Annotated in this window: 106 protein-coding genes and 1 tRNA gene (2 of these 107 cut by a window edge); 71 read left to right on the forward strand and 36 right to left on the reverse strand. The window is 41.4% G+C overall.

Annotated elements, in window-relative coordinates:
- Positions 1-917, reverse strand: partial view of a primosomal protein N' gene (priA, locus tag QUE86_RS09960; RefSeq protein WP_130049803.1) — the 5' end (the start) only. The gene continues 1,264 nt to the left of window position 1, outside the view; the window shows 917 of its 2,181 coding nt (coding positions 1-917); it begins with the start codon at positions 915-917; its stop codon lies off the left edge, out of view.
- A gap of 233 nt (positions 918-1,150) precedes the next feature.
- Between priA and rpmE the strand changes: the two genes are divergently transcribed.
- Both rpmE and QUE86_RS09970 read left to right on the forward strand, forming a co-directional pair.
- Positions 1,151-1,366: a 50S ribosomal protein L31 gene (gene rpmE, locus QUE86_RS09965; RefSeq protein WP_036973208.1), complete on the forward strand. Its 216-nt coding sequence runs from the start codon at positions 1,151-1,153 to the stop codon at positions 1,364-1,366.
- Between the two features lie 572 nt (positions 1,367-1,938).
- Positions 1,939-3,180 carry a malic enzyme-like NAD(P)-binding protein gene (locus tag QUE86_RS09970; protein ID WP_130049802.1) on the forward strand — a complete coding sequence of 414 codons (1,242 nt, stop codon included), beginning with the start codon at positions 1,939-1,941 and terminating at the stop codon, positions 3,178-3,180.
- Positions 3,181-3,279: 99 nt separating this feature from the next.
- On the opposite strand, the gene metJ is transcribed toward QUE86_RS09970, so the two are convergent.
- Positions 3,280-3,600 carry a met regulon transcriptional regulator MetJ gene (gene metJ / locus QUE86_RS09975; RefSeq protein WP_036973203.1) on the reverse strand — a complete coding sequence of 107 codons (321 nt, stop codon included), beginning with the start codon at positions 3,598-3,600 and terminating at the stop codon, positions 3,280-3,282.
- A gap of 224 nt (positions 3,601-3,824) precedes the next feature.
- Here metJ and metB point away from each other — a divergent pair, with 224 nt between their 5' ends.
- Together metB and metL are read left to right on the forward strand one after the other, a co-directional pair.
- Entirely contained in the window at positions 3,825-5,084 is a 1,260-nt protein-coding gene (metB, locus tag QUE86_RS09980) for a cystathionine gamma-synthase (RefSeq protein ID WP_130049801.1), read from the forward strand.
- 5 nt (positions 5,085-5,089) lie between these two features.
- The gene (gene metL, locus QUE86_RS09985) at positions 5,090-7,435 is read left to right on the forward strand and encodes a bifunctional aspartate kinase/homoserine dehydrogenase II (RefSeq protein WP_130049800.1); all 2,346 of its coding nucleotides are present in this window, start codon (positions 5,090-5,092) and stop codon (positions 7,433-7,435) included.
- 83 nt (positions 7,436-7,518) lie between these two features.
- On the opposite strand, the gene QUE86_RS09990 is transcribed toward metL, so the two are convergent.
- Positions 7,519-10,029 (reverse strand): penicillin-binding protein 1A, encoded by a 2,511-nt coding sequence (locus QUE86_RS09990; RefSeq protein ID WP_130049799.1) that lies wholly within the window; start codon positions 10,027-10,029, stop codon positions 7,519-7,521.
- A gap of 132 nt (positions 10,030-10,161) precedes the next feature.
- Between QUE86_RS09990 and QUE86_RS09995 the strand changes: the two genes are divergently transcribed.
- The 9 genes from QUE86_RS09995 (at position 10,162) to QUE86_RS10035 (ending at position 19,119) form a co-directional block, all read left to right on the forward strand.
- The gene (locus tag QUE86_RS09995) at positions 10,162-11,241 is read left to right on the forward strand and encodes a pilus assembly protein PilM (RefSeq protein ID WP_286256949.1); all 1,080 of its coding nucleotides are present in this window, start codon (positions 10,162-10,164) and stop codon (positions 11,239-11,241) included.
- Positions 11,229-11,801, forward strand: coding sequence for a PilN domain-containing protein (locus QUE86_RS10000; protein ID WP_130049797.1), 573 nt, complete (start codon positions 11,229-11,231; stop codon positions 11,799-11,801). The genes QUE86_RS09995 and QUE86_RS10000 overlap by 13 nt, the downstream gene beginning before the upstream one ends.
- Positions 11,791-12,396, forward strand: coding sequence for a type IV pilus inner membrane component PilO (locus QUE86_RS10005; RefSeq protein ID WP_130049796.1), 606 nt, complete (start codon positions 11,791-11,793; stop codon positions 12,394-12,396). The genes QUE86_RS10000 and QUE86_RS10005 overlap by 11 nt, the downstream gene beginning before the upstream one ends.
- On the forward strand, positions 12,393-12,929 hold the full coding sequence (locus tag QUE86_RS10010) for a pilus assembly protein PilP (RefSeq protein WP_130049795.1): 537 nt from the start codon (positions 12,393-12,395) through the stop codon (positions 12,927-12,929). The genes QUE86_RS10005 and QUE86_RS10010 overlap by 4 nt, the downstream gene beginning before the upstream one ends.
- On the forward strand, positions 12,916-15,009 hold the full coding sequence (locus QUE86_RS10015) for a type IV pilus secretin PilQ (protein ID WP_286256953.1): 2,094 nt from the start codon (positions 12,916-12,918) through the stop codon (positions 15,007-15,009). The genes QUE86_RS10010 and QUE86_RS10015 overlap by 14 nt, the downstream gene beginning before the upstream one ends.
- Before the next feature lie 179 nt (positions 15,010-15,188).
- Positions 15,189-15,707 (forward strand): shikimate kinase AroK, encoded by a 519-nt coding sequence (gene aroK / locus QUE86_RS10020; RefSeq protein WP_036973192.1) that lies wholly within the window; start codon positions 15,189-15,191, stop codon positions 15,705-15,707.
- A 27-nt stretch (positions 15,708-15,734) separates the two neighbouring features.
- Positions 15,735-16,805, forward strand: a complete 1,071-nt coding sequence (aroB, locus tag QUE86_RS10025; protein WP_130049793.1) for a 3-dehydroquinate synthase — start codon at positions 15,735-15,737, stop codon at positions 16,803-16,805.
- Entirely contained in the window at positions 16,805-18,223 is a 1,419-nt protein-coding gene (locus tag QUE86_RS10030; protein ID WP_130049792.1) for an AAA family ATPase, read from the forward strand. The genes aroB and QUE86_RS10030 overlap by 1 nt, the downstream gene beginning before the upstream one ends.
- Before the next feature lie 53 nt (positions 18,224-18,276).
- Positions 18,277-19,119 carry a Dam family site-specific DNA-(adenine-N6)-methyltransferase gene (locus QUE86_RS10035; protein ID WP_130049791.1) on the forward strand — a complete coding sequence of 281 codons (843 nt, stop codon included), beginning with the start codon at positions 18,277-18,279 and terminating at the stop codon, positions 19,117-19,119.
- Here QUE86_RS10035 and QUE86_RS10040 read toward each other — a convergent pair.
- Positions 19,091-19,276, reverse strand: a complete 186-nt coding sequence (locus tag QUE86_RS10040; protein WP_239978056.1) for a DUF2970 domain-containing protein — start codon at positions 19,274-19,276, stop codon at positions 19,091-19,093. The genes QUE86_RS10035 and QUE86_RS10040 overlap by 29 nt on opposite strands.
- Positions 19,277-19,281: 5 nt before the next feature.
- Complete coding sequence (locus tag QUE86_RS10045) at positions 19,282-19,578, reverse strand: hypothetical protein (RefSeq protein ID WP_239978055.1); 297 nt, start codon at positions 19,576-19,578, stop codon at positions 19,282-19,284.
- Positions 19,579-19,911: 333 nt separating this feature from the next.
- Here QUE86_RS10045 and rpe point away from each other — a divergent pair, with 333 nt between their 5' ends.
- From rpe to trpS, 3 genes are read left to right on the forward strand one after another with little or no spacing between them, the layout of a single operon-like run.
- On the forward strand, positions 19,912-20,598 hold the full coding sequence (gene rpe, locus QUE86_RS10050) for a ribulose-phosphate 3-epimerase (RefSeq protein ID WP_167658718.1): 687 nt from the start codon (positions 19,912-19,914) through the stop codon (positions 20,596-20,598).
- Complete coding sequence (locus QUE86_RS10055; RefSeq protein ID WP_130049787.1) at positions 20,595-21,260, forward strand: phosphoglycolate phosphatase; 666 nt, start codon at positions 20,595-20,597, stop codon at positions 21,258-21,260. The genes rpe and QUE86_RS10055 overlap by 4 nt, the downstream gene beginning before the upstream one ends.
- A gap of 50 nt (positions 21,261-21,310) precedes the next feature.
- On the forward strand, positions 21,311-22,315 hold the full coding sequence (gene trpS, locus QUE86_RS10060; protein ID WP_130049786.1) for a tryptophan--tRNA ligase: 1,005 nt from the start codon (positions 21,311-21,313) through the stop codon (positions 22,313-22,315).
- 127 nt (positions 22,316-22,442) lie between these two features.
- On the opposite strand, the gene QUE86_RS10065 is transcribed toward trpS, so the two are convergent.
- Both QUE86_RS10065 and QUE86_RS10070 read right to left on the reverse strand, forming a co-directional pair.
- Complete coding sequence (locus QUE86_RS10065) at positions 22,443-23,336, reverse strand: TraB/GumN family protein (protein ID WP_286256962.1); 894 nt, start codon at positions 23,334-23,336, stop codon at positions 22,443-22,445.
- A gap of 55 nt (positions 23,337-23,391) precedes the next feature.
- Complete coding sequence (locus QUE86_RS10070) at positions 23,392-23,583, reverse strand: hypothetical protein (RefSeq protein ID WP_130049784.1); 192 nt, start codon at positions 23,581-23,583, stop codon at positions 23,392-23,394.
- 278 nt (positions 23,584-23,861) lie between these two features.
- Here QUE86_RS10070 and QUE86_RS10075 point away from each other — a divergent pair, with 278 nt between their 5' ends.
- Complete coding sequence (locus QUE86_RS10075) at positions 23,862-24,107, forward strand: hypothetical protein (RefSeq protein WP_286256964.1); 246 nt, start codon at positions 23,862-23,864, stop codon at positions 24,105-24,107.
- Between the two features lie 14 nt (positions 24,108-24,121).
- Here the strand turns inward: QUE86_RS10075 and QUE86_RS10080 are convergent, their stop codons facing one another.
- Entirely contained in the window at positions 24,122-25,180 is a 1,059-nt protein-coding gene (locus QUE86_RS10080; protein WP_167658716.1) for a hypothetical protein, read from the reverse strand.
- A 12-nt stretch (positions 25,181-25,192) separates the two neighbouring features.
- Positions 25,193-28,012, reverse strand: a complete 2,820-nt coding sequence (uvrA, locus tag QUE86_RS10085) for an excinuclease ABC subunit UvrA (RefSeq protein ID WP_130049781.1) — start codon at positions 28,010-28,012, stop codon at positions 25,193-25,195.
- Positions 28,013-28,175: 163 nt separating this feature from the next.
- Here uvrA and QUE86_RS10090 point away from each other — a divergent pair, with 163 nt between their 5' ends.
- From QUE86_RS10090 to QUE86_RS10100, 3 genes are all read left to right on the forward strand, one after another.
- Positions 28,176-29,543, forward strand: coding sequence for an MFS transporter (locus QUE86_RS10090; RefSeq protein WP_130049780.1), 1,368 nt, complete (start codon positions 28,176-28,178; stop codon positions 29,541-29,543).
- A 20-nt stretch (positions 29,544-29,563) separates the two neighbouring features.
- On the forward strand, positions 29,564-30,271 hold the full coding sequence (gene ssb, locus QUE86_RS10095; protein ID WP_167658714.1) for a single-stranded DNA-binding protein: 708 nt from the start codon (positions 29,564-29,566) through the stop codon (positions 30,269-30,271).
- 253 nt (positions 30,272-30,524) lie between these two features.
- Positions 30,525-32,252 (forward strand): EAL domain-containing protein, encoded by a 1,728-nt coding sequence (locus QUE86_RS10100; protein WP_178926556.1) that lies wholly within the window; start codon positions 30,525-30,527, stop codon positions 32,250-32,252.
- Here QUE86_RS10100 and QUE86_RS10105 read toward each other — a convergent pair.
- Positions 32,249-33,148, reverse strand: a complete 900-nt coding sequence (locus tag QUE86_RS10105) for a 1-aminocyclopropane-1-carboxylate deaminase/D-cysteine desulfhydrase (RefSeq protein ID WP_233786783.1) — start codon at positions 33,146-33,148, stop codon at positions 32,249-32,251. The two genes, QUE86_RS10100 and QUE86_RS10105, sit on opposite strands and share 4 nt — an antisense overlap.
- A 236-nt stretch (positions 33,149-33,384) precedes the next feature.
- Here QUE86_RS10105 and QUE86_RS10110 point away from each other — a divergent pair, with 236 nt between their 5' ends.
- The 9 genes from QUE86_RS10110 to tldD all read left to right on the forward strand — a co-directional run bounded on the left by QUE86_RS10110 (position 33,385) and on the right by tldD (position 46,059).
- On the forward strand, positions 33,385-35,412 hold the full coding sequence (locus QUE86_RS10110; protein WP_130049776.1) for an SUMF1/EgtB/PvdO family nonheme iron enzyme: 2,028 nt from the start codon (positions 33,385-33,387) through the stop codon (positions 35,410-35,412).
- A 133-nt stretch (positions 35,413-35,545) separates the two neighbouring features.
- Entirely contained in the window at positions 35,546-36,589 is a 1,044-nt protein-coding gene (locus tag QUE86_RS10115) for a rod shape-determining protein (protein ID WP_054552787.1), read from the forward strand.
- Positions 36,589-37,431, forward strand: a complete 843-nt coding sequence (gene mreC / locus QUE86_RS10120) for a rod shape-determining protein MreC (protein ID WP_130049775.1) — start codon at positions 36,589-36,591, stop codon at positions 37,429-37,431. The genes QUE86_RS10115 and mreC overlap by 1 nt, the downstream gene beginning before the upstream one ends.
- Positions 37,424-37,903, forward strand: coding sequence for a rod shape-determining protein MreD (gene mreD, locus QUE86_RS10125; protein ID WP_054552785.1), 480 nt, complete (start codon positions 37,424-37,426; stop codon positions 37,901-37,903). The genes mreC and mreD overlap by 8 nt, the downstream gene beginning before the upstream one ends.
- The gene (locus tag QUE86_RS10130) at positions 37,903-38,472 is read left to right on the forward strand and encodes a Maf family protein (protein ID WP_286256980.1); all 570 of its coding nucleotides are present in this window, start codon (positions 37,903-37,905) and stop codon (positions 38,470-38,472) included. Before mreD ends, QUE86_RS10130 begins: the two co-directional genes overlap by 1 nt.
- Before the next feature lies 1 nt (position 38,473).
- The gene (gene rng, locus QUE86_RS10135) at positions 38,474-39,946 is read left to right on the forward strand and encodes a ribonuclease G (protein ID WP_130049773.1); all 1,473 of its coding nucleotides are present in this window, start codon (positions 38,474-38,476) and stop codon (positions 39,944-39,946) included.
- A complete protein-coding gene (locus QUE86_RS10140) occupies positions 39,946-43,803 on the forward strand; it encodes a YhdP family protein (RefSeq protein ID WP_286256982.1) in 3,858 nt (1,285 codons plus the stop codon). The genes rng and QUE86_RS10140 overlap by 1 nt, the downstream gene beginning before the upstream one ends.
- On the forward strand, positions 43,793-44,623 hold the full coding sequence (locus QUE86_RS10145) for a carbon-nitrogen hydrolase family protein (protein ID WP_286256985.1): 831 nt from the start codon (positions 43,793-43,795) through the stop codon (positions 44,621-44,623). The genes QUE86_RS10140 and QUE86_RS10145 overlap by 11 nt, the downstream gene beginning before the upstream one ends.
- A complete protein-coding gene (gene tldD, locus QUE86_RS10150; RefSeq protein ID WP_130049770.1) occupies positions 44,620-46,059 on the forward strand; it encodes a metalloprotease TldD in 1,440 nt (479 codons plus the stop codon). The genes QUE86_RS10145 and tldD overlap by 4 nt, the downstream gene beginning before the upstream one ends.
- 54 nt (positions 46,060-46,113) lie before the next feature.
- On the opposite strand, the gene QUE86_RS10155 is transcribed toward tldD, so the two are convergent.
- The 4 genes from QUE86_RS10155 to gorA form a co-directional block, all read right to left on the reverse strand.
- Complete coding sequence (locus QUE86_RS10155; RefSeq protein ID WP_286256987.1) at positions 46,114-46,845, reverse strand: glutaredoxin family protein; 732 nt, start codon at positions 46,843-46,845, stop codon at positions 46,114-46,116.
- A 125-nt stretch (positions 46,846-46,970) separates the two neighbouring features.
- On the reverse strand, positions 46,971-48,752 hold the full coding sequence (locus QUE86_RS10160) for a hypothetical protein (protein ID WP_286256989.1): 1,782 nt from the start codon (positions 48,750-48,752) through the stop codon (positions 46,971-46,973).
- A 90-nt stretch (positions 48,753-48,842) separates the two neighbouring features.
- Positions 48,843-49,889: a helix-turn-helix domain-containing protein gene (locus QUE86_RS10165; protein WP_286256991.1), complete on the reverse strand. Its 1,047-nt coding sequence runs from the start codon at positions 49,887-49,889 to the stop codon at positions 48,843-48,845.
- 119 nt (positions 49,890-50,008) lie between these two features.
- A complete protein-coding gene (gene gorA / locus QUE86_RS10170) occupies positions 50,009-51,370 on the reverse strand; it encodes a glutathione-disulfide reductase (RefSeq protein ID WP_286256993.1) in 1,362 nt (453 codons plus the stop codon).
- A gap of 151 nt (positions 51,371-51,521) precedes the next feature.
- Here gorA and prlC point away from each other — a divergent pair, with 151 nt between their 5' ends.
- The 5 genes from prlC (at position 51,522) to QUE86_RS10195 (ending at position 58,449) form a co-directional block, all read left to right on the forward strand.
- Positions 51,522-53,573 carry an oligopeptidase A gene (gene prlC / locus QUE86_RS10175; protein WP_167658705.1) on the forward strand — a complete coding sequence of 684 codons (2,052 nt, stop codon included), beginning with the start codon at positions 51,522-51,524 and terminating at the stop codon, positions 53,571-53,573.
- Between the two features lie 109 nt (positions 53,574-53,682).
- Positions 53,683-54,861, forward strand: a complete 1,179-nt coding sequence (locus QUE86_RS10180) for a response regulator (RefSeq protein WP_286256996.1) — start codon at positions 53,683-53,685, stop codon at positions 54,859-54,861.
- Between the two features lie 43 nt (positions 54,862-54,904).
- Entirely contained in the window at positions 54,905-55,660 is a 756-nt protein-coding gene (locus QUE86_RS10185; protein WP_167658703.1) for a class I SAM-dependent methyltransferase, read from the forward strand.
- Between the two features lie 283 nt (positions 55,661-55,943).
- Positions 55,944-57,869, forward strand: a complete 1,926-nt coding sequence (locus QUE86_RS10190; protein WP_167658702.1) for a methyl-accepting chemotaxis protein — start codon at positions 55,944-55,946, stop codon at positions 57,867-57,869.
- Positions 57,870-57,975: 106 nt separating this feature from the next.
- A complete protein-coding gene (locus tag QUE86_RS10195) occupies positions 57,976-58,449 on the forward strand; it encodes a peroxiredoxin (protein ID WP_178926565.1) in 474 nt (157 codons plus the stop codon).
- An 88-nt stretch (positions 58,450-58,537) separates the two neighbouring features.
- On the opposite strand, the gene QUE86_RS10200 is transcribed toward QUE86_RS10195, so the two are convergent.
- Positions 58,538-60,673 carry a S8 family peptidase gene (locus tag QUE86_RS10200; RefSeq protein ID WP_178926566.1) on the reverse strand — a complete coding sequence of 712 codons (2,136 nt, stop codon included), beginning with the start codon at positions 60,671-60,673 and terminating at the stop codon, positions 58,538-58,540.
- A 323-nt stretch (positions 60,674-60,996) separates the two neighbouring features.
- Here QUE86_RS10200 and QUE86_RS10205 point away from each other — a divergent pair, with 323 nt between their 5' ends.
- The 6 genes from QUE86_RS10205 to QUE86_RS10230 all read left to right on the forward strand — a co-directional run bounded on the left by QUE86_RS10205 (position 60,997) and on the right by QUE86_RS10230 (position 67,385).
- A complete protein-coding gene (locus tag QUE86_RS10205; RefSeq protein WP_286257003.1) occupies positions 60,997-62,181 on the forward strand; it encodes a BaiN/RdsA family NAD(P)/FAD-dependent oxidoreductase in 1,185 nt (394 codons plus the stop codon).
- A gap of 226 nt (positions 62,182-62,407) precedes the next feature.
- Positions 62,408-63,094 carry a hypothetical protein gene (locus QUE86_RS10210; protein WP_167658698.1) on the forward strand — a complete coding sequence of 229 codons (687 nt, stop codon included), beginning with the start codon at positions 62,408-62,410 and terminating at the stop codon, positions 63,092-63,094.
- A 256-nt stretch (positions 63,095-63,350) separates the two neighbouring features.
- The gene (locus QUE86_RS10215) at positions 63,351-63,998 is read left to right on the forward strand and encodes a hypothetical protein (RefSeq protein ID WP_167658697.1); all 648 of its coding nucleotides are present in this window, start codon (positions 63,351-63,353) and stop codon (positions 63,996-63,998) included.
- Between the two features lie 198 nt (positions 63,999-64,196).
- Complete coding sequence (locus tag QUE86_RS10220) at positions 64,197-64,544, forward strand: immunity protein Imm33 domain-containing protein (protein WP_055021399.1); 348 nt, start codon at positions 64,197-64,199, stop codon at positions 64,542-64,544.
- A gap of 351 nt (positions 64,545-64,895) precedes the next feature.
- Positions 64,896-65,717: a hypothetical protein gene (locus QUE86_RS10225; RefSeq protein ID WP_286257007.1), complete on the forward strand. Its 822-nt coding sequence runs from the start codon at positions 64,896-64,898 to the stop codon at positions 65,715-65,717.
- Between the two features lie 402 nt (positions 65,718-66,119).
- A complete protein-coding gene (locus QUE86_RS10230; protein ID WP_286257010.1) occupies positions 66,120-67,385 on the forward strand; it encodes a sensor domain-containing protein in 1,266 nt (421 codons plus the stop codon).
- 95 nt (positions 67,386-67,480) lie between these two features.
- On the opposite strand, the gene QUE86_RS10235 is transcribed toward QUE86_RS10230, so the two are convergent.
- The 5 genes from QUE86_RS10235 to coaBC all read right to left on the reverse strand — a co-directional run bounded on the left by QUE86_RS10235 (position 67,481) and on the right by coaBC (position 76,612).
- Positions 67,481-69,178: a sensor domain-containing diguanylate cyclase gene (locus QUE86_RS10235; RefSeq protein WP_130049757.1), complete on the reverse strand. Its 1,698-nt coding sequence runs from the start codon at positions 69,176-69,178 to the stop codon at positions 67,481-67,483.
- Positions 69,179-69,312: 134 nt separating this feature from the next.
- A complete protein-coding gene (katG, locus tag QUE86_RS10240) occupies positions 69,313-71,526 on the reverse strand; it encodes a catalase/peroxidase HPI (RefSeq protein WP_286257012.1) in 2,214 nt (737 codons plus the stop codon).
- A gap of 189 nt (positions 71,527-71,715) precedes the next feature.
- Positions 71,716-74,478: a S9 family peptidase gene (locus QUE86_RS10245; RefSeq protein ID WP_286257015.1), complete on the reverse strand. Its 2,763-nt coding sequence runs from the start codon at positions 74,476-74,478 to the stop codon at positions 71,716-71,718.
- 240 nt (positions 74,479-74,718) lie between these two features.
- A complete protein-coding gene (gene slmA / locus QUE86_RS10250) occupies positions 74,719-75,306 on the reverse strand; it encodes a nucleoid occlusion factor SlmA (protein WP_054554189.1) in 588 nt (195 codons plus the stop codon).
- 112 nt (positions 75,307-75,418) lie between these two features.
- A complete protein-coding gene (gene coaBC, locus QUE86_RS10255; protein ID WP_130049754.1) occupies positions 75,419-76,612 on the reverse strand; it encodes a bifunctional phosphopantothenoylcysteine decarboxylase/phosphopantothenate--cysteine ligase CoaBC in 1,194 nt (397 codons plus the stop codon).
- 143 nt (positions 76,613-76,755) lie between these two features.
- Here coaBC and radC point away from each other — a divergent pair, with 143 nt between their 5' ends.
- The 17 genes from radC to alr all read left to right on the forward strand — a co-directional run bounded on the left by radC (position 76,756) and on the right by alr (position 88,518).
- Positions 76,756-77,430 carry a RadC family protein gene (radC, locus tag QUE86_RS10260; RefSeq protein WP_286257018.1) on the forward strand — a complete coding sequence of 225 codons (675 nt, stop codon included), beginning with the start codon at positions 76,756-76,758 and terminating at the stop codon, positions 77,428-77,430.
- Between the two features lie 272 nt (positions 77,431-77,702).
- Entirely contained in the window at positions 77,703-77,939 is a 237-nt protein-coding gene (gene rpmB, locus QUE86_RS10265; RefSeq protein WP_036973115.1) for a 50S ribosomal protein L28, read from the forward strand.
- A gap of 11 nt (positions 77,940-77,950) precedes the next feature.
- Positions 77,951-78,106, forward strand: a complete 156-nt coding sequence (gene rpmG, locus QUE86_RS10270) for a 50S ribosomal protein L33 (RefSeq protein ID WP_022946036.1) — start codon at positions 77,951-77,953, stop codon at positions 78,104-78,106.
- Between the two features lie 239 nt (positions 78,107-78,345).
- Positions 78,346-78,687, forward strand: coding sequence for a 30S ribosomal protein S6 (rpsF, locus tag QUE86_RS10275; protein WP_036973113.1), 342 nt, complete (start codon positions 78,346-78,348; stop codon positions 78,685-78,687).
- 67 nt (positions 78,688-78,754) lie between these two features.
- The gene (priB, locus tag QUE86_RS10280; protein ID WP_036973732.1) at positions 78,755-79,057 is read left to right on the forward strand and encodes a primosomal replication protein N; all 303 of its coding nucleotides are present in this window, start codon (positions 78,755-78,757) and stop codon (positions 79,055-79,057) included.
- Between the two features lie 12 nt (positions 79,058-79,069).
- Complete coding sequence (gene rpsR, locus QUE86_RS10285; RefSeq protein ID WP_002962753.1) at positions 79,070-79,297, forward strand: 30S ribosomal protein S18; 228 nt, start codon at positions 79,070-79,072, stop codon at positions 79,295-79,297.
- A gap of 35 nt (positions 79,298-79,332) precedes the next feature.
- Positions 79,333-79,785 carry a 50S ribosomal protein L9 gene (gene rplI / locus QUE86_RS10290; protein ID WP_054554192.1) on the forward strand — a complete coding sequence of 151 codons (453 nt, stop codon included), beginning with the start codon at positions 79,333-79,335 and terminating at the stop codon, positions 79,783-79,785.
- Positions 79,786-80,125: 340 nt separating this feature from the next.
- Positions 80,126-80,557, forward strand: a complete 432-nt coding sequence (locus QUE86_RS10295; RefSeq protein ID WP_286257026.1) for a type IV pilin protein — start codon at positions 80,126-80,128, stop codon at positions 80,555-80,557.
- A gap of 5 nt (positions 80,558-80,562) precedes the next feature.
- Complete coding sequence (locus QUE86_RS10300; protein ID WP_286257029.1) at positions 80,563-81,015, forward strand: GspH/FimT family pseudopilin; 453 nt, start codon at positions 80,563-80,565, stop codon at positions 81,013-81,015.
- Complete coding sequence (locus QUE86_RS10305; protein ID WP_130049750.1) at positions 81,012-81,413, forward strand: type IV pilus modification PilV family protein; 402 nt, start codon at positions 81,012-81,014, stop codon at positions 81,411-81,413. The genes QUE86_RS10300 and QUE86_RS10305 overlap by 4 nt, the downstream gene beginning before the upstream one ends.
- Entirely contained in the window at positions 81,410-81,934 is a 525-nt protein-coding gene (locus QUE86_RS10310; RefSeq protein WP_250661636.1) for a prepilin-type N-terminal cleavage/methylation domain-containing protein, read from the forward strand. The genes QUE86_RS10305 and QUE86_RS10310 overlap by 4 nt, the downstream gene beginning before the upstream one ends.
- On the forward strand, positions 81,927-83,675 hold the full coding sequence (locus QUE86_RS10315) for a DUF7305 domain-containing protein (RefSeq protein WP_286257034.1): 1,749 nt from the start codon (positions 81,927-81,929) through the stop codon (positions 83,673-83,675). The genes QUE86_RS10310 and QUE86_RS10315 overlap by 8 nt, the downstream gene beginning before the upstream one ends.
- Before the next feature lie 142 nt (positions 83,676-83,817).
- A complete protein-coding gene (locus tag QUE86_RS10320; RefSeq protein ID WP_054554197.1) occupies positions 83,818-84,369 on the forward strand; it encodes an RNA polymerase sigma factor in 552 nt (183 codons plus the stop codon).
- Positions 84,356-84,841 carry a hypothetical protein gene (locus QUE86_RS10325; protein WP_175580504.1) on the forward strand — a complete coding sequence of 162 codons (486 nt, stop codon included), beginning with the start codon at positions 84,356-84,358 and terminating at the stop codon, positions 84,839-84,841. Before QUE86_RS10320 ends, QUE86_RS10325 begins: the two co-directional genes overlap by 14 nt.
- An 11-nt stretch (positions 84,842-84,852) precedes the next feature.
- The gene (locus tag QUE86_RS10330) at positions 84,853-85,794 is read left to right on the forward strand and encodes a DUF4097 family beta strand repeat-containing protein (RefSeq protein ID WP_286257039.1); all 942 of its coding nucleotides are present in this window, start codon (positions 84,853-84,855) and stop codon (positions 85,792-85,794) included.
- Positions 85,795-86,059: 265 nt separating this feature from the next.
- Positions 86,060-87,439 carry a replicative DNA helicase gene (gene dnaB, locus QUE86_RS10335; RefSeq protein WP_130049746.1) on the forward strand — a complete coding sequence of 460 codons (1,380 nt, stop codon included), beginning with the start codon at positions 86,060-86,062 and terminating at the stop codon, positions 87,437-87,439.
- Entirely contained in the window at positions 87,439-88,518 is a 1,080-nt protein-coding gene (gene alr, locus QUE86_RS10340; protein WP_130049745.1) for an alanine racemase, read from the forward strand. The genes dnaB and alr overlap by 1 nt, the downstream gene beginning before the upstream one ends.
- A gap of 5 nt (positions 88,519-88,523) precedes the next feature.
- On the opposite strand, the gene QUE86_RS10345 is transcribed toward alr, so the two are convergent.
- The gene (locus QUE86_RS10345) at positions 88,524-88,763 is read right to left on the reverse strand and encodes a DUF2960 domain-containing protein (protein WP_062567354.1); all 240 of its coding nucleotides are present in this window, start codon (positions 88,761-88,763) and stop codon (positions 88,524-88,526) included.
- Between the two features lie 115 nt (positions 88,764-88,878).
- On the opposite strand from QUE86_RS10345, the gene QUE86_RS10350 reads away from it, so the two are divergent.
- Genes QUE86_RS10350 through QUE86_RS10360 form a run of 3 tightly spaced genes read left to right on the forward strand, consistent with a single transcriptional unit; the run spans position 88,879 to position 90,587 of the window.
- Positions 88,879-89,136, forward strand: a complete 258-nt coding sequence (locus QUE86_RS10350) for a YkoF family thiamine/hydroxymethylpyrimidine-binding protein (RefSeq protein ID WP_054563401.1) — start codon at positions 88,879-88,881, stop codon at positions 89,134-89,136.
- A 20-nt stretch (positions 89,137-89,156) separates the two neighbouring features.
- Positions 89,157-89,780: a nicotinamide riboside transporter PnuC gene (pnuC, locus tag QUE86_RS10355; RefSeq protein ID WP_130049744.1), complete on the forward strand. Its 624-nt coding sequence runs from the start codon at positions 89,157-89,159 to the stop codon at positions 89,778-89,780.
- Positions 89,781-90,587, forward strand: coding sequence for a phosphotransferase family protein (locus tag QUE86_RS10360; protein WP_130049743.1), 807 nt, complete (start codon positions 89,781-89,783; stop codon positions 90,585-90,587). It begins immediately after the preceding gene.
- Here QUE86_RS10360 and QUE86_RS10365 read toward each other — a convergent pair.
- Positions 90,584-90,766, reverse strand: coding sequence for a helix-turn-helix domain-containing protein (locus tag QUE86_RS10365; protein WP_054563404.1), 183 nt, complete (start codon positions 90,764-90,766; stop codon positions 90,584-90,586). The two genes, QUE86_RS10360 and QUE86_RS10365, sit on opposite strands and share 4 nt — an antisense overlap.
- A gap of 219 nt (positions 90,767-90,985) precedes the next feature.
- Between QUE86_RS10365 and QUE86_RS10370 the strand changes: the two genes are divergently transcribed.
- Positions 90,986-91,060: transfer RNA gene (locus tag QUE86_RS10370), tRNA-Arg, on the forward strand.
- 117 nt (positions 91,061-91,177) lie between these two features.
- Positions 91,178-91,345, forward strand: a complete 168-nt coding sequence (locus QUE86_RS20035; protein WP_353506593.1) for a hypothetical protein — start codon at positions 91,178-91,180, stop codon at positions 91,343-91,345.
- Here the strand turns inward: QUE86_RS20035 and zntB are convergent.
- Complete coding sequence (gene zntB, locus QUE86_RS10375; RefSeq protein WP_130049741.1) at positions 91,340-92,311, reverse strand: zinc transporter ZntB; 972 nt, start codon at positions 92,309-92,311, stop codon at positions 91,340-91,342. The two genes, QUE86_RS20035 and zntB, sit on opposite strands and share 6 nt — an antisense overlap.
- Positions 92,312-92,459: 148 nt before the next feature.
- Here zntB and QUE86_RS10380 point away from each other — a divergent pair, with 148 nt between their 5' ends.
- From QUE86_RS10380 to QUE86_RS10400, 5 genes are all read left to right on the forward strand, one after another.
- Positions 92,460-92,882, forward strand: a complete 423-nt coding sequence (locus tag QUE86_RS10380) for an ATP-dependent zinc protease family protein (protein WP_130049740.1) — start codon at positions 92,460-92,462, stop codon at positions 92,880-92,882.
- Positions 92,883-92,940: 58 nt separating this feature from the next.
- Positions 92,941-93,846 carry a 30S ribosomal protein S6--L-glutamate ligase gene (gene rimK / locus QUE86_RS10385; RefSeq protein ID WP_062567363.1) on the forward strand — a complete coding sequence of 302 codons (906 nt, stop codon included), beginning with the start codon at positions 92,941-92,943 and terminating at the stop codon, positions 93,844-93,846.
- Between the two features lie 46 nt (positions 93,847-93,892).
- Positions 93,893-94,951, forward strand: coding sequence for a succinylglutamate desuccinylase/aspartoacylase family protein (locus QUE86_RS10390; protein ID WP_062565957.1), 1,059 nt, complete (start codon positions 93,893-93,895; stop codon positions 94,949-94,951).
- A gap of 152 nt (positions 94,952-95,103) precedes the next feature.
- A complete protein-coding gene (locus QUE86_RS10395) occupies positions 95,104-96,057 on the forward strand; it encodes a hypothetical protein (RefSeq protein ID WP_286257060.1) in 954 nt (317 codons plus the stop codon).
- A complete protein-coding gene (locus tag QUE86_RS10400; protein WP_286257062.1) occupies positions 96,045-96,635 on the forward strand; it encodes a DUF1240 domain-containing protein in 591 nt (196 codons plus the stop codon). The genes QUE86_RS10395 and QUE86_RS10400 overlap by 13 nt, the downstream gene beginning before the upstream one ends.
- 60 nt (positions 96,636-96,695) lie before the next feature.
- Here the strand turns inward: QUE86_RS10400 and QUE86_RS10405 are convergent, their stop codons facing one another.
- From QUE86_RS10405 to recQ, 4 genes are all read right to left on the reverse strand, one after another.
- Positions 96,696-97,256: a mechanosensitive ion channel domain-containing protein gene (locus tag QUE86_RS10405; RefSeq protein WP_105174932.1), complete on the reverse strand. Its 561-nt coding sequence runs from the start codon at positions 97,254-97,256 to the stop codon at positions 96,696-96,698.
- A 65-nt stretch (positions 97,257-97,321) separates the two neighbouring features.
- The gene (locus QUE86_RS10410) at positions 97,322-99,037 is read right to left on the reverse strand and encodes a BamA/TamA family outer membrane protein (protein ID WP_167659155.1); all 1,716 of its coding nucleotides are present in this window, start codon (positions 99,035-99,037) and stop codon (positions 97,322-97,324) included.
- Between the two features lie 67 nt (positions 99,038-99,104).
- Positions 99,105-99,401: a DUF3630 family protein gene (locus QUE86_RS10415; protein ID WP_130049737.1), complete on the reverse strand. Its 297-nt coding sequence runs from the start codon at positions 99,399-99,401 to the stop codon at positions 99,105-99,107.
- Between the two features lie 7 nt (positions 99,402-99,408).
- Positions 99,409-101,232 carry a DNA helicase RecQ gene (gene recQ, locus QUE86_RS10420; RefSeq protein WP_286257070.1) on the reverse strand — a complete coding sequence of 608 codons (1,824 nt, stop codon included), beginning with the start codon at positions 101,230-101,232 and terminating at the stop codon, positions 99,409-99,411.
- A gap of 225 nt (positions 101,233-101,457) precedes the next feature.
- Between recQ and rarD the strand changes: the two genes are divergently transcribed.
- Positions 101,458-102,381, forward strand: coding sequence for an EamA family transporter RarD (rarD, locus tag QUE86_RS10425; protein ID WP_130052203.1), 924 nt, complete (start codon positions 101,458-101,460; stop codon positions 102,379-102,381).
- Between the two features lie 2 nt (positions 102,382-102,383).
- Here rarD and QUE86_RS10430 read toward each other — a convergent pair whose 3' ends face one another.
- Both QUE86_RS10430 and QUE86_RS10435 read right to left on the reverse strand, forming a co-directional pair.
- Complete coding sequence (locus tag QUE86_RS10430) at positions 102,384-103,619, reverse strand: GGDEF domain-containing response regulator (protein ID WP_286257076.1); 1,236 nt, start codon at positions 103,617-103,619, stop codon at positions 102,384-102,386.
- A gap of 78 nt (positions 103,620-103,697) precedes the next feature.
- On the reverse strand, positions 103,698-104,072 hold the full coding sequence (locus QUE86_RS10435; RefSeq protein ID WP_130049734.1) for a MaoP family protein: 375 nt from the start codon (positions 104,070-104,072) through the stop codon (positions 103,698-103,700).
- 90 nt (positions 104,073-104,162) lie between these two features.
- Here QUE86_RS10435 and QUE86_RS10440 point away from each other — a divergent pair, with 90 nt between their 5' ends.
- Together QUE86_RS10440 and QUE86_RS10445 are read left to right on the forward strand one after the other, a co-directional pair.
- Positions 104,163-105,017, forward strand: a complete 855-nt coding sequence (locus QUE86_RS10440; RefSeq protein WP_054554216.1) for a LysR family transcriptional regulator — start codon at positions 104,163-104,165, stop codon at positions 105,015-105,017.
- A gap of 196 nt (positions 105,018-105,213) precedes the next feature.
- Entirely contained in the window at positions 105,214-106,146 is a 933-nt protein-coding gene (locus tag QUE86_RS10445; protein ID WP_167659152.1) for a porin, read from the forward strand.
- Between the two features lie 104 nt (positions 106,147-106,250).
- Here the strand turns inward: QUE86_RS10445 and recG are convergent, their stop codons facing one another.
- From recG to asnC, 3 genes are read right to left on the reverse strand one after another with little or no spacing between them, the layout of a single operon-like run.
- Complete coding sequence (recG, locus tag QUE86_RS10450) at positions 106,251-108,332, reverse strand: ATP-dependent DNA helicase RecG (protein ID WP_286257077.1); 2,082 nt, start codon at positions 108,330-108,332, stop codon at positions 106,251-106,253.
- A gap of 39 nt (positions 108,333-108,371) precedes the next feature.
- Positions 108,372-109,088: a tRNA (guanosine(18)-2'-O)-methyltransferase TrmH gene (gene trmH / locus QUE86_RS10455; RefSeq protein ID WP_239977912.1), complete on the reverse strand. Its 717-nt coding sequence runs from the start codon at positions 109,086-109,088 to the stop codon at positions 108,372-108,374.
- A 44-nt stretch (positions 109,089-109,132) separates the two neighbouring features.
- Positions 109,133-109,591, reverse strand: coding sequence for a transcriptional regulator AsnC (gene asnC, locus QUE86_RS10460; RefSeq protein ID WP_054554220.1), 459 nt, complete (start codon positions 109,589-109,591; stop codon positions 109,133-109,135).
- A gap of 197 nt (positions 109,592-109,788) precedes the next feature.
- On the opposite strand from asnC, the gene asnA reads away from it, so the two are divergent.
- Entirely contained in the window at positions 109,789-110,784 is a 996-nt protein-coding gene (asnA, locus tag QUE86_RS10465) for an aspartate--ammonia ligase (protein ID WP_130049730.1), read from the forward strand.
- Between the two features lie 55 nt (positions 110,785-110,839).
- Here asnA and QUE86_RS10470 read toward each other — a convergent pair whose 3' ends face one another.
- The 4 genes from QUE86_RS10470 to rpoZ all read right to left on the reverse strand — a co-directional run.
- On the reverse strand, positions 110,840-112,444 hold the full coding sequence (locus QUE86_RS10470) for a flagellar assembly protein A (protein ID WP_130049729.1): 1,605 nt from the start codon (positions 112,442-112,444) through the stop codon (positions 110,840-110,842).
- 153 nt (positions 112,445-112,597) lie between these two features.
- Positions 112,598-112,990, reverse strand: a complete 393-nt coding sequence (locus tag QUE86_RS10475; protein WP_054554223.1) for a RidA family protein — start codon at positions 112,988-112,990, stop codon at positions 112,598-112,600.
- An 11-nt stretch (positions 112,991-113,001) separates the two neighbouring features.
- Complete coding sequence (gene spoT, locus QUE86_RS10480; protein ID WP_130049728.1) at positions 113,002-115,107, reverse strand: bifunctional GTP diphosphokinase/guanosine-3',5'-bis pyrophosphate 3'-pyrophosphohydrolase; 2,106 nt, start codon at positions 115,105-115,107, stop codon at positions 113,002-113,004.
- Positions 115,108-115,237: 130 nt separating this feature from the next.
- Positions 115,238-115,343 carry the end of a DNA-directed RNA polymerase subunit omega gene (gene rpoZ / locus QUE86_RS10485; RefSeq protein WP_054554225.1) on the reverse strand. The gene runs 170 nt beyond the window's last position, so only the last 106 of its 276 coding nucleotides appear in the window; its start codon lies off the right edge, out of view; it ends in the stop codon at positions 115,238-115,240.

A 115,343-nucleotide genomic window follows, 5' to 3' on the forward strand; every position in this document is an offset into this window, starting at 1 on the left:
AAAATACTCGAACGTGTACCGATCACTATGGCACAACTGCCTTTTTCACAGAAACGCCAGGTTTGTAAGCGTTCATTGTCTGTTAGTGCTGAATGCCATAGCATAATTGGTGTATCAGGAAATCGGCGACGAAAACGGTTAACGGTTTGAGGTGTTAAGCCAATTTCGGGCACTAATACTAAGGCTTGTTGACCTTTTTTAAGTACTTCTTCTAGGCATTGCAAATATACTTCAGTTTTACCACTTCCGGTAACCCCTTCAAGTAAAAAGCTAGTAAAGCCGCAAGCTTGATTAATGCTGGTACAGGCAACGGCTTGCTCTTTATTAAGAATTGGTTTGTTTCCAACGGTCGGCACGCGTTGCTGCCATTGGTTATCATGTTCGATAAATTGAGTGATCAATTCTTTATCGAGTAGGCCGTCGATGGTTTTTTTTGTAAATCCGAGTGCTTTTAATTCAGTAACAGATGATTTGCCCGATTCGGCTAGCTGCTTTAATAAACTCAACTGGGTTTTTGCTTTTAGTGATGGAAGCTTTGCGCCTTTATCGGTCAGCTCAACCATATTAATACTGGTTTTATCTGGACATTCGCCTTGTCTTAAAGCAGCCGGAAGTGCCGTATGAATGGTTTCACCCAATGGGTAACAGTAGTAGCGGGCAGTAAATTTTAGCAAGGCTAGATGCTGCTCTGATAAAACTGGTGTGTCGTCTATTACATCAATAATAGCTTTAATTTTGTCTGCAGGAACTTCTGTTGATGTTTTTAGAGCGAGTACCACAGCGACCTTTTTTTGACTGCCAAATGGCACACGAACTCGCATACCTGGCTTTAAGTCAGGGCTATGCAGCAGCTGTTCAACTTTATAATCGAAGGTACGCTGTAAAGGGACTTTTATGGCAACTTCTACAAAGTGCATAACAACTCAACTGAAACAAAGATAGAAGGATAATGTACTAAAATTACTGTTAAAAACCTACCAACAAATACTGAACAACAGGCCACTTGATTATTTTTTTAGCGAAAGATGCATTTAAAGCTTGTCGCAAGGTCACTTGAGCTATAAAATACGCGGCCTATTAATTGTATTAACTGCGTATGGTGCCAGACTTCGGGTTTGGAGAGCGATACGGCCTTAACTAGAGGTTCCCTATGAAAGAAGGTATTCACCCTAAGTACGAAGCTATCACTGCAACTTGTTCATGTGGTAACAAATTCGAAACTAGCTCAACTCTTTGTAAAGACATCCACTTAGACGTATGTTCTGAGTGTCACCCGTTTTACACTGGTAAGCAAAAGATTCTAGACACTGGCGGCCGTGTTGATCGTTTCAACAAGCGCTTCGGTGCACTTAGCAGCAAGAAGTAATTTCTGCTGTTTAGTTAAAAGAAGCACCTTAGGGTGCTTTTTTTATACCTAAAATTCATTAAGTATACTTTGAACTCATCACTAACTTACCATCTTCACTTATTTCTTTTGCATAACTATTTCTGAGTGTTATGCCCACTATGTCGCTAATTGTGCAGACAAAGTGTAAACCCTTGGCTATATTCTTTTTTGTATAAATGCATACCAATCCGCAATAATACTTAATTAAGCGTATTGGTATCTAAAAGTTATTAAAAATAATAATTTTAAATAATTTCGTAATTAAATGCTGTGAACTTCGTTGAAATGGCGGTTTTAGGCTAATTTCGGCTATTTGCAGTGTTCGTGCATACAAAATACAAAAACACGTGCTTAAAAGGCCATAAATAGGTGAATTTTTATGTCTAATTAATCGCAACTATGCACAGAAATTGTGGGGAAATCCTTTAAAATTAAGCGATATAGCTTATAACAGGATAGACCTGATAATACTTGGAATTTTTATACATTACAGGTATCGTACTGATGCAAGCTCTCTCACTTTTTAACTTTTTGCAGGATACTATCGCGTTATGTCAGATTTTCGTGAACAAGCATTACATTACCACGCTCACCCCGTTCCAGGTAAAATTAGTGTTGAACTAACCAAGCCAGCCGAAACGGTTAACGATCTCGCTTTAGCTTATAGCCCAGGTGTGGCTGAACCGGTCCGCGAAATTGCTGCTGATCCAGCAAATGCCTATAAGTACACAGGTAAAGGTAACATGGTTGCGGTTATTTCAAACGGTACCGCAATTTTAGGTTTAGGTAACTTAGGTCCGCTTGCATCAAAACCTGTAATGGAAGGTAAAGCCTTATTATTCAAACGTTTTGCTGGCCTTGATTCAATTGATATTGAAGTAAAACACCGCACAACAGAAGATTTCATCAATACGGTTGCTAATATTGCTGATACCTTTGGTGGTATCAACTTAGAAGATATTAAAGCACCAGAATGTTTTGAAATCGAAAAAGCGCTTATTGAACGCTGTGATATTCCCGTTTTCCATGATGACCAGCATGGTACAGCTATTGTTACTGCTGCCGGTATGCTTAATGCCCTTGAAGTACAAGGTAAAGATATCGAAGATGCCATTATTGTATGTTTAGGTGCCGGTGCTGCCGCAGTTGCTTGTATGGAGCTTTTAATTAAATGTGGCGCACTACGTGAGCACATCTATATGCTTGACCGTAAAGGTGTGATCCATACTCGTCGTGATGACTTAAACGAGTATAAGCAACTATTCGCTAATAATACTGATAAGCGTACATTACAAGATGTTATTGCTGATGCTGATGTATTCGTTGGTGTATCAGGTCCTAACCTATTAACTGCAGATGATCTTAAGCTAATGGCTGATAAACCAGTCGTGTTTGCGTGTTCAAACCCAGATCCTGAGATTGCACCAGAAGTTGCGCACAGTGCACGTAACGATTTAATTATGGCTACGGGTCGTTCAGACTTCCCTAATCAAGTAAATAACGTGCTTTGCTTCCCGTTTATTTTCCGCGGTGCGCTTGATGTGCGTGCAACGGCAATTAATGATGAAATGAAAATTGCGGCAGTACACGCTATTCGTGGTATCGCTAAAGAGTCTGTACCAAATGAAGTACTGAAAGCGGCTGGTGTTGAGTCACTAGAGTTTGGTGCTGAGTACATCATTCCTAAGCCAATGGACCCGCGTTTATTACCTCGTATTGCACGTGCTGTTGCTGAAGCTGCAGTGGAGTCAGGTGTAGCGCAAATCGAGATGCCAGAAGATTACATGCGTTAAACTTAATTACTCAAATTGTATAACGCTAATAAAAAACTCAGCCTTGGCTGAGTTTTTTTATATCTGCGATTATCGGCGGTGATCCGATGGCCGAAATACTTATTCTGAATCAAGCACTGGGATATCTAACCCCATTTCTTGCATAATTCTTTTAACTTCTTCAGGTACCTTTTCAGGGTTGTCTTTACGAAGGTCGTCATCATTTGGTAATGGTTGACCTGTAAAAGCATGTAAGAAAGCTTCACACAATAACTCGCTGTTCGTCGCATGACGCAGGTTATTGATCTGGCGGCGTGTACGCTCGTCAGTTAATACTTTTAATACGTTAAGTGGGATTGATACGGTAATCTTTTTTACTTGTTCTGATTTTTTACCGTGTTCTGCATATGGGTGAATGTATTCACCGTTCCATTTAGCCATAAGTTGTTTCGTTGCCTCGGTTGTCAGTGATTTACGCCTTATTCACAGCGCAAGATGCGGAAATTCTATCTCTTTAAAAAAGATAGTCAAATACTAGTTATTTAGCCATCTAGTGGTGTAAATGTATAAACTTCTATGTGTGAGCGATAAATGCTTTGACTTCTCATATTTGATCATCTAACCTTTTAGACGTCTAAACATCCAGTTCAGGAGTAGGTGATGAAATGAGCGATAAAAATAAAGCGACGATTACTGTTCGTCACGGCATCGAAGCCGATAAACATCATGGCGCGGTTGTACCGCCAATTTACTTATCAACCACCTATTCATTTGCTGATTTTGATACTAAGCGCCAGTATGACTATGGCCGCAGCGGTAACCCGAATCGCGATATCTTAGCTGAAACCTTAGCTGAACTTGAAGGTGGCGCTAGAGGTATTATTACTGCAACAGGTATGTCAGCAGTGCATTTAGCGACTCAGCTATTAAACAGTGACGACACCTTAGTGATCCCACATGACTGCTATGGTGGTAGTTATCGTTTATTCACTTCGCTTGAAAAGCGTGGCCTGTTAAAACTAAAAGTTTTGGATTTAACGAAATCTGAAAATCTCCAAGAAATTTTATCGATTAAACCTAAGTTGATTTGGATAGAAACGCCAAGTAATCCAATCTTGCGTTTAACAGATATTAAAGCAATCACTAGTATTGCTAAGCAGTGTGATGCTTTAGTTGCGGCTGATAACACCTTCTTATCACCTGCGCTGCAAAACCCAATTGAGTTTGGTGTTGATATTGTTGTTCACTCAACTACTAAATATATTAATGGTCACTCTGATGTGGTTGGCGGTGCGGTGATTGCTGCTACGCAAGAGCTAGGTGATGAGCTTGCTTGGTGGGCAAATAATATCGGCATTACTGGTGCACCATTTGACAGTTACTTAACGCTTCGTGGTTTACGTACTTTAAATGTGCGTTTAAAGCAGCATCAAGAAAATGCTTTTGCGATTGCGGAGTATTTAGAAAACTCTCCTTTTGTAAGCCAAGTTTATTATCCAGGCCTTGCTTCTCACCCACAACATGAGCTTGCTAAAGCACAGCAACGTGGTTTTGGTGGCATGGTGAGCTTTGATATTAAAGGCGACATTAACGATGCAGCAGCGTTTTTAACCAGTCTTAAAGACTTTAGCCTTGCAGAGTCGTTAGGTGGGGTAGAAAGCTTGATTTGTCACCCTGCGACTATGACACACGCAGGCATGGAGCCTAAAGCACGCCTTGAAGCCGGTGTGGGCGATACTTTGATCCGTATTTCTGTAGGCATTGAAGATGTAAAAGATCTTATCGCAGATTTAGACCGTGTTTTCAATTTAGTAAAACCAGGTCAAGGCCAGCAAGTTGCTAAAGCTGAAGTAAAACAAACACAGCAAGATACACAACAAAACGCGTCATTTAAGTTAACGCCTGCGCATACGGCATTGTGGTAGAAGAGATGGTAAATATTGTTCATAAATTTGGTGGCTCAAGCTTAAGCTCTGCAGATCGTTATCATGCGGTAGCTAACATCGTTCTAGCGAATACAGAGCAGGGTGACTGTGTGGTTGTGTCGGCATCAGGTAAAACAACCGATACTCTAGTAAAACTTTGGCAAAGTTACCAGCAGCAAGATAGACAAGCAGTTAGCGATATTTTATTGCTTATTGATAACAATCAACGAGCCTTAATTGAGCAATTACTTACAGGCCAGAATAAACAACAGGCGTTGGCGCAGCTAAATGATGAGCTTGCGGTTTTAAATGAATTAATTAGTCAACAGCAGTTACTTGAGGCACCTTTACTTGCCCATGGTGAAGTATGGTCGGCGCGCTTGTTGGCCGCTTACCTAAATCAGCTCGGTGTCGCTGCGCAAGATGTTGATGCAAGGCAGTTATTTACTTTAAATGACGGGCAACTATTACATCAAAAAAATCAGCAGCAATGCACAAGTATAATTAGTAAGTCACACATAAACGTAGTAACGGGCTTTATAGCTGTGGATTGCCAAGGCAATACGGTTACATTAGGGCGCAACGGCAGTGATTACAGTGCGACGTTACTGGCCAGTTATACTTTTGCGAAACAAGTGTCTATATGGACCGATACACAAGGCGTGTTTAGTACAGATCCTCGTAAAGTTAAAAATGCGCTTAAATATGCCAAGGTTTGTCGCGAGCAAGCTAACTTATTAGCGCGTTTAGGTAATCCTGTACTGCATGCTAAGACGTTATCGCCGTTAAAAGGCACCGAGATCAAGCTAGTTGTTAGAAGTAGCTTTGATTGCGATGCAACGCCAACCGAAGTAGTAAAAGAAGGCTATAGCAAAGCAAAACGTTTTATTACTACCTTAGATAACATCGATTTATTACGGGTTGATAAACTTAGTAGTGGTGAAGTAGGTGAACTAAGCCAGTTAATCCAGCACAGCCTGCACCACTTTACTAAAGATGGCGATACTTACTTATTAGTGCCAGGCCAAAGCACTCATCAGGTTGTAGGCCACTTAGCGGGTCGCGCCAATATTGTTGAGTCTAATTTAAGTGGTTGTGCAGTGGTTGCACCAACAACTGATGTAATTACGCTTACAGATCAAGCGACAGCGCTTTTAAAAGAGCAAAGCATTCATCCTCGTTTTGTACAACAAGATGATAACTATGTGTTGATCTTAAATGACCAGGCAATTGATAGTGATGTTTTAACTCTTCTACATGACAAGTTAGTCAACAAAGGCCAAGAGCTGGCCATTATCGTTGCTGGTCTTGGTAATGTGGGTGAGGTGTTCTTATCGCAACTACAAGCTCAGTTTGCTCGTTTATCTGCTCAGTATAAAGTAAAAGTTGTTGCTCTTTTACGCTCAAAGCAAATGCTTTTTAGTGCCAGTGGTTTAAATACTGAAACATGGCAAGAGCAATGGCACAACGAAGCGCAAAGCTACAACAAAGCTGAGTTATTAGCACGTATCAATGAGCTTGATTATGAACACAAAGTAGTGATTGATATTACAGCCAGTGAGGCCTTTAGTCAGTTTTATCCTGATTTTATAGAACTTAACTGCCATTTGATCAGTGCAAACAAATATGCTGGCACCGCCGCCAGTAGTTGGTATCAAACATTACGTAATAATTTAGCCGAGCGAAATTTATTGTGGCGCTATAACACCAGTGTGGGGGCAGGTTTACCAATTAATTTTGCTTTAGCTGATTTACAAAATAGTGGTGACAGAATTAACCGTATTGAAGGGGTATTTTCAGGTACCTTGTCATGGTTATGCAGCAGCTATGATGGCAGTGTGCCGTTTTCAGATTTAGTGCTTCAAGCTCAGCAAATGGGCTATACAGAGCCAGATCCTCGTGAAGATTTATCTGGCCGCGATATGCAGCGTAAACTGCTAATTTTAGCGCGAGATCTCGGTCTTGATTTAGAGCTTGATGACATTGCTTTAACTCCACTCATGCCTGAAGCGTTAGCAATAGGTAGCTGGCAAGATTTTCTTGCAAATAAGCAGCTACTCGATGATTTTATGACTGAAAAAGCAAACTTGGCTGCAGCTGAAGATAAAGTTGTGCGCTATACCGGTGCTATTACATTAGTAGATGGTAAGGTCAAAGCACAAGTTGGCTTAGTCAATGTTGGCAAAGATGATGTACTAGCAGGTCTTAAACCGGGCGATAATATCTTTGTAATTAATTCACAGTGGTATTTAGATAATGCATTGGTGATCCAAGGCCCTGGAGCGGGCAAAGAGGTCACCGCAGCGGGGATTCACTCAGATCTTTATTGGTTAGTGAATAACCTAAAATAATTTTGCTGATCTTAGTTTAAATGGCTAAGCAAAAAGCGCCCTTTAGGCGCTTTTTTATTATCACAACTACTTATACAAATTGCTTAAAACAGCTCTTCTTCTGTGCTGAGCTTTTCTTCAAACACATCAGTAGGTTGATCAAGTACATACTTGGTTGGCGCAGTGCCTTTAATAAAGTACTCAAAGCGACTAGTGTAATCGTTTTTATGGCTTAAAAGGCCCGTCGCTAAGTCGATACGAACCGATACGAGCCCCTCAGGAAGTTCAATAGGTGCTTCTGGCATACCATCAAGGGCTGCACGCATAAAGTCGACCCATGCCGGTTGCGCTGTTTTAGCGCCTGATTCTGCACCAGATATTTGCGATTTATCGAGGTTATTATTATAGGTCGAACGGCCAAGGGCCTTACCTGGGTTATCAAAACCAACCCATACCGAAGTCATCACATTGCGGTTAAAGCCGCTGAACCAAGTATCAACAGAGTCATTGGTGGTACCTGTTTTACCGGCTAGGTCACGACGACCAAGGGCTTGTGCACGCCAGCCTGTACCACTCCAACCCGTTTTATGAGTCCAGCTACCGCCACCCCAAATAGCACTGTGCATAGCTTGTGAAATTAAGAAAGCATTTTGCTTTGAAATGATTCGTGGTGCACAACGTGGGGCGCTAGTAACCTGAGTATTTGGAATATTTATCTGAGTATCATCCAGAGATGCAAATTCAGGGGTAATGGCTTGTTGTGGTTCATCACAGGCAAGTTCAGGCTCTGTTTTAAATAACACATTTCCGGCAGAGTCTTGAATTTCTGAAATAAAGTATGGAGTAATTAAGTGCCCACCATTAGCAAAAGTACTCATCCCCCTCGCAAGTTCAAGAGGAGTGATGGAGGCGCTGCCAAGTGCCAGCGATTCACTACGGTTAATATCACTGTTTAAAAAACCAAACTTAAGCAAATGATCGGCTGTGCGCTCAAGACCAACACCACGTAATAAGCGTACCGAAATTACGTTTTTCGACTGGGCAAGTGCTCTACGAATACGGATAGGTCCATTATAAACCGCAGGACTGTTTTTCGGGCGCCATGCGACACCTTGACTTTTATCCCACTGATTAATTGGTGCATCATTCAGAATAGAAGCGAGTGTATATCCATTTTCAAGTGCCGCTGAATAAATAAACGGCTTAATGTTTGAACCTACTTGGCGTTTTGCTTGGACTGCACGATTGTATTGGCTTTGCTCAAAACTATAACCACCAACAATCGCTTTAATACGACCATCTTGTGGATCTAGTGAAACCAATGCGCTCGAAGCTTCGGGCACTTGGCTTAATATATAGCTGTCATCTGCATTTTTACGCAGCCAAATTTGCGCTCCAGCCGTTAGGATTTCACCAGCGGTTTTTGGTGCGAAGCTTTGACGGTATCGCGTAATATATTTACGTGCCCATTTTAAGCCATCCCACTCAATAGTAACTTGTTCGCCGCTTTTTAAAAGCACATCGATTGACTGCTCTGCGACATTTGTTACAACACCAGCCAATAACGGGCCAAATTCTTTAACATCTTTTAGTTTATTTAAGATTTCTTCTTGGCTAAGTGGGCTCTCGTTTTCACTGTCCCATAACTGTGCCGTAGCACCACGGTAGCCATGACGCATGTCGTAAGCATGTAGGTTATCAACAATGGCATCTTGTGCTGCTTGCTGAATATTTGAGTCAACGCTAGCGTAGACCTTAAAACCAGAATTATAAGCGCGCTCATGGCCATAACGTTCAACCATATCAGCACGCACCATCTCAGAGATATATGGTGCATACACTTCAATTTCTGCGCCGTGGAATTTTGCAGTAATAGGCGCCTTAGTGGCTTCTGCGTATTCACTCTGCGTAATGTACTTTTCGGTTAACATACGTCCTAAAACAACATTACGACGGCTTTTAGCACGGGTAGGGTTACGTATAGGGTTTAGTGCTGAAGGTGCTTTAGGTAAACCTGCAATCATTGCCATTTGCGCCAAGGTAAGTTCATTTAATTCCTTACCGTAATAAACTTGTGCTGCAGCACCAATACCAAAAGCACGGTTACCAAGTTCAATTTTATTTAAATATAATTCGAGGATTTCGTCTTTAGTTAATATACTTTCGATATGTAAAGCGATGAAGATCTCTTTGACTTTACGGATGTATGCTTTTTCTCGGGTTAAGAAGAAGTTACGGGCAAGCTGCATAGTTATCGTACTTGCGCCTTGTTTCTTTTCACCTGTAGATATGAGTACAATGGCAGAACGAACAATACCAATAGGATCGATACCGATATGCTCGTAAAAACGGTTATCTTCTGTTGCTAAAATAGCGTCGATTAATGGTTGAGGGATTTGATCTATCGTAACGGGAATGCGGCGTTTTTCACCGAATTGGTTAATCAATAAACCATCGCGTGAAAATACTTGCATAGGTGTCTGTAATTGAACGTCTTTTAGAACCTGAACGCTAGGAATGTCAGGTTTAACGTAATAGTATAGACCAACTAAAGTGATTAGCCCTAAGAATGAGCAAATGATAATAAATTGTAAAGTTCGCTTTAATAAAATCACTTATATTTTCCCTAAATGGACTCCCAATTAGAATCGGAGACTGCTAGTATATATTGATTAAAAAATGAATAATATTTTTTCAGATAAAAATTATAACTTGTTTATTATTAAAACAAAGGCAAAGTTGCAAACATGCTAAGTCAGCTATTTAAAAAGCCTTCATCTATGATGGTAGGAATTGACATCGGATCGCACTGTATAAAAGCAGTGTTGCTGCAAGAAACAGACGCAGGTATGCGGCTTGAAGCGTTAGCTATTGAACCTATGCCAAAAGGCGCTATGTCTGAGCGTTCTATTCAAGACATAGAAGCGATAGGCAATGTTATCGCTAAATTAAAAAGAAAAATTCCTAAATCAGTTCAAACTGCAGCAGTCGCTGTTTCTGGTCAAACTGTAATAACGAAAGTGATTTTTATGGATGTATCATTAACAGATGCTGAATTAGAGTCACAAATTGCCATTGAAGCTGATAGCTTAATTCCATATCCACTTGATGAAGTAAATATCGATTTCGAAAAGCTGGCAATCAACGAAGCAGATCCAAGTAAAGTAAATGTTCTTCTTTCTGCAGCTCGTACTGAAAGTGTGCAAGCGCGAGTTGGTGCACTTGAAGCTGCAAACTTAAAGGCTGCGGTTGTTGATGTTGAAAGTTATGCGCTAAGTAGAGCAATGGATATCTACTATCAACAACTACCTAGTGATGCTTTCAACAAGTGTGTTGCCGTGGTTGATATTGGTGCTGTATTGATGCTTGTCAGCGTAGTACAGGAAGGTGAAACAATTTACACTCGTGACCAAGTTTTCGGCGGCGACCAATATACCAATAGTATTGTTGCTTATTACAACAAGAGCTTTGATGAAGCTGAAATAGGTAAAACAACAGGTGACTTACCACCAAATTACACGTTTGAAGTTCTTGCGCCATTCCAGACATCGTTATTGCAACAAGTAAGGCGTGCGGTACAAATGTTCTTAACTACCAGTGGTAAAGATCAAGTCGATTACATTGTGCTGACTGGCGGAACCGCCATGATTGAAGGCTTAGATAGGTTGCTAATTGAAGAGTTAGGAATCCACACCATTGTTGCTGAACCATTTGCAAATCTTGAAATTTCGCCGAAGGTTGACCGTAATATGTTACAGCGTCATCGCACTCAGTTTGCGATAGCTACAGGATTGGCTTTAAGGAGCTTTTCATCATGCCACATATAAATCTATTGCCATGGCGCGAACAACAAAGAAAAGATTCCCAGAACAAGTTCATTACAATTTTGTTCGGCGTTGTTGTTGTTAGCTTCTTGAGTATGTATTTATTAAGCTCTTTTTACAGCGGCTTACGTGAAGGGCAGAATGTAAAGAACAACTTCTTAAATACTGAAATAGCATTATTAAACCAACGTATTCGTGAAATTAATGAGCTAGATAAGAAAAAAGAGAACTTACAACAACGTATGCGCTTAATTGAAGAGTTACAAAGTAACCGTAATTTGGGAACACAAATTATGGATGAAGTGGCCAATATAGTCCCTGCCGGTGTTTATTTAACTAAACTAGAGCGACATGATAATCGCATTCATGTTATCGGTCGCAGTGAATCCAATAATCGCTTATCGACTATGTTGCGCCAAGTGCAAGGTTCTTACTTATTAGAACGACCGATTATGCAAGGCATTGTAGCTGGTGAGCAAACGTCGCGATTGTTGAGTGACTTTAATATGGATTTTTATGTTAAGCCTTTTGATCAGATAGGTGAGGCACGTAATGAACCTTGATATCAAAGCGTTAACAGAAATAGATTGGAATGAAATAGAACTCGAAAATATGGGCGATTGGCCCATAGCAGTGAAAGCGCTATGTTGTGCGTTTGTGGCTGCAATTGTTTTGTATTTTAGCTATAGCTTATTAGTTTCAGATGAAATTGCTAGCTACCACAGTGCAGTAGCTAAAGAAACTGAACTGCGCCAAACATACAAAGCAAAATATGCGATTGCGAGTAACTTGGAAATATATCGTCAACAAATGGTTGAAATGGAAGATAAGTTTTCGCAGCTCTTAAAACGCTTACCAACCTCCAATGAGACTCCTGGTTTACTAGATGATTTATCTTATGTTGGTACAACTAGTGGCTTAACTTTTTTGAAAATTGGCTGGTTACCAGAAATTGAAAAAGAGTTTTATACAGAACTACCAATTAAAATAGAAGTGGTAGGAACGTATCATGAATTTGGTGAGTTTGTTGGTAAAGTTGCTCAGTTACCGCGTATTGTTAGTTTACATGACTTTACGATTCAAACACTCGGTAATGGCGAACTAACTTTTAGTGTTGTTGCAAAGACTTATCGTTATGAAGGGGGGACTAAAAAATGAAGAAGCTTCCCTTAGTTATTGCAATGGCTATTGTGCTTACTGCTTGTAATGATGATACTTCTGAACAAAAAGAGTTTATTGATCAAGTAAAAGCGAGTACGACGCCTAAAGTTGAACCGATACCTGAAATCACAAAATTTGAGCATTTTGAATATAGTGCTGGTAAGTTACGCAGCCCGTTTGTGGCACCTAAGCCAGAAATAATCCAAAACAATTTAGTACAAGTTAAAAATTGCTTACATCCAGACCCTAATAGGGTTCGTCAACCACTTGAGAAATACCCATTGGATAATTTAGTTATGCAAGGGACTATCGGTCGTGCTGACAATACTTGGGCACTGATCAAAGCGACTGATGACACGCTTTATCGAGTGACAGTGGGTAATTATATTGGCTTGTATCACGGTGAAATAAAACAAGTGCACGACAATTATATTGAATTATTAGAATTAATCCCAGATGGGGCTGGTTGCTGGAAAGAGCGCCTGACCAAGCTAGAAATGTCAGAGGCAAGTACAAATGGTGCAGGTTAATCATATGAAAGGTGAAAAGAAAATGCATAAAGGAATGGCTTGGTTAAAGCACATAAATAAATGCGTGTTAGCTGCGTTAGCCTTAATTGTGGCTCAGGCGGCAATCGCTGCCCCTTTATTGTACGACGTTCGTTATAATCCATTAATGCAAGGCGAAACACAATTACAACTTGTGTTTGATGAAGCTCTTACGTTTGAACCTAAAATCCAGGTATATAACTCGCCAGCTCGTATCGAAATGCTTTTTAGTAATGTAGGTGTAGATAATGAAGTACGTGATGTACCAGTTAATCAAGCAGGTATTCAGCATGTAACCAGCACTATGACTGAAGATGGTTTAAAAGTAGTTGTTAGCTTAGATAAACTAAAAATTTATAAAACAACAGCGAAAGACAACATTGTTACTTTGCATGTTTCAGACAATCCGATTACAACAGATGACTCAAAGGATGGATTAACCGCTTCTAAGAACTATATTAACACAGTACAGTCGATTGATTTTCGTCGTGGTGAAAAAGGTGAAGCGCGTCTCTTAGTCTTTTTACAAAATACGCAAGCGGCAATTAATGTGTATGAAAGCGGTGGCAAAATCATTGCGGAGTTTCACCACACAGATATTTTAGACGATTTATTATATCAATTAGATGTGATTGATTTTGGGACGGTTGTAAGCAACATTGAAACCTTCAAAGAAGGCAACATAACACGCATTGAGGTTGAACCAAATGCGGCATTTAAGTTTACACACCAACAAATTGAAAACATCTTTACCCTTACAGTTGAAAAAGACGATACTCAGCGCGCATACCTTGATGGTGGAATTGAATATCAAGGCCGCCCTATGAGTCTTAATTTTCAAGATATTCCTATTCGTTCTGTATTACAGATTATTGCTGGTTATAACGAATTTAACCTTGTCACAAGTGACTCTGTAACAGGCAATATCACTTTACGTTTAAGCGGGGTTCCTTGGGATCAGGCACTTGATGTGGTGCTGAAGATTAAAGGCTTAGATAAGCGTATGGATGGCACTATCTTGATGGTGGCTCCTGCAGAGGAGTTAGCCGCTCGTGAAGCAAAGGAGCTTCAAGCTAAGCAGCAAGTTGAAGACTTGGAGCCGCTTTACAGTGAATATATTCGCCTTAACTATGCAAAAGCTGAAGAATTTGCTGATCTTTTAAAAACAGACACCAATAGCATAATCTCTTCACGAGGCAGTGTTTCTGTTGATAAACGTACCAATACTTTACTCATCAAAGATACAGCCAAAAGCATCGAAAGCGTGCGCCGTATGGTGGAAACCTTAGATATTCCTGTTAAACAAGTGGTAATTGAATCACGTATGGTGACAGTGAATGATAATGTCCAAGAAGACTTAGGTGTTCGTTGGGGGATCAGCGATGTAGGTAGTGATGGCGCTATTTCTGGCACATTAGATGGTGCCGGTGGTATGTTTGGTGCTGGCTCTTACGATAATATTCCAAGTATTTCTGACCGCTTAAATGTTAACTTACCTGTTTCAAGTCCTGCCGGTAGCATTGGTGTACAAATAGCTAAGTTAGCCAACGGTACAATATTAGATTTAGAGCTAAGTGCTCTTGAAGAAGAAAACCGTGGTGAGATTATCGCAAGTCCACGTATTACTACGGCGAACCAACAAAAAGCTCGCATTGAGCAAGGTACAGAGATCCCGTACGTTGAAGCAGCATCAAGTGGTGCAACTACGGTAACTTTCAAAAAAGCGGTGTTGAGCTTAGAAGTAACGCCACATATCACGCCTGACAATAAGGTCATTTTGGACCTAGTTATTACACAAGATACCCGCGGTGATACAGTGCAAACACCAACAGGTTCTGCTGTGGCAATTAATACCCAAGAGATCCAAACGCAGGTATTAGTAGAAAATGGCCAAACTGTGGTGCTTGGTGGTATCTTCCAACAGCAAATCGTTAACTCAACTAAGAAAGTACCTCTGTTAGGTGATATTCCATACCTTGGTGCGTTGTTTAAAAGTACGAGTGAATTTAACGAGAAAAAAGAGCTGTTAATCTTTGTAACACCAAAAATCCAAATTGAATAAGTGATTTTTTCTTAAGCAACGAGCAATTAGCATGTTTAATTGCTCGTTATCTGGCTTTTTATGCTAATTGACTTGAAATACCCAAGCAATTACTGAGATAATCCCCTCCTTAATTTTGGGGCCAGGTCGTTAGGCGGGGTTTTATTTCAAATTTTAGAGTTCGTTTGTACTAAAAAGATATGGCTGAGAAACGTAATATATTTCTAGTGGGCCCTATGGGGGCTGGCAAAAGCACAATTGGTCGTCACATTGCTGATCAATTACACCTTGAATTTTTCGATTCAGATCAAGAGATCGAGCGTCGCACTGGAGCAGATATTGCTTGGGTGTTCGATCTTGAGGGTGAAGAGGGCTTTCGACTTCGTGAAGAAACTGTAATTTCAGACCTAACAGAGATGCAAGGTATTGTGCTTGCTACTGGTGGTGGTTCTGTGATCAGTAAAGAAGTGCGTAACAAGCTATCTGCTCGCGGTATCGTTGTATACCTAGAGACACCAATCGAAAAGCAAGTTGCACGCACGCAGCGCGACAAGCGTCGCCCATTATTGCAAACAGAAGAAGCACCGCGTGATGTATTAGAACGCTTAGCTGAAGAACGCGAACCGTTATACAAAGAAGTTGCTGATTTTGTTGTCCGCACTGATGAGCAAAGCGCGAAAGTTGTTGCTAATCAAATCATCGAGAAATTAGATTTTTAAAAACCAATAATAAAAAGGGAACTAGCTATGCTTGAATTAACAGTTAATTTGGACGAGCGAAGTTATCCTATTTATATTGGTCAATCTGCTCTTAAAGAGACTGGTCGGCTACGCGAGCACATCGGCGATTGTCGACCTATCATTATCACCAACGACACCATTGCACCTTTATATCTTGATGATGTAATGACGTCGTTGGCTGATCTTAACCCGTTATCTTTTACCATCCCAGATGGCGAACAATACAAATCACTTGAGTGGTTTGAAAAGATTTCGGCGTTCTTACTTGAACATAACTGTGGTCGCGATACTTGTCTTATTGCCTTAGGTGGTGGTGTTGTTGGCGACTTAACCGGCTTTGTTGCTGCATGTTATCAACGTGGTGTGCCTTTTATTCAGGTGCCAACTACTTTGCTTTCGCAAGTTGATTCGTCTGTAGGTGGTAAAACGGCAGTAAATCATCCTCTTGGTAAAAACATGATTGGCGCGTTTTACCAACCACAAGCTGTATTCATCGATACTCAATCGCTGCATACTTTGCCTGAGCGTGAATTTGCTGCAGGTATGGCTGAGGTTATTAAGTACGGCCTCATTTACGACACTGAATTATTTGCTTACCTAGAGCAAAATATTAACAACCTTAAATCACTTGACGAGCAAACTTTGCAGCATGTGATTTACCGTTGTTGTGAAATTAAAGCTTTGATTGTTGCACAAGATGAAAAAGAAGCTGGCTTACGTGCACTGCTAAACTTAGGACACACCTTTGGGCACGCGATTGAAGCACAAATGGGTTATGGCAATTGGTTACACGGCGAAGCCGTTGCGGCAGGTATGGTGCTCGCAGCTCGTTTAGCGCAAACCCGTGGTGATTTAACTGCTATTGAAGTTGAACGTATTGTTAAATTGATTGCTGAGTATGATTTACCTGTTGATATTCCAAGAGATATGACTGGTGAGCAATTTTTAACACATATGCGTAAAGATAAGAAAAATAAGAAAGGTACTATTCGCTTTATTCTTCCAACCCAATTTGGTCAATGTGCGCTGGTAAGTGATGTTACTGATCAGCAGGTTTGTGATTTAATAGCGCGCTAATGCAATCACAAATATTGCCTAGCCGTGCTGCGCTAGTTGATCGAATCGCTCTGCAGTTTGAATATGGGCAAAACCTAATTTGCTTACTTGGTCCATCGGGGCTAGGCAAAAGTTATTTACTAGAAACCTTTATTACAGATAAATACCTCGACTTTAACAAGGCGTTTGTTCAATTGTCGGGAAAAATGACCGACCAGCAGTTTATGACCGAACTGCTTGAACAAAGCTTTAGTAACCCACTGATAGACCACTCTTTGAGTTTGTCTGAAAACTTCTATCAACTTTATAAACAACAGCCTTGTGGTGATTGCTTATGGGTGATTGATGGAGGGCGTCATTTATCTGAAGAGTTAATCCAGCAACTAGAAATTTTAGCAAAGCAAAGCCCGAGCACACTATACATTTTAATAGCATCCCAGTCGGTAGGGCAATTTAGTCAAGCTGTTGAAATTCATCTAGAAGCGCTAAATTTGAGCGAAAGCAAACAGCTTATGCGTTGGTTTTTCGATAACCTGCCGGTTGAAGAAGATCCTGTTTTTCGCACCTTTTTACAAGAGGCTCATGGTAATCCAGCTTTATTACTTGCATGGCAGCCTGAGCAACAAAGCGCAGACATTCGAGTACCAGAAAAAAGCTACAAATTGCTTTATATAATTTTGTTGTTACTCACAACAATGTTGTTAATTATTGGCTTTTTGTATAAAGCGGATATGACCGAGTGGTGGAAAGCGCATTATCAGCAAGATACAGTGAGCGCTGTGGCAACAGCGCTGCCCGCAGAGACGATAGTCAATAGGCAAGTAGAAAGTGACGAGCGAGTATCAGAACAAGCGTTAGATAAGCTAACAAAACCAGAGCAAGCCATTACTGAACATGCTGTAAATACCACCCCAGTTGCTCAACCGCCAGTAGAAACTTCAGAAAAAGAAAGTCATGAGAACGAAATCCATGACAATAATGTTGCTGCGATTGTCGATAGCCTTTTTCCTGCTGAGCAACAACATGCAGCACAAGATAGCGAGCAGCAAAGCACAGAGGAAATAGCGACAGCGATAAATACTAATACTAAGCCGGTAGTAGCTGCGCTCGAGCAAACTACTGAATCTGAGCTAACGCTTGAAGGTAATGCTTGGTATTTAACTCAGCCAGACGATCATTATGTCATCCAATTACTTGCGGTTACTAAACCAGAAATTAGCGATAAATTTATTAGTGAAAATGATTTGCTAGGGCAGGTTAATACATACCGAAGTCTACGCAGTGGTAAGCCTTGGTGGATTGTAACTTATGGCAGTTATGCCACACTGAATGAAGCTAAGAAAGGTGTAACAACACTTTCTGATAATGTGCGTAAAAATCAGCCATTTTATAAAAAAATAAGTAAAATTAAACAAGAAATCGCTTCACTTAATCAGTAAATTAAAACTGATTAGTGTAAAATCGCGCAACACAGAATTGAAGTTAAGAGCAGATGCAGCAAAAGACCAGAGCCTTCCTTAAATGGGCAGGTGGAAAATACAGCCTAGTTGAAGATATTCGTACCCGCTTGAAGCAAGCGAGTATGGATGCTGACACCTTAGTTGAACCTTTCGTTGGTGCTGGCTCTGTATTCCTTAATACGGACTTTAAGCATTATATTTTAAACGATATCAATGCGGATCTGATCAACCTTTACACTGAGCTAAAGCGAACACCTGATGAATTTATTAGCGATGCAAAGAAGTTGTTTGTAGAGCTTAATAACCACCCTGAAGCCTATTATGAGTATCGTGTTCAGTTTAATCAAAGCAGTGATGTGTATGAGCGTGCAATTTTATTTTTATACATGAATCGCCATGGCTATAACGGTTTGTGTCGCTACAACCTTAAAGGTATTTTTAATGTCCCTTTTGGTAAATATAAGCGCCCTTATTTTCCTGAAAAAGAAATGCACTTTTTTGCTGAAAAAGCGCAGCAAGCAACCTTTACTTGTTTAGGTTATGACGAGGTATTTAAGCTTATTCCTAATAATGCAGTTGTGTATTGCGATCCACCATATGTGCCTTTGAGTAAAACTGCATCATTTACTTCTTACGCTAAAGGTGGCTTCAATTTAGATGATCAGGCTAACTTGGCTAATTTGGCTGAGCAAACTGCATTCGAAAATAACACACCAGTGCTCATATCTAATCACGATACAGTATGGACTCGTAAAATCTATAGCCAAGCTTCACTTGATGAAATTCAGGTGAAGCGAACTATTAGTCCGAAGGGCGGTTCACGTAATAAAGTGAATGAGTTAATGGCTATGTATTTAGCACCAAAGAAACGGTGAAATAAATCGCTGCTACAAACAGGCTAAATAAGATGAGCGCGATGATGATGATAGTACTGAGTGAATGCTCATTGAAGTCAGCTTGACGTTTGTCTTCTGATTGCACACCAAAAAATGCCGCGAAGACACTTTGCAATGCACTAATGAATTTGTTCATGCGATTTAGAACTTAGAACCTAAACTGCTAACTTTCTTTGACTCTTCACTACTTGTTAATAATTCAAGTAAATCAAGATAATGGAATTGAGCGCTGCGGCTATCACCAGTTAACCAAGAAAACCATCCTGTTTCTTGTTCAGCTTTCATACATTGAGCAGAAGATGACGATGCGCTTAGTGTATTGCATGAGCAATTAGACGCCGCTGCTAAAAAGTCGTCTTCATCGGCAGATGAAAAAGATACAAACGTAGCAACCGTAAGTGCGGACGCGATTAAGATCCCTATTTTAAAAGCACGCATGAGAATAACCCTTGTTTGTGTTATTTAGACAAGCATACATAATAATTGCTCAAATAACAAACTTAATTAAGGCTGAATTAAATAAAAATATAATAAAATTAGTTCTTTAAAGTAAATTTTATGTTTATTTTTTGTTTTATTTGGGGTTGTCAATGCAAGTAGCTGAATAGAGTTATTGTTCAATTTTTGATTAAATTCACTTTAATTCAATAAGCTAAAAGGACTAGCCTTAAGTAATAGCCTCTTAACAGTCAGCTGTGGTGTTTTAATCAGCTGTCGATTGGGTTACATTATGCGCTCTTCTTGCAGTCGCAAATTATGATGGAATCTTTTATGTTGGAAACATTACAAAAGTATTTAATTGCCCCTTCTATTTTATCAGCTGACTTCGCCCGTTTAGGTGAAGATGTTGATCGTGTAATTGCAAGCGGGGCTGACGTTGTACATTTCGATGTAATGGATAACCACTATGTGCCAAACTTAACCTTTGGCCCAATGATTTGTAAAGCACTGCGCGATTACGGCATCACAGCTCCTATTGATGTGCACCTTATGGTGAAGCCTGTCGATCGCTTAATTCCCGACTTTGCTGATGCAGGCGCATCTATTATTAGCTTCCACCCAGAGGCGAGTGAGCATATTGACCGTACTTTACAACTAATAAAGGATAGTGGCTGCCAAGCAGGACTCGTGTTTAATCCAGCTACGAGTCTTAGTTATCTTGAACATGTGCTTGATAAAGTAGATGTGGTGTTATTAATGTCGGTTAACCCAGGTTTTGGCGGGCAAAGTTTTATTCCACATACTCTCGAAAAGCTTCGCCAAGCGCGTAAAATTATTGATGATTCAGGTCGCAATATTCGTTTAGAAGTTGATGGTGGTGTGGGTGTTGATAACATTGCTAAAATAGCAGAAGCGGGAGCTGATATGTTTGTATCTGGTTCTGCGATTTTCAATCAACCAGATTACAAAGCGGTCATTGATGCAATGCGTAGTGAACTTGCAAAGGTTGAGTCATGAAATACGATGCGGCTTTTTTCGATTTAGATGGCACCTTAGTTGATAGTGTTTATGATTTATACATTGCGATGAACCTGACTCTAACTGACCTAGCATTTCCGGTTGTTACACAGAAGCTAGTTGAAAGCTGGGTAGGTAATGGTATAGAAACGCTCGTTAAACGCGGTTTGAGTGGCGATATGCAAGTCAGTGAGCATTTAGATGAAGCTCTTACTGAGCGAGCTATTAATTTGTTTTATCAGCACTATGACCAAGTTGTGGGTGACTATAGTGCGCTTTATCAACATGTAGAAACAGGGCTTGCTGCACTTGCTGGTATTCCTAAAGTGGTGATCACCAATAAAGCACGTCGTTTTACCGAGAAGCTACTTGATAAACTCTCACTGACCAGTCATTTTCAATTGATTGTGTGTGGTGATGATATGGCAAAGAAACCATCACCTGAGGCTTTACAATTTGCTTGTCAGCAACTCGATGTCAGCCCTGCCAAAGCGGTTATGATAGGCGACTCAAAAAGTGATATTTTGGCAGCAAAAGCTGCTAATGTTGACGTTGTCGCGCTCGGTTATGGCTATAACCAAGGTGAAAACCTTGCTGATTTCAATCCAGAGTACCTCTGCGAGAATTTCTTAGATATAATACCCGTTCTTACTCAAAGGTAAGAGCATTTTAAATTCGTCTTTTTAGTTTAGTAAAAATATAAAGGAACATCATGAGTAAACCAGTAGTGTTAAGTGGCATTCAGCCAACCGGTGGTATGACAATAGGCAACTATGTTGGCGCTATTAACCAGTGGCTTAAGCTACAGGAAGACCACGAAAGTTTCTTTATGTTAGTAGATTTGCACGCCATTACGGTTCGCCAAGATCCAGAGCAACTACGCTCGCGCGTACTTGACGGTATTGCGCTATATGCTGCATGCGGTATCGACCCAGAGAAAGCTGCGTTATTCGTACAGTCTCAAGTGCCAGAACATGCACAGCTAAGCTGGGTATTAAACTGTTATGCTCAAATGGGTGAGCTTAATCGTATGACGCAGTTTAAAGATAAATCATCTAAGCATGCTAATAACGTAAACGTGGGATTATTCTCTTACCCTGTACTGCAAGCTGCTGATATTTTGTTATACCAAGCAGATCAAGTACCAGTAGGTGAAGATCAAAAGCAACACCTTGAGTTAACTCGTGATATCGCAACACGTTTTAACAACCTATACGGTGATGTGTTCAAACTGCCTGAGCCGTACATTCCTGAGTTTGGCGCACGTGTAATGAGCTTACAAGATCCGCTTAAGAAAATGTCTAAGTCTGATGAAAATCCAAACGGTTACATTATGTTATTAGATGAGCCGAAGAAGATTGAAAAGAAACTGAAAAAAGCAGTAACCGATTCAGACGAACAAGCACGTATCTACTTTGATCGTGAAGAAAAGCCAGGTGTATCTAACTTACTAACTTTATTATCTGTGGCTACTAAGCGCTCAATTGAAGACTTAGTACCTGAGTACGAAGATAAAATGTATGGTCACCTGAAAAAAGACACAGCAGCAGCTGTTGTTAGTATGATTGAGCCGATCCAGACACGTTTTAAAGAAATTCGCGAAGATCAGTCACTGCTTGATAGTATTATGAAATCAGGTGCTGAAAAGGCGAGTATTCGCGCTGAAAAAACATTAAAAGCAGTATATGACGCTGTTGGTTTTATCCCGCGTCCGTAAGCTATTACTTAAGTCACATATAAAAATACCGCTTTTAAGCGGTATTTTTTATTAAAAGCTAAGCACAATTAAAACAGTAAACAAACAGATAAGTGCTGCGGCGGTTTTGTCGGTTTTTTCCATTTTCTTATTCCTCATCTGTATTCAACTGCTTAATTTCATAACCTTTATTTTTTAACAAGGCTAATAGGCTATCTTCTCCGGCCAAGTGAGCTACGCCAACGACTACCAGCTCTTTTTGCTGATCAGTTAAATAATGCTCAATATGATTAAGCCAATTCAAATTGCGTTGCTTTATGAGTATTTGATAAGTGTGGGGATCATGTTCTTTCAATGGCATGATGATAAGCTCATTCATTGCCCGCATATTGCCGTTTCGCCATGCAGCGAGCATGGCAATATAATCATGCTGATAGCGAGAAATTTGCGTTAACTGTGATTCAATTAAGGCATTTTCGTTTTGGCTGCCTAATTCCTTAAATAGATGTAATTGATAAGCTAAGCTTTCAAGGTAGGCTAATTTTTTGCTATCTTTTTTAGCTAATTTAGTAAGGTAGCTATCGACACCTTCACCCAAAAGCGATTGCTTTTTCAGCTCCAACGACATCATCAACAAACCCACCATAAACGGGCGAAAGCTATCGAATTCGCTGAGTTGCATGTCATATCGGTTTAGTTGCTCTTCTAATCGTTGCTTCACGTGTGCTGTCAGCTTGCCACTTAAGGTTTCACCCGCTGGGTAGCTGAGAGCTTTGAGCATTGTCAGTTGTGCCGAGCTATTGCTTGGTGCTGGCATATTAGCTTCAAGTACTAAGGTATCTGCCAGATGATAAGCCTGATTAAACTCTGCAGGTAATGGTATCTCTTTCGGAGGCAAAACGTGAATTGAGCCAGCAATGTAAATATATTTATCACCTTTACTTACCAGCCAAACAGCACTTTTAGCAATACTAAAATCACATATTAATAAGCCTGATACTGCAATCGATGAGATGAGTAAGTGTCGAGTCAGTGTTTTCATTACTTAAGCCTGTTAATTAGATGAAGCTTGCCCAGTATATTGGACAAGCTAGATATTACTTATTGAGCTGTTGCTCAATTTGGTGATCAATTTTATTGTTCATTTGTTCAATAGAAGCCTCGATAGAGGTCTCTAATTGCTGATTTAGCTTTTGGGCATTTTGACTATTTAATAAGGTGTTTGGTGATGTAAAAACAATTACCGTTACTGTTAGAAGTGACATCATTTTTAAAACTGAGCTGGTCATAATTTAATTCCTTTAATTGGTTGGTTAGTTTTATCAGCGAAGCAAAATTGGTTGGTAGCCCGTTGATGGAAACTACAATAGCGAGGAAAATAGTGAGAGTCGCTTATCTACATCTAAGCGATTTATTTATAAGGTTCTAAAAAGTTAATCTTTTTAATTTCAATGTTTTATGTCTGATCCTTACGGGGTTAAATAAGGTTTTATTGTCTATTATTTTTGAGTCTGTGCATTTTGATGCTAGTGTAGGTGTATTAAAATAGGAACTAGTAGGTTTTGGTATGGGCTTTAAAGTAAAACATTATGCGGCTAAAACTGTGGCTGCGAATAGCTCATTAGAATGGGAGCTAATTTTAACTGAACTTATTATTGTTAGCCTTTGCGCAGCCTTCGCAAAGGTCGGCTATGACGCAAGCATGCTGCTTATTTTTATACCCAATTTAGTAATCGCCTTAGTTTGCTTTGGCTTTATTGGGCTTTCGGTATTTCATTTCATCAGAGAAAAACGCAGTAAGCCAAGCGAGTAGTATTGATTGCTGCGTTACTTTGCTACTGGAGTGACACCAGGTGAGTCACACGCAATGACTTCAAATCGATAGCCGTATTCGGCATTGTGATCCGGGGTTACTTGCACAATTTCATAATCATTCAGCTCAACAGTTTTACTGTTCTGTGATTTTAAACAGCGAGAATAGCTATCAGCCTCAAAGCTATAAGCAAACATAGCAATTAAGCGTTTACTCCTTTCAAAGTAACCCTTAGTGTCTAAAAACTGACGTAGATTTTGCGCAGTTTCGCTATCACCTTCAATATCTACATCTCGCCTTAGAATCGGCACAGAATTGCTGCTGTCTGGTAATTGCTGCTCTATTTTTTCACTGAGTTCTTCAACTGCTTTTTGCTGATCAGTGGGTGTCTCCTCTGCAATAGCTTTACTATCTGCAAAACTGCTGACAACATCGTCTACCACTTCTTCAACTGGCTTGTCGTCAATAAACGAAATTAGATTAATAAATACGACTGACGCTAATATAAAACGCAATATAGCGGTTAACAGCGGTGAGTAACTTTGGCTAATAAACTTAATTCGCTCAGAACCAAACGGTTTTATCAACAAAAGAATAAAAATATAAAAAGGTAAAAAAAGTTGAAATAACAACAATGTAACTAAGCTAATGCCCATAGCCCAAGGGGGTAAATATAAGAGGGTGGCAAAGTTATGTGTGTAGTTAAAATGACTGGCAGAAACATGTGTTACATCATTTACAATACCGCTCGCACTGGCTAACACAAAATTAGCGACACTGGCGTAGAATATTAAAATCAGTGCTTTACCAGCAAGCGAATGCCAAAGCTGATTAAACTTGGGCCAAAATTCAATAACTAACGCAACAATTGTGATAGAGGCACTTAGCCAGCCCGATTGCACAACAATCAGGCTGCTTAATGCTAAAAGATAAAGCTTTTGTGCGGTACTTAAGTTAAACCAAATAGCTTGTAATCGTTCAACCAGCCTTGTTCTATGTGGCTGCCAGCTACGTTGCTGTTGTTGAAACTGTTTATTAGCGCGCCATTTTGCAATTTTTAAATACCTACGCACGCAATTTCCTTTTTAAAGTAGTGGTTTTAAATATCTTCCGGTGTGTGAGCGCTCACAATCGGCGACATCTTCAGGTGTACCTGAAATTAAAATTTCACCACCGCCTGAGCCACCTTCTGGGCCTAAATCGACAATCCAGTCTGCAGTTTTGATCACGTCAAGGTTATGCTCAATAACAACAATGGTATTACCATGATCGCGTAAGCGGTGAAGTACTACTAATAATTGCTGAATATCGGCAAAGTGTAAACCAGTAGTTGGTTCATCAAGGATATATAAGGTTTTGCCGGTATCGCGTTTTGAAAGCTCACGAGCCAGTTTCACACGCTGCGCTTCACCACCAGAGAGGGTTGTTGCAGCTTGACCTAAGCGAATATACGACAAGCCCACATCCATTAAGGTTTGCAGTTTACGTGCAATAGCCGGAATTTTATCAAAATATTCACGGGCATCTTCAACAGTCATTTCGAGTACTTGGTGAATGTTTTTACCTTTGTATTGTACTTCGAGCGTTTCGCGGTTGTAGCGCTGACCTTTACACACATCACAAGGAACATACACATCAGGTAAAAAGTGCATTTCTACCTTGATCACGCCATCGCCTTGACAAGCCTCACAGCGACCACCTTTAACGTTAAAGCTAAAACGACCGACTTTATAGCCTCGCGAGCGGGCTTCTTGAGTACCTGCAAATAGCTCACGAATACCGGTAAATATACCGGTGTAAGTTGCAGGGTTTGAGCGCGGAGTACGGCCAATTGGGCTTTGGTCAATATCAATGACTTTATCAAAATGATCTAGACCCTTGATTGACTTATACGGTGCCGCCTCTGCGGTAGTTGCGCCATTTAACTCTGTATGAGCCAGCTTAAATAAAGTGTCGTTGATAAGCGTCGATTTACCTGAGCCTGATACACCTGTGATACAGGTCATTAAGCCAAATGGAATACGTAAATCAACGTTCTTTAAGTTGTTACCTGTGGCACCAAATAGCTCAAGCCATTTGTCGTTGGTTTGATGGCGAGCCGCTGGCACTTCAATTTTCTTCTCTCCAGAGAGATACTGACCTGTGATTGAATCTTTGCTCGCTAAAATATCGTCATGGGTACCTTGTGCAATCACATGGCCGCCATGAACACCCGCACCTGGGCCAATATCGATAATATGATCCGCAGCGCGAATGGCATCTTCGTCATGCTCAACCACGATCACCGTATTGCCTAAATCACGTAAGTGAATAAGGGTTTTTAGCAGGCGATCGTTATCGCGCTGGTGCAAACCAATTGATGGTTCATCTAATACGTACATAACACCAACAAGGCCAGCACCAATTTGGCTTGCTAAACGTATACGCTGCGCTTCACCACCTGACAGAGTGTCGGCACTTCGTTCAAGCGATAAATAATTAAGGCCCACATTAATTAAGAAAGATAAACGATCGCGAATTTCTTTGAGAATTTTATCGGCAATTTGTGCGCGTTGACCAGTTAAATTCAAACCATCAAAAAATGCCATGCTTTCACCAATGCTCATAGTGGTGATGGCTGGTAGGTTTGTTTGGCCAATAAATACGTGGCGAGCTTCTTCACGTAATCGAGAGCCATGACAGCTCGGGCACGCTTGGCTTGTTTGGTATTTAGCGAGCTCTTCGCGAACCGAGTTTGATTCGGTTTCACGGTAGCGGCGATTCATATTATTCAAAACGCCTTCAAACTCATGGTTACGAGTAATTAAATCACCACGGTCGTTACGGTAGTTAAAGGCAATTTTGGTTTTGCCAGAGCCTTCAAGAATAACTTTTTGCGCATCTTTACTAAGTTCTTGGAAAGGCACTTCTAGGTCAAACTTATAATGCTCTGCGACTGCTTGCAGCATTTGAAAATAGTAAAAGCTGCGTTTGTCCCAGCCTTTAATTGCACCGCCAGATAAGCTTAGCTCTGGATTTTGCACAACACGGTTTGGATCAAAGTACTGGCGTACACCTAAACCATCGCAACTTTGACACGCACCTGCTGGGTTATTAAACGAGAATAAGCGAGGCTCAAGCTCACTCATGGCATAGCCACAAGTAGGGCAGGCAAAGTTAGCTGAAAACAGCATGTCTTCGCTAAGTGAGTCGTCCATTGCCGCTACATGGGCAATACCACTCGATAGCTCAAGGGCGGTTTCGAATGATTCAGCTAAACGCTGTTGTTGGCCATCTTTTACTTTAAAGCGGTCAACGACCACTTCGATGGTGTGCTTTTTATGAAGCTCAAGGGTAGGTGGATCAGATAAGTCACATACTTCGCCATCGATACGAGCGCGAATAAAGCCTTGGCTTGCTAGTTGTTCAAGCAACTTAACATGCTCACCTTTGCGATCTTTGACGACCGGCGCTAACAGCATTAGCTTACTGCCTTCAGGTAGGGCTAAAACAGTATCAACCATTTGGCTGATGGTTTGTGCTGCAAGAGGTAAGTCGTGAGTAGGGCAGCGTGGCTCACCTACACGGGCAAATAATAAACGTAGGTAATCGTATATCTCGGTGATAGTACCAACCGTTGAACGCGGGTTATGCGACGTTGATTTCTGCTCAATAGAGATAGCAGGCGATAAACCTTCAATGTGATCCACATCGGGTTTTTCCATTAGCGATAAAAACTGTCTTGCATACGCTGACAGTGATTCAACATAACGACGTTGCCCTTCTGCATACAAAGTATCAAACGCTAAAGACGATTTCCCTGAACCAGATAGGCCAGTGATAACTATCAGCTTATCACGGGGAATGGTTAGGCTGATGTCTTTTAAATTGTGCGTACGGGCGCCTCGGACTTCAATGTTTTCCATGCTATCTCGTTTTATTACCTAATTATTTTTTCAGTATCTCATAATACGCGATAAGATTAATCCTTGATCAAAGAAAAAATCATCACTTACAGGTGATTATTTAGTTTTCGCTTGTGGTAGAATCCACGCTCAAATTTTAAATAGACAGCAAGATCAGTAATTCATGACAGCATCTTCACTCAACTCTCGAGAAAAACGCGCAGCCGTTTCGTTGGCGAGCGTATTTGCATTCCGTATGCTTGGCCTATTTATGCTGATGCCAGTGTTGGCGATTTATGGTCAGCAGTTGGAAGGGTTTTCACCGCTTTGGATTGGCTTTGCTATTGGTGCTTATGGTTTAACACAAGCTGTTTTGCAAATCCCAATGGGTTGGTTGTCAGATAAAATTGGCCGTAAAAAAGTCATTATAGGTGGCCTTTGTGTGTTTGCTCTTGGCTCTGTGATAGCGGCAACGGCTGAGTCTGTGCAAATGGTTACGCTAGGGCGCGCACTACAGGGGATGGGGGCAATTGCCAGTGCGTTATTAGCGCTTGCTTCTGATTTAAGCCGTGATGAACAACGCCCGAAAGTGATGGCTGTAATCGGTATGTGTATCGGTATGAGCTTTGCAGTCGCCATGTTACTTGGGCCAATTGTCGCTGCATCTTGGGGAGTCGCTGGGGTATTTTGGCTTACTGCTGGACTTGCCATTTTAGGTATTTTAATCGTGTTATTTTTAGTGCCAAATGCTGTTAGTAAGGCACCAAGAGGTGATACGCTAGCGACAGTTGATGACATTAAACAACTCATTAAACACCCACAATTAGCGCGCCTTGATTTCGGTGTAATGCTACTTCACCTTACATTAACTACCGTATTTGTAGCCTTACCAGGGCAGCTTATAAAAGATGGTTTAATTGCAGATCACCATTGGTACTTATATATCCCTGTGCTGTTTTTAGCGTTTTTCCTGATGGCACCGATGATGATTGTGGCGATTCGTAAAGAAAAAGAAAAACAAGCCTTTATTGGCTCAATCGCGCTACTTGTTTTAAGTATGTTAGCGATGTCGTTATGGGTTGATTCGGTGATTGGCATTGGCATTTGTATGCTGGTTTATTTTATTGCTTTTAACTTTTTAGAGGCAACCATGCCTGCACTTGTGTCGCGTATTGCCCCTGCAAACCAGAAAGGTTCTGCGATGGGGGTATTTTCATCTACGCAGTTTTTTGGTGCCTTTTTAGGTGGTTTATTAGGAGGTTACGTTGCTCAAGCATTAAGTGCGCAAGCAGTGTTTGCGGCGGCGGCACTTGTTGGGGTAATATGGCTTATCCTTGCTTGGAATATGCAAGTCCCACCAAGAAGTAAAATAATTAGCTTAATGACTGAATTAAGTTCAGAGCAGCAGGCACAAGCGCTTGCTTCTCGTCTTGTTGCTTTACCGGGCGTAATTGAAGCAACGGTCGTCTGTGATGAAAATCGCAGCTATTTAAAGATTAATGATAAAGAATTTGACCTAGACCAAGCACGCAAAGTGGCTGGTTTAATCTAACGTTTTATAGGAGAAGTTCCATGGCACGCGGTGTGAACAAAGTTATCTTGGTTGGTAATTTAGGCCAAGATCCAGAAGTACGTTATATGCCTAATGGCAATGGCGTAGCGAATATCAGCATTGCTACGACAGATAGCTGGAAAGATAAAAACACAGGGCAAATGCAAGAGCGTACTGAATGGCACCGTGTCGTGTTATTTGGCAAACTAGCAGAAGTTGCTGGTGAGTATCTTCGCAAAGGTTCACAAGTGTACATTGAGGGTCGTTTACAAACCCGTAAATGGACTGATCAATCAGGCCAAGAAAAATACACCACAGAAATCGTGGTAGACATGGGCGGTCAAATGCAAATGTTAGGCGGCCGTGGTGAGCAACAAGGTGGTGGCTATCAAGGTGGTCAATCACAAGGCGGTTACCAAGGTGGTCAGCAACAAGGTGGCGGATACGGCGGTGGTGCTCAGCAATCACAAAGCAATAATAGTTATGCTCCACAGCAACAGTCTGCGCCAGCACAGCAGCAACAGCGTCCGCAACAGCAATCTGCACCACAACAACAATCTGCACCACAACAACAAAGCAATAACCAATATGGTGGCGGTTATGGTCAGCAGCAAAGCAGCGCACCTCAACAAGGTGGTTTTGCTCCTAAGCCTCAAAATGCACCACAAGGTGGCGCATCAAATCCAATGGAACCACCAATCGACTTTGATGACGATATTCCGTTCTAAATGACCAGACACCGTTAAGTGTTTGCAATATTTTAAACCCAGCCTAGTAGCTGGGTTTTTTATTTGCATAACACTTCGTATCACTACTCTTTAATTGAGTCGTGTTGGTTACAAAATAATTCTCATTAACTATTATTGCTAGGTATTTAAAATTACAAAACTTTTGACAGCGCTGGTTATAGGATTTTTCTGATCTTGCTTTAAATCGCCCTGCAGCCTTGTATTTATAGGGTTCTTGGACAACACTTTGTATATGTTTAAGCAACTAACCTGTGAAATGAAACGAGATTTAACTTCACAATTCAAGCAACCGGTGGTCATCTATATGATGGCCGCGTTTTTGCTATTGGTTGTTTTTAATATTTTCTTAAGTGATGTGCTGCACGACAAAGTGCATCGCACAGGGACTGAGCTTGCCAAACAGGTTTATGAGTTAAATCTCGACCCAGTTGCCTCGCAAGATATTATTGCTTCATTAGCTAAGAGCCAAGGCTTTGCTGTGAGTGTCAGTGACGTACCCTCTAACTTTGCAAATTTTATTAACCTTGAACAAGAGGTGTTTAGCTATAAAACGGTTAATCTACGTCTTTTTCATTGGCCTTCTTGGCTGGTCGAAAGCCACTTATTTATTTTCTTAAATTTAATCTTGCTTGGAGCAGGGTATTGGGGGTTTCGCTGGTGGAAAAAAATGTTCAAGCAATTGGCTGTCGTAGATAAACCAATAATTAATCCAACTAAGAAGCCGAGTATTCAGTCGGCGACAAAAAAAATAGCATCGCCAAAACCTTTAGGCCATCAAGATTTGAATATTTTGTATGGTGTACCCACAAATTATAATCACTTGTTTGCGTTGTTTTTTTGGAAGAACCCATTTCCTGCCAACCTCGACGTTGATAATTACTTTAAATTAGTAATAGCTAAAGGGTTTGGTGAGCTTGTAAATCGTTCTGTTAAATTGTTGCCATCTGGTGGTATTGCCGTGACCTTAAATAGTGTACCTGCTACTGAAGTCGACAAATACACTAAGCGATTACATCAAGTTATATATCAAGCTTGCTTAAACTACCGAAGTGACTTGTCTCGCTCTGATATTAAAATTGGCGTATGTAATTACCGTACAGGTGCCGATCAGGCCGTTGTATATCAGCTTACGAAATCGGCATTAGCATTGGCGAAACAAAGTGCTTGGCAGCATATTCACCGCTTGCCTTTTGGTCATACACAGTCAAGTATTTTGGCTGATAGCAAAGAGCACCTTTTTGAATATATAAAGAAAAAGCATTTTATGTTGTTTTTTCAGCCGTTGTTTGACTTACAAACAGGTGACATTTTGCAGCACGAGGCATTGATCCGCATACGCCATAAAAACTTAGGTTTGTTGGCTGCGCGGCACTTTATTCCGCACATGAGCAGTAAAAAAGATGTCTTGCTGTTGGATAAAACAGTGGTTTCGCAAGTGAAGAAAATGCTGGTGAACGAAACTGGCACATTAATAGTAAGCATCAATTTGCATGCAATGAATTGGTTTAATGATGAGTTTTGGGTTTGGTTTAAACAGCAAATGGATGATTTTAATTGTACAGAAAAATTGCAATTTGAACTCAGTGAAGATGATTATTTAAAACAACATAAAAAGCTTAGTGCACAATTTGAATGTTTAGAAACACTGTCGGCAGGTATTGTTATCGATAATGTTCGCAGTGCAGAGCATCTAGCAACTTATAAAAAAAATATCAAAAGTGTACGCAGTATTAAGCTGGCGTTTGAGCTTATTCACAATATTGATACTAATACTCAGCAACAAAAAACCGTTAAACAAATAATTACTAAAGGCACAGAATTAAACTTTCCAGTGTATGCGGTTGGGGTAGAAACTCAAAACGAACTCGCTACCTTGAAAAACCTAGGTGTAGTAGCTGCACAAGGTTTTTACTTTGCAGAGCCATTGCAAAGGCTGGCTGATATTACGCCTCATAGTTAGTCTATTAGCCTTCGATATTTAAGGCCATCTAAACCTTGCAGCCCACCAGTATGGACAGCAATAATGCGCGTTCCTTCACTAAAATAACCTTGTTCAATTAGTTGCCAAACGGCATAAAGCATTTTACCGCTATAAATAGGTTCAAGTGGGATTGCGTGTTGCTTAGTAAACGTTTGACAAAACTGCCACAAAGTATCGCTAAACTTTCCGTAGCCACCATCATGGAAATCGCAAAGTAGCTGCCAGTTTTGCTGTAGCATTGCTTTATTGCTGAGCTGCTTTATTTCCTCAATTAAATAGTGAGCTTGCTTTAACACTGCCACACCTAATAACTGAGTATGCTCTGGCATACCTTCAATTAAGCCCGCTAATGTGCCACCACTACCTGTTGGACAAACAAGCACATCACAACTTGGTAAGCTCTGTGCTAATTCTTTGCAGCCTAAAAGCGCTGCTGCGTTGGTGCCACCCTCGGGTAATATATACGCATTAGGAAACTGCTTTTGTAATTTTGCCAAATAAGTTTGATCGTGCCTTGAACGGTAAGTAATACGATTAACAGGGTGCAAGCTCATTCCACATTGTTTAGCGTAATTTAGTGTTGGGTTTGCTTCATCTAATTCGGGGCCGCGGATAATACCATGGGTTTTAAAACCAAATAGTTTGCCTGCAGTGGCCGTAGCATGGATATGATTTGAAAACGCACCACCAAAAGTGAGTAGCTCAGATTTCCTCTGTTGTTTCATAGCATCTAAGTTAAATTTTAACTTACGCCATTTATTGCCACTAATTTGTGGGTGAATAAGATCATCACGCTTGATACTAAGGTGAATTTTACGTGCAGTTAGTAATGGGTGATTAACAGTTTGTATTGGTGATTCAAAGAAAGTGTACACGGTATCATTCAGTAAAAAAACACATCCAATTGTAGCAAAGTTGTCTTACAGATAGAAATTAGTCAATTAAACCAAAATGATTTTGTTATTTACTGGCATCAACTAAGGTAATAGATGTAAACTCAGATAATAATTGAACAAAGCTTGTGTTTTGCTTTGCAAGTACATAGCATAAGAGTTTAATTATAAAAAAATAATAATGACCAAATAATTGCCGCTTTTTGGGAATGGAATATATGCGAATTGCTCCTTTATCTCTGTTAATTTCAGTTAGTTTGCTAGCAACTAGTGCATTTGCACAAGATACTGCTACGGTAACTGGCATTGAATCAGAGATCAGTAAAAAACAAGCCGAATACGATAACTCGACCCTAATCCTCGAAAAACACCTAAAAGAAGAAAGTCAGTTACAAAAACAACTCGAATTATTGCGCGCCCGCTCAACTGAGCTAGACAAAGAAAAGAATCAAGCGCTAGATGCAATGAACGAGATGTACCGCCGACTAATTGATGACCCAACCCTTGATATCAGCAATGCGCAGTCGCGCTATCAAAAAGCGGTTGTTGATCACAAACAAAACAAAGATGATATTTCGATGCAATTGGCGGCAATTGCTTCACATAGAAAAGACATTGAGCAAATTCGTGTATCAAAACATACACAGTTAAACACCTTAGAAAGTTTAAAAGAGCAGTTAGCAACGGCACGTGTTGAGCGTTTACGTAACGAATTCACTCGTGAAGGCACATTAGAGGTTAATCATACAATTAACTGTAAGCGCACTGAAACACTTGCTGCATGTGAACAGCGCGGCCAGCAAATGGGCTTACAAAAAGCCACTAAACGTTTTGTAGACCAAATTTTTGCTAACTTAACTGAAGAGCGTTTAGTTGAACCAAAACGCAACCTTGCTGGTGCACAAGTTAAGATTTTAAGTAGCCATGTAGTGAATAGCGCTTTTAGTGGGCAAGGTAACTACAACGTTAACTTAAGCGTGACGATGCGCGGTGATGTAAATAGTAGCCGTTTATGTAGCTTACTTAATTTAGACAACCGTTTTTGTGCAGACTATGGCACACCTTTAGCTGGAAACTTTCAGCCAAGCTACGGGACCACATATTCAGATAGTCAGTTAACATTCAGTGATCCTCAGGATAATGGGCAGGTGGTATCGGTTTCACGTATGAGTGAACAACCTGTAAGCGATTACTCTGTAAAAAAGCCAATAAAGGTTGAACCATTACCTGATCTAAAAAAATCTAAAATGGTTGAATTAACACTGCGTTCAAATGTTTATGATGACGAAGTGTTTATTGATGGTGTGAGCTATGGCGCAACTAGGTTAACGACATCATTACCAAAAGGTTTCCATGAAATTGAAATTCGCAAACGAGGCTACAAAAGCTATAAAGCGCGAATTGATCTGCGTAAAGCGCAAACAATTAATGCAAATCTAGTGAAAGTACCAGAACCAGTTGTTGCTGAGGTTACTACGGCACCAACTCAACCAGTAATAGCACCCGTGGCAAGTATTGTTAATAAAACCAGCTCTGCCAGCATTGTGGTTATACCCGCTGGTAAATTTAAGATGGGTGATATTAACGGCAACGGTTTAGCGAATGAACGTCCAGTGGTAGAAAAAACCATTGCTAATTCATTTGCAATGCAAAGCAAAGAAGTAAGCGTTGGCGAGTATGAGCAATTCGTTGCGAATACGGGCTACAAAACAGAAGCAGAAAAAGATCGCGGCTGTGCGTATTACTTAAATGGTGAACCAGTGTGGGAAGCAACCCTAAACTGGCGTAACCCAGGCTTTGATCAAGAAAGTGATTTTCCGGCGGTTTGTTTAACTTACAATGATGCCAAAGCGTATGCAGATTGGTTATCGGGTCAAACAGGCCAGTTATTTCGTTTACCCAATGAGGTTGAGTGGGAGTACGCTGCACGCGCAGGTAAAGAAACTGAATACCCTTGGGGTAACGAAATTGGAAAGAATCTAGCGAACTGTGGCTGGTGTGGTAGCGAATGGTCAAATAAGAGCGCTGCACCAACAGGATCGTTTTCTCCTAACGCATTTGGCCTATACGATACAGTAGGTAATGTGTGGGAATGGACAAACAAAAAGTCAGGACAGTCTGATGTGGCTGTTCGAGGCGGTGCATGGAATTTTGCCCCTAGCCTAGCACGCGTATCAACGCGCTTAATCTTAGCGCCAGATTTCCGTGCAAACTATATCGGTTTCCGTTTAGTACGCGAACGATAGGAATTTGAAAAGGAAGCAATGGATGCTTCCTTTTTTAGCAATTTAAATAAAGCAGTTGCGCTTTCTCATGATTAGCATGATAGAGTGAGAGCAGCTAGTATAAGAATGAATTTTTCAAAGGTCATCCAGCCTCATGTTTAAAAAACTCCGTGGTATTTTTTCAAACGATCTATCGATCGACTTGGGTACAGCCAATACCCTAATTTATGTAAAAGAAGAAGGTATCGTATTAAACGAGCCTTCAGTTGTTGCTATTCGTCAAGAGCGTGCTGGTGGCCCTAAGAGCGTGGCATCTGTAGGTACTGAAGCTAAGCAAATGTTAGGTCGTACTCCAGGTAACATTAAAGCGATTCGTCCAATGAAAGACGGCGTTATTGCTGACTTCTATGTGACAGAAAAAATGCTTCAACACTTTATTAAACAAGTGCATAACAACAACTTTATGCGTCCAAGCCCGCGTGTACTTATTTGTGTGCCTTGTGGTGCAACTCAAGTTGAAAAACGTGCTATTCGTGAATCAGCAATGGGTGCTGGTGCACGTGAAGTTTATTTAATTGAAGAGCCAATGGCTGCGGCGATTGGTGCAGGTTTGCCTGTATCTGAAGCAACGGGTTCGATGGTTGTTGATATCGGTGGTGGTACAACTGAGGTTGCCATTATTTCACTAAATGGTGTGGTTTACTCTTCATCTGTACGCATCGGTGGTGACAAGTTTGATGAAGCGATTATCAACTATGTACGCCGTAACTTTGGTAGTTTAATTGGTGAAGCAACGGCTGAAAACATTAAACACCAAATTGGTTCGGCCTTCAAAACTGACGAGCCAATTGAAATTGAAGTACGTGGTCGTAACCTCGCTGAAGGTGTACCGCGCTCTTTCACACTGAACTCACACGAAATCTTAGAAGCATTACAAGAGCCATTAATGGGTATTGTAAGTGCAGTGATGGTTGCGCTTGAGCAATCTCCGCCAGAGCTTGCGTCTGATATCTCTGCACATGGTATGGTATTAACAGGTGGTGGTGCATTATTAAAAGACTTAGATCGTTTATTAATGGAAGAAACCGGTATTCCAGTTGTGGTTGCTGATGACCCATTAACCTGTGTTGCTCGTGGCGGCGGTAAGGCACTAGAAATGATTGATATGCACGGTGGTGACGTATTTAGTTACGACTAATGAAGTTACTGTTTGGTCGTACCATCTCTTTGCAACTGCGACTTTTTGTCGCAGTGCTTTTGAGTGTCGTGTTGATCGTGGGCGATCGCTACACTCAAGGTGGTACAACAATCCGCACTAGTTTAAATACCCTGGTTAGCCCACTTATTTATCTTGCCAATTTACCCTATGAGTTATTTAGTATTGGCGCGAAGAATCTGCACACCCGCGAACAGCTATTAACTGAAAACGAAGCGTTAAAAAAGAAGCAGTTACTACAAAGCGAACAACTACAACAATTGCAATTTTTATCTCGTGAAAACGATAAGTTACGAGCGTTACTGGGTTCATCAGCTAAGCAATCAAATCGTAAAATCATTGCACAAGTACTCTCTGTTCACTCTAATCCGTATAGCCATCAGGTGGTTATTAACCGTGGCACAACTGATGGTCTAAGTGAAGGTCAAGCCGTCATTGACGAAATGGGGGTTGTGGGGCAAATCACTCAAGTGGGCTCGACTACTTCTCGAGTACTACTGATGACAGATACAACCCATGCCACACCAGTGCGTATTCTACGTAACGATGTGCGAACCGTAGTTGAAGGGATTGGCAAAATTAACGTAGTAAAGCTTTCGCACGTTCCGCATAGCCTTGATGTTCGCATTGGCGATATTCTGGTTACCTCAGGTCTGGGGGGCACGTTCCCAGAGGGGTATCCGGTTGCAGTGGTGACCGAAATTAACCGCGATGAAGGGCGTCCGTTTGCACAAGTTTATGCTGAACCCATTGCACAACTCGATCGTATTCGCTTATTGGTTGTGCTGTGGCGTAATCAGCAGGAGAGCATGAGCAATGAATAGTCGTCACTCTTTGCTGATTGCTATCAGTATTTTCTTTGCATTGGTTATGGCGTTAATGCCGTTACCGATTTCGTTTGAGCCCTATCGTCCAGATTGGGTGTTAATGGTATTAATGTATTGGTCATTAGCGGTGCCACACCGTTTAAATATTGGCACAGCTTGGGTGGTTGGTTTATTGATGGACCTTGCATCAGGATCGCCATTAGGTGTGAACTCACTGACTTATTCGGTGTGTATATTTATCACTGCTAGTAACTTCCAAAAAATTAGAAACTTTTCTTTATGGCAGCAAAGTATATTAATTGCTTTGTTTTTAACGCTTTATCACCTCATGCAGTTTTGGCTTAACCACTTTTTAATGGGCGTTTACTTTAGCCCCCATTATATGTGGCCAGTGCTAACCGGCATGCTTTGTTGGTGGTGGATTTTCTTAATTTTGCGTAAATATCGCCGTCATTTCAGGATTAGATAATGCAAACCGCAATTTATTTGGCGTCTGCATCACCGCGCCGAAAAGAGTTGCTCAGCCAACTTGGCGTTGAGTTTTCTCAATTTAGCGTTGATGCAGATGAAAGCCAGTTCCCAAACGAAGCCCCTCGTGACTATGTAGAGCGTCTTGCCAGACTCAAGGCACAATCAGGCGTAGCTATGGGTTACATTGACCGTCCAGTACTTGGCAGCGATACCGTAGTTGTAATTGATGATACCGCACTCGGTAAACCGCTAGACCAAGCAGATTTTACTACCACGATGAAGCGTTTATCTGGCCGTACCCATCAAGTGATGACGGCTGTGGCAATTGCTTATAGTGAGCAAGTAAAAAGCTGTCTTGTTGTGACTGATGTCACATTTAAAGTGCTCAGCGATGCTGAAATTGATGCCTATTGGCATAGTGGTGAGCCACAAGATAAAGCTGGTGGTTATGGCATACAAGGCTTAGGTGGGCGCTTTGTTAGCCATCTTTCGGGTAGCTATTTTGCAGTTGTCGGCTTACCTTTATATGAGACAGAGCAGTTATTAAACGAATTTTTAAGAGGGTAACATGAGCACTGAATTACTGATCAACGTTACACCGAGCGAAAGTCGCGTTGCGCTTATCGAAAATGGCGTACTGCAAGAGATTCAACTAGAGCGAATTGGCAACCTAGGTATTGTCGGTAACATTTACCTAGGTAAAATCAGCCGTGTTTTACCAGGCATGCAAGCTGCGTTTGTGGATATTGGCTTAGAGAAAGCTGCCTTTTTACATGCATCGGACATTGTAAACAGTGCCTCGATTGTGGAAGGCGTTGATGAGCAGCCAATAAAGAAAGTACAAGATATTCGTGAGCTTGTGCGCCAAGGTCAATATATCATGGTGCAAGTGGTTAAAGACCCTCTTGGAACCAAAGGTGCACGCTTAACAACTGATATCACCATTCCTTCACGTTACTTAGTGTTCATGCCAGATGCGACTCATGTTGGTGTGAGCCAGCGCATTGAAACTGAAGAAGAACGTTTACGCTTAAAGAAAATTGTTGCTGAATATGGCGATGATGATGGCAGCTTTATTGTTCGTACCGCAGCAGAAGGTGCGTCGGAAGCTGAGCTACGTCATGATGCTGAGTTCTTAAAAAAACTGTGGCAAAAAATTGTTACTAAGCGTAAAAAAATCAGTAAAGAAAGCATCTTGCATGAAGACTTAACACTCGCTTTTCGCACTTTACGTGACTACGTAGGTGAAGACATGGAGCGTATTCGTGTTGACTCAAAGCTCACTTATCAGGAGCTTAAAGAGTTTACAGAAGAGTTTGTGCCTATCTTATCGGGAGCACTTGAATATTATCCTGGTGAGCGGCCTATTTTCGATTTATTCGATGTTGAAACCGAGATTCAAAAAGCACTCCACCGTAAAGTTGAGCTTAAATCGGGCGGTTATTTAATTATTGACCAAACCGAAGCGATGACAACCGTTGATGTAAATACTGGTGCGTTTGTTGGTCATCGTAATTTAGAAGAAACCATTTTTAATACTAATATCGAAGCGACCTCTGCGATTGCACGTCAACTGCGGTTACGCAACTTAGGTGGCATCATTATCATCGACTTTATCGATATGGTCAGTGATGAGCACAAGCGCCGAGTATTGCACTCGCTTGAGTCAGCTCTTGCAAAAGATCGTGCAAAAGCCAACATAAATGGTCTATCTGCACTAGGCTTAGTAGAGATGACCCGCAAGCGTACCCGCGAAAGCTTAGAGCATATCCTTTGTGATGTGTGTCCTGCGTGTTCCGGTCGTGGTTCACAAAAAACGGTAGAAACAGTTTGCTACGAAATTTTACGTGAAATCGTTAGGGTAAACCGTGCTTATGCGGCTGATAAGTTCATGGTTTATGCCGCTCCTTCGGTAAGTGAAGCGCTGATCAACGATGAGTATCACAATCTTGCAGAGCTGGAACTATTTATCGGTAAGCAAGTCAGTATTCAAACAGAGAGTTTATACAACCAAGAACAGTTTGATGTGGTAATGATGTAATGAAGGCAAAAACGGTCTGCTTTTATTGTTTACGTAAGTTATGGCAAGTATTTGCTATCACTCTCGTACTGCTGGCCGTTATTGTCTCTGTTGTGAAGTATTCACTCCCTTATGCGAATGACTATAAAGATGATATTGAAGCGTTTTTGTATGAACGTTTTGATGTTAATTTAGCGATTGGTTCTATCTCGGCTAGCTGGCAGGGCAAAGGTCCTGCCTTAGTCATTGAAGACATTTCGTTTGAAGATAACCAAACCTCACCCATCGCACTAACCATTGATAAAGCCAGCCTTGAAGTAAACTTATGGGAGTCGGTGAAAAGCCGTCAGCTTAAATCGAGCTACTTTGTGATCAATGGCTTTCATGCTGATGTTGATTTACCCACTATGCTTGATTTGGGTAATAACCAGCAAGCAGGCAACTTTGAGCAAAAAGAACTGATTGAAGGCTTATTCCTTGGTGAAACAGGCCACTTTGCAGTGCAAGACAGTAGCCTTAACCTTACCCTCAGTGATGGCAAAGAGCGTAAGCTGATCCTTGAAAACATTGTTTGGCAAAATACCCCAGAGCAGCATCAAGGCTCGGGAACATTAGCGTTACCGGGGATTTCTGTTGGTAGCTTTGACGCCCGTATGGCACTTAATGGCTCAACCCTCGAAAGCATGGCTGGTGATATTTATGTCCAAGCAGCGAACGTCGATGTGTCTAAGTGGTTGGCGCAATATATTAATACTGACAAACAGCAGCTTAATTCAGACATCAACTTAAAGACGTGGTTTAGCCTTGAGAAAGGCCTGATCAGCGATGTAAAAGTGCAGTGGTTACCTAGCTTTATCAACTGGCAGCAAAACCAAGAAGCACATCAAATTAGCTTAAGTGAAGGTGGCTTTCATTTATTTCCAAAGCAAAATGGCTGGCGCTTAAAAAGCACCGGACTCACGTTTGAAAGTGACTTAAAAGAATGGCCGACCTTACAATTTGAAGCTCAACTTGGCGATAAAAGCCAAATCTGGCTTAAACAATTTGATTTTGCATTACTCGCCAAGTTATCGCAGTTAAGTAACTTTGAGGTGCTAGCACCATTTTTAGCACGCCAACCCAATGGTCAATTAAGTGATGCCTATTTAGAATTAGGTCAGCAAGATAAGTGGCAGTTCTGGTTTCAAGGTGAGCAAATTAATTGGCTATCGCTGCAAGGGATTCCTGGTGGGCAAGCTATTCGTGTTGATGGCTTAATTAATCAATCAGCTGGTCGAATTCAGTTATATGGCGAGAATAATCAACTGCTCACGAACGGCAGCTTTAGCCAAGATATTGCTTATAACCAATTAAATGTCGAGCTAGACCTTCATCGTTACGACGATGGCTGGCGTATTAGTAGCGATAATATCTGGCTTGATAACGACGAAGTTACCCTTGCAGCTGAGATGATGCTTAGTCTTACTGATGAGCCGCGTTTAGATTTATATGCTGAAGCCTATGCCCCTGATGCCAACGTAGCTGGGCATTATTTCCCATTACCTGTGATGAGCGAAAAGTTGGTTAATTACCTCAATGGGGCAATTAAGGGCGGTGAAGTAAACAAAGCTCAAGTGTTGTTTTCTGGGCCATTTAAAGGTTTTCCATTCAAACAGCAGCAAGGTCAATTTGAAGTTTTAGCGAATGTTGAGAGTGCCAAATATAAATTCTCACCGAGCTGGCCTACAGTTGAAAATGCTAACGTCATTTTACATTTTGAAAATGAGCGCATGGATATCTATAGCAAGTCAGGCAAGCTAGTTAATTTATCTCTCGGAGAGAGTGTGCACGTCAGTATTGCAGATTTAATGAATGCAGAGATACTAAAAGTTGCTATAAACAAGCGCGCCCATGGCAATAAGCTTAATCCTTTCTTTACTGAGACTCCGCTTGCAAAGCCTTTAGCAAGTGTCTTTGAAGTCGTGCAACCTCAAGGTGAAGCAACCGCCGAGATTGAGCTGTTAGTTAATTTACGTTCTGGTCATGTTGATGCGATTGGTGAAGTTGAACTTGCAAATATTCCGGTTTACCTTGCACAACCGGGGATCACACTTAATAACATGACTGGTATCGTTAAGTTTAATAACGATAAAATCGACCTAAAAAATGCTAAAGCAAACTGGATGGGGATGCCACTCACTGCGAGTTATAACAGCGAAAGCGTGGCTGATAACTACCTCGCAGAAATTGATATACAACTGGCGCTTGAAGCTGAGCCTTTAATTGAACAAGCCCATGGTTTGCTTGCAGGTTACTTAAGCGGTCAAAGCGATGTTGATATTAATGTTTCACTTAATTTTTTACCGAATGATTTCAATTATCGTGCAGATGTGAGTGGCGACTTAATCGGTGTGACTAGCCAGTTGCCGGCACCTTATAACAAGAGTTCAGAGCAAAGTTGGCCATTAACCGCGGTGGTACAAGGCGACCGCATCTCAAATCTGATTACTGCTAATATCGATGAGCAGCTTTTCTTTAATGCGATTTTAGATAATGGTAAACAGAAATTTAGTAATGCCCATTTAATTTTAGGCGCACAAGATTTAGGTCTTAATCGTGAAGGTTTTGCTGTATCTATCGATTTGCCAGAAACTAAAATAGTGCCTTGGTTTGGCTTAATTGATCAAATTATTGCGCTCACAAAAGTGAAGTCTGACGCGCCAAGTGTGATGCCTGCATTCAATAACGTAACGGGTAAATTTAATAAGCTGGCATTACATAATATCGACTTTAATGATTTTGAATTTCGCTTAGCACCAAAACAATCAGACTTAGAGTTAAGGTTAAATGCTAAAGAATTACGTGCCGACGCACTTATTCCAACCGGTGAAACGCGCAGACCAATTCAAATTTTTACTGACTATCTGCGTATTAACTTCAACGAAGTAGCAGAGCAAGCAGATCAAGTTTCTGAACCTGAAGATTTAAGATGGTTAACTCGTGTTCCAGCTATCGAGTTTAACTGCGAAGATTGTAAAGTGGCAGAATATCAACTCGATAAAATTAAAAGCAGCTTAGTAGGAGAGCAAGGTAAACTCTTGTTCACTGAGCTTGTTATTGACAAAGGCGATCATGTATTGCGTGGTAAGGGGCAATTTGCTGATGGTCAAACACGCTTTACTGGTAACTTACAAAGTGACGATATCGGTGAGTTATTTGATGAATTTGATATCACAACAACAGTAAAAGATTCTGATGCCGATATTAAGTTTGATCTTGCATGGCAAGGCGCACCTTATAACTTTGACGTACCCAGTTTAGCGGGGGAGCTAGATTGGCGTTTAGGTGAAGGTCACCTTACAGAAATTAGTGATGGTGGTGCGCGGGTATTCTCATTACTGAGTTTAGATTCGTTAGTGCGTAAGCTGAAACTCGATTTTAGAGATGTATTCTCTAAAGGCTTTTTCTATAACAGCATGCAAGGCACGATGCAGCTAGAAAAGGGCATTGCTTACACTCAAGATACCAAGCTTGATGGTGTACCTGCCGATTTAACGATTAAAGGCCACACTAACTTAAACACCTTTGAAATTGATTACGACCTGGCTGTTGCACCGCAGGTAACCTCAAGTATTCCTGTTATTGTGGCATGGATGGTCAACCCCGTAAGTGGTCTTGCAGCGCTGGCAATCGATAAAGTAATTCACTCGGCACGAGTGATCTCTGAGATCAACTTTAAAGTAACAGGGAGTATGAATGATCCTGTAGTGAAAGAGCTTGATCGTAAGAGTCGTGAAGTGACGTTACCGCAAGCTGCGCAAAGTCAGCCACAGTCGTCGACGCAATTAAAATTAAAAGATGCCGCATCTTCAGCGAGTTTAGGTAACAATGAAGACTAATCATCAACCACAGGTTGTCGCAGTACAAATGTGCTCAAGCATGAATGCTGAGCAAAACCTCGCTTTTCTAGCAGATACACTGACCAAGTTACCTGCTACTCGGCCATTGCTTGTGTGTTTACCTGAAAGTTTTTTGATTTTTAGTAAGCACAGCCAAGCAAGCTATGAATTAGGTCAACAGAGTGAGGTTTATAAAGCGAAACTTGCCGATTTATGTAAGCAGCATGATATCTGGTTAGCTGCTGGTACCCTCCCTGTTTCGCAGCAAAATGGTAAGTATTTAGCTGCCTCGTTTTTATTTAATAACCAGGGTGATGTGGTTGCACAGTACAATAAAATTCACTTATTTGATGTAGATGTTGCCGACACGACGCGCAGTTACCGAGAGTCTGATGCGACGCAGGCGGGCGAGGATATTGTGGTGGTTGATTCGCCATTTGGTAAAATTGGCCTAGCAGTATGTTATGATCTACGTTTTAGTGGCTTATTCACCGCGATGCAGCGACAAGGGGCTGACCTCATTTTAGTGCCAAGTGCCTTTACTACAGTCACCGGCGCTGCTCATTGGCATATTTTATTAGCTGCGCGCGCAATCGAAACACAATGTTATGTGGTTGCCGCAGCACAGTGGGGCGAGCACGAGAATGGCCGTCACACTTATGGCCACAGCATTATTATTTCACCATGGGGAGAAACGCTCAGTGAGCTTGCCTCTGGTACTGGGTTTATCAGCCATTGGCTTGATTTAAACCGCTTGAATACAATTCGCCAAGACATGCCTATGCAGTCTCAGCAACGATTTAGAGAGCATTTATTATGAACACGGTTGAACAGCATTTATTACATGACAGCCAACTAACGAGAGAAGAATTAGAAAAAACGCTCGCTTTTATTCATCAACACCAAGTTGATTATGCCGACCTGTATTTTCAATCTAGTCACCACGAATCTTGGGTGCTTGAAGATGGCTTAGTGAAAGAAGGTTCTTACAACGTTGAACGCGGTGTGGGTGTGCGTGCTGTTAGTGGTGAAAAAACCGGTTTTTCATACTCAGATGCGATTAATCTTGAAGCGTTAAATAAAGCCGCAACCGCGGCGCGTAGTATTGCCAATGCAGGCGAAAACAAAACGATTCAGGTGTTCAGTGATGTTGCTGCTAAAGAGCAGTATGCGCCGCATCAACCTATTCAAAGCATGAGCAATGATGACAAAGTAAGTCTGCTACGTGAGCTTGAAAGCTATATTCGTCAATTAGCACCTGATGCTGAGCAAGTGATCAGTTCAATGTCGGCGGTTTATGAAGAAGTGTTAATTGCTGCAAGTGATGGCACCTTTGCAACCGATATTCGCCCGCTTATTCGTTTAAATTGTTCAGTGTTACTTGAGAAGAATGGTCGTCGTGAGCGCGGTGGTGCAGGGGGCGGTGCTCGTTTAGATTATGGTTATTTTAAAGAGTTAGTCGATGGCAAACCGCGTTGGATGGAATACGCGGAAGAAGCTGTTCGCCAAGCGAAAGTAAACCTAGAAGCTATCGATGCACCTGCAGGTAGCATGGAAGTAGTACTAGGTGCAGGTTGGCCGGGCGTGTTACTACACGAAGCGGTAGGTCATGGCCTAGAAGGTGACTTTAACCGTAAAGGCGCATCAGCTTTTAGCGGTAAGGTAGGTCAAAAGGTTGCATCTGAGCTGTGTACAGTCGTGGATGATGGCACCATTGCTGATCGCCGAGGTTCATTGAACGTAGATGACGAAGGCACTCCTGCTGCGTATAACGTGCTTATTGAAAACGGTATTCTAAAAGGCTACATGCAAGATAAGCTAAATGCGCGTTTGATGGGGGTTAACCCTACCGGTAATGCGCGCCGTGAATCGTACGCTCATTTACCTATGCCACGTATGACCAACACTTATATGTTAGGTGGAGAGCACAGCCAAGCCGATATTATCAGCTCGGTGAAAAAGGGTATCTTCGCGCCTAATTTTGGTGGCGGCCAAGTGGATATCACGTCAGGTAAATTTGTATTTAGCGCCTCTGAAGCCTACTTAATTGAAAACGGTAAAATCACGCAACCTATCAAAGGTGCCACACTAATTGGTAATGGCCCAGAAGTGATGCAGCAGATCTCAATGGTAGGGAACGATCTAGCACTTGATAAAGGCGTTGGCGTGTGCGGTAAAGATGGCCAAAGCGTACCTGTTGGGGTAGGTCAACCAAGCCTTAAAATTGATAACTTAACGGTGGGTGGTACGGCTTAATATTCCCTCATTATAGTTATAATGAACGCGAGGGTAATCCCTCGCGTTTTTGTATTAGCTTACTAGCATCCATATACCCGCGGCTATCATAAATAAGTTCTCACTCAGTGAGATAAAGCCGAGCGGCACATTACTGTCGCCACCAACACAGGCGCATTTCAGATCTCGTTTATCGATATACACAGCCTTAATAACCGATACTGCACCTATACCACCAATAAATAATGAAAATGGGGCAACAGCTAAGGCAGGTAATTCAGCTACCATACCTATCGCTACATACGCCTCAATAAACGGGTATACATAAGCGTAGGGCACAATTCGCATCGCTAGTAAGTCATAGGTAATAAATGAGTTAGAAAAGCTGTATAAGTCTTGTAGCTTTTGTATCGCTAATACCGCCATTGATACTGCAACGAACAGCGTCAGGTTTTGCAAAGAGAATAAAGCCTCACCGCTGGCATAAGTAAAACCGCAGCTGAGTAGCATAGCGACCGCAAAAATGGCTAATACAGGCGTGTAACTGGTGCCCAGTTGGCCAGCCTTAGGTAGATTAAAAAAGTCGCGCAAATCATCGTAACCACCAATGCGTTTATCATTGATAAAGGTTTGTGGTGTGGTTTTTACATCATGCTGCTGTTTGAATGCGTCAGTTTGTTCACGGCTGGTTAAGTGACGATCGTCAACATCGTAACCATGTCGCTCTAATAAATCTTTTGATTTTAAACCGAACGGGCAAATATGCTCATCGGTCACCATGCGGTATAAAATTGCAGACTTAGACACAGTGCCTCCTTGTAAAAATGCCTTGAGTACTGCGTAAAAGTTGCTTAATTACACAGTAAACAAGGGCAAATTGTTGCTATAACTGGTTACTTTATTAACAGTTACAAGGTTTGTGCCAGCACTGTTTATTGCTTGGTTATGGTTAAAATAGCATCCATTACTGGGTCTACACCTGCAAAGTAGTCTTTTGCAGAAAGCGTAATTGGCATATCGGGCGCTAACCAAATACGATGGTCTTCAGCTCTGCTTTGCTGGTGGAATTGGCTCGAAATAAGGCCTGTTTGTTTACTGTATGGTAGGTTAAACCAGCCTGCTTCACCTGCCACGTTAGGGCGGGTGCCTGATGGTTCACCTACAAAAATTGCTGGCACTATATTGGTAATCTTAACTGCTAGATCATGGCCTGCCGAAAATGTATTGCGGCCAATTGATATAAATAACTTTCCTTGTGGCTTTAATACTTTAAAAAATGCGGCCGTTGCTACCAAAGGTGGGGTGAGCGAGCCATTACCACCACTGTTATGGCGAAGGTCTAGCACCATATGCTCAATGTCATCATGTTTGATTTGTGCTTGTAGCTGCATAGCAAATTCAGCAAGGGTGAGATCTTTGCTATTACGTACATCATTGAATTGTACATACAGTAATTTATTCGCTTTTATTTGTTCGCTCCAAAACGGTGTGTTGTTTTTCGCTAAGTATCTAAGCGTAGGGTGTTCAGCAAGTTTTGGTAACTTAGGAAAACCTGCAAATTGCATTGGCTTGAGCGCTGGTGTAACTGTGGTGAGAGCGCCTTTTGGCGAGCTGAGCGTGAGCGTTACCTCGTTACCTTTGCTAATGCCAAGCCCGTTTAGTACATCAAGCAAACTTAAATAATATGGTCCCAGCCAAAGGGTTTGCATTTCATTATCGCGAGCATTAACACGTTTAGTTAACTCAAGAGCTTGCTGGGCTGGTGTATCGGCAAATGCCTCAACTTTATGGCCAACATATTGCTGGTAATCGCTACTTGCTTTGGTGATGTATAAGCCGTCACTAAATTGATAAAACTGAAATGGTAGTTGCTGAAAGTTGCCTTTTTCACCCCATGCTGGGATCAATAGATTATGACCATTGCCAAGTAACGCAATTAGCTCCATAAACTGAAAAACAATTTGCTGATCAGTCAGAACAGGAATCGATTTATCAATCTCAGCTACTTTTTCTGCAAACTGTTGTGAGCTCATGTTTTGATACATTGCCACGTGTAAACGTTTAATCTCTGCAACTAAAAACGCTAAATCGGCGCGCCATTTTTGATCTCGATTGAGCTCAGTATCTAAATCATTACCTGCAAGTGATTTGTAACTGGCTGATTGCGCAAAGCGTTCAAAGTGAGGATTAGTACCAGATTTAAATAAGCTGGTGCCAGCAAGTGTTGGGCGGTCATCCCATCTTGCTGCCAGTGCTTTTTTAAGCCAATATTCTGCTTGCTGTTGGTTGTTAAGCTCTGCGTATGCCTCTGCAATTTTCACCATTAAATCGTTAGGGTTACTGGCCCCATTAGGAATGCCTTTTAAGCTAGTCCCAATTGCAAGTGCGCGTTGCAAAGCATTGCTGGCATTTTGATAATCAGCCAATTGAAAATAACTGAGACCAAGTAAATACCAAGTATCGCCATCATTTTGATATTCATTAATGAGCTGTTTTGTGAGTTTATTCACCAGAGCCCAGTTTTGTTGTTTAGCTAATTCTATAGCCGTTGTTTTCGATTGAAAGTAAGCGATTGGGTCGCTTGCACCAACACGACTTGGTTGCACTTTTAAGGCTTGATTTGTTACCTCTAAAGAATGATTCGTTGCTAAAGCAAAGCTCGAAAAGCTTATTAATAGGCACAATGTTACTAGTAAAAAATAGGACTTGTACATCTGGAGTCTCAAAGCTGTTTTTTGTTTAAATTAGCGTTAGGGCTGTAAAAAAGCGTCCTAAAACAGGATTTAGGACGTTTTTTGTCTGTTTTATGAGCAGGTTTTTAGTGTTTGCTTCTTAAATTGACTCGGCGTTAATCCCGTTTCTTTTTTAAACACCGCATTAAAAGTCGATTTAGAATTAAAGCCAGCTTGAAATGCCAGTTCTATCAGGCTGAGTTTTTGAGATGAGTCTTGCTCTATTTCGCGTTTAACATCATTCACTCTATGCTGGTTGATGTACTCACAAAAGTTGTTCCCCGTTGTGCTGTTAATAGCCCAAGATATTTCTTTACTACCGAGCCCAGTTTGATTTGCTAAGTCGTTTAATGACAACCTAGGTTGTCGATAAAGCGATTCATTAATAATCAAGTTATCAATGGTTGAAAAAATTTGCTGCGCAAGTTGCTCGTCAGACGAATCAGTTTGTTCAGCTTCGGATTCTTCAGGCAATGTGACTGGCTCGAATTGAAAGCTATTTTTGATGGTGTGAAACAACAAAAAGCTAAACATTAGCAGTAACAGTATTTCGTTTAATAAATACCAGTGCATCTTTAAATCGAGCGGCGTGATTGGTTGCACATTCATACGCAGCAAATCGAATACGACAATAATGGCAAAAATAAATAATGCTTTGATCAGCCACTTTAATTTAAGGCTCTCAGCATCTGAGCGCGCATGCATAAGTTGTTTGTGGTAGCCCTCTAAAGTGCCGTAAGCAAAGTAGAAGTAGCCAAGTTGACTGAGCGAACCGAGTAAAATGATTGCCTGCGTGTAGTGGGTAAAGGCCAAGGAAATAGCCGCAGGAATTAAGTGAACCGCGTAGTGTGATGTTATAAAGGGCTGCTTACCTGTAATCGACAAGGTAAAAAAGTAAATCATAGGCCCATACAGTAATGTAAATGCCGGTGTGATTAAGTAATCAGAAAGGCCTAACCCTTCAAACAGGTTAAAGGCGCATACACAGCCTTGAAATACAAATAGCAGCACCAAGGAACGACTTTGTTTTTGGCTATTAATTAATAATGCACCAAATAACATTTGGAACAGAAAGATACTCTGTACAAGGTGTACAGGGAATAAAGTGATTGATTGCAAAGTAGTTTACGTTCTTATTCTTTTAACTGAGTTTAACAACTCATCATCACTTTGTAATCATAGGCATAAAAAAACCTTGTGGCAGCACCACAAGGTTTTAATTTAGCTTAAAGCTAATCTTATCTCATCGTCACAAACTCTTCTGAGCCTGTTGGGTGAATAGCCACAACAGCATCAAAGTCTGCTTTTGTTGCGCCCATTTTCATGGCAACCGCAAAACCTTGGATCATTTCATCAACTGTGAAGCCAATGCCGTGTAAGCCAACAACTTTTTCGTCTTCTCCAGCACACACCAGCATCATGTTACAAGCTTGGCGGTGCTGAGTAACCGCTGTGTACATTGCTGCAAAGCTTGATTTATAAACCTTTACGTTTTCAGCACCATATTGCGAAATCGCTTCTTGTTCTGTTAAACCAATCGTGCCAATAGGCGGGTGGCTGAATACCACCGTTGGTACTAGCTCGTAATCCATTTTTAAATCATCAGGCAATTCTTTATTGAATAAGCGCTCTGATAAAATACGACCTGCTTTAACGGCTACTGGCGTAAGTTCAATACCGTTTTCGATGATATCACCTACTGCATAGACGTTTTCAGCTGTAGTGTTTTGGAATTCGTCTACTTTTACGTAACCGCTTTCGTTCACTTCAACACCTGCTGCCGCAAGGTTGATCTTGTCAGTTGTTGGTGTACGGCCAATTGCCCAAATAACTTCATCAACGTTTTGGCTGTGACCATTTTCAAAGTGAATTGTTAAGCTACCATCGCTTTCTTTAACTACTTCTTTTGGAGTGCAATCAGTGTGAAGCGTAGGGCCTTCTTTAGCCATAAGATCGACAAGCGTATCAATAATGTACGGGTCAAAAGTACGTAGCGGTTTGTTTTTACGAACAAACAGGTGGGTTTCTGTGCCAAGGCTATGAAGTACACCAGCGATTTCAACGGCAATGTAACCTGCACCAACCACAGCAACACGTTTAGGTTGTGCGTCTAGCTCGAAGAAGCCGTTTGAATCAATACCAAGCTCAGCGCCAGGGATGTTAGGAATAGTAGGACGACCACCAACAGCAACAAGGATATGATCTGCGGTGTAAAGTTCACCGTCAACTTCAACTGTTTTGTTATCAACAAACTTAGCAAAGCCATTGATCACAGTCACACCATTGCTAGATAAGTACTTGTTGTAACCTTGGTGAATACGACCAATGTAAGCTTCGCGGCTTTCAACTAATTTAGCCCAGCTAAAACCTTTTAACTCAACATCAAAGCCGTAATCAGGTGCATATGCGTTAATAGCTTCAGCGATTTGTGCGCCGTGCCACATAACTTTCTTTGGAACACAACCGACATTTACACAAGTGCCACCCATGTGTTTTGCTTCAATAAGAGCGACTTTTGCGCCACGCATTGCTGCACGGTTTGCAGAGGCAATACCGCCACTACCACCACCAATTGCAATGTAATCAAAATGCTGAGCCATAGTTTGTCCTCAAAAATAGATAATTTTTTATTAATTAATCGATTTAGTAATAACTTGATAATAGCATAATAAAGACCAAGGTTAAGCCCCTTGTATTTCATCAATTCGCCCCAACTTCAAAATCATCTTCGCATAAAATTTGAGAACAAAAATGACAATTGCAGAAAATAACCCACTCATTGGTTTAGAAGGGCTTCCGCCGTTTTCTAAAATTGAACCTGTACACGTAGTGCCAGCAGTAAAAGCGGCAATTGCTGAGTGCCGCGCTAAAATCGATGAGGTACTGGCAACCAAATCATACACATGGAATGATTTGGTACTTCCGCTTGAGGAAGCTGATGACAAGTTATCACGCCTATTTTCACCGGTATCACACATGAACTCAGTCGTTAACAGTGATGAGTTACGTGAAGCCTATGAGCAATGTTTGCCATTGTTATCTGAGTATTCAACGTTTGTTGGTCAGCACCAAGGTTTGTACGATGCTTACAACACACTTCATAATAGCGATGAATTTAAATCATTAACGATTGCCCAACAAAAAACCATTACTAATGCATTACGTGATTTTGAGCTGTCAGGGATTGCTTTAAAACCTGAACAACAAAAACGTTATGGCGAAATCAGTGCGCGTTTATCTGAGCTGGCTTCTAAGTTTGGTAACAATGTTATGGATGCTACACTTGCTTGGCAAAAACACATTACTGATGAAAGTGAACTGGCTGGCTTACCTGAGTCTGCTTTAGCACTTGGTGCTGATACCGCACAAAGTAAAGAGCTAGAAGGTTGGGTGTTTACTTTAGACTTTCCATCTTACTTACCTATTATGACCTACGCAGATAACCGCGAGTTACGTGAAGAGTTTTACACTGCGTTTGTGACCCGTGCCTCTGATCAAGGCCCTAATGCTGGTGAATTTGATAACTCTGCCATTATGAGCGAAGAGCTTGCACTGCGTCATGAGCTTGCCGAGTTACTTGGCTTTAGCAGCTACGCTGACATGTCACTGGCAACTAAAATGGCAGAAACGCCTGAGCAAGTTTTCTCATTCTTAGAAGATTTAGCTGCTAAGTCTAAACCGCAAGCTGAGCAAGAGCTTGCTGAGCTAACAGCTTATGCAAAAGACAAGCACGGTGTGACGGAACTTGCTGCATGGGACTACGCTTATTATGGCGAAAAACTTAAGCAAGAGAAGTATGCGATTTCTGATGAAGTACTGCGTCCATATTTCCCAGCCAATAAAGTATTAAGTGGCTTATTCACTACAGTAAATCGTTTATTTGGCATTAGTGTTAAAGAAGTAACAGAGTTTGATACTTATCACCCTGATGTACGTTTCTTCGAAATTTACGATAGCAGCAATACCTTACGTGGTCGCTTTTATCTTGATTTATACGCCCGCGATCGCAAACGCGGAGGTGCGTGGATGGATGACTGCATGGGTCGTAAAGTACGTGCTAACGGCGAATTACAAACCCCTGTTGCCTACTTAGTGTGTAACTTTAATAAAGCAGTGGGTGATAAGCCTGCCTTGTTTACTCATAATGAAGTGACAACTTTATTCCATGAGTTTGGTCATGGTATTCACCATATGTTGACGCAAGTTGATGCTGCGCCGGTTGCAGGTATTAACGGTGTTGCATGGGATGCGGTTGAGTTACCAAGTCAGTTCCTTGAAAACTGGTGTTACGAAGAAGAAGCGCTGAGCTTTATTTCGGGTCACTATGAAACAGGTGAGCCGTTACCAAAAGAGTTATTAGATAAACTCCTTGCGGCGAAGAACTTCCAATCAGGTATGCAAATGCTGCGTCAGCTAGAGTTCTCGTTGTTTGACTTTACTATTCACCATACTTACAAAGCGGGTGAGCCATGTAATATTCAAGCAACACTTGACGAGGTGCGCAGTAAAACTGCTGTTGTTAAAGCGCCAGCGTTTAACCGTTTTCAGCATGGCTTTAGCCATATTTTTGCGGGTGGTTATAGCGCAGGTTATTACTCTTATAAGTGGGCTGAAGTGCTCTCGGCTGATGCGTTTTCTAAGTTTGAAGAAGAAGGTATTTTTAACCCTGCAACGGGCGAAGCTTTCTTAAAGAACATTTTAGAGAAAGGGGGTAGTGAAGAGCCTATGGAGTTATTTAAAAAGTTCCGAGGACGCGAACCGCAAGTCGATGCACTACTAAGACATAGCGGCATTGCTGCATAATAATTTTTGTTGATTTAAAGCGCCGTAAGGCGCTTTTTTTATTAATATTTCTTCGCAAAATTACGCTCTCGTACTATTCTTCTTAAAAAAGAGTTTATAGGAATTAAGCATGTCAAAACTGGTATTAGCCATTGATGATGATAAATATATCCATCATGTGATTGAGGAATCGCTATCGGGCTTTTGCACACTGATCCATGCTAAAAATGGCGACGAAGGATTAAGACAGGCGTTAAAGTACAACCCTGACATCATCTTACTTGATATCGAAATGCCGGGTAAAACGGGCTTTGAGGTATGTAACGAATTAAAAGCCAACCCGCAAACAAAAGACACGCCTGTGATGTTTTTGTCGGGTAAAGCTGATTTACCTGACCGTGTAAAAGGTTATAACGCAGGTGCAGCTGATTACATTGTAAAACCATTTAATGCTGAAGAGCTCATGGCACGTATTCGCGTGTTATATCAATATCGTCAGCACTCTAAAAAGCTTAAAAGTGATGTAGAGCGAGCGCAAATCACTGCCGAAATCGCGATGACAGATTCAGGCGATATGGGTCGTATAATGCGCTACGTTGGGCAGAGCTATCATGCACACGATATCAAAGCGTTATCTGAGCATATGTTTGAGTTTTTTAATCCGATGGAGCTCGATGTAGTGCTGGCGTTTTGGTATCAAGATATTGGCGTATTTTGTAGCGCTGAGGGCGGAGTGTGTCCACTAGAGCAAGAGCTACTCGAAAAACACCGTGATGCAAATCGCTTTGTTGACTTTAGCCATCGCACAATTATTAATTACCCTAAAGTGTCGATGCTGGTCAAAAACATGCCACTTGATGATGCCCAGCTTTATGGCCGTTATAAAGATTTATTTCCGCATATTCTTGAAGTGACTAACGCTAAAGTACAAGACATGGAAAACAACGAGCGGGCACTGACTCAAGCGCAGCAAATAGGTAACTCGTTTAATGAGTTATCTGATCAAATGTACCAAAACAGTGATTCGCGCGAACATGCTGTAGAGAAATTTGCCGCCCAACTTGATGAGCTAAACAAGTCTATTGAGCAAAGTGGTTTATCAAGTAGTGAAGAAGTCGCATTTCACCTACAGCAATTAAAACAAACTCAATTGCAGTTTACCTCGCTCAATGAAGACTTAGCGTTTATAAAGTATCAGCTAAAGCATATTATCGAATCGCGTAGTGAACTTTTAGCTAGCTTACAAAAAATGGCTGAACCGAGTGAGACCGAAGATGTCACTTCACAAACGGATATCGAGCTATTTTAAGCCATGCTATACTGGCGCCGAATAATTTAGCTCGGAGTTTTGCGTGGTAATTCATTGTCCTTTTAAAGAAATGCGTCCTTATTTAGATGCCATCGAACAGCGTTTTGGTTTGGCTAAGTGGGCTGAGCAGAATGTTGGCTTTTCGCTTCATTATGACGATCAGGGTCTCAGCTTAAAGAAAAAGGACGAGCCAAAACTTGGTGCTATCCATGTTGATTTTGTAACCGGTGCTGCCGCCCATCGCCGTAAGTTTGGTGGTGGTAAAGGGCAAGCAATTGCAAAGGCTGTAGGGTTAAACAAAGGTGCCACGCCAGTGGTGCTTGACGCCACTGCGGGGCTTGGCCGCGACGGCTTTGTACTGGCATCGCTAGGTTGTAAGGTGATTTTGCATGAACGCCACCCTGTTGTTGCTGCGCTATTATTTGACGGCCTAGAACGCGCCTATAACGATGCTGAAATTGGTCCTTGGATGAAAGAAAACATGAGCCTAGTGTTTGGCTCAAGCCATACTTTACTGGCGCAGTGCAGCGATACACCAGATGTTGTGTACTTAGATCCTATGTTTCCTCATCGTGAAAAGTCAGCCCTTGTTAAAAAAGAAATGCGAGTATTCCAAGAGCTTGTGGGCGGAGATAACGATGCCGATGATCTTCTTGATTTTGCTTATCCGCTTGCTAGTAAACGAGTAGTCGTAAAGCGCCCAGATTACGCCCCATTTCTAAATGATAAAACCCCGAGTATGCAAATCAAAACTAAAAAGAACCGCTTTGATGTGTATGTGAAGGCAGCAATGGTTTAATACCATTAATCCGCAATAATACTTAATCATTTTGAGGGATTAAACCTACCGCTACCAGCGTTAAAAATTTTTCATTAAGAGCAACTTAATAACGAAATTTTTGCCTTGTTATCGACGAGGTTTTATTGCCTCAAAATAGACCCCTTAATTAAGCGAATTGGTATTTATGTAACCCTTTTAGCTTAGTTTGATTCGTTTTTACCTGTTATTTTTTACGGTTTACATCAAATTGTCATAAAAGGTTAATATTCTACGCGCGTAACGTTACTTGGGAATATCGTTTATGCGCGTGTCATCATTTACTCGGCTATTGGCCGTTTTACTCACTCTCGCTAGTATTTTACTGGCAGCAACCCTGTTCTGGGCTAGTCAAACTTTACTCGGTTTAGAGCAGCAAGATAACGCTTATAATAAGCTTAAAAACACCATCATTATTGATTTAAAAAGTTACCTTGATGATTATTTAGAGCAAGGTGACAGCCAACACTTAAATAAAGCCTCAACGCTAATAAGCGATGTTAAAAAGCAGCATTTAACTGAGCTACCTAACGACTTGGCGGGCCAACTAAATAGCCAACTGACGGCGCTCGATAAAGACATTAATGGTAAGTATCGTGCTTTAGGTAAGCTATCGGGTAACGAAATGGCGCTGCTCGATAACTCGTTAAGGCAAATGGCAGGTTCGGCCTCATCGTTAATTGGCTATGCAAGCAAAGCCGAGCCGCAAACAGTGCTTGCACTTGAGTATTATCAACTTGCTGCTGACTACTACAGCGAAGTTACATCACTCGCTTTGTATACATACAAGTTAGTGCTTAACTATGATCAAGACACTAAAAATAGCCTCAATCAAAGTGTTGAAAACCTAAATGACCTTGCTGCTAAAATCGATAGACTTGAAAACCTAGGTGTTATGAGCGAAGTGGATGAAGACGCTTTGTTTTTTGGTGAAGAAGCTGAAGACTTAGCCGGTGATATTAAAGCTGAACTAAGTAGCTGGCCTAAACGTTTCCCACGTGATTTAGCATCCACTCTTGAGCAAGCTGAGCAACGTCAAACTGGCATGCAAGCACTTCGAGAACAGATTGAAGCCCTATCTGCGACGGTGCTTGGTGCTGAGCAACAGTTAAAAGATGAACAAAGTAATCTTAAGCAACAAGTGTTTATCGTGTTCTGTGTGGCCATTAGCATGCTGGTGGTTTTAGCGGGGGGTGTTTACTTTGTACAGCGTAACCAAGTGCTTAACCCATTGCGCCAATTACGTGATGGTTTTGCTTTCTTAATTGAAAGTAATGAGCTTAAAAACATCGAGAGTAAAAATCCGAAAACCGAAATAGGTGAAATTGCCCATTACTTTAATCAACTGATTGAGCGTCAGCGTGGTGAGGCAGAAGAACGAGCACAAATGCTGAAGGTTATTAATGACTTTATGCTAGAGATGAGCGAGCACTTACATACCATTGCACAGCAAACGGATGCCAGCCATTCTCAGGTTGAACAAAACCAAGGTTTACTTTCTGATATTCAACACATTGGTGAGCAGGTCAATAACATAAATGGTCAAGTTGCTGATAATGCTAAACAAACTTTTGGGGCGATGGAGCAAAGCTTAGGTTTTGCCGACAGCATGTTAACCGCAAGTTCTCGAACTGAAGAGCGCGTTGAACAAGGTCTTGATAGCTTAAAAGAGCTATTAAAAGGGGTTGATGATGTTGGCCAAGTCATAGAGGTGATCAAAAACATTGCTGAACAAACAAATCTATTGGCACTGAATGCAGCGATTGAGTCGGCTCGTGCCGGTGAACATGGTCGAGGTTTTGCGGTTGTAGCGGACGAAGTCCGAAAACTTGCCAGACAAACACAAGGTTCACTTGATGATATTAATAGTCAGCTAAACCGCTTAAGTGAAAATTCAACCATGGTATCAGAGCAAATTAGTGCGTTGGCTAATGATGCCGAGCTGCAAACACAAAATGCCCAAGAGCTTAAACGTAACTCAGAAGGCGTAGCTGACAACGCGCAAGATGCCAATAAAGTAGCGTTTGATGCTATGGAGCTTGCTAAGCAGCAAAATGCTTTACTCGAAAACTTTAGCCAATCAATGCAAAGCATGAAGGGGCAAGTAAGCGAGTCGAACTCACTGGTTAGTGATATTCAGCTGCGCCTACAAGAGCAAATGCACACTATTAAATCCAGCTTAGGTTTATAACACTTAAAAGGGCGAACAATGTTTTGCATTGTTTCCCCTTAAATCATGCGGTATTCAATTTTTTGGGTATATACTCTGTACTCTTATTTTCTTTCAAGGAATCACGATGATCGAACAAGGCCAAACTTTACCTGCAGCAACCCTTAGCGAATTAACTAGTGAAGGTATGCAAACCTTATCAACAGAGGCATTATTTGCAGATAAAAAAGTGGTGTTATTTGCCGTGCCTGGCGCATTTACACCAACCTGTTCTAATGCTCACTTACCAGAATTTATCACCTTAGCTGATAAAATTACTGCCAAAGGCGTTGATGCAATTTACTGTGTATCGGTAAACGATGCATTTGTAATGAAAGCATGGGGTGAAGCGCACAATGCTGAGCACATTCGTATGTTGGCTGATGGTGATGCCAGCTTTACTAAAGCACTTGGTTTAGATAAAGATACGGCAAGTTTTGGTGGTGTGCGCTCAAAGCGTTACGCGATGATCGTTGAAAACCAAATAGTAACAGGGCTTTTTGTTGAACAAGATAAAGAGTTTGTTGTGAGCCGCGCTGAATCTGTGCTAGAAAAACTTTAATAGCAATTCGTGCTTAATTAAGTAAATACAAAAAAGCCGGACGTAAGTCCGGCTGAAAGTCCCAGGGGGGAACTGGGGAGATCAACTATTAAGGTTGATACTGTGCATCCAATGTCACACCAGAGAAAGTCTTGTAAGCATTTAAGCTTAAGTGCCAAGTACCTGCTTGTGGGTTACTGAATGTACATGTTTCTGCGTTACCGTTTTTGTACGGACGACAGTCATAGCTTGATGTCGTTGGTTGGCTACCAAACTTAACGAATAAGTCAGCATCACCCGAGCCACCAGAAGTCGTTACTGTGAAGCTTGCCATACCTGCTGGTACTTCTAATGTGTAATGTTTCCACTGACCTGCACTTGCCGAGATATCAGTCACTGTGCCGCCACCTGCTTGTGGTGAACCTGAGCCTGAACCTCCGCCTGATACAGTTAAATCACCCACTAAGCTAACACCTGAGTAGGCAGAATAACCATTCAGCATTACATGGTAAGTACCTGCTGTTGGGTTATCGATAGAACATACTTCATTGTTACCGCCTTTGTATGGACGACAATCATAGGTTGACGTTGTTGGTGCGCTACCTGCACGAACGTAAAGGTCAGCATCACCTGTACCGCCACTCATAGTGAAAGTTACGTTAGTAGCTCCACTAGGTACTTCCATTGTGTAGAAAGTTTGGCTGCTAGCAGAGCCACTTAAACCTGTTAGTGCTTGACCATCTTCTAACACATTCCCCGTTGGTGGTGGCGGAGTTGTACCTGATGCCGCTGCAACTGCTGCTGCCGCATCCACAATACCTGTCCCACAGCTAGTACATGTTGCTGGGAAAGAACGGGTTGTTGATTTTAAAATGTTTTCGATTTCATCAGGCGTTGCTGAAGGTTTAGCTTGCTTGATTAGCGCAGCGACACCCGCAACATGTGGTGCTGCCATCGATGTACCTTGCGAGTAGTGATATGAATCGCTGCTTGGGCCTGTTGAGCCTGAGTTGTGAGTTGATAACACACCTTCAGAATCATTAGCAAAGCTTTGCGCGCCACCCGGTGCTGCAACATCAATGTTGCTACCGTAGTTTGAGTAGTATGCACGACCACCGTTACGACCTACTGATGCAACGTTTACTACGCCATTACAGTTACCTGGGTTGTAGTTTGCAGAGTTATCGTTGTCATTACCTGCTGCGATAACGACTACAGTGCCGTTGTTACGGGCTTGGTTAATTGCATTTTGTGTTGTAGAGCTACATGAGCCGCTACCGCCTAAACTCATGTTAATAACATCAGCAGGGTTAGCATTTGCTGGTACACCAGAAACTGAACCACCTGAAGCCCAGATAATACCGTCAGCGATATCAGATGTTAAACCACCACATTTACCAAGTACACGAACAGGAACTACTTTCGCATCATAAGCAACACCTGCAACACCTTCACCGTTGTTAGTAACAGCTGCAACTGTACCGGCAACGTGCGTACCGTGCCAGCTAGAGTCTTGAGCACCGTGTGTGTAACCACACTCGTTAGCACTGATTGCATCACCTGGATCGCGAGCATCGCTATCACGACCGCCCCCATCGTTTGCTACAGACACGTTAGAGATCATGTCATAGCCCTGAAGGATGTTTGCGTTTAGATCAATATGAGGACGGTAACCTGTATCAAGTACCGCAACTACCACACCGCTACCTGTTGCTGTATCCCAAGCTGTAGGAAGGTTTAAACCACCTGCTTGCTCGTAGTAGTGCCATTGGTCGTCATAACGAGGGTCGTTAGGCGTTGCAAATGGCTTTAACATTTGGTCAATTTCGATGTATTCAACATTACCTGTTGCAAGCACCTCTTGCATGAACTCTTGTGCTTCTTGAGCAGAAAGTTTTTTATCAGCACGCATTACGTGGTGATTATTCATCGCCATTGCACGAACATATTGTGCTTTTACTTTACCTTTCTTACTGGTGAAGTTTTTAACAAAGCCTTTTGCTTTTTTGTTCATCATAGTTGGCGATTGTTCTGCTGCCGACATAGTCATCATTTCATCATTGTTATTTTTATATTTGATGATGAATTGCGTACCAAAGCCTTCTTGACCTTGTAATTTTGCTGCAGTTTCCTGCATAGATGGCGACATAAGTTGGTTTGGAGTAGCCATTGCTGCTGTTGTCCCAAACAACGCAGTCAAGCTCAGTGCAATTGCGCACTTCTTCAAGTTGTTGTTAGTTGTCATAATGATCCCTAGATTGTTATGTAAATCTTCACGGTATTTTTCGCGAAGGGGGACAAAGGTAAAATAAATGTAAATTTAGTTAAAATATCGTTTTATTATGGTTGTCTCTATTTTGGTTATAACCGAATGTATAGACGTCTAAATCAGTCTTTTTATGGTGTTTTTTAATACTTTTCTCATAATAAAGTTATAAATTTTTAGTTTTGAGTTTTTACTTTATTTCGTTTTTTGGTTTTATCTTTTTTGTAAAAACACCGTACTGTTAACACTGCAGCGAAAATAACTTGTTATAATCAGCTAAATTTTTTTAGTGAGTATGAGTAATGACCCAAGTAGACGTAATTGTGATTGGCGCCGGTGCCGCAGGTTTGATGTGTGCTGCACAAGCAGGCTACCGTGGTCGCAATGTTACTGTGCTTGATATGGGCAAAAAGCCGGGCCGTAAAATATTAATCAGCGGCGGTGGTCGTTGTAACTTCACCAATGAAAACGCAAGCCCAGACAATTACTTGTGTGGCAATCCTCACTTTGTAAAATCGTGTTTAAGCCGTTATACCCAACATGACTTTATTGAGCTGGTGGACCGTCACGGTTTGGCTTATCACCATAAAACGCTGGGCCAGTTATTCTGCGATAACAGCGCACAAGATATCGTCGATATTCTTTTAACTGAGTGCGAGTGGGCGGGAGTTAACATAGCGCTGCGTAACGAAGTACTCAGTGTGACCAAAACAGATGCTGGTTATGAAGTTATTACCGAGCAAGACAGCTATCAATGCGAGTCGTTAGTTGTTGCATCCGGTGGGTTAACCATGCCTAAGCTCGGTGCAACACCAATTGGTTATAAAATTGCAGATCAATTTGGTTTAACAGTGTTACCAACCATGGCGGCATTAGTGCCATTTACTTTGCACCAGCACGATAAAGATCGCTTTGAAGGTTTATCGGGGATCAGTATTCCTTGTCTGGTTAGCAGTGAAGATGGCACCCAGTTCAAAGAGAACATCCTGTTTACTCACCGTGGCCTTTCGGGCCCAGCGATTTTGCAAATCAGCTCTTTTTGGCGTGCAGGGCAAACTGTGTACATCAACTTGTTACCCGAGCTTGATTTAAAACAGCAGCTTGAGCAGTGGCGTCAAAGCCAAGGGCAAAAGTCACTAAAAAATACTCTTGCGACAATTTTACCAAAGCGTTTTGTTGAAATGCTGCACGACACCAAGGCTATTCCAGATTGCAATGTAAACCAGCTAAGCCATGCGCAAATCGACGCGTTACATGACTACGTTCATAATTGGCAAATTAAACCTAACGGCACAGAGGGTTATAGAACAGCCGAAGTAACGCTTGGCGGTGTAGACACCGACGAGTTAAGCTCAAAAACCTTCGAAGCGAAAAAGTCACCGGGCCTTTATTTCATCGGCGAAGTAACCGATGTCACCGGCTGGTTAGGCGGCTACAACTTCCAATATGCTTGGAGCTGCGGCTTTGCAGCAGGGCAGTATTGTTGATTTGAGTTGCTAGTTGCGAGTTGCAAGTTACTAGGGGAAAGGTATTAGTGGTTATGGCATAGGAGCTAGGCTCTAGGAGCTAGGTTAGCACTTGCTTGTAGGTCGTGCTTTAGCGCGAGGCTGTTATTAATGGAGTAATAGATGAATAAAGTATATAAATTTTATCCAGAATATGAAGATGAATTTATTACTCCGATTGATACCTCAGAAACGAGTTTATTATTCTATGAACAGCTTTAAAGCTTACTTAGTACTTTCTTTTCTACTGGTGATTACATCTCATTCGCATGCTGATGATGTTAGTTGGCAGTGGCAATCAGATTTGGAAAAAGCGATATTGAAAGCCGATACCTCAGTGCAAAATATAGAGCTTGGTTCTTACTGGGATACACGTTATAGGGCTGCTGTATTTTCTGTTGCAAACTTAATATCAATCGGTTGGTCTAGTCGAGGGTTTAATCCAGAAATATACAACACGGTTTTGAATGATATTTGGAATAATACTAGTCAAAAGCACTTACTAAATGACAACTTAATTCGCTTATCTTCTCTAACGTGGAGGTTAAACCTTAAGAATAGATGCTTTGATGCTAACGTGAATAAAAGCCGTGCTCGTAAGTACATCATTAAAATGATTAACTCGGATGAGAATGTTTTAAAGGATTCTGCAATCAGTGGGCTCGGGTTATTAGGCGAACGTGAAGATGTTGATATGTTGATTGAGCTATTGATTAACAATCAAAATACCTTTGTTGGATCTTCTGCATTAAGCTCTCTTTTGCTTGTTGAAGGTGATTACGCGCTAGAAATGCTTAGGACTAATATACAAAAAGTCTCCAATGATTCTCTAAAGCAGCAGATTAAGGAAGAGCTTAGTTTCATACGAGTCAGTGATGATAAGTGCGCTGAATAAAATCTATCGCATTCATAAAAAGTCAAACTATGCTGGTAGCACCTAGCACCTAGCACCTAGCACCTAGCACCTAGCACCTAGCACCTAGCACCTAAAACTAGCAACTATAATGTTACCCATTTATTTTTCATGCATATGATTGGCGATAAGTAGTTAAATAAAATCATTGGAGTTAAGCTAAATTATTTTCTGATGCCATGGGCGAGGTAGTGGCAAAAAGCAAGACCTGACACTATGAGTTCTGGAGTAAAATGATATGACTAATATGCTGAACGTTTATATGGATGATATAGAAGTTATTAGTGATGAAACCGCACAATCATTTGATAAGCTTAAAAAAGGTGTATTATCTGATGATAGTGAAATAAGAGAAAGATCATTTTCTAAATTGGCATGCTTTGAGTATACCGAAGAAATTAAAAATATTTTTAACAGAGGATTATTATATAGCGATGAACTTATTCGCTCTGATTGTATAGAATTTCTTGCTGAATTTGATTTACTTGATAATTTAGAAAAGATTTGCGAATTATTAGATGACCCTAGCCATTATGTCGTTAATTCATGTGTAATTAGTCTAGCTGAGCTAAATTCTAAAAATGAAAAAGTTATTAAGCTTTTGATTAGTAAGTTAAAAGGTGGGAATCTTCAGAGTGGAACTGTTTTAAGAATTCACTATGCGTTATATAAACTTGATCCAACATACTCAATTGGGAACCTATTAGTTTGCTATTCTGACTCCAGAGATTATCGAGATAGGTGTGCTATTTTAAACTTATTAGCAGAGGGAATCCGAGAAGAGGATATCCCTGTGATAAAAGAGAAGCTAGATAAAATTGTAAATCCTAATGATTTTAGATCTGTACTATTTAAATATGATGAACTTTTAGATTCATTAGATTGATCAGTGATTTCAATTTAAATCTAAAGCTTCGCTCTGGCGGGGCCTTGTTTTTTCTAGCTGTGGTGGCTTGGATTTTGTTTTCAAGACTGGCTAAGCTGCTCAATGGAAAGAACCGCTTGCTGGCATGGGTGAGGTAGTGACAAAAAGCAAAACCTGCTCCCATGTGTTTGAAGCGCAGTAAAAGGAGCATGATTTATAATGACTGAAATTACAAAAACTCAAAGATTGGTATGTAATGAATTTAATGCTGACTTTGTATCATCTCCCGAAGATATGAAAGTTGGGATTTCTCGTAACGTCAAGCAAGGGGTTATTCCTATTAATGGACTAAGACACTCCCCTGAAGGAGATACAACAGGTTGGTACATTTGGGGTGGAGAAGAGTTTTCTGAAGAACCTGATTTTTTCGTTCCTCTTCATGTTGCTCATTTAGGTGAGTGGTGTCCTGATATCAAAAAGTATCTTGCGCTACCTCCGGGTTATAGGTTTTTAATCGCAGGAGATTATGTTGATGTTTGGTTTGATGAGTCTTTATTAAATATTTGACGACATAGTTTGAATTCTAAGCTTCACACTCGCGGGGCTTTTTCTTGTCGGGCATAAATGGGCTTTATTTTTGGCTGCTTTTGAAGCCAAAGGGGCCAACATTAGCCTCAAACTTGTGAGCTTTTTATTGTTTATTTTTAATTGTCCAAATTTCTACTCATCATTCATTTAAAAATTTTCAAAAGCACATAATTTTTTGATGAGCTGATTACTTACGGCATAATCATCATAAATGATGTTTATAGCGCATAATTTTAAGGAACCCATTTCCGTGCTCTTATTCCTCACTTTGTCAAACAGCAGAAACTGAGACACCACTGGTGTCGTTTATTTTACAATCAAAAGGTGATTATGAAAAAATTTATATATCAGCATCAAGGCTCGCTGCTAATTGACCTATTCGTTCTGGGGCTTGCACTAGATTATTTCTTAGCAATTGAACAATGGGTGTTAGTCGTTGCAGCGTTGGTTCTCATTATGGTAGGGGAAACTCTTTGTGAAAATGTAAAGTCTGAAATGATAGCCCTGCAAGAAATGAAAAAAGCTGAACTCGAAGAGCGAGAAAGGCAGAGTAAATTGATTCCCCATGAGCATAGGTTCTTGGAAACTCATAAGAGAAAAACTTATGGAGATGAGCCTGAAAACACTGTCATTGCAGAGCTTCGAAATATGGAAGAACTAAGGCCAGCGCCTTTTTCAAATAAAACATTAATTGAGTGGGGCTTCTCATCAGATAACAAGTACGAATGCCCAGTACAATACAGTCAATATAATAATGTTACGGGTGTTGACGAGTATGGCGATGTTCCTATAAAAAGAATTTTAGGTGCCTGCACAACAAATAATATGGCTACGGGCTCGGAAGAAGTGTTTGAACCAAATACTACATATAGAGGAACTCTTTTTAATTATCTTCATGGAGGAAACTTAAACCAAGAGTCACTAGGCTACTTTGAGGATGAAAATAGGGGGCATGAAGGAATGCCAGTTGAAAGAATTGGTAATGATCGTAAAACAAGATCTGATGGTGAATGGAGCTTTGTAAAATATGGCGACTATTACTTTTCTAATCACGGCCATCAACGCACAGTTTTCGCAATGTATCATCTATTTCAGAAATACGGTGATGAAGCGGTAATTAAAAATGTTAAAATAACAAAGTATGCTTTCTAGACAAAACAATAAAAACGCCTCGCACTCGTGGGGCTTTTTGATACTTTCAAATCAATCAGCAAGGTGTTTTATTTTTGGCTGCTTTTGAAGCCAAAGGGGGGTTTATTCTTAATAAACAGTGACTCAATGAAGAAACTCGATATCTTATATTTACGCCTAGCGCCTAGCGCCTAGCGCCTAGCGCCTAGCACCTAGCACCTAGCACCTAGCACCTAAAATCAATACTTGCCGCCATAAATGACGCCCTACATAATTTTGATAGCTGATAGCTGATAGCTGATAGCTGATAGCTGATAGCTGATAGCTGATAGCTGATAGCTGATAGCTGATAGCTGATAGCTAATTTATAGTCTATTCTTTCATTTTGCTGAGTAGTAATAATGTATTGGACTCGAGTTGCCCATGAAGCTTAACGACGCACAGATGTTTATTAACCCTGTTTATCGGTTAATAGAAATTACACCTATCCCCGTTACTGTTTCTTCGCCTAGCGGTAAACTTGAATATGCAAACCCGGCACTAAAACAATTATTAGGTTATGAAGGCGATGAAGTGTACGCAGATGATGTTGTTATAACTCATGCTGATGACAGGGAGTTAAATAAAACTATTCGTGCCAAGCTTAATCAGTTCCCTGAGCAGCCATTACAAATCGAAAAGCGTTACAAGCATAAGCTTGGGCATTCTATTTATTGCCAGCTGAACATTGTCGCTGAGGTAGATAATGACGGTAATGTCGTTCGTTATATTTCACAGATAATTGATTTAACAACGGTCAATAAAGAGGCGGCAGCAGATATTCTACTGACATATTTGGTTGATAAATCAAATGATGCCATGTTTATTGCAGACCCTCAGTTTGGTCAAATTCTTAACTGTAATCAATTAGCTTACAAGTGCTTAGGTTATGAAAAAGAAGAGCTACTAAAACTGACTGTGCCAGATATTAACCCAGACTATGATACGAATAGCAAATGGCTGGATAGGGTAGCGCGAATAAAAGCCCAAGAAACCACTATTTTTGAGTCGTGCTTAAAACATAAAGATGGTCATACTTTTCCAACTGAAGTGAGTGTTTGTTATATCGACCATCAAGGAAAAAGTTATCTTCTCGCGATTGTGCGTGACATTTCAGCTCGAAAAAATAAAGAACAGGCGTTGATTGAGCTTGCTAACCTTGACCCGCTTACCCAATTACCGAACCGTCGTTATCTAGAGCAATTATTGAATGATGTATTTAGTGAAAATGGTGATGTGTCTGAGGGAATGGGCTTTATTTATATCGATTTAGATGAGTTTAAACAAATCAACGATCAATATGGTCATGCAATAGGTGATGAAGTTTTAGTATGGGTTGCAAAGCAACTTCAAGCCGCCGTTAGAAGTACTGACTATGTAGTAAGAATGGGAGGCGATGAGTTTTTAGTGACTATATCAGGCGTAACTAATACGACGATTTTGAATCGCTTAGCTCATAAAATTGCGGCTCAGTTTACAAAACCATTTAGTTCTAAAGGTATATCAATTGAGGTTACAGCGAGTATAGGTGTGACAGCGCATTTTCTAGGAGATGGTGTGTACGCAGCGAACCAGTTAATTGAAGAAGCCGATGCGGCTATGTACCAAGCTAAAAAGCAACCTGGAACAACCATTATTCACTTTAGCTAATCGTTTTAAAGCCTTAAGTTACTTTGAAACTTGAAACTTGAAACTTGAAACTTGAAACTTGAAACTTGAAACTTGAAACTTGAAACTTTTCCCGTCTAAGCAGCCACTTCAACACAATTACGGCCGTTACTTTTCGCTTTATACAATGCTTTGTCGGCAACGGTGAGGGTTTCTTTCACGGTTGTTGAAGAGTGAGCTACGCTGTGTATACCAATACTCACGGTAAACTGCACGGTTTGCACTTCATCAATAGTGATGTAGGTTTCTTGCGCCTTTTGGCGAATTCGCTCGGCAACTAGCTTTGCATCAAGTAGGTTACAATTGAGTAGTAACACAAACTCTTCGCCGCCGTAACGGCAGGCTATATCAGCAAGGCCTTGTTCTGAGGTGAGTATGTTGGCAAATGCGATAATAACTTTATCGCCAACATCGTGGCCGTATGTGTCGTTAATGTTTTTGAAGTGGTCGAGATCAGCAATTAGGAGGGTAAACTCTTGCTGATTGGTTGCCATCGCGGCAATCAGTTCTTCACTTTTTCTGTCAAAGTAACGGCGATTATACAGGCCTGTCATAGGGTCTGTATCGACCAAGCGGTTGAGCTCAGTTTGCTGTGCTTTAATTTTTTCGAGGCTCTTAATTCGATAGGAAAGAATAAACGCCATCATTAACGCTTCGAGCAAAATACCTATGCCAACACCGTGGCTATTAATCACGTTTGCGTCGCTGATCCCTTTGTAATAAAGCACCGCCAGCATATTGAAAATAACGAACATAGAGTGGCCGAGCAAAAAGTATTTTGCCAGCGCGTTACCTTTGCGCCACAGCGAAATAGATACTCCAAATGTCACAGTCATCATTAATGCAGCCAAGCTGCTGGCAGGTTTTAATGCACCTACAATATCGAACAAGCTATAAACAAAGTCCGCAACGAGTAAGAACAAAATAATCGAAAGTGCAATATGCTCTTTAGGGTAGAGCTTTTTGGTTTCGAAAATAAGCATTACAAAGATCACTAAAAAGCTTGGCATACTTAGCAAGTTAGAATTGAGTTGTAATAGTTCGGCACTAAAAATACCGAAAAAGTTAGCGGCAACACCATAAGATAGCGCCACCCAAACTGTGCCAGAAATAAGGTAAAGGGCGTAAACGATGTTCTCGATTTTACGTGCCGATAAATACAAGAAAAAGTTATAAATCATCAGTGCTAACATCATCCCAACAAGTAGAGCAATATAATTACCATTCCCTACAAGAGCACGTTTTGAGTGCTCTTCATCAAAAATAGCGAGTGCAAACCATTGATGAGAAAAGGTCACGCTTTTTATGTAAATTGTTTTTTGCTGATTGGGTGCAATATAAAACGAAAATACGGCACTACCACCAAACATGTTGGTTTTAGGCCCTGCTTTATCAAGCTGAATGACCGATTGGTTTATCAGTTGCCCTGCTTGCGTTTCGTAAAAGCTCACTTCTTCTAAGTGATAGGCATCTGGGTTATGTACAAATAAGCGCAGGGTGTCGCTGTAGGTATTTTTTATAACTATTTTTGACCATGTTGTTTTGGCATTCGTGCCTAAAGTGAGCTTGTTTTGACTGTTTATAAAACTTTGCAGCTGAACTTGTGAAAGAGGCATAGTGCCAGAGCCATCAATAAAATAGCTCATATCAAATTGGGTGAGGTCAATGCTACGTTGGTTAATATTAACAATAGGGGAGTTATCGGCGCGGCTTTGATTAGCCAAAGTTAGGCATATTGAGTAGATAACAAAAAGCAGTATAAAGCGCGTAATCATCCCTGGTGCCTGTATCCAAATAAAAATAGTAATAAAGTTTTATTTTTAACGTAAACTGCTGGCTTGTCGAGTAAATTATTAACGAAAAATAAAAAAGCCGCTAACTTAGCGGCTTTGTTGGTTGCGAAAATATATTAACGTAGGTCGAAACGATCTAGCGTCATTACTTTAGTCCACGCTGCTACGAAATCATCAACGAACTTTTGTTTAGCATCGTCAGATGCATACACTTCAGCAATTGAACGAAGCTCTGAGTTGGAGCCAAAGATCAAGTCTACTGGTGTTGCTGTCCACTTAAGTTTGCCTGACTTACGGTCACGGCCTTCGTAAACACCTTCTTCAGAAGATTTAGACCACTTCGTTGACATATCGAGTAGGTTAACGAAGAAATCGTTACTTAATGTGCCTGGTTTTTTCGTGAATACACCGTGTTTAGTTTGGTCAGTATTCGCGTTAAGGGCACGCATACCACCTAGTAGTGCAGTCATTTCTGGTACTGATAAGCTTAGTAAATCAGCTCGTTCAACTAACATTTCAGCCGGTGATTTCCATGCTGAGCTGTAGTAGTTACGGAACGCATCTGCTGTTGGCTCAAGTACTTCGAATGATTCAACGTCAGTCATTTCTAATGACGCGTCCATACGGCCTGGCTTGAATGGTACTGCGATAGAGAAACCCGCGTCGCCTGCTGCTTTTTCGATTGCAGCCGCACCACCAAGAACAATCATATCTGCTAGTGAAATTTCTTTACCGCCAGATGCGTTTTTGTTGAACTTAGTTTGGATTTTCTCAAGTTTGCTAAGTACTTTAGCCACTTCTTTCGGGTTGTTTACCGGCCAATCTTTTTGCGGAGCAAAACGAATACGTGCACCGTTTGCACCACCACGCATATCTGTGTCGCGGTAGCTTGCTGCTGATGCCCAAGCAACACGGACTAGTTCAGATACAGATAAACCTGAATCTAAGATGCTAGCTTTAAGTGACGCGATATCTTTGCTGTCTACTAGTTTGTGATCAACCGCAGGGATGTAGTCTTGCCAAATTAATACTTCTTCTGGCACTAAGTCACCTAAGTAACGAGCTCGTGGGCCCATGTCACGGTGGTTTAGTTTGAACCACGCTTTAGCAAATGCGAGTTCGAACTCTTTCGGGTCGTTTAAGAAACGTTCTGAGATCTTACGGAACTCAGGGTCAGCTTTTAACGCGATATCGGTTGTGAACATGATAGGTGCATGACGCTTACCTTTGATGTGTGCATCTGGCACAAGATTAGATGCTTGACCCTTTTCAGGGATCCACTGAGTTGCACCTGCTGGGCTCTTGGTTTTAACCCATTCAAAGCTGAACAAGTTTTGAAGGTAGTTAATTGACCAACGTGTTGGTGTCACAGTCCATGCACCTTCAAGACCTGAAGTGATGGTATCTTCTGAATGGCCTTTACCACATTTATTTTTCCAACCTAAGCCTTGTTCTTCGATACCCGCTGCTGCAGGTTCTTTGTCTAAACAGGTCGCTTTTTTGGCACCGTGAGCTTTACCAAAGCTGTGACCACCGGCGATTAGGGCAACGATTTCTTCATCGTTCATTGCCATGCGGCCGAAAGATAAACGAATATCTTCTGCTGCAAGAAGTGGATCAGGATTACCGTGCGGGCCTTCAGGGTTTACATAGATTAAGCCCATCTCAACTGCCGCTAGTGGACCTTTTAGTTTGCCTTTTTTGTCACGACGTTCGTCAGTTAACATTTTGCCTTCAGGGCCCCAGTATACGTAGTCTGGTTCCCAATCGTCTTCACGACCACCGGCATAACCGAAAGTTTTGAAGCCCATTGATTCAAGTGCAACGTTACCCGTTAGTGCCATTAAGTCAGCCCAAGAAATACTGCGGCCATATTTCTGCTTTATTGGCCAAAGTAAACGACGCGCTTTATCAAGGTTTGCGTTATCTGGCCAGCTGTTTAGTGGGTCGAAACGTTGTTGACCACCGCCAGCACCACCACGGCCATCGAATGTACGGTAAGTGCCTGATGCGTGCCACGCCATGCGGATGAAGAATGGACCGTAGTGGCCGTAATCAGCAGGCCACCAGTCTTGAGAGTCAGTCAGTACCTTCTCAATGTCGGCTTTTACCGCATTTAGATCTAATTTTAAGAATTCTTTTTTGTAATTAAAGTATGGACCCATAGGATCAGACTCTGCGCCATGAGCACGAAGTTGGCTAAGGTCTAATTGCTCTGGCCACCAGAATTGGTTTGATTTTATTTCGTTCGTAGCTTGTACGCCTGTTGCCACCAACAGTGATACTGCAACAGCGACTTTAGAGAAAGCTGAAGTTGATTTTTTTAACATTGTGTTGTCTCCAGTTAGAAGTTGGGTGAAATATAGAGTTGTTCTGATTAACTTTCCACTTACAAACTGGGGTTTAAATCGATTGATAAAATCGATAAAATAGATGGTGTGATTGATTTTTTCGAACAAAGCCAGCAATAATGCTGGCTCTAGGGGAGGGGGACATTAAGCTGAAATTCAGCTTATTGTTTATTCTTCAATAAAAGGGACGCCGTTTTTGATCCACTCAGCAGCAGGTTTACCTTTTAAGTAATGATCAAAATATTCCATCATGCGCACCGAAAAATCCACTTGGTTAGGGAATTTCTTCAAGTGGTGTGGTTCACCTTCGTATTGTAAGAAGGTTGCATCTTTACCGGCACGGCGAAGAGCTAAGTAGTATTGAACCCCTTCGTGCCATGGCACTGCATCATCTTTGTCACCAAACATAATCAGAATTGGGGTATTCACTTTATCGGCAAAGAACACCGGTGAGTTTTCGATATATAGCTCTGGCGCTTCGAATAAAGTTTTGCCTATACGGCTTTGCCCTGTTTCGTATTGAAACTGACGGGCAAGACCTGATTTTAAGCGAATACCGCTGTAAGCACTGGTCATATTAGATACTGGCGCACCTGATACAACGGCCTTGAACATGTCTGTTTGAGTGATCATAAAGGCGCTTTGGTAGCCTGCCCAAGAGTGACCTTGTAAACCAATTTTATCTGGATCAGCAATGCCTAAATCAATTAACTTTTGAGTTGCGTTGATCATAGTTTGCGTTGATGATTTACCAGGATGACCAATCTCAAAACGGATATCAGGTAAGAAAATCGCATAGCCATTTGAGGTAAACATCGGGAAGTTAGGGCGATGATTTAACTCCATTTTCGGGAAGTCATACATGCGTTGGCTCATATAGCGGTAGAAGTACACAACTACAGGAACCTTATCGCCTTTTTTATAGCCTGCAGGCTTAATTAATACGCCTTGTAAATCTTCACCATCAAACCCTTTGTAGCTAATAAGCTCAGGTTTTTCACCCCATGCAAAGTTGCTAATTTGCGGGTTTAGGTTAGTAACACGTTGTGGCTTTTTGAAGCTAAAATCAGTTTGGTAGTAATCAGGGAATTGCTGGTATGTTTGTGCAGTAAATAGGTATTTGTCGGCATTTTTAGCCTTTTTCACTACGTCATAGCGCTTTTTACCCGAAAGTACTTTGCTGACTTTATTGCTCGATAAGTCAAGTTTGGCAATCTCTGTTTGCTTATCTTGCACGTTGGTTGCGCTTAGCAATAATGTTTCATCTTTGGCAAAACCAACTTGGTCTTTATCAAGTTTAATAACACGATATTGGGTGTTAGTTTCTTTACCTTGAGTTAAGCGCGTTGCCTTTTGTGATGCGACATCAAAAGCCCAAATATCAAATTTGCTGTAAACCAATACTTGGCTGCTGTCATTCAACCAGCCCGCAAAACCATAACCCGGCTGAGGTGATGGGTAGTCATGTTTATCATCAGCAAAAACAGCGTTAATTGCTTTAGATAAGGTCGAAACCTTGTTGCTACCTAAATCTTTTAGCTGAACTTGGCTATCTTGGAAAAATGCTGCAAATTGACCATTTGGCGCAAGGCTTGGTCTAAATGGATAGTCGCTGACGATAGCTGTTTGTTTACCGGTTTTAACATCAACACTGAAGTAATCTGCATAAAAACCACCATACATAACGCGCTCTAAGTAAGGTCGGTCTGAATAGCCTAATAGTGCTTCGCGATTAGTGTTAAGCGAAACTTCTGGCATGTTTGGTGTGCTTAGCTGCACAACGTGCTGACCATTTATATGATACACAGCTTGGTAGTGACGAAGCTTATTCGCTTTGTTCCATTGCTGCTCTTCGCGAGGCTTAATTTCAGCGTCTTTATTGTGCCAAACGTTTAGGCCCTTCTGGTCGCGTATGGTATCGAAATCATATAAAGAGGCTTCATCTTTGTATTCTTTCAAGACAGATTTAGCGGCGAGTTTAGGGAGGTTTTCATAGTATAAACGAGCACCATCTTCAGACCATTTTAATGATGCTGTTTTGCCGATAGTCCAGCTGCTATCTGCTGAGTTAATGGTTGAAAGAGCCCCGTTTTGTAAAAGCTGTAAGCTGTGATCGCGACGTCTTGTATCATCATTAACATAATTACCAATTAATAGTGCTGCGGTATTGCTGTTTGGTTGCCATGCAATTTTATTTGCAACAACACCAGGCTCATCAATCAACACGTTAGTTGCAAAGTCATTATTAAGATCAACTAATACAACTTGGTTGTCGGCACCATCACTGTAGCTTTGGCTTGCTAATAATTGCTCGCCTGTACTGCTAATCGCATAGCTAAATACATTATTTACAGTGTGAGTGGTTTTGTCTTGAAGATTAACAAGCACTAAATCAAAGCTTTTATCTTTTTTATCTGGCTTGATTTCGCTGCTGTTTTCGTCTTTTTCTTCGCCGTCTTTTTTATCTGCTTTTTCTGCTTTCTTATCTAGTCGATAGGCAAGCCATATACCATCATCCGATAACGCATAGTCTTTTACATCGTTAAAAGTCTGTTGCTCGCCATTTTTAGTATTTACTAAAACAAGGTTATTTTTCAGCTGGTCTTTTTTCTTGGTGGTTTCTTTTTCAAGTAGGGTAGGTACCTGAGTAAAAGCCACCCAGTTTGCCGCTTTATTAATAGTAGGGCGAGTACCGCGCTCAACGCTGGTAAGTAGGTGGTTATTGTTTAACGTATAAACCTGACCTTCAGCATTACCGCGATAAGGGTCTGCACTAAAGCTAAGAATTTGGCCGTCTTCAGAAAGTTGGGTGCCTTTTGCGTATTTAAAATCAAACACGTCTTTAAATTGCAGAGCCTCTTTCGCACTAACATGTGCACTACCAAGGCTTGTCACCAAGGCTAAGCTCAAAAGTGATAATTGCGCTTTCATTAGTCTTTCTCGTTGTTTTTAAAATTTACGCACCCAGTGTAGCGTTTTTAATAAACAATTCGAGTAGATACGATAAGTGGCGTGTTTGGGGAGGTGAGCTGATGCTGTAAGCTTTAAGCTATCAGCCATAAGCTAAAAAAAGTTGTCGGTAGGTTTTGTTAAAAGGGTAGCAGCGGGTTTATCCCGCGTAATTTTAATTTCACCGCTGCGCGATATGAGATCGCGCCTACGGCTAATTTCCTACAACCAAATCTTCTGTAGTTCTGGCCATTGTTTTTCAAATTGTGCACTTGGTTTTGCTTTAAAGTCGCTGCGCACGAATTGGTTCATCTTACCTTCAACATAGGCGAGTAAGAAATTGGCTAGGGTGCTTTCGTCTGATTGGAATGCTTTGCCTTCGCGAAGTTTGCGCTCGCGTAGCACTTGCTTGAATTGAGTTTCTAGCTTCTCGAATAAGCCTTGTACTCGTTCACGTAAACGCTCTTGTTCACCTTGTAAGGCATCACCGGTCAAAATACGGGTAATGCCTGGGTTTTTCTCTGCAAAGGCTAACAATAACAGCAAAATATTGTAGACTCGAGTTTGGCTTTCTTTCTCATTTTCTAAAATGAGATTAATGCGTGATAACAGAGTATCTTCAATAAACTCGATTAGGCCCTCAAACATCCGTGCTTTACTCGGGAAATGACGATATAACGCAGCTTCAGACACACCTACCTCCGCCGCTAGTTTTGCGGTTGTGATACGTTGACCTGGGCTGGTTTCTAACATTTGTGCGAGTGCTTGCAGAATCTGCTCTTTGCGATTACTTCTTTTTGTCGCAGGCATGACCATTCCTTTCTTATAATTTATTACTTGCGCTGTTGGGAGTCAGACAAGCCATTTTTTGTGCAAATGAGTGGCTTATGTTAATGTTTTATTCAGTTTCTTTCCAGCATTTTTACAAACGCTTGGCAAGCTCAGTCATTACGCTCATGGCCAAATCTTTTTTACTTCCCATTGCTAAATCTAGTTGCTCATTGTGCCAGAACAGTGTTAAAGCATTATGATCAGAATTAAAGCCAAGGCCTTCTTTTGATACGTCATTTGCGCAGATCATATCGAGGTTTTTATTCTTTAATTTACCTTGTGCGTAACTGGCAACATCTTGGGTTTCGGCAGCAAAACCAACTGTATAAGGACGGTTTTCGTTCAGCGCGGCGACGTTAGCTATGACATCTGGGTTTTTAACTAAGGTAAGGGTTAGTTCATCACCTTGCTTTTTCATTTTTTGCTCATGAATCGCTGCTGCACGGTAATCTGCCACCGCTGCACAGCCGATAAAGGCATCCGATTGCGCGGCTAGCTCCATCGAGGCGGTGAGTAATTGCTCAGCACTTTCTATATTAGTAAGCAGGGCATTAGCAGGTGCTTTAATTGTCACTGGGCCTGAAATCAGGTTTACCTTTGCACCTAACGCAAGTGCAGCTTCAGCAAGGGCATAACCCATTTTGCCAGAGCTGTGATTAGAAATATAACGAACTGGGTCGAGGGCTTCTCGGGTTGGTCCTGCTGTGATCGTGATGGTTTTGCCTGCAAGTAAAGGCTCAACCTCAGGTTGTGTACACAGCGCGACTAACTCATGAGGCTCTAACATACGTCCTGCGCCTACATCACCACAGGCTTGCTCACCTTTACCTGGGCCCCAAATAGCAACGCCGCGTTCACTAAGTGTGGCAATATTTGCTTGTGTAGCTGGGTGGGCGTACATCTGTTGGTTCATGGCAGGTGCAACCGCGACTTTTGCAGGGGTGGCTAGTAGTAGGGTTGTCAGTAAGTCATCTGCAATACCCATCGCCATTTTCGCTAAAATATTGCTGGTTGCAGGGGCGACTAAAATAAGGTCTGCCCATTTGGCAAACTCAATATGACCCATTGCGGCTTCTGCTGCAGGGTCGAGTAATGAATCAGAAACAATCTCACCGCTTACCGCTTGCATAGTTAAAGGAGTAATAAAGTGTTTTGCTGAGTCGGTCATGACGACTTTTACTTCACAGCCTTTATCTTTTAAACGGCGAACAAGCTCTGCGCATTTATAGGCTGCAATACCACCACTCATACCTAGCAGGATTTTTTTATTTACTGATTTTGTCATTACGTGAAATTTAACCTTTGTCGATATGGGCTAACGATAGCAAATCTTTACCGATAGCATGAAGTTTTCTTTTTTCTTACAGGAAAAAACGCGATTTTATAGTACAGTTTATTAAATGGAATAGTTGTTTTAAGGATGAAGCAATGCCGTTAACCGATCTACCTTTATCAGCAAGGCCGCGGGAGAAGTTACTCGCCCAAGGCGCAAAAGCACTCTCAGACGCTGAGCTATTAGCGATATTTTTACGTACCGGCGTGCCGGGTATGAATGCCATTGAGTTGGCCGAGCACCTACTAGATATAAATAGCACCCTGCACAATTTATTTAATGCCACTGAACAAGAGTTTTGTTCACAAAGGGGGTTAGGAGCCGTTAAATATGTGCAGCTCCAAGCTGTGCTTGAGTTGAGCCGGCGCTATATGCTTGAGCAATGTAAACGCGAGGCACTATTTAATTCGCCACAGGCTGTGTATAACTATTTAACTATTCAGTTGCGTGGCTTACAGCAAGAAGTATTTATGGTGCTGTACTTGGACAGTCAAAACCAATTGATAAAAGACGAAGTGCTTTTTTATGGCACTATTAATGCGGCTTCCGTCTATCCTCGTGAAGTTGTTAAAGCTGCACTACGTAATAATGCGGCGGCACTGATTCTTGCCCATAACCATCCAAGTGGGGTAGCAGAGCCAAGTCAGGCCGATAAATTGATCACTACAAAATTACAACAAGCTTTAGCCTTAATAGATATAAATGTACTGGATCACATCATAGTGGGTGGTGAAAATTGTGTATCGTTTGCCGAAAGGGGATTAATTTAAGCGGAGCTAAGGCAGGAGTGTGTTAAAAATGAGCAGTTTAGGGCGATTTTAGAAATTAGTTTAATTTAAATGCAGTTTTTACTTTCCCTAAGGGCATTCGATCATTATAATTAGCCGCTATCAAATTTACACATGAGCTGATTGGATAAGATCTGTTACTTGATCTTTGCCTGTATAAGCTGTATAAAGAGCGCCCTTCGATTTATCCCGGGGCACAAATACTGGCCTAAGGGAAAATTAAGCTCGAGCGAAGTTATTGGAGATATATAGACATGTCTAAAGTATGTCAAGTTACAGGTAAGCGTCCAGCGGTTGGTAACCACCGTTCACACGCGAGAAACGCGACTAAACGTCGTTTCCTACCTAACCTACAAACTCACCGTTTTTGGGTTGAAAGTGAAAAACGTTTTGTAACACTACGCACTACTACTAAAGGTATGCGTATTATCGATAAAAAAGGCATCGACGCGGTTCTTACAGAAATCCGTGCTCGTGGCGAAAAAGTTTAAGGAACTGAATCATGCGCGATAAGATCCGTTTAGTTTCAACTGCTGGTACTGGTTTTTTCTACACTACCGACAAGAACAAGCGTAACATGCCTGAAAAAATGGAAATCAAAAAATACGATCCTAAAGCTCGTAAACACGTGATTTTCAAAGAAGCTAAAATCAAGTAATTTTAGTTTTCAGAATCTCAAAAACCCAGCCTCGGCTGGGTTTTTTGTTTTTCAGCTTAGATTTGCAGTTTAGAAAATAGCAATCAGCACAAGAATCTTATTTGCTCTGCTGTTTTATCTTGCTTAATTATCAATCTAAGCGTAAAATGCGCGCTCATTTCGGCTTATTAAATTTAATTCCTTGCCTTAAACCGACTGGCCGAAACGGTAGAAGGCTCTATTAACCGTAAGGAATATCCATGCGTCATTACGAAATCGTATTCATGGTTCACCCTGATCAGAGTGAGCAAGTACCTGGTATGATCGAACGTTATACTGGTTCTATCACTGAAGCTGGTGGTACTATCCACCGTCTTGAAGACTGGGGCCGTCGTCAATTGGCTTACCCAATCGACAAGCTTCACAAAGCTCATTATGTTCTTATGAACGTTGAAGCACCTACTGAAGTAATCAGCGAGCTAGAAACTACTTTCCGCTACAACGATGCAGTGCTTCGTAACTTAGTTATGCGTACTAAAGACGCTGTAACTGAAGCATCTCCTCTTGCGAAAGAAGAGAAGAAAGAAGCACCAGCTGCTTAATCGTTTTGAGTTCAAGCATGGCGCTTGCAGTTGAGACAAAAAGATGAGCCAACCGGTTAATCCTTATATGAATCAGCTGACATTATCTGGGGTTGTTTGTAAAACACCTAAATATAGTCAAAGCCCTGCTGGTATACCGCATTGTATTTTTGTTCTTGAACATAAATCGATGCAAGTTGAAGCAGACCTTAACCGTAATAGTTATGTCAGACTTCAAGTTGTTGCCAGCGGCACGCCAATGCAACAACAAACTCAACAATTGCACGTTGGGCAACAAGTGCAAGTGACGGGGTTTTTAAACCGTCACGAAGGACGAAACGGCTTAAGCCAGTTAGTCTTGCATGCTCAACATATAGAAAGAATTTTTTGAGGAATTTTACTCATGGCACGTTATTTCAGACGTCGTAAGTTCTGCCGCTTTAAAGCGGAAGGCGTACAACAAATCGATTATAAAGATCTAGCTACTCTTAGAAACTATGTTACAGAAAGTGGCAAAATCGTACCTAGCCGTATCACAGGTACTAGCGCTAAATACCAGCGTCAGCTAGCAACTGCTATCAAGCGTGCTCGCTACTTAGCCCTTCTTCCATACACTGACTTACATAAGTAAGCAGCGGATTAACAGTTTTTAAAAGGTGTAGAGACATGCAAGTTATTCTACTAGACAAGATCGCAAACCTAGGTGGCCTAGGTGACCAGGTTGTAGTTAAATCTGGCTTCGCACGTAACTTCCTTTTCCCACAAGGTAAGGCAGTTCCTGCAACTAAAGCTAACATCGAAACTTTCGAAGCACGTCGTGCTGATTTAGAAGCTAAGATCGCTGAAGATCTAGCTGCTGCTCAAGCTCGCGCTGACAAGTTAGAAGCATTAGCTGAAGTTACACTAGTTTCTAAAGCTGGTGACGAAGGCAAGTTATTCGGTTCTATCGGTACTCGCGACATCGCTGAAGCTATTTCAGCTGTTGGCGTTGAAGTTGCTAAATCAGAAGTTCGTTTACCTCTAGGTACTATCCGTGAGACTGGCGAATTTGACGTAGCAATCGCAGTACACTCAGACGTATCGGCTACTATCAAAGTAATCGTTATCGCTGAAGCTTAATAGCAATATTAAGTAGAAAAAGCCGCGCTTTATGTGCGGCTTTTTTGTGCCTGAAATTTTTTTATAAACAACGTTATTCATTCGCCTAAACACTATTAATTTCAGCGTGTTGTACCTCCATTAATCATCAGTATAGATACTAATAGTATTAGTTTTTTATGTTTTAAACACACAAGTACTAACCCTATAATCTTACCTATTTTGCAAACTAACGTTCTTTTTTCTTAATTTTATTAATCTTATTAGTATAATCGGATGAGTAAAAGTAAATTGGTTAAAATTGACACTGACAACGCTGTCAATTATATTGTGCTGGTTAAAAAGTAGTAAGGAGTTGAAGTTGAGAAGTTCATTATTACCATATGGAAAGGGTAAACAAACTGGCTTTACATTAGTAGAAATTCTTATTGTTATCGCTATTTTGGGCATTCTGTATAGCGTAGCACTGCCTGCTTACACTGAGCATATGCAACGTAGTCGCCGCGCAGATATTCAACAAGAGTTATTGCAATACAGTGCCAGTCTTGAGCGTATTTATTCACGAAATGGCGGCTACCCCAATGCATTTTCAATCCAAAATACTGATTACTACACCTTTACCTATACAGCAACTGACAAAGTATCAGGTGCTGTAAGCGACTTTAAAAATCGTGGCTACAGTTTAAAAGCCTCTCCTAAATCGGGTTCGGCGCAAGCAAGTGATCGCTGTGGTGACTTAACCATTAAACATGATGGTAGTTACAACGCTTCATTTAGTGATTGCTGGGAGTAACAAAGTTGCGTCGAATTGCAGGGTTTACCTTAATCGAGTTAATGGTTGTGCTAAGTGTTATTGGCATTATGGCAGCCCTTGCTTTTCCGTCATTTAGTCAACAGATCTTGCAAGATCGCGTTGTAACTACCTCAAATCAATTAAATAGTGTCTATAAGTTTGCACGCAGTGAAGCGGTAAAGCGTGACAAACCTATTAACCTAGTTGTTAGCAATAAGAACTGGCAAGTGACCCTCAATGAGGGCGGGGCAGACACGATTTTGAAAGAATTTTCGATCACTAAAAGCGGTGTTACTGTCAACTTGGAGGCACTGGCAATTAGCGCCAGTGGCGAAGTCGATAAACAAGCTGAAATTTTAGTTAAAGATGAGCACACAAATACCACAGACTACATAATGTGTGTGCTTAAAAGTGGTCAAAACTGGTTAGTTGAAAGTTCACAGCGAGGATGTGCATGAATAAGCAGGCAGGCTTTTCATTATTAGAGGTGATGATTTCAGTGGTGATTGCTGGAATCGCATTATTAGGGTTGGCTGCTGCGCAGCTCAAATCGCTGCAATATGCAACCAATAGCTTTAATTACACCGTGTCACTCATTCAAGGCCAAAATACTATTGAGCGTTTGTGGCCGCGCATTTGTGAAATTCAAAAAACTAATACCGCACTTTTTCAAGACGCGACTTTTAGAGCTTCGCTAGCACCACAAGTCAGTGATTATCAACTGACTATCCCAGCTAATTACAGTGATGATATGCAAATTAATGTCGCTTGGGTTGATAAGCGCATGACAGACAGTGCAGAAAATCAAATTAGTCTAAATGCCAGTTTCCCAGACTTAACGGCTGTATGCTCATGAATAAACGCGCTCAGGGCTTTACTTTAGTTGAACTTATGGTGGCATTGGCTGCAGGCGCTTTTTTACTAGCTGGAGTGAGTTTGTCTTACTCGGCGATTAAAAGCACTGTTGAAGTGAGTAAAGAACTCGAAAACGCCCAAGAGGTGATTCGCTATACCAGTAAAGTATTCAATCGTAGCATTAAGCAAACTCAGTTAGCTCCGATCATAAGTGCTGATAAAAGCACGATTACTATTACTCAGCCTAGTGGTGTTATTGCCTGTGATGGCTCTGCGACAACAGCGCAAGTGATTGAGGTCTATAGCTTAAATGGTAGTAATTTAATGTGTTCACTCGATGGCGCTACTGCTGAGCGATTACTCACAGGTATCGAAACTTTATCATTTGATATCGCTGGTGAGCTTGTCACAGTAACTGTGAAGCCAAATGATTTACCTGCGCAATTTGGCAATGGCATCAATATTGATATTGCTCTAACAAATGTAATATTAGTTAAAGCATACGGAGCAGGTAGTGTATAAAAAGCAAGGTGGTTTTACTCTAATTACAGTTTTGATCTTGACCAGTATGGCCAGTATCGTGGTGCTTAGTTCGCTGCGCGAGAACGTCGTTCAAGAGCGCTTAAGTGGTAACTTTCAAAAGAAATTAAATAGTCGCTTATTGGCTGAAAAAGGTGTTTTTGAACAAGCTAAGTTATTACAACAAACCTTGGATGAGGAAGGTGTATTAGCGGTTGAAGATTTGATCAGTAAAACCAGTCATGCATCTGGTTCAGGTGTTATCGCTGATGATGCAATTTTTAATGCAAGTTTAAGTCAAAATGCTGCAGGTGAGCTAGAAATTGCAAGCCTAGGACAACGATTTGATGGCGATGCACAAAGTAACTTAGTTGCTCGTTTTGCAGTGCAAGGCGCGAAGGGAAGTTCGATTTTCACGAATGCTATGGTGGGTTGTAAAGGGGTTAACTTGTCTGGCAGTGGCAGTATCGACAGCTATGACTCTAGCAAAGGCACTTACGAAGAAACTAAGTCAAATGATGGCGATGTTTCAACGATTGCTGGCGATTCAGATGTGGTGCTATCGGGTCATTCACCGATAAAAGGCGATGTTAAAGCGACCGGGGTGATCTACTTAAATGGTTCATCACCGATTATTGGTAACATCCATTCAAATACCGGTGTTTATATTTCTCCAGGCAGCGGTTTACGTGTTGACGGTAATGTATATACCCGAGGTTATTATACGCATCGTGGCGGGACAGTTTCGGGGGTAGTGCGAGCGAATGGTGATGCAAAAATGCAGTGGTCAACATTCATCACGAATAGCCAAGCTGAAGCGTTAGATATTATGTATGGTGGCTCAGGCGATTTTAAAGATACCTACAATAATCAACAGGATGGTGTGCACTACAGTGATAGCAAGTTTAATGTAAACCCGAATGTTGAACCGATAACCGTTGCTGACCCAACTGCGCCAGATTATGACCCTACAAACCCAGATACGAGTTGTGATCCTTTGATATTGCCAGAGAAAATGGCAGACATCACGGATCAAGTGAGCAGTTATGGTTCTGTTGCTATAGGCCCTACGCAACAATTTAAGCTAAATACCGAAAAGGGTTATTACAGTAGTGGTGGTAGCCAAGTGATTTTACCAAGCCTTGCTGATATTTTCTTGTTTAACTCTAAAGCTCAGAACCAAGCCAATGGTAGTAATAGCAAAGAGTATATTTTTTCACTTGATAGACTCAAGATGACCAGTGACGGCAAAATGGAAGTGTCTGGTGGTGATGTTATTTTACTGATTGATGGTGACTTTTCGATGGAAGGGGACACCAGTCTAACAATAAAAAAAGATAGCAGCTTAACGGTGTTATTAACCGGAAAAGTAAATATTGGTGCAGGCGCAAAAGTAATTACTGAGCAAGAAGGGCTAACCACCAGTGGTCATCCTTCGTTATCATTCTACTCATCATTTAATGGTGTAAATGGTGTACAATTTAGCGGCGCTGCTAATTTATATGCGGCTATTTATGCGCCTTTGACTACGGTGAAATTGTCAGGTAGTGGTGAGTTGTTTGGTAGTGTACGTGGCTCAACAATTACCGCATCGGGGGGCAGTGGCGCTCACTATGATGCTGGTCTATTACAAGTACAAAATGGTGGTACACCAGCCTCTCCAGCACGCATCGTATTTTTAGGTTGGAGCTATAAAACCACAGAAACAACCGAAGAAGAAAACGAATCATCCCCTGCCGAATAACGCAAATCCCCAAATAAAATTGTGTAAGCTCAATTATTTGTAGCTTACACAAAAAAAATTAATTTCATTTAAACCTTTTGAATCCCTCCTTACGTCTAATACACTAAATTCACAACAATAATCATAAAGGACAACATCCAGGATGTTGATAGATGCAGAACAAGCGTTCGCCCAGCAAAGTGAGCATGCCTTGATAGAGCGCGTAAAAAGCGGTGATCAAGCTGCCTATGCAACACTTTATGAGTTGCATGTGAAGCGGGTTTATAGCCTTTGTTTGCGATTGCTTGCAGATAAAGAGCACGCTGAAGATGCAACACAAGAAGTGTTTGTACAGTTGTGGCACAAAATCGCGAACTTTGATGGACGCTCACAATTTTCGACTTGGTTACATAGTGTTACCAGCAATATTGCGATTAGCTACATTCGCAAACATAAAAGCTGGTTTCAAAAAGTAGTGAGTTTTGAACAAAGTGGTATGGATGAGCAAAGCGCAGCAGATTGCGACGGCTTTAACGGCCTCGACAAATTAGTACTGAGACTACCTGAGCGAGCACGTATGGTTTTTGTGCTTCATGCGATCGAAGGCTATCGCCATGAAGAGATAGCAAGCATGCTTGATATGGCTGTAGGTTCAAGTAAGTCGCAATTTCACCGTGCAAGGCAGTTATTAAAAGAGTGGTATGAAAATGAGTAAGCCAGAATTTGAACAATTTTTAAATGACTCGCTTAATCAAAAGCAAGATATTAGTCCAGAAAAAGACCTTTGGCCGGGAATTGAGCGAGCAATTGCAAGGCCGCAAACACAGCATATTGATAAGCCAACTAATGGCTGGAATAAACTCGCTGCTGTTGCCGCTTGCTGTATTGCAGCCCTTTTGACTGTGCAGCTTTTTGTTGGCCAAGGTGAGTCAAATAGCATGATGGCAATGAGCGATTATTTTACTAAGCAAAAGCAAGGTTTGTTGGTGCAGTATCAAAATCAACCAGCTTTAACCGACAACTGGCAGCAACAACTAAAAGAGTTAGAAGAAGCCGAAAGTGCCATTAAGCAAGCACTAGAGAATGAACCTGAAAATCCAGCTTTATTACAAATGCTATCGCAGGTTTATCAGCAACAACTGGACTTAATTAACAAGGTGCATGCACCGAAGTGGCAAACGATTTAGGAGTGACAATTATGAAATTACTAACCTTAACTTTAGGATTACTGCCACTGATGGCAATGGCAGGACAAACCATTAATGAACAAATTGATGTACCTGCAAATAAACGCATTTTTATTGAAAACCAACGTGGTGATGTACGCATTGAAGGGTGGGATAAACCACAACTTAAAATCGAAGGTGAGCTTGACGATAAAGCACAAGGCTATCGTTTAGATGTAGAAGGCAGCCGTGTTGAATTTATCGTAAAAATGCCGCGTAACATACGTGGTTGGAATAATGGCGACGGTTCACGTTTAACCATTTATATGCCAAAAAGCAGTGAGCTTGAATTTGCGGGTGTGAATGTAACGGTCAGTGCCAAAGAACTTGAAGCGGGCGCAGAGATTGATACTGTTAACGGCGATATTACAGTACAAGATATTAGCGGCAACATGAGCTTTGAAACGGTAAATGGGGACGTAAATGCCCATGACCTGAACGGTGATATTCGCTTTGAAACTGTGAATGGCGAAATTAATGATAAAAACTCGCAAGGTGCTTTACGCTTTACCGCGGTGAATGGTGACATTAAGTCAAAGACCAAAGCGCAAGATGTTCGTCTTGAGAACGTAAATGGTGATATTGACTTTGCTTTTGATGCGATTAAAAAACTGCGTATTAATACGGTAAACGGTGAGGCCGAAGTTCACATTAATAAGCTACTTGATGATGCTAATATTCGTTTTGAGTCGGTTAGTGGTGATGCTGAATTTTACTTCCCTGCTAATGTGTCAGCAAAGTTTGAAATTGAAGCTCACGCTAATGGTAAAATAGTCAATGAACTGAGTGACGACAAAGCAACAAAAGCGAAGTATGGCCCATCAAGCGACTTAGAATTTAGTATTAACGGTGGGGATGCTGATATCGAAATGGATACGATTAGCGGCCGCATTGAACTTCGTAAACAGAAATAACGATTAGAGTTACAATAAAGCGGGAAGACTTCCCGCTTATACCAATCGTGTTAAGTTATTGGTCTTAAATAGCGACAGATAAATGAAGTGATAACAAGGCAGAAATTTTGACATGTAGTTACTCTACTTTAGACATTTCTAACGCAGTTAGCGCTTTATTTAGCACGCTAGAATGACCAAATATTTAAGTCGATTGGTATTTACTATTTGCACAGCCTTAGCAAGTCGATAGAATAGAGCCATTCAATTTTAGTTTTGTGAAGTTATGGCCAAACCAGATAAGCAAGTCGATACGTTAAAAGTCCCTCCTCATTCAATAGAAGCTGAGCAATCTGTTTTAGGTGGTTTAATGCTTGATAATCAAGCGTTTGACCGTGTTGCTGAGTTAGTGGTTGCTCAGGATTTTTATACCCGCACTCATAAGCTGATTTTTGAAGCTATGGTAAGCCTTGCTGAAGGCGGTGATCCAATCGATTTGATCACTATTTCTGAGAGCCTTGAGAAAAATAACCAGTTAAGTAGTGTTGGTGGTTTTGCCTACCTTGCTGAAATAGCCAAGAATACGCCAAGTGCAGCAAATATTGATGCCTACGCGAATATCGTGCGTGAGCGTGCTGTTATTCGAGAAATGATTGGTGTTGCCAATGAAATTGCCGAAGCGGGTTTTAGCCCTGAAGGGCGAAATAGCCATGACCTGCTTGATTTTGCTGAAAGTAAAGTATTTAAAATTGCGGAGCAGCGTACTAAAAGTACCGAAGGCCCACAAAACTTACATAGTATTTTAGAAAAAACCGTTGATAAAATTGAAGAGCTTTACCAGTCGCCGCAAGATGGTGTAACTGGTGTGAGTACAGGCTACACCGACCTAGATAAAATGACAGCGGGTATGCAGCCTTCAGATCTTATTATTGTGGCGGCACGTCCATCGATGGGTAAAACTACCTTTGCGATGAACTTGGCTGAACATGCTGCTATGACGCAAGATAAGCCTGTACTTATTTACTCACTAGAGATGCCATCAGAGCAAATTATGATGAGGATGCTGGCATCGCTAGGTCGCATTAACCAAACTAAAGTTCGTACAGGTCAGCTTGATGATGACGATTGGGCGCGTCTATCCTCAACCATGGGCTTGTTGATGGAAAAAGGTAAGATGTATGTCGATGATGCATCGGGCCTAACACCAACGGATGTGCGCTCTCGTGCTCGTCGTATTGCTCGCGATCATGGCGGTATTAGCATGATCATGGTCGACTACCTACAGTTAATGCGTGTTCCAAGTTTGTCAGATAATCGTACGTTAGAAATTGCTGAAATCTCACGTTCATTAAAAGCACTAGCAAAAGAACTGCAGTGTCCGGTTATTGCACTGTCTCAGCTTAACCGTACCCTAGAGCAACGTGCCGATAAACGTCCAATCAACTCCGACTTACGTGAATCAGGCTCAATCGAGCAGGATGCCGACTTAATCATGTTTATTTACCGTGATGAAGTTTATAACGAAGATAGTGCTGAAAAAGGTGTGGCAGAAATCATCATAGGTAAGCAGCGTAACGGTCCAATCGGTAAAGTACGCTTAACTTTCCAAGGCCAATTCTCGCGTTTTGATAACTACGCGGGCCCAGCTATGGACGACGAATATTAATGCGCCTAGCCATTGCCGAAATCAACCTACAAGCGCTTGCTCATAACTTAGCGCAGGTGAAGCGCTTTGCGCCCGGTTGCAAAGTAATGGCGGTGCTAAAAGCTAATGCATATGGCCATGGTTTAGTTAAAATTGCCCAATACCTAAATGATGCAGACGCATTTGCAGTCGCACGCATTGACGAAGCGTTAGCGCTGCGTGCCGGTGGGCTGACAAAACCTATTGTATTGCTTGAAGGGTTTTTTCATAAAGATGATTTACCTATCTTGCTTGCTAATAACTTTCAAACCATCATTCACGATGAAAATCAGCTCGCAACGCTTGAAAACACAGCTCTTGATGCACCTATTGCTTGCTGGTTAAAAGTTAATACTGGCATGCATCGCCTTGGTATTGCACCATCACAATTTGAGTCTTTCTACAGCCGTTTAAAAGCAAGCTCGAATGCCCGTGATGACATTAAACTAATGACCCATTTTTCGTGCGCCGATGACATCAATGATGAAAAAACCGCTCAGCAAATTGCTTTATTTGACTCATTAGCTGATGGCAAAAGCGAGCAGCATTGTCTTGCAAATTCAGCGGGAATTATTGCTTGGCCAAAAGGGCATGGCGAGTGGGTACGCCCTGGGTTGATGTTGTATGGTGTATCACCAATGCTAAATAGCATTGGTCAACAGCATGGTTTAGAGCCGGTTATGCGCTTAACTACGCGTGTTATAGCAATACGCGATGTCGATGCTAATCAATGTGTTGGTTATGGTGGTCGTTGGCATAGCGATAAACCCACTAAGCTTGCTGTGGTCGCGATGGGTTATGGTGATGGTTATCCACGTCATGCTGAGCAAGGCACACCAGTGGTTATTAAATCACAACGCTATGGCATTGTTGGTAGTGTGGCGATGGACATGATCACGGTGGATATTGGTGATAACAGCGACAACATCAAAGTCGGTGATGAAGTGATCATGTGGGGGCCAGAGCTTCCCGTTGAAGAGATTGCCCAGTGTGCGACAACCATTCCTTACGAGTTACTGTGTAATATCACCCCACGAGTAAGCTACGAGTATCAAGAGTAACTTTGTTACTCTTTAATAAAATACACGTCACTGAACCCCATTCGTGCGAATTCTTGGTCACGAAAGTTACGTACTGCTGAAGAGCCTTTTGAAGTCATTTCTACTTGCTGCTCCATCTTTAAATAGTTGGTTAAATCAATGCCTTCAGCTGCAGCGATCGCATGGTACATATCGCGGTATTTATCTTTTGCAAAATTGATTTCGCGAGGCTGGTTTTTAAATTTGTAAGTGATGCGGCGTGCCATAATGAATCCTCAATGTTTATCGCGGCTGATTTTACACTAAAAAATAGCCATAGCCATGACTTGTTAGTATAAGCGGGTTACAATGCAATACTTTTCAAAGACTCGGTAAATCATAATGAAACTTTCAGTAGAGATCAGTAAGTACCCACTACATCAAGACTACATTCCGTTTATCAAAGGTTTTATTGACCGCGTAAACAGTTACGAAGGTCTTAAAGTGATCACCAATACCTTATCAACTCAGATTTTCGGTGATTATGATTTAGTGATGTCTGTACTTAATACTGAAATCAAACGTTCTTATGAAGAGTTTGGTAAAGCTATTTTTGTCTGTAAATTCTTGCATGGTGACTTGTCGCCTAGCGAAGACTAAAATCTAAAGTAGCGCGTGTTATGGAATTTTTGAGCGAAACCTTCTCTGGCTTTACTGCCATGTCGCATTGGGAATATATTGCCGTTGCATTGTCGATGGCGTACTTACTTTTAGCGATTAAAGAAAGCTTATGGTGTTGGCCAGCCGCGTTTGTTAGCACCTTTATTTATACCGTAATGTACTGGAATGGCGCACTGTTAATGGAGTCGCTACTGAATTTTTATTATATGTATATGGCAGTGTATGGTTGGGTGGTTTGGCGTCGGGGTATAAACAATAAAGATCAACTGCCCATTATTTCATGGTCGTTAAAGCGTCATGCAGTGATTTTGTTTGCAACCTCTGTGGCCTCAGTTGCTATTGGTTTCGTGATGACCAATTACACTCACGCTGATTTTGCCTATTTAGATAGCTTTACTACGTGCTTTGCGGTGGTGACGACTTATCTTGTTGCTAAGAAGGTACTGGAAAACTGGTTGTACTGGATTGTGATTGATGCAGCGTCCATGTATTTATACTTTGAAAAAGGGTATTACCCAACCTTAGTACTTTTCGTGTTTTACACCATTATGGCCGCGTGGGGCTTTAAAACATGGTATGAAGAGTACGAGCAGCATCAGGCTAAACCGCTTGCACAGTTATAGATGAAAACTGAGCAACAAATTCACGCGCTTTTTACGCGCTTCAACTCAAATTTAGTTATTACCTCAATCAGTCCGCTGGTTGAGGGGCTAAGCAATGACAACTACTTGGTAAAAACATCAAATCAAGCTTTCTTGGTTAAGCATTATCGAGACCACTGGCCGGCGATTGGTCTTGCTGCGCAAGCCCATTTTGCAAAGCAAAGTTGCTGTCCAGCACCACTTTGGTTAGAACAAGCAACCGATACTGTTATTTTCGAATACGTGGCAGGGAACATTGCCAGCGGTGAATTTTGTAATAGCTTACTACCCGATTTAGTTAATTTACATCGTTACCCTGTGCTTACCGAGCCGATGGATATTGCGTACGAAATTAACTACTACCAGCAAACACCCCGGTACCAGCAACATGCTGAGTTAATTAGGCAGTCACTGGCTTATATTGATGGTGCACCTAAAGACATGGGCTTTTGTCATAATGATTTAGTGAAAGAAAATATTATTGTGAATGAATCGGGTATGTTTTTAATCGACTTTGAATATGCCAAAAGTAACGATGTTTATTTTGATTTGGCTGCGCTGGTGGTGAGCTTTACGTTAAATGATGAGCAGCAACTAGCGTTGCTTAAACGCTATCAAGCGTTAGTGTGCGACCATCACGCGTTTAACTTATCAGTTGAAAAGCTGGCAGCGTTTCATGCGCTGTTTTTACTTTTATGTATTTGTTGGTATGAACAACGTGGAGCGGTGGATAAAGTGGCGCCACTGCTTACACAGCTTAACCACTTCATAGAAAAAGTTAAAAATTAAAGACCGCCAATTCGCTCGGCAAGTTCTTTATATTTTTTTACGTCTTCTGGATCAAACAAAGGTTCACCTTTGTCATCTTGTGATTTCGAGATCAGTAAATGTTCGCGAGCAAGACGTTTTACGCGTTCGACTTTTACACCTAAAAACTCCGCGACTTGCTCTGTAGACATTAAACTCATGATCAAATTCCCCTTACATGGCTATACAGCCACCTTGTTATTAATTTTATTAAGTATACGTTAATACCTTGGTTCTGCACGAAAGTGAAGTGTTTTAATGCAAATTGCTGAATTTATGTGCATATAAAGGTCTCGATGCTAGCATTTAGGGCAAGATGCCATTATCATTGCCGGGTTGTCATGCTGATATCGCGAGTTAGCATTGGCGACGACAAATGTGCTCTCGTGGTGAAATGGATATCACGTGGCCCTCCGGAGGCTAAGTTGCAGGTTCGATCCCTGCCGAGAGCGCCATTTGCTCTTCACTTTAATATCTTCTAAGCTCGATTTATTCCTTAAGTAATCTCAAAAAAGCCAATGACTTATCAACCTATCGACTGTGGCGACTACGATAAATACGAATTATGGTGCATGCATAAGTCCCTATTACGAATTTCCTTAGTATCTGGTGAACCGTTAGAGGGAAAGGCTGAGAATCTTAAAATAATTAACCCAGAGGGCGAGCACTTAATTTTGAGCACCAAAAAAGGCGAACATGCCGTTCGCCTTGATTTAATTAAAAAGGTTGTCGAGCTATAGCCATTTCTTATTTTTAAAGTAAATGCCAATCCCTACGGTAAGCACCACCAAGAAAATAATAAACAAACTAAATGCATAAGGGCTTTCAGTGCCCGGAATACCACCTACGTTTACACCCAGTAAACCTGTTAAGAAGCCGAGTGGTAAAAATAGTGCTGCAACCACCGACATTACATACATACGTTGATTTAGTTGCTCAGACACTTGGCTTGTAATTGCTTGTTGAATAATTTGCGCACGTTCAATTGAGCTATCTAGCTCTTCTAAGTAACGGATCAACATATTGGTTGTTTCGTTTAAGCGTGCCTTATCGTCTTCATCTAACCACTTATACTTATTGTTTAATAAAGTGATAAGAGCTTCTTTTTGTGGTCTTAAATAACGTTTTAACGCGATTGTCTGGCGGCGTATTTGTGCTAATGATTGATGATCAAAGCCTTTATTAGGTTCGTCAATTTCATCTTCAAAGCCATCGAGTGTGTCATCTAAACTGTCAATAACAGCTTGCATACGCGACGTTAGGTTTTGCGCCAATTGGCAAACTAATTCAGAGATTGAACATGGGCCATTGCTGCCATCGAACGACTCAACAACATCTTGCACCGATAATAAACGGCGCTTACGCGTTGTGATCACGATGTTTTCGTTAATGAATAAGCGTAACGAGACCATGTCTTCTGGGCTTTGCGCAGGGTTTAAGTTAACCCCACGCAAAAATAGCATATTACCATGAGTGACTTTGCTTAAACGTGGACGTGTCTCATCAGCAATCAGGGACTCAAGCTCGAAATCTGTTAATAAGTTACTCTGCTCAAGCCATTCAACGGCCTCAGCTTGGCTATAGTCCATGTGCACCCAAAGTTTTCCGTGTTCAGGTTGCCAATTTTGCAGCTCAGTACTATTTTCAATAGCACGTGCACCGCCTTGTTCGTCTAAAATTAAGACATGAAGTAACCCATTGATCATATTGAACTCTCGTTTTACAAATAGTGCGATATAGTTGATGATAGTTTAGCCTACGTCAATTAAATCGACTTATCGAGTGGATAAATATATTTCGTTGGTGTTTCTAGCTCCGTAGCGTATAAGACACTTTTTTAAAGAGGGCACATTAATGAGCGCAAAAATTATTGTTGGCTGGCGAGAATGGCTTGGTCTGCCTGAACTGGGAATCGAAAAAATCAAAGCAAAAGTTGATACCGGAGCAAGAACCTCATGTATTCATGCTTTTGACATTGAGGAATTTTCAGAAAATGGCGAAGCATGGGTGAAATTTTCTACCCATCCTCTACAAGACGATGTAGAAACAACGGTAGAGTGTCGCGCCAAAGTAGTTGAGCGTAAGTATGTGACCAGTTCAAGCGGTCAGCGTGAGCTACGCTACTTTATTGAAACAAAATTAGTCGCAGGAACCCAAAGCTGGCCTGTAAGGGTGACTTTAAGTAACCGTTCAACAATGAAGTTTAGAATGTTGTTAGGGCGTACAGCAATGGAAAATCGCATAGTCGTTGATCCGGCTTTATCTCATTTATTATAGAAAAAGGACTTATCACACGTTGCTACGTGTATGAGTTTATCAGTTAAGGTTTTTAACTATGAAACTTGGTATTTTATCTCGCAACCAAAATTTATATTCAACACGTCGCTTAATTGAAGCTGCAGAGCAGCGCGGCCATGAAGTGAAAGTAATTGATGCACTTCGTTGTTATATGAACATCAATTCAGAGCAGCCAGAAATTCATTACCGTGGTGAAAATTTAAAAGATTTTGATGCTATCGTGCCGCGTATTGGTTCGTCAGTGACCTTTTATGGCTGTGCGGTATTACGTCAGTTTGAAATGATGGGTGTATTCCCTGTCAATGAATCAGTGGCGATCACTCGCTCACGCGATAAGTTACGTTCACTACAGCTACTTTCGCGTAAAGGTGTAGGTATGCCAGTGACAGGCTTTGCAAGTAAACCAGATGATGTAAAAGACTTACTAAGTATGGTGGGTGGCACACCAGTCGTTATTAAGCTACTTGAAGGTACGCAAGGTATCGGTGTGGTATTAGCTGAAACACGCAAAGCTGCAGAAAGTGTTATCGAAGCATTTATGGGCTTAAAAGCCAATATCATGGTGCAAGAATACATTAAAGAAGCGGGCGGTGCTGACATTCGCTGCTTCGTATTAGGCGATAAAGTAATTGCGGCGATGAAGCGTCAAGCGCAAGAAGGTGAGTTCCGTTCTAACTTACACCGTGGTGGTAGTGCGACGTTAGTGCGTATTACTCCAGAAGAAAGAAAAACGGCTGTTGCAGCAGCAAAAGCGATGGGTTTAAACGTAGCGGGTGTTGATTTACTTCGCTCTGCACGTGGTCCGTTGGTCATGGAAGTAAACTCATCACCAGGTCTTGAAGGTATTGAAGTTGCAACCGGTAAAGACATTGCAGGCATGATTGTCGAGTTTATTGAAAAAACAGCGGCATCAAAAAGAACTGCAACTCGTGGTAAAGGTTAAGCCTTTACCCATAGGAAAATAAGCGCTCTATTAAAAGGAAAAGTGCGTGGCTAAGGTTAAGAAAAATACACCGTTTTCAATTTTAGGCGATACGGTGGGGGTTGGCGAACGTAAAACATTTGCGATTGAAGCTGCCAAGCTTTATACCCACTCGCCGTTAAATATTCCGATAGAAGTTGTCAATGGTGTGCAGCAAGGCCCTGTATTAATGGTGTGTGCTGCAATTCACGGTGACGAGCTCAATGGTGTTGAGGTTGTTAGGCAGTTACTGGCAAAAATCGACCCAGAGCAATTGCGCGGTACTATTATTGCGGTACCGATTGTGAATGTGTTTGGCTTTATTCACAAGTCACGCTATTTACCAGACCGCCGTGACATGAACCGCAGTTTTCCGGGCTCAACACGAGGCTCGTTAGCAGGGCGAATGGCGAATGCGTTTTTTACTCAGGTGGCAATGCATTGTACGCATATTATTGATTTGCACACAGGTGCAATTCACCGAACTAACTTGCCACAAATTCGTGCCAATTTGAGCGACCCTGCAACGGCAGCTATGGCAAAAGCGTTTGGTACTCCAGCGGTGATTGACGCGTCACTTCGTAATGGTTCATTACGCAGTGAAGCCGCCAATTTAGGAATACCCGTTATTACCTATGAAGCCGGCGAAGCGCTACGCTTTGACCCAATTGCCATTGCAGCAGGTGTGCAAGGTGTTGACTATGTGATGCGCCATTTAAAAATGGTACGCGGCAAGCGTGCTAAAAAGCTACCGGAGCCAGTTATTGCAAGCTCGACAAGTTGGATACGTGCCGAAGTTGACGGTATTGTTCGTGCGCAAGTGTCACTGGGAGAGCGAGTAATGAAAGGGCAGGTTTTAGCTTATATTAGCAGCCCCCTTGGTGATGCTGAGCTTGAACTACTCGCGCCTCGCAGTGGTATTGTGATTGGTCAACAAACTATGCCGCTGGTAAACGAGGGAGATGCTGTATTCCACCTTGCTTACTTTGCTCACGCAAACAGCCTAGTTGAACAACAGCTCGAAAACTTTATTGATGAAATAAGTGATATTGAAGACGAGTTAAAAACCGCAGATTTAAATAACTAGCAGATAAATATTTCTAGAAAAAGCCGCAATCGCGGCTTTTATTTTTGCTGGAGGTTAATTACAGATATTTCTGATTAACCAGGTGTTGAATTAACTTTTCTAGTGTTTAAAATAGAGACGAATGGAATCGGTAAATTAATAAGGAAATTACCATGTCAGCACATGCTCGCCGTGCAATTGCACAAAGGCAACGCCAGAAACAAATTCAAAACATACTCGCCAGTAATAATCATACAATGTTAATCATGAACTCAGCGGAGTTTGTTGACTACATTATTTCTGTAAAAATGAAGCAGGGGTATTCTCGCTTTCAAGCTGTCGAATGGATTGACGAGCAGTTACAAGAATATAACTCTGTTTCTAATAAATGGGAAAGAATTAAAGATGATTTAAAATTCGGTGCTGGCTTATATCCATTATTTGATGATGTAAAATCTCTCACAGTATTAGCTATGGCACTTAAAAATCAGGGAAATGTATTCGGCAAGTTCAAAATTAAAGTGTACAACGGCTCGCCAGCCATAATTATAGACTCATACCCACGAATTCGTGAACACTTAACAGGGACTCGGTATTTAGCTAGTAACCCAAAACTATTTACTGTTGGTGTGGGTAGGTTAGAAGCGGCAAAGTCAATGAAGGGTGGATTTATTGTTACTTTAATCATATCTGTCACTTTCCATGCTTTAGATCAGGTTCTTAGGGACGAAAAAACATGGCATGATTTTGTTGCCGGTGTTGCTGTCGATATGGCAATTGTCGCGGCGAGTATAGCTGCAACAGGATTAATTTTAATGGGCGCAACAGCTATGGGCTTAGTTATAACTTCAGCTGTTATACCACTCATTGTTGTTGTTGCAGTTGGAACGGTTACAACACTTCTAGCTTCAGCTTTTACAGAAGAGATTAATAAAATAACAGACAGTACAGCTAATACACTTCGAGACTTCGAAGAAAAAGTAATTTCTGAAACTATTAAGTTAATGCCTGACAAAAATTATTATGAAAAATATCCTTGCGATGGATTTTATGATTACGTTTACTCTCTATTTGGCGTACCAAAATTAAATATTAGAAGAAGTAGAGGTAACTCATGCCATTATTAAAGTGGGAGAAATCAGATGAAAAATTTTCAGCTCTTGAGGTCAAAGCTAAGTTTTTAATATTTATAACGATTATTTTTTTAAGCTTTATTGCAGTATTAATAATGTATGCATCATATAAAGGATTCAATGAGCATGTTTTTTTTGATAAAGATTATTACTATATAAGTGAAGTAGGGTTACAAGCTCCTGGCTTTTTCATATTGCCGCTCCCGCTTTTTATGATAATTGCAGGTGTTCAGAAGATCTTTAATTATAAAAATGAAAAAACATTTTTGCTGATGATAAAGTCAACGTTAGCAGGTATAGTTTTGTACTTTATTTCGTCGATTGTGTTGAGTTTTTACATTGAAGCAAACTTAAAAAACCATGGCTATACTTACTGTTCGTGGTATAAATTTTCCCCTACACGCTCCCCCGATGTATGGCTAAAAAATAGTGATCTATGTTTGAAAGTTCATCATTATGTTGTGTCAGATGTTAAAGAGTGGTTTGAGTGGCATAATGAGCAAGGTATTGAGCCTCAACTTGATGAACTTAAGGCCTTTATAGCTAAAACAAATAAGGAGCAAGGTCGCTAACGGACTATTTTAGACTAGCAGACACTTTTAGTGTGATTCAAAAGCCGCAATCGCGGCTTTTTACTTTTTTGGACCTAAAATGCGCTTTATGGTTGGTGCTTTAGTCGCTGTAGGTGGGTTTTTTAACACCATCACAGGGCGGGTGACAAAGATGTTGTTTGGGTAAATCACTTTGTGACCATCAACATGCTCAAGCACTACGTTCATCAAGCCCATTTCAATAATGCGGCCTTCTAAGAAGTTTGCACCGTCAATCACTCTCACCCAAAAGCCAACCCGACAGTCGTTTTGAATAAACATGAGTAAGAAAGCTGTTAGGTTACTCAGCAACGACCAGGCAGCAAAAAGCGCGACACCCAGCATGGCAAAAATTGATGAACCTAGTACTAACAAGCCGCGCAGTTCTATACCCCAAAAAACCAAGACTAAACACAGCATGACAATAGCAAGAATGATATTGAGCAACAGCTCGGCACGGTATTCTCGATGCGGATCAGCTTTGCCTTTAATTGCTTTTAAAAGCAGTTTTTTAGTGGTTTTACGCAGTAGCGGGTAGAGCAAGATCGCAATGATAGTTACGATTAAGTGGTATTGCTCATTAAAGAATTCGACGAAGTCCAAAAGGGATCCTAAGTTAAATATTTTTCATATCGATTCTAGCTTTTTAGCTTAACAATAACACTACCTTAAAAGGTATTTTTAACTGTTACTAGCCATTGCACTGAGTCAATATCGTCATCTTGTTTATTAATTGGTGCGGCAATATCTAGGTGAATAACAGTACCGGCATTTGCTCTACTTGGTGCTAAGCGCAGACCTAAACCCACATTTTGTAGCACGCCTCCATTCGTGCCATTATCTTTGTCGTTATACCAAGCTCTACCAATATCATAGAACGCGGCACCACCAACTTTGAACAATTGTAATAAGTCATACTCCCAGTAGTAGCGTTTTTCTAGAGTCACTAAAAAGCTACGGTCGCCTACTTGGTAGTCTAGCGGGTAACCACGTAGGCCGTTCTCACCACCAATAGTAAGCTGTTTATCAGCAGTGAGGTTTTCAGCATATTGTAAGCGTACTTTGGCGTACCAGCTTTGTCTAAGTGTGGTATTTAGGTAGTACTGTAGTTGCGTGCTGGCAAACAGGTTTTCGACATCATCGATTTCTTCATTCCAGTAGCCATCAAGGTCTGCCTTAAAACGCCATAACTGGTTGTCTCCAGAGTAATGCGCTTTTGATAACGATAACGAATAAATAGTGCGGCTGGCATCGTCGCTAAAATCTTTACTTGAATAACCTAATAAAGCATGAATATTCCAACCGAGGTTTAAATCTTCTGTACGGTAGATGCTATCGAAGTTTCTCACCTTAACGTAATGATCTTCAAACCATTGGCCACTAATGTAGGGGTAACTCAGGGTACGGTCTTCAGCAATTGGGAAGCGCGTGAATGGCGTTTCTTTAAAGGTTTCTTCGCGGTTTTCGATGCCAAGCTTAATACGTTGAGTCCAGCTATTACCAAGTTGTGATGAGTGACCAAAGTAAGCGCGGTTTAGTACCGTTTTTTGTTCAAACTCATTGACCACATCACCTCGGTAATAAAGTGACTCTCGACGTTGATCTGAGTAACTTGTAACACCGTAACTGTATGGCGTATCTATTGAGAAAAACGGGTAGCTTACATCGAGGTAATGACGCTTACCGTCGTCGTTATCTGAGTATTCAAAACGGCCTTGATACCGGCTCGAGAAAATATGCGGATCGTCATAAACAAATAGGTAACCTGTTCGGTCTGCATCACGGGTGCGACTAAATGAGACCCGCTTACCCCAGCCCAAAAAGTTAGATTCACGAAACCCGATACTCGACTCATTTTCTCCGCCACTGCGGCTAAAGCTTATTTCTGGTAATAAGGTCCACAGATCGCGAGTAATTACTTTTACATGTACGTTGCCATCACAATCAAGCTTTGCGTTGATACGTGCATCATATAGATAACCTTGTTTACGCAGCAATCGCTCAGACTCTAGCAATTTACGTGGGTTATACACATCACCTTCTTCGAACAATAAAACGCTGTGTATTACATTAGGTTCCGTAGTCATGTGAGCCCGATTGGCAAAGCGGAATAAAAAGTTATTTTCTTCTTCAAGCTCAGTGTTAAAGACGTTTAGTTGTTCAAGTTCAATGGAGACTATTTTACGGTTATTAGCAGCATCGGGGAGTGGGTTGTCGGCATCGAGCTGGCGGCGTAAGTTATTATCTTGTGATTTAAGTGTGCGTTGGTTTTGACAATAATTACTATCGTCAGTAAATAACTGCTCTGCATGAACATTTGCTGCTATGCAGATTGGTAATAGTGTTATTAACCTAGCAACAAAGTGCGACTTCTTAAATCCCATTTACACCCTTAGTTGAGTATGTCCTATGCAACTACTACATACTAAGCGAGGTAAAAAGTCTAGCTTATTATTGTAATTGCGCGACTAAATACTGATGAAGTTGTGGTAAAGCTGCACTGGCTTCTATGCCCTCAGCATTAATCCAAATACTTTCACTGTAATGTTCAAAGTTTAGATTAAAACTATGATCTGTAAAGTGAAAGCGTAATTGATGACGATCAGCGCCAGCATCAAAATCAGCGGTTGTTATTGCGGGAGCGTGTAAGAAAAGCGTAGCCCAAAGTTCAAAGTCTTCGTCGTGTGGCAGCTCATTCGACGTTACGAGAATAATTTCATGCTCGGCATCATACGTTAGTTCAGTCATAGCAGTCCTAATTAGCGGCAAGATAGTCGCGAATGGTATTTAAAAATGGTGCGCCGTACTTATTTAGTTTAGTAAAACCAACTCCCGATACCTTTAAAAACTCACTGTCGTTGGTTGGCATTAACTGCGCCATTTCTGCAAGGGTTTTATCATTGAATACCACATAAGGTGGCACATCATCGGCATCTGCCAACTCTTTACGTAAGGCGCGTAATTTAGCAAACAGCTTTTTGTCGTAATTAAACTGGGCGAGTTTATCTTGGTATACATGTTTCGCCTGTAATCGAGGTTCAGCAAGTTGCAGTGCATATTCACTTTTAAGAACCGCACGGGCGGCTTCTGTTAAGCGTAATGAAGAGCCCTGGGTAATGTCTTGGCTTAATAATCCTTGATGGATGAGTTGCCTTAAAATACTGAGCCAAAATTCCACACTGTGCTCTTTTCCTATGCCATAAGTACTAAGCTGGTGGTGATTGTTATCACGAATGCGGCTAGTGTTTGCGCCGCGCAGCAGCTCAACGATATAACCAATCCCAAACCGTTGCTCAGCACGATACACACACGACAAAGCTTGTTGTGCGACAAGTGTGCCATCAAAGCTAGTGGGTGGGTTTAAGCAAATGTCACAGTTGCCACAGGTTTCGCGCTTATATTCACTAAAATAATTGAGCAAAATTTGTCTACGGCATGTTTGCGCTTCCGCAAAGCTGGCCATAGCATTAAAGCGCTGCTCTTCAACACGACGACGTTGTTCGTCTTCGATATCTTCAAAAAAGCGGCGTACGCGGCCTATGTCTGCCGGGTCAAAATACATAATGGCTTCTGCAGCCAAACCATCACGACCAGCACGACCGGTTTCTTGGTAATAAGCTTCGATACTTTTTGGAATATCGTAATGCACCACAAAACGTACGTTAGGTTTATTAATTCCCATGCCAAAGGCAACAGTTGCAACCACAATTTGAATATCGTCACGGGCAAAGCCTGATTGCACAAATTGGCGTTGCTCGTTACTCATACCTGCATGGTAGGCTGCGGCATTAAATCCTGCATCAGCAAGTTTTTCGGCTACATCATCAACCCGTTTACGGCTGGTGCAATAAATAATACCACTTTGATTTTGCTGTTCTTTTAAATAACGAAGTAGTTGCACCATAGGTTTGAATTTTTCTTCTATGGTGTAACGAATATTAGGTCTATCGAAGCTACCAGTATGCACGTAAGGGTGGTTAAGCTGAAGTTGTTCAATAATATCGTAACGAGTTGCTTTATCTGCCGTTGCTGTAAGTGCCATCATAGGCACATGTGTAAAGCGTTGCTTTAATTCGTTGAGTCTACAGTAATGCGGTCTAAAGTCATGACCCCAATGCGACACACAGTGAGCTTCATCAATCGCAAAGAGTGCGAGTTTTAAATAACTTAAACGCTCTAAAAATTCGTGTTGCAGTACTTTTTCAGGTGCTACATACAACAGCTTAATTTGCCCGTAGTGCAATTGTTGATAGACAGCTTGTTGCTCTTCAAAAGGCAGGCTGTTATTGATGTATGCCGCTTGTACGCCAAGTGCTCTTAGTTGGGCTACTTGGTCTTGCATCAAGGAAATAAGCGGCGAGATAACCACAGTCACACCATCGAGGATCAAAGCAGGCACTTGATAGCATAATGATTTTCCCCCACCCGTTGGTAGGAGTACAAGCGAGTCTTGTCCGTCTAGCGCAGCGGCTATAATCGCTTCTTGGCCATCACGAAAATCCTTGTAACCAAACACTTGTTTGAGTACGGCTTGTGGTGATCGAACGGGTGTGTTGGACGTTGCGGTATTGGTATTCATCGCCGAGCATTTTAGTGGTTTTTTATTGCGATGTCTTTAGCAATATACCCAAACGACCTTAAAATGCAGAATTCAGCGTTTCACAGGTGCTTAATATCAAGGCGTTACTTTGCAACAATGGCAGTCCCTTTTAAGAAGTAAATACATGGGTTTATTTAGCGCGTTTTGGTTGCGTCACTGCTGAGGGGGCGTAAAATAAGGTTTTTAAACTATAAAGCCAAACTTATGCCTACCAACATTGAGCAGCGAAAAGGCGTCATTTTCGCTTGTTTAGCCTTTTTTATGTGGGGTCTTGCGCCCATTTACTTTAAGTTTCTACAGCAGATTTCTGCTTTTGAAATCTTAATGCACCGTGTTATTTGGTCGGTGTTGTTTTTACTTCTTATCATTGCTGCTCGTCATCAATGGCAGCGTATTCGTGTGGTTCTTGGACAGCCTAAATTACTGTTGATGTTGGTTATCACAGCAAGCTTACTAGGCTTTAACTGGGGCTTATTTATTTGGGCAGTGAACAATAATCATATGCTTGATGCTAGTTTAGGTTATTACATAAATCCATTACTCAATGTGTTATTGGGTATGTTGTTTTTAGGTGAGCGGCTGCGTAAATGGCAAGGTGTTGCGGTTGGTCTAGCGCTTTGTGGTGTGTTGCTACAGCTGGTGAGCTTTGGTTCATTCCCCGTAGTTGCTTTCTCGCTGGCTAGCTCGTTTGCTATTTATGGTCTATTACGTAAAAAGTTACCAATCGAGTCATTACCAGGATTATTGCTCGAAGCGCTTATTTTATTACCTGTTGCACTTATTTATTGGTGGTTGATGGCGCCATCAGCAAGCTCTGATTTAACTGCAAATGATTGGCACATTAACTTATTACTCATTAGTGCCGGTGTGGTGACAACTTTACCACTGTTATGTTTTACCGGTGCCGCAAAGCGCCTGCAATACAGTACGCTTGGCTTCTTTCAGTACATAGGCCCAAGTTTAATGTTTATGCTTGCCGTGGCGTTTTACGGTGAAGTATTTGATGCTGAGCGTGTGGTGACTTTTGCGTGTATTTGGAGTGCTTTAGCATTATTCAGCTGGGATTCGTATCGTCAAAGTCGAAAGCAACGCAAAGCGCAGTTAGAGGCAGTGACTAAGCCTGTATAGGCTTAGCTTACTAATTTGTTGCGGCCAGAGTCTTTTGCTTGATAAAGCTTTAAATCGGCCTGTTTTATTAGTTCATCCAAACTATAAATGGGCCCATTATGAAAACCAATCGACAGCGTAAACTTGATTTGGTCTTTGCTAAATTCAGAGCTGTGTTTTTCGACAAACAAACGGAATTTTTCTAAACGCTGTAACGATTCTTGTGGATCTTGATCCGCAAAGTACACCGCAAATTCTTCACCACCGAAGCGGCCTACTAAATTATCTCCAAAATACTTCGCCATACATTGTGATAAACCTTTAAGCACTTCATCACCTGCATCATGACCATAGTTATCGTTAATTGATTTAAAGTGGTCAATATCAATCATGGCTAAAGAGACTGAGGTATCTGACATTTTTGCAGCTTTTAGGTGATTGTTTGCTTCACCGAAGAAATAGCGGCGATTAGGGAGTTTAGTGAGGTAATCAGTGTTTGCCTGCAAACGAATTGTTTTAATGTTTTCAAGCATGTCGACGTTTTGGCTTAGCCGACAATAGAACTCTTCATTATTAAATGGCTTGCGAAGGTAATCGTCAGCGCCAGATTTTAAAAAGCGCGTTGAAAGATGCAAAGTATCGTAAGCTGAGATACCAATCACCGCTTTTTCGTCATTAGAATATAAACGGCGAATTTCAACACAGAGCTCATCCCCATTCATATTCGGCATTTCGTTATCGGTAATGATCACCGATATTTTTGGGTTTTCAGCCAGTACTTTTAAAGCATCAACACCATCAACAGCTTCAATGGTTTGGTATTTGTGACGAGTTAATAAGTTACAAATATGGTGGCGTGTTGCCGCTGAATCATCGACCACTAATACCAATATTTGCTCATTACGAGGTAAACGAGCGAGTTGTTTTTCTAGGTATTGGTAGGCTTGTTTATTTTCTTTGGTGATGTAATCAATGATGGGATGTTTTTCAACGATATTACGTGTTGTTTCGTCAAGATTGCCGGTCATTACAATGGTGGGAATGTCGGCAGCGATAGTACAGGGGACTGCTTCTCCGGTTGGTGCGTCAGGCAGAATAAAGTCTACTACTGCACAAAAGTAACTGTGCTTGCTAATAAGCTCTTTTGCCTCAGCTAAGTTACCAGCAATGTCGGCTTCATAGCCAACTTTTTGCGCGATGTGCTTTTGCACTCGCGCAATGGTTGGCGTATCTTCAATTATTAATATTCTTCGAGTCACAACTTGCCTTGAAATAACTTACTGGCGAAACAAAAGTTATTACAAGTTTTAACCCTAAAAGGGTAAAAAAGCAAATTGTTATAGGCTATCTGACTCAGAATAATATTCAACACTTTGTGTTGTTGGGCTCGCAATACGAGAGCGCCCAAATAAGGTATGAAACTTAGTTTTGCAGGTTGTTTGTTTAAGGTATTTGATCCAAGCGCGCTCAATTGGATTGGTTGCTTCAAGGTTACCGGTAACAACTTGTACAAATTGAGTTTGAAATTCATTTTGTGGTTCTAGGGTTTTGTTGTATAAACCCTTTAGAACAACACCATGCTGCTCGAGAATGTCGGCTTCTAGCAAAGTGAAGTGACCACTACGACCAAAACCGCGTGGGAAATTTTGATCATCATAGAATTGACGTTGGCTTGCAAATGCTTGACGAAGTGATGAAATGTCATTGCTCATGGCTTTATCCTCATGCCCTATTTTCTTGCTGGAGTATGGATCAAGTTGTCGATTTTATTAAACAAATTATTTTTATCGTAAGGGTAAAAAATGGATATCGATTTATTGAAGACTTTTGTTGAAGTGGTACGTACGCGCCATTTCGGTAAAGCAGCTGAAAATTTATATATTACACAGTCTGCGGTAAGTTTTCGGATCCGACAATTAGAGCAAGGTTTAGGCGTTAACTTATTTATTCGTCAACGAAACAACATTCAGTTAACGGCACCGGGTGAGCGATTACTGCCACACGCACAAATGATCATAACGGGGATGCAACGAGCAAAAGTTGATGTGGCGCTTGCTGATAATATGCATAAGCAAATTAGTTTAGCGGGCACACCTAATATATGGGATGCTTTTTTGCAGTTTGGTATTACAAACATTGTTTCTGCTATGCCGGGTGTATCGCTAGTCGCTGAAGTAAAAGCACAGCAAGAGAGTACTCGCTTATTGCTTGAACGTACATTAGATCTAGCGGTATTATTTGATCCCCCTAAAGTTGATGAGCTGGTTGTTCAACGAATTTGTGAACTCCCTATTATTCCTGTGAGCGCTTTTGAAACTGCAAACAGCGAAAACTTTTTCGATAATCAATATGTTTATGTTGATTGGGGAACAACCTTTTCGTTATGGCATGCCCGAGAGTTTAATGGCCATGCTCCCCCTTATTTCAGAACCAGCACCGGGCGTATTGCACTCGATTTAATATTAAAATGCGGCGGCAGTGCCTTCATTCCACAATTATTAGTCGAAGAGCAGCTTAAATCTGGTGAGCTTTATCATGTTGAAGATGTTGCACATACCTCGCGAGATGTATTTGTTGCTTACCACAGAGATAATGAACAAACCCCTCTATTAGAGAAATTAGTGACATTATTAACTGAGCTGCAAATAAAAGCTTAAAATTAATTTAACTTAGCTTTTATAAAAATTTAATGCCGCAACAGTAGGTTACGTTTTTATTTCAGAAATAATTATATTTCATGAAGGTAAATTGACGTTTTTGTTTCAATTGTCATCTTTTTGTCATTTTTCGATGTCACACTGCGCGCATTGAAACACAGTATGTGTTTTTTGTTGCGATTATTGAGGAAACGACATGAAATTTGCAAAGTCTAGCTTATTCCTAGCTTTATTTGGTGGTTTATCTTTTTCTGCATTAGCTGATGTAGATGTATATGGTAAAGCAAACGTGACTGTTCAATCATCAGATGATGGCGAAGGGTCTTTCACTGAAATTAAAAGCAATAACTCACGTTTTGGCTTAAAAGGTTCAGAAAAAATTTCTGAAGGCCTAGAAGCTGTTTATAAATTTGAGTTTGGTGTAGACGTATCTGACGCTGATTCAAAAGGCGACAATGACGATAACATTACTGCTCGTAACCAATATGTGGGTGTGAAAGGTAGCTTTGGTCAAGTTGTTATCGGCCGTAACGATACAGCAATGAAGCAATCTCAAGGTAAAGTTGATTTATTCAATGACCTTGAAGGAGATATCAAGAATGCGTTTAAAGGTGAAAACCGTTTAGGCGACACAATTTCTTATGCTTCTAAAGACTTTAATGGTTTCAAAGTGTTAGCGACATATGTAGCTGAAGATGATGTAGATGCTGATAACGGTTACTCAGTAGCGTTAACTTACGGCGATGCAAAACTTAAAGAAAGCAAACTTTATGCATCAGTTGCAGCTGACAGCGAAGTTAAAGGCTACGACATTGTTCGTGCAACAGTACAGGGTAAACTAGGTGACTTCAAACTAGGCGCTATGTACCAAACACAAGAAAAAGTGGATGGTAGTGCTGAAGCTGATGGTTACTTAGTAAATGCTGCTTACCAAATGAATAGCAATACTTTCAAAGTACAGTATCAAGTAATTGACTTTGATGAAGGCGATAAGAAAACAGCTATTTCTGCAGGTGTTGATCACAAGCTAAGCAAAAACACAAAAGTATTTGGTTTCTACTCAACGTTTGATACAGATAATCAAGTTGACCAAGATTACTTAGGTGTTGGTATTGAATACAAGTTCTAATCCAACCCTTGGATAACTCCCTAACTTGTCAGCCCAGCTAATTAGCTGGGCTTTTTTATTGCTCTAGAAATAAAATTTATACCGTAGTTAGCTTGCTTGAATGGTTAAGCTTGTGCGTAGTTTGATTTGCCAGCAAGCCAGCGCTGAATAAGTTTATCGGTTAGTTCTGGGTAGTCGTTTAATATTTTGAAGGCTATGGGTCTTACATGATCGAGTGTTTGTTTATCGCGGTTTAGATCGGCGATTTTAAATTCGGCTAGGCCTGTTTGTTTGGTACCAAGTACTTCACCAGGGCCACGAATTTCGAGATCTCGCTCAGCGATAACAAAGCCATCATTACTTTCACGCAGCACACCTAAGCGCTTTTGCGCTGTCGCTGATAATGGCGCGTGATAAAGTAAAACACAGTGTGATGCTGTTGCCCCACGGCCAACACGGCCGCGCAGCTGGTGGAGTTGTGCAAGGCCTAACCGTTCAGGGTTTTCAATAATGATAAGGCTGGCATTGGGCACATCAACACCCACTTCAATCACCGTTGTGGCAACGAGTACATGAATATTACCTGCTTTAAACTCACTCATAATGGCTTGCTTTTCAGCGGCTTTCATCCGGCCATGCACTAAGCCAACGTTTAATTCTGGCAATGCTGCTTTCAATTGCTCAGCGCTATCTTCGGCGGCTTGGCATTGCAGTACTTCAGACTCATCAATCAGGGTGCAAACCCAATACACTTGACGGCCTTGCTCTGTGCACGCTGTTCTCACACGTTGAATGATTTCGTCTCGGCGTGCATCTGGAATCGCCACCGTTGTGATAGGCGTTCTACCGGGTGGTAACTCATCAATCACTGAGGTTTCTAAGTCAGCGTAGGCTGTCATTGCTAAGGTTCGCGGGATAGGAGTTGCAGTCATCACTAATTGGTGTGGATAACAATCACCAAATCGGCCTTTTTCACGCAGTGATAGGCGCTGATGAACACCAAAGCGATGTTGCTCATCAATAATAATTAATACCAGGTTGTTAAACTCAACCTGCTCTTGGAATAATGCATGGGTGCCAACAATCATTTGCGCTTCCCCAGAGGCAATTTTTTCAAGAGTCGTTGCGCGCTCTTTACCTTTACTTTTGCCACCTAACCAAGCGACTTCAATTCCTAATTGATTAAACCATTGGCTAAAGTTGATGCCATGTTGCTCTGATAAAATCTCAGTAGGTGCCATTAAAGCTACTTGGTACCCTTCGCTTATCGCGGTCAGTGCGCTGAGCGCTGCGACTAAGGTTTTACCAGAGCCTACATCGCCTTGCACTAAGCGCATCATTGGAAATGGGTGCTGCAAGTCACCTTTTATTTCTGCCACGACACGACTTTGTGCATTGGTTGGGCTAAAGGCTAAATTAGCTAAAAATTGCTGCTCAAGCTGATTATGAGGCTTTAATGCAACTGCTTTTACGGTTTGCCCTTTTTGCCGCAGCTTTAATAGGCTTAAGTTTTGGGCTAGTAACTCTTCAAAGACTAAACGTTGTTGGGCAGGGTGCATACCTTGCTCTAGAGCTGTTAAATCAATATCGTTTTGTGGGCGATGTAAAGTCATTAAAGCATCGGCTAAGCGCATTCCAGTTGGCTGAAACTGCTCTGGCAGTAGTTCTTCTACTGGGTATTTACGTAATAGAGCAAGCGCCTGATCGCTAAGTGCACGAATAGATAACTGCTTAAGACCTTCAGTAACTGGGTATACTGGTGTCAGCGTTGTGTTCGTTGGTTGCTCAGATGGGGTATCCGATAAGCTGTATTCTGGGTGTGTCATTTCAAAACCAACACGACCACGGCGGATCTCACCAAAGCAGCGAATGATTTTACCTGTACTTAAAGCGTTTTTTTGAGCCGCACTAAAGTTAAAAAACCTGAGTGTTAAACGGCCTGTACCATCATTGACTTGGCAAACCAGCATGCGTCTTTTACCAAAGGTGATTTGGCTGGTTTCAATCGTGGCTTCAACACTAACATGACTATGAGGTTGGAGTTCGCAGATTGGGTGAATGCGGGTGCGGTCTTCATAGCGGTGAGGCAAATGAAACAGCATGTCTTGCACCGTCTCAATATTTAGCTTAGCAAGACGCTCGGCCATTTTCGGGCCGACGCCTTTTAATTCTGTAATTGGGTATAACGCTAAGCTAGGATGACTCAAAGGTGACTCAAATTATTAATTAGTAGACTGTTTTTCAGTTTACTTGCACTCGTTAGTAGCTTCAAGCGGTTGCGTGTGTTTTAAAATATTCCAGAACGTTTCATCAGCAACAATGTCACCATTTTCATCAAGCTCAGGGTACGGCAGCTCTTTTTCGCGGCATTGTTCTGCAATAATAGGGTGGCAGCCTTCAAACAAGATACGATGCTTAATTCTGGCATCAAGCATGTCGCGGTTGTAAAGCCCAGCTTCTTCCCTTTGGCGCTGTGCTTCAAATAGAATAAGCGCTGCTGCTACGGATACATTAAGAGACTGCACCATCCCTTGCATTGGGATGATGATGTTTTTATCAGCGTGAGCGAGGGCGCGTGATGAAATACCGTCTCGTTCTTGGCCAACAATGACAGCTGTTGGTTTGGTGTAGTCGATTTCGCGAAAGTCGACTGCATCATCTGTTAAGTGAGTTGCTAAAATTTGTACTTCAGGGTTGTGAGCACGCATCATGGCAACGGCCTCATCGATATTACGATGTAAGTGGGTTTCTAGCCAGTTCTTACTACCGCCTGAGGTATTGTTGGTTAACCATTTTTGATTCTCTGGCCATACAGCATGTACGTGATGGCAGCCCGTTGCGTCTGCTGTGCGGGCAATAGCAGATAAATTATGATGCTTGTGTACTTCTTCTAAACAAACCGTTAGGTCCGTTTGGCGGCGATCTAATACGCGCTTAACACGCTCAAAGCGAGTTGTATCCATAGTTGTGTGCTCGTTGACGGATTCTAATTGGCGCTGATTATACCCTAGGGAACAACAGCTCGGCTAATTGGGTTTTGTAATGAGATCAGCGTTTCTGTTGATTGAATAGCTTCGATGGCTTGTATTTTGTTAATTAACACATCTTGTAGATGATCAATTGAACGTGCCATTACTTTGATAAATATACTGTAATTACCAGTGGTGTAATAGGCTTCGACAACCTCTTCTAATTCTTTTAAATGCAGTAAAGTTTGCGGGTAATCACGGGCATTGTTGAGGTTAATGCCAATAAAGCAGCAAACATCGTAACCAAGCTGTTTGGCATCAATACTGACTTGGGTACCTGTAATAATACCCGCTTGTTTCATCTTTTCGACCCTAACATGAATGGTGCCGGCACTTACAGCAAAGCGTTTAGCAAGTTCTGCATACGCTGTTCGGGCATTTTCCATTAAAGCGTTAAGGATGTTTTTATCGAGATTATCGATTTGATAATTTTCCATGGTATTTCTTAGTGTTAATTGTTGAATCAATAATTTTTATAGCATTATTTTTATGAATGTTTCAATGTTAAGTTCTTTTTATTGTGGGTTATTGAAAATAATCTTTGTTTGGTTGAGGATTGCTTTAACAGGAGGAGCCAAGCAGCGGGTTTCTCTAATTAAGCAAGTAACAATAACTGGGAATGAGGCCAATTATTATGAGTTCACACTACCTGCAGCAACAGCAGCAAATTAGTAAAGTAAAACAGTTTTTTTCAAGCCAATTAGAACAACAATTAGGGTTAGTTGAAGTACAAGCGCCGATCTTGGCAAAAGTAGGCGATGGTATTCAAGATAACTTAAGCGGTACTGAAAATGCTGTATCGGTAGCAGTGAAAACAATTCCGGGTAGCCAATTTGAAGTGGTCCACTCTTTAGCAAAGTGGAAACGTAAGACCTTGGCTGATTACGATTTTTCGGTAGGTGAAGGACTTTATACGCATATGAAAGCGCTTCGCCCTGATGAAGAATCTTTAAGCCCAATCCACTCGGTGTATGTTGACCAATGGGATTGGGAAAAAGTGATTTGCGAGAGTACAGAGCGTACCTTAGACAAACTAAAAGAAACCGTAACATCGCTTTATCAGGCGATTAAAGCAACCGAACGCTTTGTGGCTAGTGAGTTTGATTTAACCTCGTTTTTGCCTGAGCAAATCACCTTTGTACACAGTGAACAGCTACGTCAGATGTATCCTGACTTTACAGCGAAACAACGTGAAAAAGCGGTCGCACAAGAATACGGTGCGGTATTTTTAATTGGTATAGGCGGCACACTTGCCGATGGTAAAATTCATGACGTACGAGCGCCAGATTATGACGATTGGTCAACACAAACCTGTAGTAAATTTGCAGGCTTAAACGGTGATATTTTAGTTTGGAACCCAGTGCTTGAAGATGCATTTGAAATCTCTTCAATGGGGATTCGAGTAAGTCCTGATGCCTTAGCTACTCAATTAGCGATTACAGGCGACCAAGCTCGTTTGGAGTTTGATTGGCATAAACAGCTACTCGCGAAGAAGTTTCCGCAAACGATAGGTGGTGGTATTGGTCAATCACGACTCGCTATGTTGCTATTACAAAAACAGCATATCGGGCAAGTACAAGTAGGTGTTTGGCCTGAGCAGCTAAAACAGCAAGTGGAAGGAATTCTTTAAATTAAGATTTAAAGACCCTGGTAAAAAGAGGCTTTAACTTAAAGCCTCTTTTTTATTAACTAGTTTTAAACTCAACCTCGACCTTGTTTTCTTCGAGCTTCACTTTGCAAGGTGGATATTGGCGGTTAGTTAAAAGTACTTTTTCGAAAATATGAATTTCGACGCCGGAGTGTAGTTTTTTATTAACTACTAACTGCGCATCTTCCAGTAAATCATGCAAATGATGCTCTAAGCTTGATAGCTTTTTCTCAAGAGTTTCAGCTTGCTCGCAATAGTGCATTTGTGTGGCACCAATTTTTGCGAGTAATTGCTTTTTCTTTTCGGCATCTTTTACTTGATCTGCCTTTTCAATAGCAGTTTGTAAGGTATCAAGTTGCGCATCTGTTTGTGCTAAGTCTTTTAAGCACTGATCTGTTTGCGCGGTTACATCAGCACCTGAAGCGGCTAAGTTAATCACCATTTTAGCACCCGATTCATTGCCAATTTCGCCAGCAATAATCATTTGTGCATCTAAGATTTCTCCGCCGAATAGCTTGCCTTGCGGATTATCTTCTTGGCCTATTTGCAACAGCTTAGTGGCTTTCATCGTACAATGGCTGGCTTGGCGCTCAATGAGAATATTATTGGCTTCAAGATAGCAGTATTGACCATGTGATAAGTGAATGTCACCTTGGCTGATGATATTACATGATAACTTTTTATCTTCGAGCTGGTGGCCAATCACGCCTTGTTTTATGGTGATATCGCCAGCCGCTGATAAATGACCAGACTCTACAGTACCCATAACAGTTATATCGCCTTTGGCATTAATACGCATGCCTGGTTCAACGTTATGAGTCACAATGACGCTGCCTTCAAAGTCTACGTGACCACTTTTTACGTTTACATCGGCAATAGTAAAAATATCATCAACACGCATGCCATTGGCAATATCAACAGGGACACCGGCAATGACAGAAATGAGTTCAAGTGGATTATTTTTAGATATTTCGGTACCTTCACCAGCAACTAATGTACTGCTCTCACCTGGTTTGGCTGGCAGTACATCACCGGTGACAGTAAAGCCTTCTTTACCAGGAGTTGCCGGAATTTGTTTAACTAGTAATACGCCAGGCTCTACGCTCGCTAATTTACCAAAGTCACGCATATCGGCAGTGCCATCCTCTCGTAGCTTTGGTTTTTTTAGGCGATCTTTTAAGGTCTCAACTTGTGGTACAAATTTGGATGGTTGACCATCAATAGGCAAGCGACCTTTAGCTAGCACCCCTTTAGCTACTTCTCCTGCGGGTAATTCAAATTGCTTCTGTAGTAATTGTTCTAAAAAGGTTTGTTTGTAACCTCGGGCTACCCCAGCTTTGATAAGCTCTTTCTTCGCTTCTTCAAGGCTCATTACTTTACCGCCTTCAGCGACGGTTAGCTCGCCTGTAGCCAGCATTTTATCATCGCTCAAAGTTACAACTAAGCTTGCATCATGTTTAGAAGCGACCACAAGCATGCGCTCATTAGAGTCACTTTTGAAGAAATTATTGATAGCTTCATGATCCACTCTGCATTCACAAAATGGTGACTTTTCTAATGCCTCGATAATAAACGCAGCACTAGGAGGCGAGTTTTCATGAACATCTAATAAAACGTTGCCGTTGTGAGCGAGCTTAAACACTTGTAATCCTTTTTTACTACTCTAGCTAAAGGTTTTATTAATTATAACAACAGAGTGCTAGAGAATTGCTTATGAGTCAAGAATTTCGGATGAGGAAAGTGGTAAGTTTTTCTAAAATAGCGCCAGCAACATTGCGTTGCTGGCAAGGAGCTATTAGTTTGTTGACGGAAGCTCCATGATACCGTCAATCTCAACTTGAACGCCTTTTGGTAACGCACGTACGCCAATTGCTGCGCGAGCAGGGTATGGCTGCTTAAAGTACTGACTCATTACTTCGTTAACGATAGCGAAGTTAGATAAGTCAGTTAAAAAGATATTTACTTTCACCATGTCTTGAATTTGACCGCCAGCAGCTTGGCAAACAGCTGTTAGGTTTTTGAATACTTGGTGGGTTTGTTCAGTAAAATCTTCAGAGATAACTTCCATTGTTTCTGGTACAAGTGGAATTTGACCTGATAAATAAACAGCCGTGCCTACTTTAACAGCTTGACTATAAGTACCGATAGCAGCAGGTGCATTATCAGTAGAAATAAAAGATTTGTTCATGATTATCCTTGTTACTTTTTACGATAGACTCTTTGCACATCAGGCATAACGCGAATGCGGCGCATAATATTAGCAACATGAACGCGGTTTTTTACCGTGATGCCTAAATCTATCATGTATAAATTACTTTCTTTTTCGTCAGTCGCTATCTCAACAATGTTGGCTTGGGTTGAGGCAACAACATTGGTTAATTTAGCTAGCGCACCTTGGTGGTTGATAATCTCAATACGAAGGGCTGCAATATATTCTTTCTCTGGGTTATCGTCCCATTTTACAACCAGGTATTTTGAGCGCTCTTTTTCCCAACCACGAATATTTTTACATTCTTGGCGGTGGACAGTAAGGCCTTTACCTTGGCTAATATAAGCTGTTATAGCGTCGCCAGGCACTGGGCGGCAGCACTTAGAGTAGTTAACCAACATGCCTTCAGTGCCGATGATGGTTGCTTTTGCTTTTTGCGCTAGGTCATCAAGATCGCCGGCATCAACTTGCATCAAGCGTTTCGCTATCAGCACACTCATTAAGTTACCAGAACCAATTTCAACTAATAGCTCAAGCACTGTATTTAGTTCATGCTCTTGAAGTACTCGGCGAATGTTTTCATCTGGAATATCATCCAGTTTGGTTTCACCTAGAGCTGAGTCGAGTAAACGTCTACCGAGCAACATTGCTTCTTCATGCTGCTGACTCTTCAGGTAATTGCGAATACCTAAACGCGCTTTACCTGTAACAACAAAGTTTAACCAAGTTGCATTCGGGTGTGCGCCTGAGCTGGTGATGATTTCGACCGTTTGTCCTGTATCAAGAGGCTTGCTCAGAGGGTGAGGTTTACGATTAACACGTGCACCCACACAAGTATTACCAACATCAGTATGCACTGCGTACGCAAAGTCGACAGCTGTTGCGCCCATAGGGAGCTCAACTATACGGCCATCTGGCGTGAATACATAAATCTCTTCAGGGAACAGCTCTGTTTTAACGTTTTCAACAAACTCAAAAGATGAGCCTGCACTTTGTTGAAGTTCCAATAAGCTTTGCATCCATTGGCGAGCACGCTGCTGTGCTGTATTACCAGCATTATCACCGGCTTTTTTATACATCCAGTGAGCAGCAACCCCTTTGTCTGCCATGTGATCCATATCGTGGGTACGGATTTGAATCTCTACAGGAATACCATGAGGGCCAACTAGTGAGGTATGAAGTGACTGATAGCCATTAGTTTTTGGTACTGCAATATAATCTTTAAAACGGGTTTCGATTGGCTTGTAAAGGTTATGAGCAACACCTAATACGCGGTAACAGGTATCCATATTATCAACATTGATACGGAATGCGTAGATATCCATTACTTCGTTAAACGACAGCTCTTTATTGAGCATTTTCTTATAAATGCTATATAGGTGTTTTTCACGGCCAGATATAGTCGCTTCGATGCCAGATTCTTCTAAGCGCGCTTCAATTTCAGTTTTAATATTACTGATAACTTCTTTTCGGTTACCACGTGCTTTGACGACTTCTGATCTCAATGCGCGATGACGCATAGGGTAAAGGGCTTGAAAACCTAAATCTTCTAATTCATTTTTAATATCATGAATACCTAGGCGGTTCGCAATTGGTGCATAAATCTCTAGCGTTTCACGGGCAATTCGGCGGCGTTTATCTGGACGCAGCGCGCCTAAGGTGCGCATGTTATGGGTTCTATCAGCCAGTTTTATTAAGATCACGCGAATATCTTGGGTCATCGCCATGATCATTTTTCGATAGTTTTCGGCTTGGAATTCTTTTTTATCTTTAAAGCTAAGTTTATCTAGCTTACTCACCCCTTCAACAAGCTCAGCAACTGTGTCGCCAAAAATTTCAGCTAAGTCTTGTTGGCTAAAGTCGGTGTCTTCAATCACGTCATGCATCAGGGCAGCCATCAGCGTTTCGTGATCTAGGTGCATGCCAGCGAGTACTTGTGTCACTTCGACAGGGTGGGTGATATAAGGCTCGCCACTTGAGCGAGTTTGGCCTTCGTGGGCTTCGCGAGCTACCACGTATGCTTTTTGTACCAGCTCAATCTCTGCTGGTGGTAAGTATTCGGATATTTTCTTTTTGAGGCCTTCGAATAGATACAAAGTCACACTCCAATGCGCAAATGAAGTAAATCGGTAACGGTATGAATAGAATATACGATGAAAAGAAGGGCTTGCCAACGGCTAGTGTAGAAATACTAGCCGTATAGCTAAATCAAAGCGGGGAGCTTGATTACTGGTTGCCACCTACGATAGCAGCCACAGCAGCCATTTCTGCTGCTTCTTGATGTTGTTGTTCTTCACGATCAATTAAGTCCATAGAAGAGCTATCAACTAGC

The organism is Pseudoalteromonas apostichopi (assembly GCF_030297135.1).
Lineage (GTDB): Bacteria > Pseudomonadota > Gammaproteobacteria > Enterobacterales > Alteromonadaceae > Pseudoalteromonas > Pseudoalteromonas apostichopi.

Coding starts and splice junctions, on each gene's coding strand:
- rpmE (WP_036973208.1), top strand. CDS start 1,151: ATGAAAGAAGGTATTCACCCTAAGTACGAAGCTATCACTGCAACTTGT.
- QUE86_RS09970 (WP_130049802.1), top strand. CDS start 1,939: ATGTCAGATTTTCGTGAACAAGCATTACATTACCACGCTCACCCCGTT.
- metJ (WP_036973203.1), bottom strand. CDS start 3,600: ATGGCTAAATGGAACGGTGAATACATTCACCCATATGCAGAACACGGT.
- metB (WP_130049801.1), top strand. CDS start 3,825: ATGAGCGATAAAAATAAAGCGACGATTACTGTTCGTCACGGCATCGAA.
- metL (WP_130049800.1), top strand. CDS start 5,090: ATGGTAAATATTGTTCATAAATTTGGTGGCTCAAGCTTAAGCTCTGCA.
- QUE86_RS09995 (WP_286256949.1), top strand. CDS start 10,162: ATGCTAAGTCAGCTATTTAAAAAGCCTTCATCTATGATGGTAGGAATT.
- QUE86_RS10000 (WP_130049797.1), top strand. CDS start 11,229: ATGCCACATATAAATCTATTGCCATGGCGCGAACAACAAAGAAAAGAT.
- QUE86_RS10005 (WP_130049796.1), top strand. CDS start 11,791: ATGAACCTTGATATCAAAGCGTTAACAGAAATAGATTGGAATGAAATA.
- QUE86_RS10010 (WP_130049795.1), top strand. CDS start 12,393: ATGAAGAAGCTTCCCTTAGTTATTGCAATGGCTATTGTGCTTACTGCT.
- QUE86_RS10015 (WP_286256953.1), top strand. CDS start 12,916: ATGGTGCAGGTTAATCATATGAAAGGTGAAAAGAAAATGCATAAAGGA.
- aroK (WP_036973192.1), top strand. CDS start 15,189: ATGGCTGAGAAACGTAATATATTTCTAGTGGGCCCTATGGGGGCTGGC.
- aroB (WP_130049793.1), top strand. CDS start 15,735: ATGCTTGAATTAACAGTTAATTTGGACGAGCGAAGTTATCCTATTTAT.
- QUE86_RS10030 (WP_130049792.1), top strand. CDS start 16,805: ATGCAATCACAAATATTGCCTAGCCGTGCTGCGCTAGTTGATCGAATC.
- QUE86_RS10035 (WP_130049791.1), top strand. CDS start 18,277: ATGCAGCAAAAGACCAGAGCCTTCCTTAAATGGGCAGGTGGAAAATAC.
- QUE86_RS10040 (WP_239978056.1), bottom strand. CDS start 19,276: ATGAACAAATTCATTAGTGCATTGCAAAGTGTCTTCGCGGCATTTTTT.
- QUE86_RS10045 (WP_239978055.1), bottom strand. CDS start 19,578: ATGCGTGCTTTTAAAATAGGGATCTTAATCGCGTCCGCACTTACGGTT.
- rpe (WP_167658718.1), top strand. CDS start 19,912: ATGTTGGAAACATTACAAAAGTATTTAATTGCCCCTTCTATTTTATCA.
- QUE86_RS10055 (WP_130049787.1), top strand. CDS start 20,595: ATGAAATACGATGCGGCTTTTTTCGATTTAGATGGCACCTTAGTTGAT.
- trpS (WP_130049786.1), top strand. CDS start 21,311: ATGAGTAAACCAGTAGTGTTAAGTGGCATTCAGCCAACCGGTGGTATG.
- QUE86_RS10065 (WP_286256962.1), bottom strand. CDS start 23,336: ATGAAAACACTGACTCGACACTTACTCATCTCATCGATTGCAGTATCA.
- QUE86_RS10070 (WP_130049784.1), bottom strand. CDS start 23,583: ATGACCAGCTCAGTTTTAAAAATGATGTCACTTCTAACAGTAACGGTA.
- QUE86_RS10075 (WP_286256964.1), top strand. CDS start 23,862: ATGGGCTTTAAAGTAAAACATTATGCGGCTAAAACTGTGGCTGCGAAT.
- uvrA (WP_130049781.1), bottom strand. CDS start 28,012: ATGGAAAACATTGAAGTCCGAGGCGCCCGTACGCACAATTTAAAAGAC.
- QUE86_RS10090 (WP_130049780.1), top strand. CDS start 28,176: ATGACAGCATCTTCACTCAACTCTCGAGAAAAACGCGCAGCCGTTTCG.
- ssb (WP_167658714.1), top strand. CDS start 29,564: ATGGCACGCGGTGTGAACAAAGTTATCTTGGTTGGTAATTTAGGCCAA.
- QUE86_RS10100 (WP_178926556.1), top strand. CDS start 30,525: ATGTTTAAGCAACTAACCTGTGAAATGAAACGAGATTTAACTTCACAA.
- QUE86_RS10110 (WP_130049776.1), top strand. CDS start 33,385: ATGCGAATTGCTCCTTTATCTCTGTTAATTTCAGTTAGTTTGCTAGCA.
- QUE86_RS10115 (WP_054552787.1), top strand. CDS start 35,546: ATGTTTAAAAAACTCCGTGGTATTTTTTCAAACGATCTATCGATCGAC.
- mreC (WP_130049775.1), top strand. CDS start 36,589: ATGAAGTTACTGTTTGGTCGTACCATCTCTTTGCAACTGCGACTTTTT.
- mreD (WP_054552785.1), top strand. CDS start 37,424: ATGAATAGTCGTCACTCTTTGCTGATTGCTATCAGTATTTTCTTTGCA.
- QUE86_RS10130 (WP_286256980.1), top strand. CDS start 37,903: ATGCAAACCGCAATTTATTTGGCGTCTGCATCACCGCGCCGAAAAGAG.
- rng (WP_130049773.1), top strand. CDS start 38,474: ATGAGCACTGAATTACTGATCAACGTTACACCGAGCGAAAGTCGCGTT.
- QUE86_RS10140 (WP_286256982.1), top strand. CDS start 39,946: ATGAAGGCAAAAACGGTCTGCTTTTATTGTTTACGTAAGTTATGGCAA.
- QUE86_RS10145 (WP_286256985.1), top strand. CDS start 43,793: ATGAAGACTAATCATCAACCACAGGTTGTCGCAGTACAAATGTGCTCA.
- tldD (WP_130049770.1), top strand. CDS start 44,620: ATGAACACGGTTGAACAGCATTTATTACATGACAGCCAACTAACGAGA.
- QUE86_RS10160 (WP_286256989.1), bottom strand. CDS start 48,752: ATGTACAAGTCCTATTTTTTACTAGTAACATTGTGCCTATTAATAAGC.
- gorA (WP_286256993.1), bottom strand. CDS start 51,370: ATGGCTCAGCATTTTGATTACATTGCAATTGGTGGTGGTAGTGGCGGT.
- prlC (WP_167658705.1), top strand. CDS start 51,522: ATGACAATTGCAGAAAATAACCCACTCATTGGTTTAGAAGGGCTTCCG.
- QUE86_RS10180 (WP_286256996.1), top strand. CDS start 53,683: ATGTCAAAACTGGTATTAGCCATTGATGATGATAAATATATCCATCAT.
- QUE86_RS10190 (WP_167658702.1), top strand. CDS start 55,944: ATGCGCGTGTCATCATTTACTCGGCTATTGGCCGTTTTACTCACTCTC.
- QUE86_RS10195 (WP_178926565.1), top strand. CDS start 57,976: ATGATCGAACAAGGCCAAACTTTACCTGCAGCAACCCTTAGCGAATTA.
- QUE86_RS10200 (WP_178926566.1), bottom strand. CDS start 60,673: ATGACAACTAACAACAACTTGAAGAAGTGCGCAATTGCACTGAGCTTG.
- QUE86_RS10205 (WP_286257003.1), top strand. CDS start 60,997: ATGACCCAAGTAGACGTAATTGTGATTGGCGCCGGTGCCGCAGGTTTG.
- QUE86_RS10210 (WP_167658698.1), top strand. CDS start 62,408: ATGAACAGCTTTAAAGCTTACTTAGTACTTTCTTTTCTACTGGTGATT.
- QUE86_RS10215 (WP_167658697.1), top strand. CDS start 63,351: ATGACTAATATGCTGAACGTTTATATGGATGATATAGAAGTTATTAGT.
- QUE86_RS10220 (WP_055021399.1), top strand. CDS start 64,197: ATGACTGAAATTACAAAAACTCAAAGATTGGTATGTAATGAATTTAAT.
- QUE86_RS10225 (WP_286257007.1), top strand. CDS start 64,896: ATGAAAAAATTTATATATCAGCATCAAGGCTCGCTGCTAATTGACCTA.
- QUE86_RS10230 (WP_286257010.1), top strand. CDS start 66,120: ATGAAGCTTAACGACGCACAGATGTTTATTAACCCTGTTTATCGGTTA.
- QUE86_RS10235 (WP_130049757.1), bottom strand. CDS start 69,178: ATGATTACGCGCTTTATACTGCTTTTTGTTATCTACTCAATATGCCTA.
- katG (WP_286257012.1), bottom strand. CDS start 71,526: ATGTTAAAAAAATCAACTTCAGCTTTCTCTAAAGTCGCTGTTGCAGTA.
- QUE86_RS10245 (WP_286257015.1), bottom strand. CDS start 74,478: ATGAAAGCGCAATTATCACTTTTGAGCTTAGCCTTGGTGACAAGCCTT.
- slmA (WP_054554189.1), bottom strand. CDS start 75,306: ATGCCTGCGACAAAAAGAAGTAATCGCAAAGAGCAGATTCTGCAAGCA.
- coaBC (WP_130049754.1), bottom strand. CDS start 76,612: ATGACAAAATCAGTAAATAAAAAAATCCTGCTAGGTATGAGTGGTGGT.
- radC (WP_286257018.1), top strand. CDS start 76,756: ATGCCGTTAACCGATCTACCTTTATCAGCAAGGCCGCGGGAGAAGTTA.
- rpmB (WP_036973115.1), top strand. CDS start 77,703: ATGTCTAAAGTATGTCAAGTTACAGGTAAGCGTCCAGCGGTTGGTAAC.
- rpmG (WP_022946036.1), top strand. CDS start 77,951: ATGCGCGATAAGATCCGTTTAGTTTCAACTGCTGGTACTGGTTTTTTC.
- rpsF (WP_036973113.1), top strand. CDS start 78,346: ATGCGTCATTACGAAATCGTATTCATGGTTCACCCTGATCAGAGTGAG.
- priB (WP_036973732.1), top strand. CDS start 78,755: ATGAATCAGCTGACATTATCTGGGGTTGTTTGTAAAACACCTAAATAT.
- rpsR (WP_002962753.1), top strand. CDS start 79,070: ATGGCACGTTATTTCAGACGTCGTAAGTTCTGCCGCTTTAAAGCGGAA.
- rplI (WP_054554192.1), top strand. CDS start 79,333: ATGCAAGTTATTCTACTAGACAAGATCGCAAACCTAGGTGGCCTAGGT.
- QUE86_RS10305 (WP_130049750.1), top strand. CDS start 81,012: ATGAATAAGCAGGCAGGCTTTTCATTATTAGAGGTGATGATTTCAGTG.
- QUE86_RS10310 (WP_250661636.1), top strand. CDS start 81,410: ATGAATAAACGCGCTCAGGGCTTTACTTTAGTTGAACTTATGGTGGCA.
- QUE86_RS10320 (WP_054554197.1), top strand. CDS start 83,818: ATGTTGATAGATGCAGAACAAGCGTTCGCCCAGCAAAGTGAGCATGCC.
- QUE86_RS10325 (WP_175580504.1), top strand. CDS start 84,356: ATGAAAATGAGTAAGCCAGAATTTGAACAATTTTTAAATGACTCGCTT.
- QUE86_RS10330 (WP_286257039.1), top strand. CDS start 84,853: ATGAAATTACTAACCTTAACTTTAGGATTACTGCCACTGATGGCAATG.
- dnaB (WP_130049746.1), top strand. CDS start 86,060: ATGGCCAAACCAGATAAGCAAGTCGATACGTTAAAAGTCCCTCCTCAT.
- alr (WP_130049745.1), top strand. CDS start 87,439: ATGCGCCTAGCCATTGCCGAAATCAACCTACAAGCGCTTGCTCATAAC.
- QUE86_RS10345 (WP_062567354.1), bottom strand. CDS start 88,763: ATGGCACGCCGCATCACTTACAAATTTAAAAACCAGCCTCGCGAAATC.
- QUE86_RS10350 (WP_054563401.1), top strand. CDS start 88,879: ATGAAACTTTCAGTAGAGATCAGTAAGTACCCACTACATCAAGACTAC.
- pnuC (WP_130049744.1), top strand. CDS start 89,157: ATGGAATTTTTGAGCGAAACCTTCTCTGGCTTTACTGCCATGTCGCAT.
- QUE86_RS10360 (WP_130049743.1), top strand. CDS start 89,781: ATGAAAACTGAGCAACAAATTCACGCGCTTTTTACGCGCTTCAACTCA.
- QUE86_RS10365 (WP_054563404.1), bottom strand. CDS start 90,766: ATGAGTTTAATGTCTACAGAGCAAGTCGCGGAGTTTTTAGGTGTAAAA.
- QUE86_RS20035 (WP_353506593.1), top strand. CDS start 91,178: ATGCATAAGTCCCTATTACGAATTTCCTTAGTATCTGGTGAACCGTTA.
- zntB (WP_130049741.1), bottom strand. CDS start 92,311: ATGATCAATGGGTTACTTCATGTCTTAATTTTAGACGAACAAGGCGGT.
- QUE86_RS10380 (WP_130049740.1), top strand. CDS start 92,460: ATGAGCGCAAAAATTATTGTTGGCTGGCGAGAATGGCTTGGTCTGCCT.
- rimK (WP_062567363.1), top strand. CDS start 92,941: ATGAAACTTGGTATTTTATCTCGCAACCAAAATTTATATTCAACACGT.
- QUE86_RS10395 (WP_286257060.1), top strand. CDS start 95,104: ATGTCAGCACATGCTCGCCGTGCAATTGCACAAAGGCAACGCCAGAAA.
- QUE86_RS10400 (WP_286257062.1), top strand. CDS start 96,045: ATGCCATTATTAAAGTGGGAGAAATCAGATGAAAAATTTTCAGCTCTT.
- QUE86_RS10410 (WP_167659155.1), bottom strand. CDS start 99,037: ATGGGATTTAAGAAGTCGCACTTTGTTGCTAGGTTAATAACACTATTA.
- QUE86_RS10415 (WP_130049737.1), bottom strand. CDS start 99,401: ATGACTGAACTAACGTATGATGCCGAGCATGAAATTATTCTCGTAACG.
- recQ (WP_286257070.1), bottom strand. CDS start 101,232: ATGAATACCAATACCGCAACGTCCAACACACCCGTTCGATCACCACAA.
- rarD (WP_130052203.1), top strand. CDS start 101,458: ATGCCTACCAACATTGAGCAGCGAAAAGGCGTCATTTTCGCTTGTTTA.
- QUE86_RS10435 (WP_130049734.1), bottom strand. CDS start 104,072: ATGAGCAATGACATTTCATCACTTCGTCAAGCATTTGCAAGCCAACGT.
- QUE86_RS10440 (WP_054554216.1), top strand. CDS start 104,163: ATGGATATCGATTTATTGAAGACTTTTGTTGAAGTGGTACGTACGCGC.
- QUE86_RS10445 (WP_167659152.1), top strand. CDS start 105,214: ATGAAATTTGCAAAGTCTAGCTTATTCCTAGCTTTATTTGGTGGTTTA.
- trmH (WP_239977912.1), bottom strand. CDS start 109,088: ATGGATACAACTCGCTTTGAGCGTGTTAAGCGCGTATTAGATCGCCGC.
- asnC (WP_054554220.1), bottom strand. CDS start 109,591: ATGGAAAATTATCAAATCGATAATCTCGATAAAAACATCCTTAACGCT.
- asnA (WP_130049730.1), top strand. CDS start 109,789: ATGAGTTCACACTACCTGCAGCAACAGCAGCAAATTAGTAAAGTAAAA.
- QUE86_RS10475 (WP_054554223.1), bottom strand. CDS start 112,990: ATGAACAAATCTTTTATTTCTACTGATAATGCACCTGCTGCTATCGGT.